The organism is Komagataeibacter melomenusus, from assembly GCF_013155395.1.
GTDB classification, from domain to species: Bacteria; Pseudomonadota; Alphaproteobacteria; order Acetobacterales; family Acetobacteraceae; genus Komagataeibacter; species Komagataeibacter melomenusus.
The window spans coordinates 1-113,035 of the sequence record NZ_JABJWC010000001.1 but is presented as its reverse complement, the minus strand read 5'-3'; the positions used below and the strand labels follow the sequence as shown (position 1 = coordinate 113,035).

Here is a 113,035-nt window from a genome sequence, read left to right as displayed (position 1 = left end):
AGCGCCTCATAGACCGAGGCATCGCCATGCGGGTGGTATTTACCGATCACGTCACCCACCACGCGGGCGCATTTCTTGAAGCCCGCCGTGGGGTCAAGCTTGAGCTGCTGCATGGCGTAGATCATGCGCCGGTGCACGGGCTTCAGCCCGTCGCGCACATCGGGCAGCGAGCGCGACATGATGGTCGACATGGCATAGGCCAGGTAGCGCTGGCTCAGCGCATCGGCCAGCTTGGTATCTTCAATATGGCCGACTGTTGGGTCCACAGGCATGCAATCTTCCTCCCGCAGGTGAACAGATAGCGAAACTTTACGGTTTGTCCAATGGTGTATCAGCCCGGCGGGGCGGGCGGGGTCTCTGCCGGGGGTGCTAAGGGTGCAATACCGGCTGCGCGCGCGATCAGGTCTTGCAGCCTGAATCGGGCCTCGGGCACCGGGCGGTGGCGCTGGCCAAACGCATCGCGTTGCAGGAAATGCCCGGTCAGGCGCAGGCCGTCATACCAGTCCTGCGGGGTGCCGATTTCACCCGGGTGCTGCACGAAGCGGGGCAGCGGCAGCAGGCGGTGGCGCCATTCCCCTGCCCGGTCGTCCGATACCGCGCGCCCCGTGCGCGGCGAGACCCAGCGCAGGTCATCATCCGGGCCACCAAGGGCGCAGTGGCCCAGATCGAGGCCGAAGCCCAGATCGGAGAGCAGCATCAGTTCCCAGCGCACGATTTCAGGCATGGCCTCGGCCACGGCCCAGTGCGGGTCGAGGCTGATGCGCGCCAGCAGGCTGGCCAGCCCCTGAAAGATGGCGGGATGCGGCTCGCGCTCGGGCAGGCAGCCATCGGCCAGCGCGCATAGCGACGCCAGCATGGCCAGCGGCAGCGGGTCATCAAGAATGCGCGCGGCGGATGCATGCACCACCTCGGCCGAGATATTGCCCAGCTGCTCGGACAGCCGCGCCACCCAGCGCGCGCGCACCAGGTTGCCGGTCTGCCAGACCGCGCACCCCCGGCTTGACGAGCCGCCACGGGCAAGGCCGTGATAAAGGCCGTGCTCGCCGGTCAGCACATGCACGATGGCGCTGCCCTCGCCATAGGGTGCGGCAGAAAGCACAAGGGCGGGTGCCTCCCATTCCATCAGGAAGCCCCCGCCCTTGCCAAAAGAAAACCGGAAACCGGCAACGTGATCAGTTGCCGGCAGCCTTCGCCACTTCAGCGGCAAAGTCGTTTTCTTCCTTCTCGATGCCTTCGCCCAGATGGAAGCGCTCGAAGCCCTTCAGCTTGGCGCCTGCCTTCTCAACGATCTTGCGCACGCGGCTTTCGCCATCATGCACCCAGATCTGCTCAAGCAGCACGACTTCCTCATAGAACTTGCGGATACGGCCATCGACCATCTTCTCGATGATGGCATCGGGCTTGCCCGAAGCCTTGGCCTGCTCCACCAGCACCGCGCGCTCGCGCTCGAGCGCCTGCGGGTCAACGCTGTCAACATCGAGTGCTGCCGGACGGGTGGCGGCGACATGCATGCCGATGCGACGGCCCAGGTCTTCCAGCGCCTCGCTTGCGCTCGGGGCTTCGACAGCGGCCAGGACGCCAATCTTGCCCAGGCCGGGGCTGACCGCGCCATGCACGTAGGTGGCGACCACGCCCGAGGGCACGCTCAGCACGCGTGCGCGGCGGATGGACATGTTCTCGCCAATGGTGGCGATCAGGTGCGTCAGTTCATCGGCCACGGTGCGGCCGCTTTTCAGCACGGCGCCCTTGAGCTTTTCCAGATCGTCGCCCACGGTGAGTGCGGCATGCGCCACTTCGGACACGAAGTTCTGGAAATGCTCGTTGCGGGCAACGAAGTCGGTCTCGGCGTTGATCTCGACCATGGCGGCCTTCAGATCGGTCTGCGCCACGCCCACCAGACCCTCAGCCGTTACACGGCCGGACTTCTTGGCGGCGGCGGAGAGACCCTTCTTGCGCAGCCAGTCGATCGCGCCCTCGATGTCGCCTTCGGCTTCGTTGAGGGCCTTCTTGCAGTCCATCATGCCCGCGCCGGTCTTCTCGCGAAGTTCCTTGACGAGCGCTGCGGTAATTTGCGCCATTATGCTGATACTCCATCACGACAGGCGCACGCCCCGCAAGCGGGCGGGGCGTGTCCTTGCTGTGTCAGTTGCGCCAGCGGGGCCAGGCCACGCCGGCGCCCGTTTTCATTCCGCGCTTGCGGCGGCTTCCGTCACGGCCGTTTCCACGGCGGGGTCGACCGGCAGTTCCTCGGAGGCACCGAAGTCCTCGCCAGACGCGCCCAGCTCGGCGGAGATGCCATCGAGCACGGCGGAGGAAACCAGTTCGCAATACAGCGCGATGGCGCGGATGGCGTCGTCATTGCCCGGGATCGGGAAGGTCACGCCACGCGGGTCGGAATTGCTGTCCAGCACGGCTACAACCGGGATACCCAGCTTGTTGGCTTCCTCAACCGCCAGCTTTTCCTTGTTCGTGTCGATCACGAACAGGATGTCGGGCAGGCCGCCCATTTCCTTGATGCCGCCGAGCGAACGCTCAAGCTTCTCGCGGTCGCGGGTGATGTCCAGGACTTCCTTCTTGGTCAGGCCCTGGGTGCCGTTTTCCAGCATCTCGTCAATACCGCGCAGGCGCTTGATCGAACCGGTGATGGTCTTCCAGTTCGTCAGCATGCCGCCGAGCCAGCGGTGGTTGACGTAATACTGGCCGCAACGCTTGGCGGCTTCGGCCACCTGGTCGGCAGCAGCGCGCTTGGTGCCCACGAACAGCACGCGACCGCCACCGGCCACGGTGTCACGGATCGCCTTGAGTGCACGGTCCAGCATGGGAACGGTCTGCTGCAGGTCGATGATGTGGACCTGGTTGCGCACACCGAACAGGAACGGCGCCATGCGCGGGTTCCAGCGGCGGGTGTGGTGACCGAAGTGCACGCCGGCTTCGAGCAGCTGGCGCATGGTGAATTCAGGCATCGCCATGTCGGCTAGATCCTTATGTCTGGTTTATCCTCCGTGAAGCACGCCCTGTATTGCAAGGACACCAGAGGTCTCGGCTTCACGTGCGAATTGGCCCCAACGTGGGACCGTGGCGGGATATGGCCGTTTTGGGCGCATATTGCAAGACCCAACCGGCGGCAAATGCATCGTGATGCAACTTTGGGGTCACAGGCCGGTTGGCCGGTGCTAGGGATGACTGTCACCCAAGGGTGCCGGATGCACCTGCACTGCAACTGCATGAAGGACTGAACTGCAATGGCGATTACGAAATTTGCGACCGCTCACTGGTCGGGCGGCCTGAAGGACGGCAAGGGCGAAATCTCGACCCAGAGCGGCGTGCTCAGGAACCAGCCCTACGGCTTCAACACCCGCTTTGAGGACAAGCCCGGCACCAACCCCGAGGAACTGCTGGGTGCGGCCCATGCCGCCTGCTTTGCCATGGCGCTGTCGGGCATTCTGGGCGGCGCGGGGCTTACGGCCAAGTCGCTCGATGCAAAATCCGAGATCGTGCTCGACAAGCAGGGCGAAGGCTTTGCCATCACCCATGCCAAGCTGACGCTGGAAGCCGAGATTCCGGGCGCGACCGAAGCCCAGTTCAGGGAACTGGCCGAAAAAGCCAAGGCGGGCTGCCCCGTCTCCAAGCTGTTCAACGCGACCATTACGCTGGATGCGAAGCTGAAAGGCTGAACAGCCTGTGGTGGGGAGCCTAGCTTCCCACCTGCCCCCGGTGGCGCAGCAGGTGATCGGCCAGCACGCAGGCCATCATCGCCTCGCCCACCGGCACGGCACGGATGCCAACGCAGGGGTCATGCCGCCCCTTGGTCATCACATCCACATTCTCCCCTTCCCGCGTGACGGAAGGCACGGGTGTCAGGATCGAACTCGTGGGCTTGACCGCGAACCGCGCCACCAGCGGCTGCCCGGTTGAAATACCGCCCAGCACGCCGCCTGCATGGTTGGAGGCAAAGCGGAGCTGGCCATCTTCCATGCGCATGGGGTCGGCATTTTCCTCGCCCGTCAGACTGGCCGCGGCAAAGCCCTCGCCAATTTCCACGCCCTTGACGGCATTGATGCTCATGAGCGCCATGGCAAGGTCCGAATCAAGCTTGCCATAGATCGGCGCGCCAAGGCCCGCGGGCACGCCCTCGGCCATCACCTCGACCACGGCACCGATGGATGAGCCCTTCTTGCGGATATCGGCCAGATATTCTTCCCACACCGGCAGCGCCTGCGCATCGGGGCAGAAGAGCGGGTTGGTATCCACCAGATCCCACTCCAGCCGCGCACGGTTGATGGCATGCGGGCCGACCTGCACCATGGCGCCGCGAATGCGCACGCCTGCGCCGAGCACCTTGCGCGCCACGGCACCAGCGGCGACCCGCATGGCCGTCTCGCGCGCCGAGGAACGGCCGCCACCCCGGTAGTCGCGAATGCCGTATTTGGTATCATACGCCACATCCGCATGGCCGGGGCGGTAGCGGGTGGCGATATCGCCATAATCACGCGAGCGCTGGTCGGTATTGCGGATCAGCAGCGAGATGGGGGTGCCGGTTGTCTGCCCCTCGAACACGCCGGACAGGATCTCGACCTGATCGGCCTCCTGGCGCTGGGTGGTGAATTTTGACTGCCCCGGCCTGCGACGGTCCAGCCAGGGCTGGATATCGCCTGCATCCAGCGGGATGCGCGGCGGGCAGCCATCAATCACGCAGCCAATGGCGGGGCCATGGCTTTCCCCCCAGGTGGTGACGCGAAACATGTGGCCGAAGGTGTTGTACGACATGAGGGCAGACTTCCCGCGATCAGTTGCCCGCGACCGTAATGTCCGGTGCGGTGGGGTTCTTCATGCCGACGATGTGGTAGCCGGAATCAACGTGATGGATCTCGCCCGTCACACCACCCGACAGGTCGGAGAGCATGTACAGCCCTGCCCCGCCCACTTCCTCAAGCGACACGTTGCGCTCGAGCGGGGAGTTGTACTGGTTCCACTTCAGGATGTAGCGGAAATCGCCAATGCCATTGGCGGCCAGCGTCATGACCGGGCCTGCCGAGATGCCGTTGACGCGGATGCCATCGCCACCCAGGTCAACCGCCATGTAGCGCACCGAGGCCTCGAGTGCCGCCTTGGCTACGCCCATCACGTTGTAATGCGGCATCACGCGCTCGGCGCCCAGGTAGGTGAGCGTGAGCAGCGAGCCGTTCGGGTTCATGATGGCCGCCGCCCTGCGGGCAACGGCGGTAAAGGAGTAGCACGAGATGTCCATCGCCTTGAGGAAGGCATCACGCGGGGTATCGACATAGCGCCCGCGCAGGAACTGCTTGTCCGCCCAGCCAATGGCGTGAACGAGGAAGTCGATCTTGCCCCATGCCTTCTCGATGGCGGCAAAGGTTGCGTCCATCGCCGCGTCATCGGTCACGTCGCATGGCAGCACCAGCGTCGAGCCCACGGTCTCGGCCAACGGGCGCACGCGCTTGCCCAGCGCCTCCCCCTGATAGGTAAAGGCCAGTTCGCCCCCCTGCTCGGCCACGGCGCGCGCGATGCCCCAGGCAATGGAGCGGTCATTCGCAACACCCATGACAAGGCCCCGCTTGCCTTGCATCAATGAACCCTTGATGGCGATTTTGGGTGCGCCGTCTGACATGCTGCTATCCTTAAACTGGTAAATGACGGATGAAATTTTCGGCCTCGTGGTTGCACAAGCTGCCGTTTCGGACAAGATGCCGCGTGCCGTAATTGTAGCTAATATTTGTCACACGGTAACTTACCTTATGTTTCCATATGTTTCGCATCCTGTCTCCCGGCCGGGCGGCAGGCGCGAAACGCCCCGCGGAACCTGGAGCCCATGACCTCTCCCCTGATCGACCTTGCCGCCGACCCGTTCGACCTGTTCACGGCCTGGATGGCGGATGCCAAAGCCCATGAACCCAACGACCCCAACGCCATGGCCCTGGCCACCGCCACTGCCGGGGGGCTGCCCTCGGTGCGCATGATCCTGCTCAAGGGCGCGGACCGGCGGGGATTCGTGTTCTATACCAACCTCAACAGCCGCAAGGCTGCCGAACTCAAGGCGAACCCGCACGCTGCCCTGCTGTTTCACTGGAAGAGCATCCGCCGCCAGATCCGCATCGAGGGGCCGGTCGAACCTGTTACGCCGGCCGAGGCCGATGCCTATTTCGCCAGCCGCAGCAGGATTTCGCGTCTTGGCGCCATTGCCTCGAACCAGTCGCATCCGCTCAAGGATCGCGCCGTGTTTGAAAAGGCGGTGGCAGAGCTTGAGGCCCGCTACCCCGACCCCGATGCCGTCATTCCCCGCCCCGCCAACTGGAGCGGCTTCCGCCTCGTGCCCCGGCACTTCGAATTCTGGCAGGACCGCCCCTACCGCCTGCATGACCGCGCGGTGTGGGACCGCACGCCGGACGGCTGGCAGGCCGAACGTCTTTATCCCTGAGGGCAGAACTTAACGCCGCCTGATCCGTTTCACCCGACAAGGGGTGCCTGCGCCCGTTGCGCGTGCTGGCACCCATGAACGGATCAGGAGGCCCATCATATGTGTGTGCGCAGGATATTGCTGCCGCTTGGTGGCGCAAGCCACGCGCAGAGTGCGCTGCATGTAGGGGGTGCGATCGCGCGCATGTTCGATGCGCACCTTGCCGTGCTGCATGTCGGCACCGACATGCAGGAAGTCGGCCCGCTGGTGGGCGAAGGCATGTCCGGCGTGATGGTGCAGGACATGATTTCCACCGCGCTGAAGGAAAGTGCGGAACGCCTGCATGAAGTGCGTGGCCTGTTCGATGCCTTTACGCGGCGTGAGAACATTCCCGTCGTGGCGGTTGATTCCCCCCTTTCGCCGGGCAACATGCATGCGCTCTCGGCCAGTTTCATCGCCCATAGCGGGCATACGCGCAGCGTGGTGTCGTTTCAGGCGCGGCTGTCCGATATCGTGGTGCTGCGCCAGCCCAACCCGGAAGGCGATGTGTCCTCATCCGAAACGCTGCACGCCATCCTGTTTGAAAGCGGGCGCGGGGTCATTATTGCCCCGCCCGTAGCGCCGCCCACCATAGGCAAGCGCATCTGCATCGGCTGGAATGGCACATCGGAGGCGGCATCGGCCATCCATCACGCCCTGCCCCTGCTGCGCCGGGCGGAGGCGGTGTGCATCCTCTACAGCCCCGCCTACCAGCGGCCCGGGCCGGAGGCGCGGCATGTGCGCTCTTTCCTCTCGCTGCACGGCATCGAGGCCAATATTCACGAATTCGGGAGTGATACACGCCCCGTGGGCGAGGAAATGCTGGCCGCAGCCCATGATTTCAATGCCGACATGCTGGTGATGGGCGCCTATTCCCACTCCCGCCTGCGGCAGATGATCCTGGGTGGCGTGACGCGCCATATGCTGGAAAACAGCGATATCGTGGTGCTCATGAGCCGTTAGCCCCGCTGCGGCCCGCCCCGGCACGGTCATGCCGGGGGGACATATATGAAATACGCATCAGAAGATGTATAAATCATGCCTTTCCCTTGATTTTACACTCCGCCGAGAGTAGGTGTGGCGTGAAAAGAACGCCATGACCTAGTGTAAATCGGGTGCGGGGAAGATTATGCGTATCGATGCGGACATTGTGGCTGAACTGAAGCAGGCGGGTGAAAACGCATCCGACGTGCTTCGCGTGGCCCTGACGCGGCTACGCGGCCGGATCGCGCTGGTGTCGTCCTTCGGGGCGGAATCCGCTGTCATGCTGGCCCTTGCGGCGGAAATCGATCCTGCGGTTCCGGTCCTGTTCCTCGAGACGGGGCAGCACTTCCCCGAGACACTGGCCTACCGCGCGGAACTCGCCCGCGTTCTGGGCCTGCGCGATGTGCGTGACCTGCACCCCAACCCCACGCAGCTTGAAAAGCGCGACCCCACGGCGGAACTCTGGGCCTTTGACCCCGATGCCTGCTGCGCCCTGCGCAAGGTCGAGCCGCTGGATGAAGCCATGATCCCGTTCGATGCGTGGATTACGGGGCGCAAGCGCACGCAGGCGGCCACCCGTCAGGGCCTGCCCGTGGTTGAGGATGCGCCAGGTGGCAAGATCAAGCTCAACCCCCTCATTGCCTGGACCCCGCGCGAACTCGATGCGGAGATGACACGGCGCAACCTGCCGCGCCATCCACTTACGCTGCGTGGCTACCCGTCCATCGGGTGCGCGCCCTGCACGCGCCCCGTAACCGAGGGGGCCGACCCGCGTGAGGGCCGCTGGGCTGGAAAAGCCAAGACTGAATGCGGCATACACATGCGCAAGCCGGCCGGTCAGGGCGCATGATTCCTTTTTCCGCATCCCCCGTGCCGGGGGTGCCGGTTTCTCCCGTTTTCTTTCCTGTTACGGAAGGTCTGTAATTCCATGGACGATCTCGACCAACTCGAGGCCCAGAGCATCTTCATTCTGCGTGAAGCCTATCGCAAGCTGAAGCCGCTGGCGATGCTGTGGTCGCTGGGCAAGGACTCGAACGTCATGCTCTGGCTGGCGCGCAAGGCCTTCCTCGGGCGCGTGCCGTTCCCGGTCATGCATGTCGATACCGGCAAGAAATTCCCGGAAATGTACAAGTTCCGCGATGAATACACCAAGAAGTGGAACCTTGAGCTGCTGCTGGGCGACTGCCCGCCGGTTGAGGAAATCGACCCCACCCTGCCGCCTGCCGCCCGTTCTGCCGCGCGCAAGACCGCGGGCCTTGCCGCGATGATCGACAAATACAAGCTGGCAGGCGTGATTGCGGGCATCCGGCGTGATGAACAGGCCACCCGCGCCAAGGAGCGCGTGTTCAGCCCGCGCGGTTCGGGCCATAAATGGGATGTGCGCAACCAGCCCCCCGAATTCTGGGACCAGTACGCCACCCCGCACGAGGCGGGCGTGCATGTGCGCGTTCACCCCCTGCTGTCATGGCGCGAGATCGATATCTGGCGCTATATCGAGCGCGAGGGCATTCCGCTGGTGGACCTGTATTTCTCGAAAGAGGGCAAGCGCTACCGCTCGCTGGGCGATCAGGACATTACCAGCCCGATCGAGAGCACTGCCTCGACCGTGGCCGAAGTGATTGCCGAGCTTGAAACCTCGCGCACATCCGAGCGCGCGGGCCGCGCCATGGACCATGAATCCGAGGATGCCTTCGAGCGCCTGCGCGTGGCCGGCTACCTCTGAGCGGACAGGACGGAGTTACAGACAATGAATACAATCCCGACCCCTGCCCCGCAGGATGCCGCCACCCCCATCGTGATCGTGGGCCATGTCGATCATGGCAAGTCCACGCTGATCGGCCGCCTGCTGTATGATACCGACAGCCTGCCCGAAGGGCGCGTGGCGCAGATCATCGAGTCCAGCAAGAAGCGCGGGCTGACGGTTGAATGGAGCTTCCTGCTCGACAGCCTGCAGATCGAGCGCGACCAGGGCGTGACCGTTGATTCCACGCGCATCCCCTTCAAGCTGGGCAACCGCCAGTTCGTGATCGTGGATGCGCCGGGCCACCGCCAGTTCCTGCGCAACATGATCACGGGTGCCGCTGATGCCGAAGCCGCCGTGCTGGTGGTTGACGCCAATGAGGGCGCACAGGAGCAGACCCGCCGCCACGCCATGCTGCTGCGCCTGATCGGCATCCGGCATGTGATCGTGTTCATGAACAAGGTCGATATCTTCAACTACGACCAGAAGAAGATCGAGGCCGCCGAGCGCGACATCACCAAGCTGCTGCACCAGCTTGAAATCGAGCCGACCGTGTTCGTGCCCGCATCCGCGCGCGAGGGTGACAACATGGCCTCGCGCTCGGACAAGATGCCATGGTACAAGGGCCCGACCCTGACCGAGGCGCTGGCCGCCGTCCCGGCCCCGTCATCACGGGCCGACCTGCCGCTGCGCCTGCCGGTGCAGGATGTCTACCGCTTTGACACCAAGCGCATCGTGGTGGGCCGCATCGAGCGCGGGCGCATCCGCGTGGGTGATGAGGTGGTGATTGGCGTGCATGGCGCGAAAGCCCGCATCGCCACCATCGAAAGCTGGCACACCGCCCCGCAGGTTGCCGCCGTTGCCGGCCAGTCCGTGGCCGTGACGCTTGAGCCGGACGTGATCCCCGACCGGGGCGACTTCCTGTTCCCTGCCGACCACGCGCCGCTGCGGGCTGCGCGCATCCGCACCCGCCTGTTCTGGCTGCGCCAGGAGCCGCTGCGCGTGGGCGAGAGCTTCAAGCTGCGCCTCGCCACGGCCGAGCACCAGGTCACGGTTGCCGCCATTGACTCGGTCGTGCGGCTCGAAGACCTGACCGAACACCCCGCCGAGGAAGTGCCCCCCGAGGGCTTTGCCGAGATTACGCTGGCCGTGTCGGAAACCATGCTGTTCGACCCGTTCGTGTCCGGCACGGCGGACGGCCGTGGCGTGCTGGTGGACCGCAACCAGCAGATCGTGGGCGGCGCGCCGCTGATCGGGGTGGCCGAGAGCGTTGCAGGCCGCAACGCCATCCACCCCACCGGCAGCGCCGTCTCGCTGTGGGACCGCGCGCAGGCCAAGGGGCATCGTGGTGGCGTGTTCTGGATGACCGGCCTGCCGGGTGCGGGCAAGAGCACGCTGGCGCGTGAGGCGGAGAGCCGCCTGTTTGCCCGTGGCATCGACGTGTCGGTGCTCGATGGCGATACGCTGCGCGCTGGCCTGTGCGCCGACCTTGGCTTCTCGGAAGCCGACCGGCGCGAGAATGTGCGCCGTGCCGCAGCCGTCGCGCGCATTCTGGCCGAGAGCGGGCAGGTCGTGATCGTGGCGCTGATCTCGCCCACCGTGGCGGACCGCGAACTGGCGCGCCAGATCGTGGGTGAGGGTTTCCATGAAATCTTCATCGACACGCCGCAGGCCACCTGCGAGCAGCGCGACCCCAAGGGGCTGTATGCCGCCGCCCGCGCGGGCAAGATCGCAGGCTTTACCGGCGTGGATGCGCCTTACGAAGCCCCGCTGAAGCCCGACCTGCGGGTCGGAACGACGGATGCATCGCGGGATGAGACGGCCGCCCGCCTGGCGACCTACATCACGGATGCCATCCGTCTGGATGCGGCGGCACAGCGTCAGACATCCTGAATGTGGTAACCGGCATGCCCTGTTGCAGGCATGCCGGTATTGCAGTACCGGATTGGAAAAATGGGTGCGCGGGCCTTGATCGCGCACCCATTTACAGCAGTTAAGGTTGCCTGAAAAGGATCGGTTCAGAAGTGGATGTCAGGAACAACCGCCGGGACATGACCGGCGCCAGCGTCATTACCGCCAACCGGCTGCTTGATGGCCGCATTGTGTGGCTCGCGCCGCAGGGCTGGTCGGAGGCGATCGGCCAGGCCCGCGTGTTTGACAATGCAGCGGTGGAAGACGCCATAAAGCAGGCCAGGGCAGCAGATGCGAACACCGTGGTGGGCATCTATGGCGTGCAGCTTGACCCTGGCGCCACGCAGATCACCCCCCTGACCGTGCGCGAGCGCATCCGTGCGTTCGGGCCGAGTGTGCACCCTGATTTCGCCCCCGTGGAGACGCCCCATGTCCACTGATACCGCACCCCTGCCGGTTGGCCGCTACGCCTATGACGAGGTGGACCGCACCTTCCTGTCGCAGCGCGTGGCCCAGTTCCGCGAGCAGGTGGGCCGCCGCGTGGCGGGCGACCTGACCGAGGACGAATTCAAGCCCCTGCGCCTGATGAACGGCCTGTACCTGCAACTGCATGCCTACATGCTGCGCGTGGCCGTGCCCTATGGCATGATGGGGTCGGACCAGATGCGCGAACTCGCGCATATCGCCCGCACCTATGACCGTGATTACGGTCACTTCACCACGCGCCAGAACATCCAGTTCAACTGGATACGGCTGGAAGATACGCCCGATATCCTTGAGCGGCTGGCGGGCGTGAACATGCATGCCATCCAGACCAGCGGCAACTGCATCCGCAACGTGACGTGTGACGAGTTTGCCGGTGCCGCCGCTGATGAACTGCTCGATCCGCGCATCCACGCCGAGATCTTGCGCCAGTGGTCCACGCTGCACCCGGAATTTTCGTTCCTGCCGCGCAAGTTCAAGATCGCCATCAGCGGCAGCCCGCATGATCGCGTGGCCGCCCGTTTCCATGACATCGGCCTCGTCGCCCATCCCGGCCCGGACGGGCGGGCAGTGTTCGACGTGTTCGTGGGCGGCGGGCTTGGCCGCACGCCCATCATTGGCGTGCACCTGCGGGACAACCTGCCCGAGGAAGACCTGCTGGCCTACCTTGAGGCCGTGGTGCGCGTGTACAACGCCTATGGGCGGCGCGACAACATGTACAAGGCGCGCATCAAGATCCTCGTGCAGGCGCTGGGTGTGGAGCAGTTCCGCGAGAAGGTCGATGCCGAATTCGCCCAGATGAACCGCGCGGACTACCGGCTTGACCCCGCGATTGTGGAGGGCATCCGCGCCCGCTTCGGCATTCCTGATCTTGATGCGCCAGCTGACGCGGCGCAGACGCTTGAGGCCGATCGCAGGGCCGATGCCCGTCTTGACCGCTGGGTGCGCACCAACACCCATGCCCACCGGCATGAAGGCTTCATCAGCGCGGTGGTGTCCATCAAGCCCGATGGTGGCATTCCCGGTGATGTCACGGCCGACCAGATGGACCTGATCGCGGCGCTGGCCGATGATTTTTCGTTTGGCGAGATCCGTGTCACCCACATGCAGAACGTGGTGCTTGGCCATGTGCGCAAGGACCGGCTGCGCGACCTGTGGCTCAGGCTTGATGGCGCCGGGCTGGGCACGCCCAATATCGGGCTGGTGGGTGATATCATCGCCTGCCCCGGCCTGGATTACTGCGCGCTGGCCAATGCGCGCTCCATTCCCATTGCCCAGAAGTTGAGCGCACGCTTCGCCAACCCTGAATTGCAGGAAAACATTGGCACCCTGCGCATCAACATCTCGGGCTGCATCAATGCCTGCGGGCACCACCATGCGGGCCATATCGGCATTCTGGGCGTGGACAAGCGCGGCGAGGAGTTCTTCCAGCTCACCCTTGGCGGCTCGGCGGAAAATGACGTGGCCATTGGCCAGATCATCGGCCCGGCCCTGCCGGAGGACGAGACGGTCGATGCCATCGCCCGGCTGATCGACACCTATCTGGTGCTTCGCAATGAAGGCGAGGCGTTTATCGATACCTATCGGCGCCTTGGTGCCGCAAGCTTCAAGGATGCCGTCTATGCCCCTGCTTGAAAATGGTCATGTGACCGAAGACCGCTGGGTGCAGGCCACCGCAGGCGAGGCCCTGCCCGCTGGCGCCGTGATCGTGCCGCTTGACCGGCTGGAGGAAGGGCTGGCCCGCCCGAAGGATGCGCCGCTCGGCGTTGCCATCGGGCCGGATGTGGATGTGGCCGTGCTGCGCGCTGCCCTGCCGCGGCTGGCGCTGGTTGCGGTAACCTTCCCCACCTTCCGTGATGGGCGGGCGTTTACGCAGGCCCGCGCCCTGCGCGAGCATCTGTCCTTTACCGGCGAGATCCGCGCCACCGGCACGCCGCTGCCCGATCAGTACGAGTTCCTGCTGCGCTGTGGCGTGACGACCGTGCAGACCGACCGGGCGGAAGACGTGGCGGTGTGGCAGCAGGCACATGAGATCATTTCCATCGCCTACCAGCCTTCCGTGCTGCATGAGCGCGCGCAGGGGCTGGGGCTGCGCCGTTTTCTGGGCAAATAAGAGACTGTTTGAAAACAAGTCGTTGATAAACAAGAAAAGCTTTTGGGTATCGCCTTTTTAAAAAAGGCGACGTCTTTCGAAGCTTTTTGAAAAAAGCTTCACCAAAAACTTTCATCATTCCAGCTTTAAGCAGTTCGCCCGGCAGCGTTGATTAATGCAGGGCGGCCGTGCCGGAAAAATCAGGCGCGCGAAGCCCCGAGGCTTCCAGTTGCGCCGTGATCGCGGTCTTCAGCCGCTCTAGTCCGGCAGCACTCGTGCCTTCTGCCCGGGCGACAAGAACCGCCTGCGTGTTGGAGGCGCGGAGCAGCCACCAGCCATCCGGCGTGGTTACGCGTACGCCATCAATGGTGGAGACACATGCCCCGCTGCGTTCGAGCCGGGCAGCCACTTCGGCAATAACCGCGAATTTACGCGTATCGGGGCAGGCAAAACGCAGTTCCGGCGTGGAGACAGCCGCAGGCAGGCTCAGCCGCACATCCGAGAGCGGACCCTTAAGGTGCGAGACTATGGCCAGCAGGCGGAGTGCTGCGTACAGCCCGTCATCAAATCCGTACCAGTGATCGGCAAAAAAGAAATGCCCTGACATTTCGCCTGCCAGCGGTGCGCCGGTCTCGGCCATTTTCATCTTGATGGGAGAATGGCCGCTTTTCCACATCAGCGGCGTGCCGCCCGCGCGGTCAATCTCTTCAAACAGGGTCTGGCTGGCCTTGACGTCGGCAATGACCGTGGCACCCGCATGGTCGCGCAGGATGTCACGCGCCAGAATGACCAGAAGCTGGTCAGCCCACAGCACGGTGCCGGTATTGTCCACCACGCCAAGGCGGTCGGCATCGCCATCGAACGCCAGACCCAGATCGGCCCCCTCTTCCCGCACTGCGGCAATGAGTTGCCCGAGGTTGGCCAGGACGGTCGGGTCAGGGTGATGGGCAGGGAAAGTGCCGTCAATTTCAGCATTGAGCAGGCGGTGCCGCCCCGGCAGCCTTTTGACCAGCAGCGAGAGGATTTCACCCGCAGCGCCATTGCCGCTGTCCCATACCACATCAAGGGGGCGATCCGTGCCGTTCCAGTCACGCAGCAGGCGGTCCACATAGGCGGGGATCACGTTTACATCGCGCATGGTGCCGGATGTCTCGGCCACGACATCGCCGCTTGCCGCCAGCCGCCCGAGTTCGCGGATCTGCTCGCCAAAAAACGGCCTGTGGCCAAGAACCATCTTGAAGCCGTTATGGTCGGGCGGGTTATGGCTGCCCGTTACCATGATCGCGCCGTCAGCCCCCAGCGTGGTCGCGGCAAAATAAAGCATCGGCGTAGGGCCACGCCCGATGCGCAGCACGGTCATGCCGGACGCCATGGCCCCTGCCCCGAGCGCGTGCTCAAGGGCGGGGGATGACAGGCGTCCGTCATAACCGATCGTGACGGTCGAGCCGCCAGCCCGTGCCACCATGGAGCCGAAGGTGCGGCCGATGGCATAGGCGTCGTCCTGCGTCAGGCTTTCGCCCACAATCCCGCGGATGTCGTATTCCCGCAGGCTTGTGGGGTCAAAGCGGTGCCTGAAGCTCATTTATACTTTTTGAGGAATTCCCGCACGTCGCCCGCCAGGTCCTCGCGTGCGAGGGCGAAGGCGATCTGTGCCTCAAGGAAGCCCGGCTTGCTGCCGCAGTCGAAGCGCTTGCCTTCGTAGCGGTAACCGTGGAACGGCACGTGGCCAATGGTCTTGGCCATGGCATCGGTCAGCTGCACTTCGCCGCCAGCACCCTTTTCGAGCTTGGCGAGGTGCTTGAGCACGTCCGCCGTCAGCACGTAACGGCCAATGACCGACAGGGTCGAGGGCGCATCCTTGGGGTCGGGCTTTTCAACCAGGCCCTTGACTTCAACCGTCTTGCCGTCATCCGCGCCGACGTCGAGAATGCCGTAGCTGCCGGTCTGCTCGCGCGGCACTTCGGTCACGGCCAGCACGTTGCCGCCGGTCTTGTTGTAGACTTCAACCAGCTGGCCGATGCAGGACTTCTCGCTCTGCACCACGTCATCGGGCAGCAGGATGGCGAAGGGGTCGTTGCCAATGAACTCACGCGCACACCAGATGGCATGGCCAAGGCCGAGCGGCTCCTGCTGGCGCACGGACAGCATGGAGCCCGGGGTCACGCGGGTGGCTTCGAGTGCCTTCAGCGCGGAGGTCTTCTTGCGGGCCTTCAGCGTGTCTTCAAGTTCATAGGAAATGTCGAAATAGTCGATCAGGGAATCCTTGCCCCGGCTGGACACGAGGCAGAATTCCTCGATCCCGGCTTCACGCGCTTCGTCGATGGCGTACTGGATCAGCGGGCGATCGACAACGGTGAGCATCTCCTTGGGCACGCACTTGGTTGCGGGCAGGAAACGGGTGCCAAGGCCGGCAACCGGCAATACGGCTTTTTTAAGGGGCTTGATCACTAATATTTACCTCAAGATGCATGACAGGAACAGACAATCCCGGCTGACCGCCCATACTTTGATAATGATGACAGGGATCAGGGTGTTGCCAGATGAACCAGGATATAGCGTGCCTCATCAGGACCAAACATGATTTAAATCACTATTGCCACGCCTCATTGCAAATGACGGCGCAATCGACATCATTTGTAACGTACGGGCCTACCTGAACTGCTGTTCTGCGGGGAACATGACCTTGCTGTAGAGTGAGGCATTCAATGAGGAATAATTGTGACTTTTTTATGACATGAACCCGAACGCCCTTCCCGCTGGAAGGTTGCGGGCGGGGGCAATTAAAATCCGGTCTGAATGCCGCGCATGCGGAAATACACCTGCCCCGCCTGGGGTGATGTGTTTCATGTCGCATCAGTTTTCAGGAAAAATAAGTGGTGCGGCCAAGAAGACTCGAACTTCCACGGGGTTGCCCCCACAAGCACCTCAAGCTTGCGCGTCTACCATTCCGCCATGGCCGCAACGTGACAACGAGCATCGAGTGAGCGATACCGTCATGACGATGAATGGGCGTATAGCTGATGAAAGACGAACGGGCAATGACCGAAAACGAATTTTTATGGGATAAAGCACCCCGACAGGTGCCCTACCCTGACGCACTGGCGCAAATGGAGGCCCAGGCCCGCGGAATTCGGGCGGGTAGTGCCCCCGAGCGGGTGTGGCTGCTCGAGCATCCCCCCACCTATACCGCCGGAACATCGGCAAAGGATTCGGACCTGTTCAACCCGCGCGGCTACCCCACCTACCCTGCGGGGCGTGGCGGGCAGTGGACCTATCATGGCCCGGGCCAGCGCGTGGCCTATGCCATGCTCGACCTGACCCGCCCGCGCGCCATGGTGCCCCCGCGCGACCTGCGGGCCTATGTCCATGCGCTGGAGGAATGGATCATCCGCACCCTCGCCCGCTTCGGGGTGACGGGCGAGCGGCGGGCGGAGCGTATTGGCGTGTGGGTGGTCGACCCCGTCACGGGGCGGGAGGAAAAGATCGCGGCGATTGGCGTGCGGGTCTCGCGCTGGGTGAGCTGGCACGGAATCGCGATCAATGTTGACCCCGAGCTGAGCGATTTTGGGGGAATCGTGCCCTGCGGCATCAGCGAATACGGCGTGACCAGCCTGGCGAAGCTGGGCAAACGGGTGCGCATGGCGGACGTGGATGCCGCGCTGGCCGAGACATGGGCACCCTGTCTCGGCCCGATTCGCGGCGCGCGGGGGTAAGGCCGCGCGCCGCCGTGCGGTCAGTTGCTGGCGCTGAGGGTAAACATTGCGTCAGGCCAGGGCTGGCCGCTGACCGTCGTATCGGTCAGGTCGAGGCGGATGTGCTGGCGCTCCACATCCGTCATTTCAATGACCAGCAGCGACAGCTTCCCCCCGATATCCGCGAATCCGAGGGTCAGGATGCCCTGCGATTCGCTGTCACGCCGCCCCAGCGAGACCTGCAGGCTGTTCGGCCCGTGCTGCACCGCTGTCACGGTAATCTGGCCGGACAGGTGCACGGGCTGGTCGAGCAGCAGGCCGAGCGGCTGGCGGCCAAGCGACATGCGGGTGACCGATTCGCGCCGGTGATCGACAAACAGCAGGTGCCCGTTCGCGGCCACCAGCTTCATTGAGCCCGGCGTTGCGTAGTCCAGCCGCAGGCGGCCGGGGTCGTAATGCATCACCCCCTGCCCCTTGCCGCCATCGGGCCATGTCTGCACGAAATTGGCCTGCAACCCCTGTGAGGTGTTGAGATAGGTCTCGACACGGGCAATGTCTTCGGCCTGGTTGGGCGCGGTGGTGGCAGGCGTGCCCGCGCACGCGGCGAGCAGCGTGAGCAGCCCCCCCATCATCAGCCGCCGCGTGGCGAAGGGAAAGGCGGGTTTCATGCCGTGGCCATCCGGGCGTGCTCGGCGGGCGTGCGCAGTACAAGCGAGAGCGCATGCATGCCGCCTGCGAATTCACCCGCCAGCAGGTCATGCACCAGGCGCGAGCGCTGCACGCGGCCCACGCCCTCGAAGGCGGGGCTGACGATCAGCACGTTATAGTGACTTTCGCCTGCCTGCACGCCGTTGTCGCGCACATGCACGTGGTGGGCGTGGCGGGCGCTGTCATCGTGGATGGTGATTTCCACCGGGGCGAGATGTTCGCGTATGATGCGGTCGATCCGTCCGGCCCGGCCGGTTGCGTGCTGTTCCATTGGCGGCTCCATGATAGCGGGATCATTCATTGCACAGCTTCGCTCTTGCACGAAGCATGGACAGGCGCACATAACGGGAATGATGAAGAGAAGGAACACCCGGCACCGCGCCTTTGACCCCGATCCCGATGCGCCGGACCGCTGCTGCGACATGCATGGCTGCGACCAGCCCGCAGGCTACCGGGCCCCGCGCTCGCGTGATGCGCTGAACAAGTATTTCTGGTTCTGCCTTGAACATGTGCGTGAATACAATTCACGGTGGGACTATTATCGCGGCATGTCACCCGGCCAGATCGAGGCGCATATCCGCGCCGATGCCTCATGGGACCGCCCTTCATGGAAGCTCGGCCAGGGCAGCGCTGCCCGCGCCTTCAGCGAAGATGACGTGATCGACCCGCTCGACCTGCTCAGGGGGGCCGCCAAGGCGCGCGCGCGCAGCCGCACCCGCCGCCAGCACGATGAAGACCGCCGGGCCGATGCGCCCCCCGCCCTGCGCTACCCGCTTGGCGTGCTCGACCTGGGCTGGCCCGTGTCGATGGAGGAACTCAAGACCCGCTACAAGCTGCTCGCCCGCCAGCATCACCCCGATGCGAATGGCGGCGACCGCAAGGCCGAAGAGCGCTTCAAGGGCATCAACATCGCCTATACTACGGTGCGCGCCCATCTGGTGGCCACCAGCGCGCGCGAGGACGTGGCCCGGCGCGCCTGAAACGGGCCGCGCCATCATATGGCCGACCTGTTACAGATATGTTTATACTCCAGGCCTGATATGCCGCCCTGCGCTGTCATGGTGGGCCCTAACAGACGAAGTGACGGACGAGATAAAGCCGATGAACGAACCAGCAGACCTGACAACTGCCGCCGTGGATGCCAACGGCACGCCACTCCCCGCCATTTCGGCCGTCAATGCGCCAGACCTGCAGGTTTCGGCGCGCGATGTGTTCGGCATCGACAGCGACATGAAGGTGCCCGCCTTCTCGGTGCGCACGGATCATGTGCCTGATATCGACCCGTCGTACAAATTCGACCACGACACCACGCTGGCCATCCTGGCGGGGTTTGCCTTCAACCGCCGCGTCATGGTGCAGGGCTATCATGGCACCGGCAAGTCATCGCATATCGAGCAGGTTGCCGCCCGCCTCAACTGGCCGAGCGTGCGCATCAACCTCGACAGCCACATCTCGCGCATCGACCTGATTGGCAAGGACGCGATCGTGCTCAAGGATGGCCAGCAGATCACCGAATTCCGCGAGGGCCTGCTGCCATGGGGCCTGCAGCACCCCTGTGCGCTGGTCTTTGATGAATATGATGCTGGCCGTCCCGACGTGATGTTCGTGATCCAGCGCGTGCTGGAGGTGGAAGGCCACCTGACGCTGCTTGACCAGAACCGCGTGATCCGCCCGCACCCCTTCTTCCGCCTGTTCGCCACGGCCAACACGGTGGGGCTGGGTGACACGACGGGCCTGTACCATGGCACGCAGCAGATCAACCAGGGCCAGATGGACCGCTGGAACATCGTGACCACGCTCAACTACCTGCCCCACGCGCAGGAGACCGCCATCGTGCTGGCCAAGATGGGCATCGACCCCCAAAAGGACGAAGCCGGTCGCAAGCGGGTGGAAAGCATGGTGGCGCTGGCCGACCTCACGCGCTCGGGCTTCATCGCGGGTGACATTTCCACCGTCATGTCGCCGCGCACGGTCATCAGCTGGGCAGAGAACTTCCGTATTTTCAATGATCTTGCCTTTGCCTTCCGCGTTACCTTCCTCAACAAGTGCGATGAGGCGGAGCGCCCCACGGTGGCGGAGTACTACCAGCGCTGCTTCAACGCCAGTCCGCTGGCGCCACGGGGCTGATGACAGGGCAGGCACGCATGCGCGAGAACCGGAAAAAGACCCCCGCCCCCCAGGCCGAGGACGAAGCCCGCACCGCCGAGCGCTTCAAGCGCGCCACGGTGGGCGCCGTGCGGGCCGTGGGCGGGCAGGCCCAGACCGAGGTCTCGTTCCTTAATGGCCCCGTGCCGTCCGGTGTGTCGGTTACCGGCACGCATGTGCGCCTGCCCCACCCCTCGCGCCGCATGACCGAGGCGGAAATGACCCGCATGCGTGGTGCCGCCGATGCCGCCGCCCTGCGCCTGCGCCACCACAACGCCACCCTGCATGAAAGTGCCAGCCCCCCCGCGGGCGAAGCGCGTGAAGTGTATGACATGCTCGAGCAGGCCCGGGTGGAAAGCCTTGGCGCACGGCACATGGCCGGTGTGGCCGCCAATCTTGATGCCCGCCTGGCGCAGGAATGTGCCGATATGGGCCTTGACCGCCTGACCAGCCACACCAAGCTGCCCACCCCCTTTGCGCTGGGGTTGCTGGCGCGTGAGCGCATGTCGGGCCATCCGGTGCCGCAATCCATGCGTGAACTCATGGCGCGCTGGGCCGATGACCTGCCGCCCGCGGCCCGTCGCGCCCTTGACGAGATGGCGGCGCGACAGGACAGCCAGCAGGAATTTGCCCAGGCCGCGCGCAGGCTGCTCATGGCGTGTGATCTGCTCGAGCAGGAAACCACGCCCGAGGAAGAGGCGGATGACGGCACGAACGATGCCGAGGCCGCCAGCAGCGACGATGAGGAACCCGCTGACGACACCACCCCCGACGCCCAGGAGGACGGCCCGGAGGAGGATGACAACAACCAGCCCATGCAGATGTCGCAGGGGACTGGCGCCAGCGATGACGAACCTGATGATGGCGAACAGGGTGGCTCGGCCAGCGGGTCGGAAGAGGCCGGTGGCCCGGCCGAGGGGGAAGCGGAGGAGGCCGAACCGCAGCGCGGCTACCATGCCTTCACCACCGTTTTTGATGAGGAAATTGCTGCCGAGGACCTGTGCGACGCGGAAGAACTGTTCCGCCTGCGCCAGACGCTCGACCAGCAGCTTATCAGCATGCAGGGCGTGGTTTCCAAACTGGCCAACCGCCTGCAGCGCAAGCTCATGGCGCAGCAGACCCGCGCGTGGGAGTTCGACCTTGAGGAAGGCATGCTCGATGCCGGGCGGCTGTCGCGCATCGTGGTCAACCCCATGCTCTCGCTGTCCTACAAGCGCGAGCGTGATACGGATTTCCGCGATACGGTGGTCACGCTGCTCATCGACAATTCGGGCTCCATGCGCGGCCGCCCCATCTCGGTGGCGGCCATGTGCGGCGATATCCTGGCCCGCACGCTCGAGCGCTGCGCGGTGAAGGTGGAAGTGCTCGGCTTCACTACCCGGGCGTGGAAAGGCGGTCGCAGCCGCGAGACATGGGTGCAGGCGGGCAAGCCTGAAAACCCGGGGCGGCTGAACGACCTGCGCCACATCATCTACAAGGCGGCCGACATGCCGTGGCGGCGCGCGCGGCGCAACCTTGGCCTGATGCTGCGCGAGGGGCTGCTCAAGGAAAACATTGATGGCGAGGCCCTGCTCTGGGCCCAGCGCCGCCTTGCCGCCCGGCCGGAAGGCAGGCGCATCCTGATGGTGATTTCCGATGGCGCGCCGGTGGATGACAGCACGCTGTCGGCCAATCCCGGCTCCTACCTCGAGAACCACCTGCGCGAGGTGATCGCCCATATCGAGACGCGGACCACGACCGAACTGCTGGCCATCGGCATCGGCCATGACGTGACGCGCTATTACCGTCGCGCCGTGACCATTACCGACCCCGAGGAACTTGGCGGCACGATGATGAAGAATCTGTCCGAACTGTTTGGCGAGGAATCAGCGCGGGGCGCGCGGCGCAGCCGCTGAAGGCTTCCCGCTTCCCTGCCCCGCGCCCTGTCATTGGTGCGGGGCTTTTTTTAGGGGCTGTGTGAAAAGTCAGCCCGGAAAACATCCAGAAATCATAAGGATGTTTTTGGTGAAGCTTTTTTCAAAAAGCGTCGAAGAACGCCGCCTTTTTGAAAAAAGGCGGCACCCAAAAACTTTTATCATTTCTTATCAATGGGTTGTTTTTAAACGGTGTTTTAGGCTGCGACCAGTCTGCGGTCGGCAAGTTCGAGCAGGGCGTCGAGCATGCGGTCGACATCCGCATTGGTGGTGCGGTGGTTGACGATGGCCGCCCGCACCGCCTTGTGGCCGTTGATGATGGTGGTCGAGGGGGCGGCGATCCCGCTTTCATGCAGGTCTTTCACCACCTCGCCATTGAAGTGGTCCAGGTCCTCCACGGGGGCGATGATGCGGAAGCACACGATATTCAGCGTCACGGGGGCCAGCAGTTCCAGCCGGGGATTGGCCTCCACGCGGGCGGCAAGGTGGCGGGCGATGGCGCAGCAATTGGCAATCATGTCGCCCATGCCATCGGCGCCATAGGTACCCAGCGTCATCCACACTTTCAGCGCCCTGAACCCGCGTGACAGGTCGGGGCCGAGGTCGCAGTACCACGGGCCATTGGTGGCAAGGCCCCGGTCCTCGCGCGCAAGATAGGCGCGGGACTGGGCAAAGGCATCAACCTGGGCTCCGGGGCGGCGGACGAGGATGCAGCCCGCATCGTACTGGACCTGCGCCCATTTATGGAAATCAAACGCCACGCTATCGGCCCGTTCCAGGCCGCGCAACTGCGGCCGCAGCGTGTCAGACAGCATGGCCAGCGCGCCGAATGCGCCATCGACATGGAACCAGATGTTCTCGCGCGCGGCGATGTCGGCCAGGGTGTTCAGGTCATCGATCGCGCCGGTATCGACCGTACCAGCCGTGCCGATCACCATAAAAGGCTCAAGCCCGGCGGCCCGGTCGCGCGCGATGGCCTGCTCGAGTGCGGGCAGGACCATGCGGTTATGTTCATCAACCGGGATCACGCGCAGGCTGTCCGTGCCCAGCCCGGTCAGGTCGAATGCACGTGAAATGCAGCCATGCGCGGTGGCGGCGGCGTAGCCCACCAGCTTGCGGCTGCGCACGCCCTCGGTGCGCATCTTCAGCCCGTCGGGCACGGCGCGGCTGGCGGTGATGACGGCAATCATGTTGGCCATGGAGGAACCGGTGACCAGCAGCCCCGTTGTTTCAGCCGGGAAGCCGCACATCTCGGCAGCCCAGCGGATCACCTCGCGCTCGACCTCGATGGGCGCATGGTCGCGGCCGCCGCAATTGGCGTTCAGCCCGCCCACCAGCAGTTCCGACAGCATGCCAACAGCCGTGCCGCCGCCATGCACCCAGCCCATGAAGCCGGGATGCACGTTGCCGGTGGAATAGGGTTCAACCAGTTCGCGAAAGCGGGCGTACAGTTCTTCCGGCGGGGTGGGCGCATGCGGCAGGCCGGTGTGCAGCCGTTCGCGCAGCGCTGCGGGCATGGGCTGCCACACCGGGCGCTCGCGCAGGGTGGACAGGCGGTTCATCATGTCATCGACCATCTGGTGGCCCAAGGCCCGCAGCGCATCCCAGTTATCCGGGTCCAGTCCTGTCATTTCTCTCCACCATTTCGTGCGGTTGTCATGCCCGGCGGGCATTGTCGGCCTGCCTACATACCGGCCCGGGCCGCCATGCGCGAGGGGGAAGATGGGGTCAATCCACCTTCCCGGCGCCAAAACGCCGCGCCAGCGTGGCGCAGGCAAAAAGCTGGATCTGGTGGTAGATCATGAGCGGCAGCACGATCAGCCCCACTTCGGTGGGGGCAAACAGCACGCTGGCAATCGGCACGCCCGAGGCCAGGGACTTCTTGGAGCCGCAGAACAGTATGGCGATCCGGTCAGCCCGGGCAAAGCCGCCTATGCGCCCCACCAGCATTGTCAGCCCCAGCACCAGGGCCAGCAGCCCCGCATCGGCCAGCGCCACGCGGCCAAGCTGGCTGGCAGGCAGGCGGTGCCACAGCCCCTGCGTCACCGCCTCGCTGAAGGCGGTATAGACGACAACCAGAATCGACCCCCGATCGGAAAAGGAAAGCAGCTTCTTGTGGCGGTGCGCCCAGCCCCCGATCCATGGCTGAAGCACCTGCCCTGCAATGAAGGGCACGAGCAGTTGCCCCACGATGGGCATGATCCCGCCCCCGCCGCCGCTGGCATGGCGGCTGAACACGATGCCCACCAGCACGGGTGTTATGAAAATGCCCAGTATGTTGGACAGCGTTGCCGAACAGATGGCCGCCGCCACGTTGCCGCGCGCAATCGAGGTGAACGCGATGGAGGACTGCACGGTGGAAGGCAGGCAGCACAGGAACAGCACGCCGGTCCACATCGGGGCATCAAGCAGGCGTGGAAAGACCGCATGCAGCCCCACGCCCAGCAGCGGGAACATGACGAACGTGCAGAGCAGGATGGCAAGATGGATGCGCCACCCGGTCAGCCCCTCCATTACCGCCCGGCGCGAAAGGCGTGCCCCCTGGAGGAAAAACATGTTCGCAATCATGATGATGGCGAGGATATTGAACACGCTCACCCCTATCCCCCGGCAGGGAAGCACGCTGGCTATGCCAACGGTGGCCAGCAGGCATACCAGAAAGGAATCAAGTCTGCGGAGCATGGTGAAGCAGGGCACCTGATGCTATGGGGAAAGGAAGCGGAGACTATACCGGATTGCATCCGCTGCCTATTCACGCCAGTTTGTACTGCAAATGAAAAACATATTCATCACAACGGTCCTCGCCGCCCTGGCGTGCGCGGGTCCGGCGCAGGCGACTGCCCTGCCCGATACCTGCGCCAGCGCCCGGCTGGCCAGTACCCAGCCGCATGGCGACAACGCGCTGGCAGGCCATAACTATGACCTGGCCCTGGCGGGGAACGTGCACCAGACCTTTCACGCAGGCGATATTGCCGCCAGCGGCACGGGGCTGGGGCCGCAGGCCCTGCGTGATATGGAGGATGTGGCCTCGCTCGTGCTGCTGGCCACCCTTACCGGCCATCATTCGCAGGGCTGCGCGCAGGATTATTTCGTGTCCGCCGCCACCCCCATCATGGACGGGCTGCGCGCGGGCCGCAGCTATGACCTGATCTGGCAGGACGGGCTGCTGAGCAGCGGGGAGACGAAGCTCTCCTTCCACCGTGCGCACCTGCACCTGGCCGGCGCCAGGGGCGATACCGCCCCCGCCACCCTTACGCTTGATACGCAGGGCCTTGGCATAACCGGCTCGCACAACACGCTTTTAGTCAATGCCCTGCCCCAGCAGGCCACGGCCAATGCCTCGGTGCCCGGCGCGTCGCTCGTGCCGCTTGCCACAGCCATTACCGGCCACCCGACCGAGGCTGTGATGGTGCCGCTGCATGTCTCATCGCTTACTGCCCAGCGCGGCACCATGCAGATTACCGGCAATGGCGATGCCAGCCTGACCGGCAATACCGATGCCTCATCCGCCAATGGCCATATTCAGGTACAGAACCTTGATGCCGTGATCGAGACCCTGCGCAATGCGGGCCAGACCCGTGCCAGCGCCGCCCTGATCCTGGCCAAGCTGTTTGGCCACAAATCGGCCTCGGGCGGAACGGGGTGGGATGTCAGCTGGGAGGGCGGCGTCATGACCGTCAATCACATCCCGCTGCCCATTCGCTGAAGGGCAGCAGCCCCACTCCGGACGGATCAGGAACCTGGCAGGCAGTATCGGCCTGTCAGGTTTTTTTGCGAGTGCGCGCCACGAATGGTGAAGCTTTTTTCAAGAAGCTTCAGGCCGAGACGCCTGCCTCCTCATGCACCATCCGCACCAGTGCGCCAAGCACCTTGCGCGCCTGTGTGATGCGCTGGGCGTTGGTCATCTCGCGTATGATCGCAAGCTTGTGGTCGGGCCGCAGGCGCACATTGGCGTCCTTCTGCCTGCCGATCCATGCCACCAGCCCCGCCGGGTTGGCGAAGGTGTTGCCCCGGAACTGAATGACCATGCCCTTGGGGCCTGCTTCGAGCCGTTCCACCCCGGCCTCGCGGCACAGGCGCTTGAGCGTTACCACATCAAGCAGGTTGCGCACCTCATCGGGCAGCGTGCCGAAGCGGTCGACCAGTTCGGCCTCCATGGCTTCGACCTCGGTATCATTGGCCAGGGCCGCGATGCGGCGGTACAGGCCAAGGCGCACCGGCAGGTCGGTCACGTAGCTGTCGGGTATGAGCACCGGCAGGCCAAGGATGATGTTGGGTGTCCAGTCGCGGTCCTGCAGCTTGCGCCGCCCCTTTTCGGTGCGCAGGTCGGCCACGGCATCCTCGAGCATCTGCTGGTACAGCTCGATGCCCACTTCACGGATATGGCCCGACTGTTCATCACCAAGCAGGTTGCCTGCCCCGCGCAGGTCAAGGTCGTGCGAGGCGAGTGTGAAGCCTGCGCCCAGCGTGTCGAGTGTCTGCATCACTTCCAGCCGCTTCTGGGCTGCGGCCGAGAGCACATGTGTCTGCGGCCAGGTCAGGTAGGCATAGCCGCGCTGCTTGCCGCGCCCCACGCGCCCGCGCAACTGGTAGAGCTGGCCCAGGCCAAACATGTCGGCGCGGTGGATGATGAGCGTATTGACCGCAGGCATGTCCAGCCCGCTTTCCACGATGTTGGTGGAGAGCAGGATGTCATATTTGCCATCACTGAATTCGGTCATCACCCGTTCCAGTTCGGTGGGGCTGAGGCGACCATGGGCCTGCACCAGCCTGGCATCGGGCACGATCTCGTGCAGGCGCGCGGCCATGCGGTCGAGATCCTCGATGCGCGGCACCACGCAGAACACCTGCCCGCCGCGGAAGCGCTCGCGCTGGATCGCCTCGCGGATCACCACGCTGTCGAACGGCATGATGAAGGTACGCACCGCCAGCCGGTCGGTGGGCGGGGTTGCGATCAGGCTCATCTCGCGCACGCCGGTCAGGGCGAGTTGCAGCGTGCGGGGCAGCGGCGTGGCGGAAAGGGTGAGCACATGCACGTCCTCGCGCAGGGCCTTGAGCTTTTCCTTGTGGGCTACGCCAAAATGCTGCTCTTCATCGACGATCAGCAGGCCGAGGTCAGCGAATTTGACCGTCTTGGCCAGCAGGGCATGGGTGCCGATCACGATATTGACCGTGCCATCGGCCAGGCCCTTGCGCACGGCAGTCGCCTCCTTGCCCGTAACCATGCGCGAAAGCTGCGCCACATTGACCGGCAGCCCGGCAAAGCGGGCCGAGAACGTGCGGTAATGCTGGCGGGCCAGCAGCGTGGTCGGTACCACCACCGCCACCTGCGCGCCCGACATGGCGGCAACAAAGGCGGCACGCAGCGCCACTTCGGTCTTGCCAAAGCCTACATCGCCACACACCAGCCGGTCCATCGGCTTGCCAGATGCCATGTCGTCCAGCACATCGGCGATGGCGCGGGACTGGTCCTCGGTCTCGATGAAGGGGAAGCGGGCGCAGAATTCATCCCACAGCCCCTCTTCGGGCGTCAGTGCCGGGGCTTCACGCAAGGCGCGGGCGGCTGCGGTGCGGATGAGTTCGCCCGCCATGTCGCGGATGCGCTGCTTCATCTTCGCCTTGCGCGACTGCCACGACACGCCGCCAAGCTTGTCGAGTGCCACATGCGCCTGGTCGGAGCCGAAGCGACTGAGCAGTTCGATGTTCTCGACCGGCAGGAACAGCTTCTCGTTGCCATCATAGATCAGGCGCAGGCAGTCATGCGGCGCGGTGCCGACCCCGATGGTCTCCAGCCCGTCATAACGGCCAATGCCGTAATCCTGATGGACGATCAGGTCGCCTTCGGCGATCTCGGAGGCTTCGGAGATGAACTGGTCCGCCTTCTTGCGCCGCCGGGGCGGCCGCGAGATGCGCTCTCCCAGCAGGTCCTGCTCGGAGATGAAGGCGAAATTGTCGGCAACGAAGCCGCGCTCCAGCCCCAGCGTGAGCAGCCCCACCGTGCCGGGCCTGAGCTTCTGCGCTTCTTTCCATGTGGCAAAGGTCTGCACCGGCAGGCGGTATTCGCGCAGCAGCACGCCAATGCGCTCGCATGAACCACGCGTCCAGGCCGTGACATAGGCGCGCCTGCCGGTCTGCGCCCATTCCTCAACGCGTGTATGCAGCATGGGGAAGACGTTCTCGCGCCCCTCAGTCACGGTCTTGGCGAATATCTGGCCCGGCCTGCCGCCCGCATCCATGCCCGGCGCGCCATCGGGCTGGGCGAAGGGCATGAACACCACGGCCTTCTTGCCCGCAATCATTGCATCCCAGCCCTTGCGGTCGAGATACATCAGGTGCGGCGGCAGCGGACGGTAGGGCACTTCCCCTTCCCGCGTTGGCTGCTTGCGGGCGTCGTAGTGGTCGGCAATCATTTCCAGCCGGGTGGCCAGCACCTCCCCGGCCTGGTTGGCGAGCGAGATGGTCACGCCGGGCAGGTAGTCCACCAGTGTTTCCATGTGTTCATGGAACAGGGGCAGCCAGTGCTCCATGCCCGCGTGCCGCCTGCCATCGGAGATGTGCTGGTACAGCGGGTCATTGGCGGCAGCCGGACCGAACAGGTCGCGCCAACCGGTGCGAAAACGCGATATGCTGGCCGGGTCGAGGCTGAAATCGGCCACCGGGCGCATGGTCAGGCTGTCGATCTTCGCCGTCGAGCGCTGGGTGCCGGGGTCGAAGCGGCGGATGTTCTCCACCTCGTCGCCAAACAGGTCGAGGCGCACGGGCTCGGCCTCGCCTGCGGGAAAAATATCGAAAATGCCGCCACGGGTGGCGAACTCGCCCTGCTCCATCACCGTGTCGGTGCGGTTGTAGCCATGGGCGATGAGCAGCTCCATCAGGAAAGGCGCGTCAAGGCTTTCGCCGGTCTTTATGGTGATCGACTGCCCGGCAAAGGCCGCGCGCGGGGCCACGCGCTGGATGGCGCCCATTACCGTGGTCAGCACGATGCGCGGCGCGGCGGCCTTTTCCAGCAGGCGGGTCAGGGTGGCCACCCGCTCCGCGATGATGGCGGGGTTGGGGGAGACACGGTCATACGGCAGGCAGTCCCAGCCCGGAAAGCGCAGGATTTCCGCTCTGGGTGCGACAAAGGCCAGTTGGTCGGCAATGCGCGCCATGGAGGCATCATCACGGCACACATGCAGCACGGGGCCTTCGTTCTCGCCCAGGCGGCGGGCGAGCAGGAAGGCGTCATACCCATCCGGCACGCCCCATACGGGAACGGGGGCGCCGGGTGCGAGCGAGAAACCTGCCGTATCGGTCATTTTCCGCCCCGGATCGCGGCAAGGCGGGCGGGATCGGTGGCATCGGCCATGATCTGCCGCATCATGGGCGTGTTGAGTTCGGGCGGCACCGGGCGGCGGCCGCTCAGCCAGTCGGCCAGGTCGGCATCGGGCAGGTCCATTACCGCCTCGAGCGCGTCAAGCTCGGCTTCGGTCATGCCCTCGAGCCGGGGGGCGACGAACCCGCCGATCAGCACGTCGGTTTCATGCGTGCCGCGATGTGTGGCACGGTAATAGATCTTGCGCCGCCGCGTATCGAGGCGGGAGAGATCAGGCGTTCTGGCTTCCATTGCGTTCCACCCCTGTATGGTTGTGTTTTGTTCCGTAACGCAGGTGTCCTATAGCCCTCATGCGGGCAGATGTCAGCCCGCATGACAAGCATGCCACCCCGCAGGATGAACCGCCGCGTGTCCGATACCCCACCCCCGCCCGCCAATTCCGTTCTTGCCCCGCTGCTTGCGGGGATTGAAAGCCTGCAGGGCGTGAAACCGGCCACCGCGAAGCTTCTGGCGCGGGTGGCCGGGGGCGGGCGGGTGATCGACCTGCTGTTCCACCTGCCGGAATCGGTGGTGGACCGGCGCTACCGCCCTGCCCTGCGCGCGGTGGAAACCGGGCGGGTGTGCACGCTGCTGGTCACGATTATGCGCGTGGTGCCGCCCGCGCCGGGCGGCGGGCGCGGCAGGCGGCCGTGGCGCGTGGTGGTGAGTGACGGCACGGCGGAGGCGGAACTGGTGTTCTTCTCCCCCCATCAGGTGCGCAGGCTTGAGGCCGGGCAGGATATTGCCGTGTCAGGCACGCTGGAGCGCTTTGGGGAGCGGCTGAGCATGGCGCACCCCGATTATCTGGTGCTGCAGGCGCGACTGGCCGAAATTCCGCTGCTCGACCCGGTCTGGCCGCTTACGGCGGGGCTGTTTCCCAGCCAGGTGCGCAGCGCCATCCGGGCGGCGTTCGCGGTCTTTCCCGCCCTGCCGGAATGGCAGGATGCCAGCGTGCTGGCGCAGCGCAAATGGCCCGGCTTCGAGCAGGCGCTGCGCACGCTGCACCGCCCGTGCGACTTTCCAGAACTGATGGAGGGCGAGGCCCTGGTCGGCGCGTCCGAGCGGGCGCGGGCGCGGCTTGCCTGTGATGACCTGCTGGCCCAGCAGGTTTCCATGGCGCAGGCGCGCAGGCTCAACCGCCTGCGGCCGGGGCGCAGCATCGTGAGCGATGGCAGCCTGCGCGCGGTGGCGCTGTCGCGCTTCGGCCACGAGCCGACCACGGCCCAGACCCGCACGCTGGCCGAAATCGATGCCGACCTTGCCGCCCCCCGCCAGATGACGCGCCTGTTGCAAGGTGACGTAGGCGCGGGCAAGACACTGGTGGCGCTTCTGGCCATGCTGGGCGCGGTGGAGGCAGGCCACCAGGCCGCCCTGATGGCACCGACCGAAATCCTCGCCCGCCAGCATCTGGCCACGTTTGAAAAACTCTCCCCCGTGCCGGTGGCGTTCCTCAGCGGCAGCGTGAAGGGCAAGGCCCGGCGCGCGGCACTGGCCAGTATTGCCGATGGCACGGCCCGGATGGTGATCGGAACCCACGCCCTGTTTCAGGAAAGCGTGGTGTTTGAGGATCTTGCCCTGGCCGTGATTGACGAGCAGCATCGTTTTGGCGTGGAGCAGCGCGCCATGCTGGGCGAGAAAGGCCACCAGACCGATGTGCTGGTCATGACCGCCACCCCCATTCCCCGCTCGCTGCTGCTGACCCAGTGGGGGGACATGCTGGTCAGCCGGCTCGATGTGAAGCCTGCTGGCCGCAAGCCGGTGCGCACCTCGCTGCATGCGCTCTCGGCCATGGACGACCTGCTGGCGGGCCTTGAGCGGGCGCTGGCGCGCGGCGCGCGGATCTTCTGGGTCTGCCCGCTGGTGAGCGAGAGCGAAACCGTTGACATTGCCGCAGCCGAGGCCCGGCACCATGCCCTTGCCGCCCATTTTGGCCCGGATGCCGTGGGGCTGGCGCACGGCCAGCAGGATATTGCGCTGCGCGAGCAGGCCATTGCCGATTTTGCCGCCGGGCGCACGCGCATCCTGGTCGCCACCACCGTGATCGAGGTGGGGGTGGATATTCCCGATGCCACGGTGATGGTGATCGAACACGCCGAGCGCTTTGGCTTGGCGCAACTGCACCAGCTACGCGGGCGCGTGGGGCGTGGGCAGGCGGAATCCTACTGCCTTCTGCTCCATGACAGTGCGCTTGGCCAGACCGCGCGGCGCAGGCTGGCGCTATTGCGCGAGACGGAAGATGGATTCCTGATTGCCGATGAGGATTTTCGCCTGCGTGGCGGTGGCGACCTGACCGGCAGGCGCCAGTCCGGCCTGCCTGATTTGCGGCTGGCCAGCCCGCTGCATGTTGACATGCTGCTCCGCCTTGCAGCGCAGGATGCCCGCAGGCTGGTCGATACCCCGCCCGAAAAGACTCCCCCCGCGCTGCGCGCGCGCAGGCAGGCGGTCAGTTTGCTGCTTGAGCTGTTTGCGCGGGCGCAGGCTGTGCGGGCGATACGCGCGGGGTAGCAGGGGGCTGGCACGCGGGCGGCCTGATCCCCAGGGATGTTGCCGCCTGCGCCATGTAGAAGGTCGTGAACAGGTCCAGCGGTTCGGGCGCATGCTCCATGCGCGCCCGCAGCACCGCGCCTTCCCACCCGATCCAGAAATAGCGGGCGAGTTGCATGCTGGTGCGCTTCTGCGCAGCGGTGGCCCGGGTGCCAAAGCCTGCGAGCAGGCAGGCATTCACGCGCTTTTCCCACCCGTTCATGATCGTGAGCAGGAGTCCATGAAACGAATCGGGCAGCATGTCGATTTCCTGCCCGAGGTTGCCGATCAGGCAGCCCCGGCGGAAACCATGATGCTGCATGTTGGCGCGTGCATCATGCACGAAGTTGAGCAGGCGCTGCAGCGGGGGCGTATCTGGCTCGTGCAGCCACAGCTCCAGCCGGGCGTTGAAGGATCTGGCGTAGTCCTCGATCAGGACCTGCCCGAAATCCTCCTTGCTGCTGAAGCAGTAATAAAATGATCCCTTCGAGATGCCCGTAGCGTGCAGCACATCATCCACGCAGGTGGCGGAAAAGCCTTTTTCTGTCAGTAAATCAACGCCTGCACGGACCAGCATGGCGCGTGTGCCCTCTGGCGCGCGGGCGGTCTTGGGCGGTCGGCCCCGACCGCGCCGGGGGGGAGATGTATCGGGCATGGCGTTTTTTCTTATCTCGGCAAGGGGCAGATGAATCAGGTACTGGCCTCGATAATGTGCGACTGCGTCTAGAAATCAAGGACAATCGTGCATTTAATTTATATCTTTGCGTTCCCCCCTTTTTGCATTCCTGCCCCTCACAAACAGGTCAGGATGAAAATTCGTGTGGCAACCAAAGGCGGGAATATGCTTTGGTGTTGTTGATGCCGATGCGATTTATGCTAGGGTCACCGTAGGATGGAAAAAGTTTTCCTGAGCCGCCCGCCGCCTGAACACCGGCCCAGGGTCAGACAGGCCAGCCTCCATCCTGCAAACGTGCTTTCATTCGGTGGTGTTCCACAACGGAACATCCGCCACCTAGACCTCGGGATTACGACCGTTGAGAAGTAACAGGACCGACCGCAGCTCCCGCTCCCCGCGCCGCGGCGGGTTTGACGATGATTTCATGTCGTCGCCTTCATTTGGTGATCGCGGCGCCCCGCCGCCGCGCCGCTCCTTTGGTGGTGGAGGTGGTGGTCCCCAGATCGTCGCATCCGGGCCGGAAATCAGCGCCACTGTAAAGTGGTTCAATAGCGAAAAGGGCTTCGGCTTCGTTGAGCTGTCCGATGGGTCGGGTGACGTGTTCCTGCACGCCAATGCCCTGAACCCCACCGGGCATGCCACGGTTTCGCCGGGCACCACGCTGGTTGTGCAGATCGGCCAGGGCCCCAAGGGCCGGCAGGTCGCCAGCGTCCTTTCCGTTGATGAGAGCACGGCACAGCCCGAGCGCCCCCGTGGCGGTGGCTTTGGCGCGGCTCCGGGCGCACGCGCCGGTTTCTCGCGCTCCGGCCGCCCCGCCCCTGACCTGTCGCACGCGCAGGACATGCGCGGCACGGTCAAGTGGTACAACGCGACCAAGGGCTTCGGCTTCATCACGCCCGAGAATGGCGGCAAGGACATCTTTGTCCACGCTTCCGCCCTTGAGCGTTCGGGCCTGTCCGGCCTGACGGAAGGCCAGACGGCAAACGTGCAGGTTGTTGAAGGCCAGAAAGGCCCCGAGGCAGCCGCCCTGTCGGTCGACTGAAGACTTTCCCCTGCCCCACGCCAGCTTCTGGCTGGCGTGGTTGGGGGAATGGATAAAAAACAGGGCCATCCCGCACGGGTTGGCCCTGTTTTTTGTTGGGTATCATGCCAGGTATGTTCAGCCAGTAGTGGCGAATAGAGCCTGCCTTGCCCGCTACCCTGCGTGGCGTATCAAAAGTTTCTGGATGCTGCGGTTTTAACAGGACAGCATTCTTTGAAGTTTTTTGAAAAAAGCTTCACCAAAAACGTCTGATTTTCTATCAATCCGCTGTTTAGTCTTCACGGCCCTTGTTGCGCAGCAGGCGGGCCTTGTCGCGCGCCCAGTCACGCTCGGCTATGGCGTGGCGCTTGTCTTCCTTCTTGCGGCCCTGCCCCACGCCCAGCGTCAGCTTGGCAAGGCCACGGCTGTTGAAGTGAATGTCCAGCGGCACCAGGGTCACGCCGTTACGCGCGGTCTCGCCCAGCAGCTTGTCCACCTGTTTCTTGTGCAAAAGCAGCTTGCGCGGCGCGCGTGGCTCGAAGCGTGACAGCACGCCGCCCTGATATTCGGGGATGTAGCTGTTGATCAGCCACAATTCCCCGTTGCGTTCACCGGCATAGGCCTCGTTGATGGTGGCCCGCCCCATGCGCAGGCTTTTGACCTCGGGCCCCTTGAGCACCAGCCCCGCTTCCACCGTTTCAAGGATGGAGTAGTTGAAGCGGCCCTTGCGGTTCTGGGCTGCGATCCCGGTCGAGATCATGCCGCTGCCCTTGTTCTTGCTGGCCATGATTCAGTCCAGTAGCCCGACGGCATCGAGCGCTGCCTTTACCTTGGCCCGGCTGGCATCGGCCAGGGGGGCCAGGGGCAGGCGGCAGGTCTCGCCCATCAGCCCCAATACGCTTGCGGCGAACTTGACCGGCACGGGATTGCTTTCACAGAACAGGGAATCATGCAGCGGCAGCAGCCGGTCCTGCAGTTCCATGGCGTCCATCACGTTGCCATCATTCCAGCTCTGCTGCACCTGCGCGCACAAAGCCGGGGCGACATTGGCGGTAACGCTGATGCAGCCATCGCCACCAGCGGCGAGGAACGCGACCGCAGTGCCATCCTCGCCCGAGATCTGGTTGAACGGCTTCTTCACCGCGCGGCGCACGAGCAGCGGGCGCAGCAGGTCGCCCGTCGAATCCTTGACCCCGATGATGTTGGGGTGGAGCGCCAGGCGCGCCATGGTCTCGACCGAGATGTCGATGACCGAGCGGCCCGGAATGTTGTACAGGATGACGGGAATGCTGATGGCATCGGCCACGGCCATGAAGTGGCGGTACACCCCTTCCTGCGTGGGCTTGTTGTAATAGGGCGTGACCACCAGCACGGCTGAGGCCCCGGCCTTTTGCGCCTGCTGGGCCATGCCCACGGCCTCGGCCGTGCTGTTCGAGCCGGCTCCGGCAATGACCGGCACGCGCCCGGCTGCGGATTTTATGGTGAATTCAACGACTTTGGCATGCTCATCATGCGTCAGTGTCGGGCTTTCGCCCGTGGTGCCGACGGGTATCAGTGCGGATGTGCCCTGCTGGATCTGCCAGTCGATGAAGCGGCCCATGGAAGGCAGGTCAAGTGACCCATCCGTATTCATGGGGGTAATAAGGGCGGTCATGGAACCCTTGAACATGGTTGTTTCCACCTGGATCCTGTGTCTTGGCTATGCGTGCGCCGGTTGTCCGGCACCATCGTTTTCATGTGCCCTGCCGTGTCCCGGCGCGGGCAGGCAGGGTATCATACAGGCAATGCGGGCCGGGGGGCAAAACATGGCCGCCCTGCCCTGCCCTGTCCTTCACGCCCCCTGCCGGAAGGGGGATGCGGGATAGACGCCCAGGATTTCCTGGCGTTCCGAAAAGAATGAAAGCTCGCGCAGCGCCTCGGCCAGCGGGGGCGCCTGCGGGTGACCTTCCACATCCATCAGGAACTGCGTGGCCGAGAACGAGCCTTCCAGCATGTAGCTTTCCAGCCGGGTCAGGTTCACGCCCGTCGTGGCCAGCCCGCCCAGCGCCTTGTACAGCGCGCCGGGCTGGTTGCTGACCCTGAACAGCAGCGTGGTCATGAAACCGGGCCCCGGTGGCGGCAGGGTGTCGGGCCTGCGCGATGCGATGTAGAAGCGCGTGGTGTTGTGGGCGGCGTCCTCCACGTTGCGGCGCAGGATTTCAAGCCCGTTGAGTTCGGCCGCCAGTTCGGATGCCACGGCCACGTCTTCCTTGCGGCCCCAGTCGCGCACCATCTCGGCAGCGCCTGCGGTATCGAACTCCACAACCGGCTCCAGCCCCAGTTCGCTCACCACGCCGCGCACCTGCGCCATGGCGACCGGGTGGGTGTGCAGCCGCTTCGCATCGCTCAGCTTCGTGCCGGGAATGCCCAGCAGGCAATGCTCCACGCGCTGGAAATGCTCGCCCACGATGAACAGCCCCGCCTGTGGCAGCAGGGCGTGGATGTCAGGCACGCGGCCCGCAAGGCTGTTTTCGCACGCCAGCATGGCCAGTTCGGCCTGCCCGTCATGCACGGCGGCGATGGTCTGGGCAAAGGTCTGGCATGGCAGCGTGGTCCAGCCGGGCCGGGCGGTGCGGCAGGCCAGGTCGGAATAGGCGCCCGGCCGGCCCTGGAAGGCGATGATGCGTGCGCCACTCATGCCACGGCTCCGAGCATCTGGCGCGCGCGCTCAAGATCGGCGGGGGTGTCAACGCCGAACGGCGCCGTGGGGATGCGGGTGCAGCCAATGGTCATGCCCGCCTCGAGTGCCCGGAGCTGTTCAAGTTTTTCGCGCTGTTCCAGCCCGCTTTCGGGCAGGCTGACAAAACGGGCCAGTGCCGCGCGGCGATAGGCGTACAGCCCCACATGGTGCCACAGCGGCCCCTCCCCCCACGGTATGGGCATGCGGGAAAAATACAGCGCGCGCGCCACGGCATCCGGCGCCTCGCTGCCAAAGGCGCAGGCTACCTTCACCACCGAGGCCGCTTTCGCCTCCGCTTCATCACGCACGGGTGCGACAAGGGTTGCGATATCCACCGCGCCATCAGCCAGCGGGCGCAGCACGGCGCGCAGGCTCTCGGGGTCAATGCCCGGCAGGTCGCCCTGCAGGTTGATGATGGTGTCATGCCTGCCCGTGGGGTCAAGCGCGCCGAGTGCGTGCCAGATGCGGTCCGAGCCGGAGGGCAGGTCCGGGTCGGTCAGGATGGCGGTGCCGCCCGCGTGGACCACCACATCAACAATGGCGCGGTCGGCGGTGGCAACGGCAACCGGGCCGATGCAGGCAGCCTGCGCGCGCTTGAGCACATGCACGATCATGGGGCGGCCCGCGATATCGGCAAGCGGTTTGCCCGGCAGACGGGTCGAGGCCATCCGGGCCGGAATCAGGACAATAGGGTTCATGGGGTCTGGGTCTGGGCCATCCGTAATCTGTCGCGGCGGCACGGGCCGCACGCCGCCCGTGCATGCTTCACACAGGGCGCGCGGCAGTCTAGGTAAGGAGCGGTTTACATGCAACCGTGGGAAGGACGCCCGACTTCATGGACAGTACACGCCTTAACCAGATCGGGGTTGCCTGCCTCATTGCCGTGGGGGTGCTTGGCGCAAGCTGGGGCATTGCCCGCACGGCCGTGCCCGAGCCCCTGCCCGCGAAGGCTGGCGTGGCCATACCGCGCCCGGCCGCCCCGGCGCCGGGCAATTCCATTGATGATCTGGTCGCCAGGGCCAGCGTTGAAAAGGGCCATGCCCTGGCCGACAGGCAGTGCGCCATGTGCCACAGCATGGCGCCCAATGGCCCCTCCATCATCGGGCCGGGCCTGTTTGGCGTGTTTGGCACGCATGTGGGCGATATTCCGGGCTATGACTTCTCGGATGCGCTCAAGGCGCACAAGGACGAGACCTGGACCAACGCCACCCTTTCCGCCTGGCTCAAGGGGCCTGCCGACTATGCATCGGGCACCAAGATGTCCTTCCCCGGCATCGCCTCGGAAACCGACCGCGCGGACGTGATCGCCTATCTGCGCTCGCTCAGGCCGGAGGCGCCCTGATGGCCGCCCTGCCCGCCGGTTTCGCGCGTGATGCGGTGCTCGAGGCCGCCCTTGCCGCCGCCGATGTGGCCCGCAGCGTGGTGCTGCCCTTCTTCCGCCGTGGGGTCCTGGCGGATGACAAGGCCGATGCCAGCCCCGTCACCATTGCCGACCGCACGGCGGAGCGCGCGATTCGGGCGGTCCTGTCCGAGCGCCTGCCCGGTTTTGGCATCATGGGCGAGGAATTCGGCCTTGAAGGGGGCGAGAGCCCGTATCGCTGGGTCATCGACCCGATTGATGGCACCCGCGCCTTCCTGACCGGCCGGCCCACCTTCGGCACACTCATCGCGCTGCTGCACAATGAGGTGCCGCTGCTCGGCATCATTGACCAGCCGGTCACGGGCGAGCGCTGGGTTGGTCTGCGGGGCGAGGCGACGCGCTTTCTCTCCACCCTGCCCGGCACGCCGCGCACGCGGGCCTGCGCTGACGTGGGGCGGGCCGAACTCTCCTGCACGGCGCCTGAAATCCTTGATGCGCCGCACCGCCCCGGTTTTGACGCGCTGGCGCAGGCAGCCCGGCGCACAAGCTGGGGGGGCGACTGCTACGCCTATGGCCTGCTCGCACTGGGACAGATCGACATCATTGCCGAATGCACCATGAAGATATGGGACTGGGCCGCCCTCGTGCCGGTGGTGGAAGGTGCTGGCGGCTCTATGACCGACTGGGCAGGCCGGCCCCTGCGCGCCGATGGCGATGGCACGGTGCTTGCGCTGGGTGATGCTGGCCTCCTGCCGCGTGCAAGCAGCCTGCTCGTGCCGGATGCCCGCGCGGGCTGAGGGCACGAATTCATCTTTCCCCCTAGCGATGGCGCGGCCAATCGGATAGGGACGACCTACCTTCTTGACCGTATCAGAGCGGGAGCACGCGACATGACCAGCCCATCCACCGGCCACCTTTCCCTTCCCAAGGACAAGATCCGCATCCTGCTGCTTGAGGGCATCCATGACAGTGCCGTCAACCTGCTGAAGGAAAACGGATACGAGAACGTCACCCGCCTCAAGACCGCGCTGGAAGGCGAAGCCCTGCAGAAGGCGCTGGAAGGCGTGCATATCGTGGGCATCCGCTCGCGCACGCAGCTCACGCGCGAGGTGATCGAGAAGGCCGACCGCCTGATCGCCATCGGCTGCTTCTGCATCGGCACCAACCAGGTCGATCTCGACGCTGCGCGTGAGGCCGGTATTCCCGTCTTCAACGCACCCTACAGCAACACCCGCTCGGTGGCCGAACTGGTCATGGGCGAGATCGTGATGCTGATGCGCCGCATCTTCCCCAAGTCGGAGGAATGCAATGCGGGCATCTGGAAAAAATCCGCCACCAATAGCTGGGAAGTGCGTGGCAAGACGCTGGGCATCGTGGGCTATGGCTCGATTGGCTCGCAGCTTTCCGTGCTGGCCGAAGCCTTTGGCATGCGCGTGTTCTATTATGATGTGATCGACAAGCTGGTGCACGGCAACGCAACACCGGTCGATACGCTCGAGACCCTGCTGGCCCAGAGCGACGTGGTCAGCCTGCATGTGCCCCAGACCCCCGAGACCGCGGGCATGATTGGCGAGGCGCAGATCCGCGCGATGAAGAAGGGCTCCTTCCTCATCAACAACGCGCGCGGCAATGTGGTCGACCTTGATGCGCTGGCCGCCGCCCTCAAGGATGGCCACCTGCTCGGTGCGGCGATCGACGTGTTCCCCAAGGAACCCAAGCAGGCGGGCGAGCCGCTCGAAACCCCGCTGCGCGGGCTGGATAACGTGATCCTGACCCCGCATATCGGTGGCTCGACAGCGGAAGCGCAGGAGCGCATCGGCGTGGAAGTGGCGCGCAAGCTGGTGGAATACTCCGATATCGGCTCCACGCTGGGTGCGGTGAACTTCCCTACCGTGCAACTGCCCGAAAACCCGCACGGCACGCGCTTCATGCATGTGCACCGCAACGTGCCGGGCATCATGCTGCAGATCAACGAGATCTTCTCCAGGGAATCCTGCAACGTGACCGCGCAGTACCTGCAGACGGCGGGTGAACTGGGCTACGTGGTGGTCGAGGCCGATACCGGCCGCGATGTGGAAAAGGACAACCGCATCCTTGACCGCCTGCGTGAACTCAAGGGCACGCTGCGCGCGCGCCTGCTGTACAAGCAGCAGTAACCGGGCGTTTGAACACACCGCATCCAGGGTCTTGAAAACAGCCTGATGATTGCACGACAAAGGGAGCGCGCCAGTTGGCCTGCTCCCTTTTTTTATATGATTGGGGGGGAAAGCCGGACGATGCGGCACCGGGTTTCCTCATCAAGGGCGTGGACGCCACTCTTCTACGGACCTCCGGCGGCCTGTATCGGTCTGGAGCGGGGCAGGCCATGCGCCGCGCAGCAGGCCAGAACCGGCACGGCCCCGACAGGCACGCGCGGGTCGATCTTCAGCCCGGTGCCCTGCATGGGCTGCCTGCCATGGTAGACCTCATAGGTGGAGGGAACATGGATATTCATCCCGCTTCGTGCTAACGCTAGAAGCAGGCGTGCCGCCATATTGCGTGGTGCGTTGGGAACTGGCGTGCAGTCCTTGCATGCCGGGTGGCTTTGTATTTGTCAGGGTTTGCTACAGTGCACGGTTATGTGGACCCTCAGGGGGTAACCTGTGATCTGGGGTGATTTCCAAGCGGTAATCCAGCTCTCGGCTGGACTGAACGTGGCCATTCTCAGCTTTGTCGATATCAGCCTGCCTGCCATAAAGGAACGCAGGCGGGTCTTTGCCAAGGCCCGGCAGGAACTTGAACTGCACCGTAGCGGCACCGACCACCAGCATCCCGATGATGCCGACGAGTATGCCGCTGCCGTGCAGGAAATGGACCGCAAGCTGTTCATGTTATGGCAGGAATCCTCCACCTTCATCCGTGAGGAGGAATCCCTCATCCGCTCCACCGGCGTGCTCGGCGTGTTTGGCGCCGTGCTGAGCCTTGGCCTGCTGTGGTATTCGGCGGTGCATTATAGCGGGGTGATCTCGCTCATGGGGCGGGTGCTGATCATCCTGTCTTTCTGTTCGCTGCTTGGCGCGTTCCTGATCAATTTCATGACCGCGTCGCAGGCGGGCGTGTTTACCAAGAAATGCAATTCCATCCGCGAGGAAATGCACAAGCGCCTGTAAGGCCACGATGGCGCCCTGGAATTATTGGAATTAAAAGAAGTTTTTGGTGAAGCTTTCTTCAAAAAGCTTCAAGGAACGCCGCTTTTTTAAAAAAAGGCGGCATCCAGAAACTTTTTATTGTGTTCGGCCCATATTTATTTTCAAAACCGGCGCGACCGGGCGGGGCTTTTCCTACCCTTTTTGCACCACTTGCTTCATGCGCCACGCGATGCGGGTGCCATGAAGCACGAATACCGCCACCAGCCCCATGCCAATGCCGTACCACAGGCCCTGCACGCCCATGCCGCGGTCAAAGGCTAGGACGATGCCAGCGGGAAAGCCAATCCCCCAGTAGCCGATAACCGCCAGCACCATGGGGATGGTGGTATCGCCCTGCCCGCGCAGGATGCCTGTGGCGATGGCCTGCAGGGCATCAGGCACCTGAAAGATTGCGCCCGCCATCAGCAGGGCGAGTGCGAGATGCACCGCCTGCGCGTTTTCCGGCAGGGCCGCATCAAGATAGAAGCCGATGATGGTCTGCCGCCCTGCGGCCAGAACGAGCGTGGCCAGGCAGGCCACCCCCATGCCCAGCGCCATGCCCGCACCGGCGGCGCGGCGGACCATGGCCGGGTCGTTGCGTCCCGTCCAGTAGGCCACCCGTATGTTGCTTGCCTGCGCCATGGCCAGGTACAGCACGAAGCACTGCATGCCGATGCCCAGCATGATCTGGAATGCCGCAAGCCCCGCATTGCCCAGCCTGGCGGCCTCGAGGCTGTTGGCCTGGAACAGTGTCACCTCCGCCATCGCGGCGGCCAGCATGGGCAGGCCGGTGCGCAGCAGGGCGGCGGTATGCTTCCAGTCATGCGCGCGCGGGCGCAGGGCGGTGCGCAGCTCGGGCCTGCGCGCCATGAACGCCAGCAGGATGAGGGGCATGCACCACAGGGTGATGACCGTCGCCACCGCCGACCCGTGCAGCCCCAGCGCGGGCAGGCCGAACCAGCCGTGGATGAGCGTTGCATTCAGCACCCCGTTCACCACCGTAACACACGGCATGACCCGCATGAGAATGCCCTGTGCCCCCATGACCGGCAGCGCCGTGGTCAGCACGCCCTGGCCCAGCAACGCAGGCGGCACCGCCCACATCAGGATATGCACGAACGCGGTTACCGGCGCGCGGATGGCCTCGGGCTCGTGCAGCCATGCCAGGAGCCGGTCGATGTGGTACAGGCAGAACAGTTCCGGCCCGCACAGCATGATGGCGACCACGAGCATGGAGGTGATTGTGGTGCCGAGGCTTGCATGGTCCTGCCGCCCGCGCGCCTGCGAGAGCAGGATGCCGCCTGCCTCGATCATGGCGGCAAGGATGGCGTTGAGCGTGAAGAACGTGCCCGTGGCCAGCCCGCCAATGGCAAGGGCCGCCGCCCCCAGGCTGCCGAGCAGGACGTCATCGGTCAGCCCCATCAGCATCTGGGCGAACTGTGACAGGCCCATCGGTCCGGCAATGGCAAGGATGGAACGGAATTCCGCCCCGAAGGATGTGGTTGGACGCGTCATGAACCCCCTGCTTCACCCATGCCCCGCCGGGCCATGGTCATGTGCGGCACGCGGTATGGTGCTCGGGGGTGGGGTTTTATACGACCCGATGGCGCACGGCCAGCAGCCATGCCGCGCAAACGCCTGTCATGATGTATTTTTCATGTGGCGGCCCGGTCCGGCCCAACAGTAAAGGATGAGGCATGACGTGCCATGATCGCCCGCCTCCACCCCCGCCCCGGGCATGGCCCGTGGTGCCGCTGGGCGCCCTGGTGGAATGCCTTGATGCGGCCCGCGTGCCCCTTAACCGCGCGCAGCGGGCGCAGCGTCCGGGGCCTGTGCCCTATCATGGGGCCAGTGGCGTGACCGGGCATGTCGATCAGGCACTGTTTGATGGCGCGCTCGTGCTGCTGGGGGAAGACGGCGCGCCGTTTTCTGATCCATCGCGTGATGTCGCGTTCTTTCATGAAGGGCCGCTATGGGCGGGCAACCACGTGCATGTGCTGCGCCCGCGCGCGGGCGTGGATGGCCGCTTCGTGGCGCATGCCCTCAATACCCTGTCCTACGGTCCGTATGTGGAGGGGGCGACCCGCACCAAGCTCACGCGCGCGCGCATGAACAGCCTGCCGGTTCCCTGTCCTTCCCTTGCCTGCCAGCGCCTTGTGGCCGACCGGCTCGAGGGCCGCCTGCAACGCATTGACGGGCAGTTGCGCGTGCTGGACAGGCTTGACGCGCTGGGTCCGGAGCAGGTCCGGGCCATCATCACGCAGGCCATCGGGGCGGCAGGCGGCACGCGGCGGTTGCTGGGGCATGTGTTTGACATTACCGGCGGGGGCACACCCGCCACGACCCACGCCGCCTACTGGGGCGATGACGTGGCGTGGATAACCCCTGCTGACCTGCCATCCGGGCCGCCTGCGGTGGTGGCGCGCGGGCTGCGCGGCCTCTCGGCGGCGGGGCTGGCGGCGTGCCGGGCCACGCTGGTGCCTGCGGGCGCGCTGGTGGTATCAACCCGCGCCCCTGTGGGCCGGGTGGGGCTGGGATGCGGCCCGCTTGCCGTCAGCCAGGGGTGCAAGGCGCTGGTGCCGCGCGGGCGTGGGGTGGACCTGCGCTACGCGGCGCTGGCGTTATGGGCGGCAGGGCCGGAACTGCGCCGCCGCGCGGGGGGCAGCGTGTTCCCCGAGGTGGATACCCTCACCCTGGCCTCGCTGGAACTGACCTTTCCGGCGCTGGCAGGCCAGCGCCAGGTGGCGCAGGCGGCGTGGGCACGACTGGAGCATGTTGCGGCACAGGCTGGAGAACGGGCCCGACTGCGTGGCCTGTTGCATGAATACCGCATTGCCGTGCGGCGATCTGCGATGGGCGCGTGATGGGCAGGCGGCGCATTCCTGGCGGCGCGTTGCGGCCCGCCCGTATCAGGCAGGGCGTGCGGGCGGGGCCAGGGCGCTGATGGTTTCCACGATGTCATTGAAGGCCACGGGCCGGTAATCCCACACATCCACCCCCACATCACATGACAGGCTGGTGGGCGTGAGCCTGTCATGCACATGCCCATAAAAATGCAGGCTGTCGTGCCAGAAGCCATTCCATTCCGCGATGGGATAATGAAACAGCACCACCCTGCGGCCATCAAGCCTGAGTTCGGCATAGGCCTGCGAGGACACCCACCCCTGCCAGTTCCGCACGGCTTCACTGTCATGGTTGCCCCAGATCAGGTGCTTTCGGCCATTCAGCCGCGGCAGGATCGCCTCTGCCCGCTGTGTGCCGTGGGCCACGTCGCCCAGGTGCCACACGTCATCATCGGGGCCGACGGTGGCGTTCCAGTTGCTGACCAGTACCGCATCCATTTCGGCTGCCGTTTCAAAGGGTCGTTTCGTGTAGCGGATGATGTTGGCATGGCCGAAATGGGTGTCGGCGGTAAAAAAGGTCCTGGGAGAGCGGGGCATGTCGTGTCCGGGTCGGAAAAGGGCTACCAATGGACCAGCTTGTGCCTGCATGGGCAAGATGGGTGGTGTTTTTTATAAGCCGGGCCTCTACCCTGTGCTGACATGACCACGGGGCACGCGCCACCTGCCACAATGGGCGGCCTGTGCGTTATTGCGTTATGGTGCAGCCTTTGATGAACCCCAGCAGGATAGAACACGCCCTATGGAAGAAAACCGGAGCCGGACCCAGTATATCGGTACCTTCATGTTCGTCTGCGCGGTCCTGCTGTTTTCCGCATGGATCGAACAGTCATTCCTGTTTGCCTTCGTGTGGGGTGGTATCCTCACCATCACCACCTTCCCGCTCTATACGCGGCTGGTGGGGCGCGGCATGGGGCGTGGGGTGGCCGCAGGGCTGATCGCGGCGGGTATCTTCGCGCTGCTGGCCGTGCCCATGATTGCCATGGCCGTGCGGGCGGGGCTGGAAATTCCCTCGCTCATGGCATGGGGGCGGACCGCGCTGCATGATGGCATTCCCGTCTCGCCGCAGGTCGATGACATTCCGCGTGTTGGCCCCAGGCTGGCCGGGCTGTGGCGGCGCTACCTGTCCGACCCCGATGAACTGCGGCACTGGACCGGCGTGGTGTCGCGCATGGTGGCCACCGGCGACGGGCGCGAACTGCCGCACCGCCTGATGGAAATGACCGAAACCTTCGTCATCGCCACGCTGTCGGTCTATTTCTATCTCCATGCCTCGCAAACGCTCATTGCCGATATCCGCGCGGTCGGGCAGCATTTTCTGGGTGCGCGCGCGCGGGACGTGATCCGCAACACCGTGGGCGCCGTGCGCGGCACGGTGGCGGGGTTGGTGCTGGTGGGGCTGGGCCAGGGCGTGCTGGTGGGCATTGGCTACTTCATTGCGGGCACCCCCCACCCCGCCCTGCTCACACTGGTGACGGCGGTGGTCAGTGTCATCCCCTTCTGCGGGCCGATCCTGCTATGCGTGACCACGCTCATGACCTTTGCGGCCAATGGCGTGATGCAGGCGGTGATCGTGGGGGGGATCGGCACCATCGCCTATGGCGCGGGCGATCACTTCGTGCGGCCCAAGCTGATCAGCGGCAGCACCAGCATTCCCTTCCTTGCGGTGCTGACGGCCATTCTGGGTGGCCTGCATGTGTTTGGCCTGCTCGGGCTGTTCATCGGGCCTGCGGTCATTGCGGTTGCCCTGTCGCTATGGCGCACGGCGGCGGCGGAAGAACGCGCCCGTTAACCGGCCATGACCGCGCCCCTGCTGTCAGCAACTGCCATATGGCGCATTGCAGGCCAGTTGCGCCGCGTGCTGCCGCCGGTTGAATACGGGCCCGCGATACTGGCCTTTACCATGCTGCGGCGGCTCGAGCAGGCACGGCCGCCCGCCAAGGGGGGGCTTGCGGCCATCGCCTGCGCGGCCGACCCGCTCAGGGTAATGGCGCGGCAGCTTGAGCGCCTGCCCGCCGCCATGCGCGCCATCATGGCGCAGCTTGAGGTGGACGGGCTTGCGCGCAGGCTGGCGGCAGTTGGCATGCTGGGGCCGCTGGCCGCGCATTTCGCAGCCCTTGACCTCTCTCCTGCCCTGTACGGCAGCGAAGCCATGGCGCAACTGTTCGAGGAACTGGTCAGCCATTTCACCACCACGCAGGGCACCGGCACGCATTACACGCCGCCGGAGGTGGCTGACCTGATGGTCGATCTCGTCTGCGCTGCGGATGCGCCGGGCACCCGCCTTGCGCTTTACGACCCCGCCGCCGGAACCGGCGCCCTGCTTGCCCGGGCGGCTGACCGGCTGCGCGCGCGCGGGGTTATGGCGGATCTGTACGGGCAGGAACTCAACGCGCAGTCCTGTGCCCTGGCGCGTGCCGACCTGCTGCTGCGCGGGCTCAGGCCCCGGCAGGTGGTGCAGGGCGATACGCTGCTGGCCGATGGCCATGCCCGCCAGCGTTTTGGCCGCATGCTGGCCAACCCCCCCTTCGGGCTGGACTGGCGGTCCATCCGCGCCGCCGTACAGGCGGAACACGCGCAGGGCGCGCAGGGGCGCTTCGCGCCGGGGCTGCCGCGCGTGTCTGATGGATCGATGCTGTTCGTGCTGCACCTGCTGGCCAAGATGCGCGCCCCCCGCCACGGCGGCAGCCGGATTGGCGTGGTGACGCATGGCGCCGCCCTGAACGGTGGCGGTGTGGAGAGCGGGGAATCCGCCATTCGCCGCTATCTTGTCGAGCATGACCTGATCGATACGGTCATAGCCCTGCCGCAGGACATGTTCATCAATACCGGCATCGGCACCTATGTGTGGGTGCTGGATAACAGCAAGCCCGCTGCCCGCCGTGGTCTGGTCAGCCTGGTCAATGCGGCAGCGCTGTGGCGGCGGTGCGGCCGCAGCCAGGGCGAGAAACGGCGCGAGATGACGCAGGCCCACGTGACCGCCGTGGTGCAGGCGGCGCTTGAAGGCGCGGAATGCGATCTTGATGTGCGCGATGGTCCGGATGGCGCACCGGCTTCATGGCGCCTCGTACCGCCTGAAGGGGGCGTGCCGCTGGGGCGGCGCACCGGTTTTGCACGCCAGGTGCCAGCGCGGGGGTTTTTATATCGTAGCCTGAGCGTGACCTGTATGGATCACGCAGGCGCCCCCACCCGCATGGTGTTCACCACCGGCATGGAAACCGATCCGCAGGCGTGGTTTGACCACCTGGTCGCCCCCCATGACCCCACTGCCCGGCTGGACCATGCGCGGGCGGGCATTGGGTGTGCCATTTCATTTGCCCGGTATTTCGATACCCCCGAACCCAGTCGCCCCCTGCCAGAAATCGAGGCCGACCTGCGCGCCTCCATGGCCCGGCTGGCAGCCCTCATGCCCGGCGGCATGGACTGAAAGGTTCTACAGCCCCTTCCCCTCATTCTCGCCCAGGCAGGACAGGAAATCCGAGATCGTGCGCATGTCAGCCAGATGGTCGAGCACGTAATAGGCGAAGGCCAGCGCGCCCGCGCGGCATGTGGCGCGCAGGCGGGGATCAATGATGGTATCGAAATCCGCCGTATGGGCGTAGCCGATGATGCGGCGGATGATCTCGATGGCGGCAAAGCCGATGGTATCGCCCATCATCTCATCCATGAAGGCCTGCTGCGCCACATGGGCCGCCGGGCCATAGGCCAGCGGGCGCAGGGTGCCCGGTGGCGGGGCGTCACTGGCGTTCCATAGCGCCATGAACTGCTCATGAAAGCTGCGCCAGAAGCTGGCGATGTCGCGCAGCGCCGCCCGCCGGGCCGCAAGGTCGGGTGTTGCGAAGAAATGCAGCACGAGGTTGCCCACGAACATGCCGCAGTCAAACCCGATCGGCCCGTAAAGCGCGAACTCGCCATCGATCACGCGCGTATCATCCGCCGTGCTCATGATCGAGCCGGTATGCAGGTCGCCATGCAGCAGCGCCTGGGGCTGCGACAGGAAGCGCCGCCGCAGGTTTTCCACCGCCAGAAGGGCTGCCGCACTGGTGCGGATGTCCTGCACGATGGGGCTCAGGGCGGTATCATGCCAGTGGTTGCGCGGGTGGTCGCGGTACGGGTCGTCAAACACCAGGTCGAGAGTGATGCGGGTCAGGGCCTGGTTGGCGGCAAAGAGGCGGCGGGCGTCAAACACATCCTCGAACGGGCGGGCGAGCAGTGAGGTGCCAAAACAGGCCCGGGCCACGAAGGCGCCAATGCGGGGCGCGACCTCCGGCCAGTCCGCCCCTTCCATCAGCGCCGTGCGCAGCACGGTGTGGCCGGACAGGCTCTCGACCACCAGAACATAGAGTTCGGGGTCGAAATGCAGGTATTCGGTGGTCAGTCCCCCCACCAGCGGGCCGATGGCGGCAAGCCATGCGGCCTCGAAATATGTGCGGTCGAGCGGCATCTTCCAGCTCGGGTCCACGCGCACATGCGGCAGCGACTGCTTGAGGCATACCTCCCCCGCAGGCCCGGTGATGAGGAATACGTTGTTGAGGTTGCCATCACTGACCTCACGCACCTGCCACTGTTCGGGCAGGCCGCCAAGGCGGGTGGCAATGGCGGGCAGACCGGCAAGGAATGCGCGGATGCCGCCTGCATCAAGCGTGCGGTAGCTGGTCTGGTCCATGTGGCGTATCCCTGCCCTGCGTGGTGGCCGTGCCCTGGCGTGCGGCGCGGGCGCAGGGTCGCGCGCAGGGCATGGTTATGCAACGCTTTTTTATAATTGCGTTGCCGCCTGCCACGCAGTAACCCGTGAGGGGTATAATAATTTGCAGAACAGGAAGACGGACATGCCCATCAAGGACCCCAAGGTCATTGAGCACCTGAACACCCAGCTGACCAACGAGCTGACGGCGATCAACCAGTATTACCTGCACGCCCGCACGCTGCGCCACTGGGGCGTGACCCTGCTGGGCAAGAAGGAATACGAGGAATCCATCGAGGAGATGAAGCACGCCGACTGGCTGATCGAGCGTATCCTCTACCTCGGTGGCCTGCCCAACGTGCAGCGCTACAACACGATCCTTGTGGGCCAGGACGTTGAGGAAATCCTCAAATGCGACCTGAAGCTGGAAGAAAAGGCGATTGGCGACCTGCGCGAGGGCATCGCCTATTGCGAGAGCGTGCGCGACTACGTCTCGCGTGACCTGCTGCTGCGCATCCTTGTGAACGAGGAAGAGCACGAGGACTTCCTCGACCGCCAGTTCGACCTCATCAAGCAGTTGGGCCTGCCGCAATACATCAAGCTCAACTCCGCCCCTGCCCCCGATCAGGAGTAACCCCGCCCGGCTGCGGGGTTGCCGGCCGGTCATGGCCGGTGGCCGGTGGCGCGCCTTCCTGCCAGGCCAGGATGTCGAGCAGGTCGAGGAAAGCATTTTCCATGAACCGGCGCGCCTGCCGGATTGATACGATGGGTGGCATTCCTGTCATCCGCCCTGCTGGGGGCCGCGCGAAAGTGCGGCCCTCTGGTGTTTTTACAGGCTGCCTGTCTGCACGCCCGCAGCGGGAGCGGGCCACATGACCTGCGCGTGGCCCATGTCGCCGTTGTGCCAGCGCATGGCCGCAAGGCAGCCTGCGCCCACGGGCTGGGCCTGTGGCGCATGGGGCGCAGGGTGCGCCATGGCAGGCCCCACCTGTCGTGCGACGGGTACTCGGCTGGATGCTGCCAGCATGGTGCCCCGCCGCGGCAGCCAGTACCCCGCCCCTGCAAGGCATGCGCCGAGTTGCGTAATGGCGGCGGCAAAGGGCGAGAGCACATGATGGTGAACGAAGACGGGCCGCAGCATGCGGCGCACCTCGCCCTCGCGCCCTTCCTGTGCGGCGGTGGCGGCGAGCAGGAAGCGGTTTTCCGTGCCGGTCAGGTGCGTGGCCGAGCAGATCGCCACGTCCACCGGCGTGCGCTGGTAGGCGCGCAGCCGGTTCATGGCCATGCGGAACGCCTCGATGACAGCAGCAAAATCAGCCCGGAAGCACGGCAGCGCCAGCCCCGGCGTGCCGCGCGCGCCGTCACCCTGCCCGCTCAGGCGGCGCACGCACCAGACCAGCAGGCGTTCGCTGGATGAAAGATCATTCATGAAAACTGTGGTGTCGGTCATCATCCGCTCGGGCCGTGGCTGAGCCCGCTCCCTGAATGTGTTGATGAGACCCTATTAATGAGAAAGATTATCATTTGCAATTAAAATCGACAACCCGCACCGCTTATCCCTACTGGACCGGGGCGGTCTGTATGCATTATGCTATGAGGCGATGAAAGAGCCGACTTTTCCCGATTCTCCCCTGGCCGACCTGTGCCGTGAACGCGGCCTGAAGCTGACGGGCCAGCGCAGGACGATTGCCTTTGTCCTGTCGGATAGTGACGACCACCCGGATGTGGAGGAACTGTACCGCCGCGCGGTGGAGGTCGATCCACGCATTTCCATTGCCACGGTGTACCGGACCGTGCGCCTGTTCGAGGAAAACGGCATTCTCCAGCGCCGTGATTTTGGTGGCGGTCGGGCACGTTACGAAGTGGCCGATGGCGATCATGGCGATCATTACCACCTGATCGACGCCGATAGCGGCAAGGTGATCGAGTTCGAAAATCCCGAACTCGATGCCCTGCTGGACAATATCGTGCGCGAGATGGGGTACGACCTCGTCACCACCCGCCTGTCCGTTGTGGGCCGCAGGAAGGCGAAGCCGCGCTGAAAGCGGCATTTCGCCTGCCTGCCGCCGTCTCCGCTGCCTTCAGGGCCTGACGCGCGTGCCTGATACCCCGGATAACGCCAGCGAACCACGATCCGCCACCACGCCGCTTACGCTGGGTGTGGGGCTGGGCCTGCCTTATGTGTTGGTTATTGGCGGCTTTGTGCTGTTTGAGCGGGTTGATGGCATGGTCATGGGCTTTCCCCCGGCGGTGGCGTGGCTGTTTGCCTGCATGGTGCTGGTGCCGGGCTGCATGGCGGTGGCGTGGTGGCTGGGCCGGGCGCGGGCGGACTGAATGGAATTCCTCAGCTTCGGGCTGGTCATTGCGGCCTCCATTGCCCTGGCGGTCTATGCGCGGGTGCGGCGCGGCAGTGGCAATGCGCGTGATTTCTTTGTTGCGTCCGGGCAGCTAGGGGGCCTGCTGGTCTTTTTCCTGACCATTGGCGAGACCTACAGCATTGGCAGCGTGCTGGGCTTTTCCACCGGGGTCTACCTGCATGGCGCGGCGTTTGCCGGGTGGTTCATGGGGTATATCCTGCTGTCCTACCCCGTCGGGTTCGTGCTGGCGCCGCTGTTATGGCAGTTGGGGCGCAGGACGGGCAGCATGACGCTGGCCGATATCTTTCGTGCCCATTTTGGCAGCAGATTGCTCGAAGTCGTGGTGGCGGCCAATGCCGTGGCCTTTCTGCTGCCATTGGGGCAGATGCAGTTTACCGGCCTGATATCGGTCATGCGCAGCCTGCACTGGCATGTCACCCCCGCCGTGCTGGCAGGCGCTGGCGCGGGCATGACCTTTGGCTGGGTGGCGCTGGCGGGCGTGCGCGCACCGGCCTATGTATCGGTGCTGAAGGATGTGCTGCTGGTGCTGGCCATCGTGGCCGGAGGGAGTGCTGCCCTGCTGGCCTCGGGCCTGCCTGCGGCCTATGTGGCAACCCCTGCTGCCGCCGTGCCGGCGCGGCAGGACATGTTCGTGGTCTCCACCATCGTGCTCCAGTCGCTGGGGCTGTGCATCACGCCGCAGGCGGTGGCCTTCGTGTTTACCGCGCGTTCGGCGCGGATGGTGCGGCGCAACCAGATCCTCATGCCGCTTTACATGCTCATGTTCCCCTTTTTGTACATGATCGCGGAATATGTGCGCAGGCGCGGCCTGGCTGTGCCATCGGCCAATGACGTGTTCATGCTGGGCATCACCACTACCCTGCCACCGTGGATGCAGGGCATTGTCGCGGGCGGGTGCGCGGTCTCGGCGCTGGTCATCCTGGCAGGCGTGTGCCTTGCCATCGGGCCGCTGGTCTCGCGCAACATGCTCCATGGCCTGTCGGACCGGGGGCAGCGCGTGGGCGCGCAGGTCGTGATCGGGGTCTATCTGCTGCTCTCGGCTGCCGGGGCGGCGGGGCTGGGCAGCATCATGGTCACGCTCAACAACCTGTATTACCTGGGCATGATCCAGATCGCACCGGGGCTATTGGTGGCGCTGTGCAGATGGCGCGTTCCACCCCTGGCGATTGCGGCAGGGCTTGTGGCGGGGGACGGGCTGGCGGTGGGGCTGTACTGGGCGGGCCTCATGCCCCAAGGGGTCAATCCCGGCCTGATCGGGCTTGCGGCCAATGCCCTGATCGTGGCGGCGGCAGGCCTGCGCCGACCGGCCTGCGCGGGTTAGACCAGGCTTTTTTTCTCCGCCTCCTGCGGTGTGGCAGGCGCCAGCCAGTTCGGGTGGCGGCGCTCGATCCACGCCAGCATGCGCGCGCTCAGCCTGCGCAGGAAAGGCACGTCCTCGGCCAGCAGGATAATGCCCAGCGGCAGCATCCATACCCCCAGCACCGGCAGGAAGCTGAACACGCCCCCCACGATCAGCAGCCCGCCCATAATGCCGCGCAGGATGACCCGGCCGGGTTGCAGCAGCCAGCGCATGGCCTGTTCGCCCCGCGCGGGCAGGCGCCTGAGCAGGCGCTCAAGCCGGTTGCGGCGCAGGTGTTCGGCATGATCGGGGGCGGTGGGGGTGTTCATGCCTTCTAGAATGGGCACGCCCCCTGCCCCGCGCAACAGGCCCACGCGGGAACGTGATGCACGGGCAAGGAAACGAAAAAGGTCCGGATTTTGATATAGTTCAATGTCATTCCCCCAAAGCGCGCGCCAGTGTCGTGGCATGATGCATTTCCTTACCGCCCCCGGTTCATTTTCCCGCCTTGCGTGGCTGGACGCCCGCCGGGGCGGGCTATAAGGGAATTTGTTGGAATATGCGCTTTTTCATAATGTATTTCGGGAGCAGTCAATGCCCAGCGTAAGCCCTTTTGCCGGCAAGCCGGTCGATCCGGACCGTCTTGTCAATATCGATGCCCTGCTTGATGCCTATTATACCCGCAAGCCTGATCCCGCCATTGCAACGCAGCGGGTGGCGTTTGGCACCTCGGGGCACCGGGGCTCATCGCTGCATACCAGCTTCAATGAAAACCATATCCTCTCGATCAGCCAGGCCATTGCCGACTATCGCAAGGGCGCAGGCATTACCGGGCCGCTGTTCATCGGCATCGACACGCATGCGCTCTCGCGCCCGGCGCTGAAGTCAGCCCTTGAAGTCTTTGCCGCCAATGGCATTGAAGTGCGCATTGATGACAAGGACGGCTACACCCCCACTCCCGTCATCTCGCATGCCATCCTGACGTGCAACCGTGGCCGCAGCAGCGACCTTGCCGATGGCGTGGTGATCACGCCATCGCACAACCCGCCCGAGGATGGCGGCTTCAAATACAACCCGCCCCATGGCGGCCCGGCGGATACCGACATCACCAAGGTGATCGAGAACGCGGCCAACGACTACATGGCCAAGGGCATGCAGGGTGTGGCCCGCGTATCGTTCGAGCAGGCACTCAAGGCTCCCACCACGAAGCGGCATGACTACATCAACCCGTATGTGGATGACCTCGCCGCCGTGGTGGACATGGACATCATCCGTGAATCCGGCATCTCGATCGGCATCGACCCGCTGGGCGGGGCGGCGGTGGATTACTGGCAGCCGATCATTGATAAATACGGCATCAACGCCACCATCGTGAGCAAGGAAGTCGACCCCACCTTTCGCTTCATGACCGCCGACTGGGATGGCCAGATCCGCATGGACTGCTCATCGCCCTACGCCATGGCGCGCCTGGTGCAGATGAAGGATCGTTTTGACATAGCCTTCGCCAACGATACCGATGCCGACCGCCATGGCATCGTGTCGGGCAAGTACGGGCTGATGAACCCCAACCACTACCTTGCCACCGCCATCGAGTTCCTGTTCAACAACCGCGCCAACTGGAGCCCCGCAGCCGGTGTGGGCAAGACGGTGGTCAGCAGCAGCATGATCGACCGCGTGGCCAAGGAAATCGGCCGCAAGCTGGTGGAAGTGCCGGTTGGCTTCAAGTGGTTTGTCGATGGCCTGTATAACGGCACGCTCGGCTTTGGTGGCGAGGAAAGTGCGGGTGCTTCCTTCCTGCGCCGCGATGGCACGGTGTGGAGCACGGATAAGGACGGCATCATCCTCGGCCTGCTCGCCGCCGAGATCACGGCCCGCACCAGGCAGACCCCCGGCGCCGCATACGAGGCCATGACCAAGCGCCTTGGCACGCCGTACTACGCCCGCATCGATGCGCCTGCTGATCCGGCGCAGAAGGCGATCCTGAAAAACCTCTCGCCCGAGCAGATCGGCATGAGCGAGCTTGCGGGCGAGCCGATTGTCAGCACGCTGACCAACGCGCCGGGCAATGGCGCGGCCATTGGTGGCCTTAAGGTCTCGGCCAAGGATGGCTGGTTTGCAGCCCGCCCCTCCGGCACGGAAAATGTCTATAAAATCTATGCCGAGAGCTTCAAGAGCGCGGCCCACCTGAAGGCCATCCAGACCGAGGCGCAGGATGCGATCTCCGCCCTGTTTGCCAAGGCTGTGCAGAAGTAAGGCGGAAAATTAAAGAGTAAACGTTTTTGGGCGCCGCCTGCTTTTTCATAAAGGCGGCGTTCACGACCTTCGTGCCGTCCGTTCCCCGTGGAGCGGGCGGCTTTTTTTACGCGCCAGCCACACTCATGCCGTAGGCGGCACGATGGGCAGCGGCCGCCCATGCCCTGCCGCGCGCTTGCGGGCCTTGACTACGGCGGTATCAAGGGCTGAGAGAAACGTGGAGCGGTCCGCGCGGGTAAAGCCGCGATTGCTCTGGGTCACGACGCCAGTGTCACGCAGGTCGGTCATGAGGTTGCGTACGGCCAGCGCCATGCCGATGGCGTTATCATCAAGAATGCGCCCCTTGGGGTCGAGCACGCAGGCCCCGCGCGCGACACAGCGCGCGGCAAGCGGAATATCGGCTGATATGACAATGTCATGCGCGGCTGCATGCGCGGCAATCCAGTCATCCGCCACGTCCATGCCCTGCGTTACCACCACGCGTTCGATCAGGGGCGAGGCTGGCACGGCCAGCAGGCTGTTGGAGACGACAAAGGTATGCAGCCCGTAGCGCAGTGCGACGCGATAGGTCTCGTCGCGCACCGGGCAGGCATCGGCATCAATGAAAATGCGGGTCATGGCCTTTTTCCTATGCCGGAGTGCCCGACGCTGGCAAGGCAGGCCCCTGGCGCCTGCCTGAATTCTCCAAGGAATTTATTTTGGGCAAGGCACGAAACGACAGCCCCGCCCGTGCGATCAGTTCCATATCGTGAAGAGCCGTATGTGCGTTTTTACTTCCGCTGGCGTGGATGATCCGTCAGTATGAAGCTGACAAGCCAAATGGAGGAGGCCGTTATGCGTTACCTCATCGACCATACACGCGAAGGCTTTGGCGTCGCGCTGTTGCTTGGCATGCTGGCTGTCGAGCGTTTTTTCCGCAAGCAGGCTGTCCGCTAGGGCGGCCCCGAACAGACGGACAGGCACCGGATGGAACACCCTTCCTTCCAGCACCGTCATCGCTGCTGCATGCGCATGCGCGAGATGTGTGCCGCAGCCCTGCTGGCGCGGCGCACCCCCATTTTTATACGCAACCGTGGCGCGGTCCGGCGCTTTACCCCTCTTGAGAGCCAGAATAGCTGGAGGGGAGAAAACCAGTGCGAAACCTTGCGCGGATGATGATGGCGGCTGCCGTTCTGACCTGCCTTGCCGGATGCGACAAACCCAAGCCCGCCGGTGGCGGCTCGGATGGCGGTGGTGGCCCCGGTGTCAGCACCCATGGCGGCACGGCGCCCCAGCAATAGGGAGCATGCGGCCAGAAAATCGCCTCCGCATGATCCATATCCTTTCTGTCAGGGCCCGGGTGCTTTATGGGCATAGGCCCAGACAGTAAGGATACTTATGGAACACGACCTCAAATGCCCCGAATGCGGGTGCGAACATGTCTATCCCGACGGCAGCCTGTGGACCTGCCCTGAATGCGGGTGTGAATGGAACCCCAAGGACAATACAGCAGGTGCTGCGGATGGCCCCGGCGAGATCCGCGATGCCAACGGCAACGTGCTTGCCGATGGCGACAGTGTGACGGTGATCAAGGACCTCAAGATCAAGGGGGCGTCCTCCGTGATCAAGGGCGGCATCAAGGTCAAGGGCATCCGTCTGGTCGATGGCACGGACGGGCACAATATTGCCTGCAAGATCGCGGGTATCGGCGCCATCAACCTGAAATCCGAATTCGTTCGCAAGGCCTGATTTTCTGGCCGGGGTAGCCATCTGTTATCATGCGCTACCCCTTGGGGCGATGAGATTTTGCCCCGCGCGGAACAACCACCAGCCGGTCATTGTTCCGCATGGTGTTTCAGCCAGCGGCCAGCCCTTCAAGCAGGCGGGCCACGGCCTCGGCACCGGGGTCGGGCACGTTGCGCACATGCTCGCTGGGCACATAGGCGGCGCGGCCTGCGCGGGCGCTGTCCATGGTGGTGGTGGCATCCGCACCCTTGCGCGCGGCTTTGGCAGCCTGTTGCAGCGTGCCGCCTGCGGCCAGCACTTCAAGGGCGGGGTGCAGCGCGTCGATCATGGTGCGGTCGCCCGGCTTGGCGCCGCCGCATTCCATCATATGGGCCAGCCCTTCACGCAGGGCCTGCTGCCAGGGCTGTTTGCTGTGGCCTGCCGCCGAGAACATGATGGCGAACAGCACCCCGCTCGAGCCACCGGCATGCTGGGTCAGGATATTGCCGATGGTGGCCATGAGCTGGTGCGGGTCGTTCATGGGCAGGCGGTCGCGCACGGCGGTGATGTCACGCGCAGCACTGGCAAAGGTGGAGCCTGCATCGCCATCGCCGATCTTGCCATCGAGTTCGTTCAGCGCCGCTTCGTTCGCCACCAGTATTTCAGCCCCCCGCGCCAGCAGGCTGGCAACAGCCGCATTATGGCTGGGCGTGAAGGGAAAGGCATCGGGCATGGCGGGCATGGGGGCCACGCTGGGGCTGCCGAATGGGGTGATGCCGGGCCATGCGCGTGGCTGGGCGGGAGCCTGCAGGGCGGTGGTGATGGCCTCGTCAAGTTCGATCAGGGTGAGCGAGAAGCCGTTCATGTCCAGCGCCGTCATGAGCGGTGCCGGGCCGATCACGTGCGAGATGCGGCGGGCAAGTGGCGTGTGGCTGAAGGCCTCGAGCAGCAGCGCCATTTCCACCTCCGGCACGGTGCCAAGGTTGTTGAGCACGAGGGCGAAGCGGGTATTGCGCACGGTGGTGGGCAGGCTGGCTTCCAGCGTGCTGGCGGCCAGCGCCATCAGGTCATTCGCACCGGCAACGGCAATGCGCTGCGCGCCCGGCTCGCCATGAATGCCCAGGCCAAGCTCCGCCTGGTCGGAGGTCAGGCGGCTGGCGCGGGCGGGCTCATAGGGGTTGCAGTCTTCCAGTGCCAGGCCAATGGTGCGCATGCGTCGCGTGCCATCGCGCACGAATTCGGTCACATGCTCGAACGACCAGCCCTGTGCCGCGCCATAGCCCGCCAGCTTGTGCGCCAGTACCGTGCCCGCAACACCACGCGGGGTTGTTGAACCCGGCAGGGCGATGTCATCGCCCACGGTCACCATTTCCACCTTCTTGCCCAGCGCGCGGGCGCGCTCGGCGGCGAGGCCGAAGTTCAGCCGGTCGCCGGTATAGTTCTTGACCACCAGCAGGCAGCCTGCCTCCCCCGTCGTGGCCAGGATCGCGGCCAGGATCGCATCGACGCAGGGAGAGGCGAACAGTGCGCCACACACCGCGGCCGTCAGCATGCCATGGCCGACAAAACCCGCATGCGCAGGCTCATGCCCCGACCCGCCCCCTGAAATGACCGAAACCTCGCGCCGGTCGATCTCGCGGCGCATGATGACGCAGGTATCAGGGTAGCCATCCAGGCGGCACAGGTGATGGCCAGCACTTGAACGCAGGAACCCGTCCAGCGCTTCGGTGACAACGGTTTCGCGCGTGTTGAAAAAACGCTTCATTCTTATGCACTCTCCCTCGGCAGCCCATGGCAGGCATGGCGGCGCGGCACTATGGCCGCTAATTCCCCCGTAGCAAAATAACGGAATATGTCACGTGTGGGTTGCGCCTTGCGCGGGCCTGCCAGCTCAGCCCGGCCCCGACGTGCCGCTGGCGGCGGGGGGCACATGGTCGGGGTCATCGGGGTGGTTGAGCTTGCGGTGCGGGTCATCAAGCCCCGGCACGCGGCCATGATGGCCAAAATTGACCAGACGCGCCTCAAGCAGGTGCAACTTGCCCAGAAGGTTCATGCGGATGGCCATGACCGCAAGCGACGCCCCGGCAAAAGGCCCCACCACGTATATCCATAGCCCCGACCACTGCCCGGCAAACAGTGCCGGGGCCAGCGTGCGGGCAAAATTGACGCTATTGCCCGAAAGCCATGCCGTAATGGGGTTGAGCACGAGAAAGAACAACCCGCCCGACCAGGGCGTGATGAACTTCCACCGCGGGTGGGCGGCCAGCCAGTACAGCATGGCGATCAGCGCCGCGGTCACGAACATTTCCGACCACATGGCCCACCAGACCGAGATCTGGCCATACGGCACGGTGGCGCCATAATGCACCGCCACGGCCATGTTGCCCCACCAGGCGATCAGCCTGCCCGCTTCATACACCACCGCCGTGCCGATAAAGGCGCCGATGACCTGCGCGATCATGTAATTGAGCGCATCCACCCCGCCGATGCGCTTGGCCAGGGAGAACGCCAGTGTGACGGAAGGGTTGATATGCGCCCCGCTGACTTTGCCGAACGGCGTCATGGCCGCTGCCGTGCCTGACAGGCCAAAGCACAGCCCGCACAGCGCGGTCTGGATATAGGGATGGTGCATGAGCACCGCACCCAGCGGGCTGGCAGGCGCGCTGAGCAGGATGACAGCACTCAGGCCAAGGATCATGAGGATGGCGGTGGCGATCGCCTCGCAGAAATACAGCTTCCAGTGAAACAGGTTGTGCGGGTGCGGGTCGCCTGCCAGCGGGCGGTCATGCACATGGATATGAAGGTACGGCAGGTGTGGCAGGCGCATGGCCGGGCATCCTTGTTTATGCAACATGGGTCCGGCGAGAGAAGCGTTTGGGAGGGGTCACGTCCCGGTGCGCGCCGGTGGTGGGGGCAGCATAGCAGCCCCCGCACCGCCGGGGTCCGGTTTTGGCACAATCCAGTCATGCCATCACGAATTCGAAAGTGTCCCTACCCTTGCCCTTGCGGGATCGATGCATCGAGGGCGGCCTGAAGGATATAGGCCGCCGCCATCTGGTCCACCACCTCGCCCCGGCGCTGGCGCGTCATGTCGGCCTCGGCAATGAGGAAGCGGTTGACGGCGGAGGAAGACAGCCGTTCATCCCACATGGCCGCAGGCAGGCCGGTCATGTCGGACAGGTTCAGCGTCCAGTCGCGCGCGGCCTGGGCTGCGGGGCCGAAGCTGCCATCAAGCGACAGCGGCAGGCCCACCACCAGGCCGCCCACATCCTGCGCGCGGGCAATCCTGCCGATTTCCGCCGCATTGACCGACAGTTTTGCGCGCTTGAGCCCCATATGCGGGGAGGCCAGCATCAGGCCCACATCAGACAGGGCGATGCCGATTGTCTTTTTGCCGGGGTCAAGGCCAAGCAGGCGCTGGTCGCGGCGCAGGCCTGCGCGGAGATCGGATATGTTGAACAGGGGCATGGTCGGGGGTATGTTCCTCAGCGGTCCTGCGTTGCAGGATATTCTGCCCCTGTTCTGATGGAAAGTTATTGCTTCATGTCGCTTGATCCCGCGACCGTCCGCCGCATTGCCAGACTGGCACGGATTGGTATTGACGAGTCTGATGTTCCCGCCCTGCAAGGGGAGCTTAACGGGATCCTCGGCTGGGTCGAGCAGTTGAATGAGGTCGATGTCGAGGGGGTGACCCCCATGGTCGGCACGGGCCATGCCGCCCTGCGCACGCGCCCGGACGTGGTGACCGATGGCAACTGCCGCGATGCCGTACTGTCCAACGCGCCTGACGCCGTTGGCCCCTTCTATACCGTGCCCAAGGTTGTTGAATAAGATGAGCCTGACCGAACTGACAATTGCCGATGCCGCAAGCGGCCTGCGTGCGCGCCAATTCAGCGCCGTGGAACTGGTGCGCGCGCATGTCGATGCCATCGACGCGCTCAACCCGCGCCTGAACGCCTACATCACCCCCACCCGTGAGGCAGCGCTCAAGGCCGCGCAGCAGGCGGATGAGGTGCTGGCCAGGGGCGAGGCCCGCAGCCTGACCGGCATCCCGCTCGGCATCAAGGACCTGTTCTGTACCAATGGCGTGCGGACCACGGCGGCAAGCAACATCCTCAGGAACTTCGTGCCCCCCTATGAAAGCACGGTCACGGCCAACCTGCTGCGCGATGGCGCGGTGTTCGTGGGCAAGACCAACCTTGATGAATTCGCCATGGGGTCGGCCAACATCACCTCCGCCTTTGGCCCAGTTGAAAACCCGTGGAAGCGCAATGGCGATGACGCGGCGCTGGTGCCTGGTGGCTCGTCGGGTGGGTCGGCCGCCGCCGTGGCCGCCGGGCTGGCCATGGGGGCAACCGGCACCGATACCGGCGGGTCCATCCGCCAGCCTGCCGCCTATTGCGGCATTGTCGGGCTCAAGCCCACCTATGGCAGGTGCAGCCGGTTTGGCACCATTGCCTATGCCTCCTCGCTTGACCAGGCAGGCCCCATGGCGCGCAGCGTGCGCGACTGCGCCATCATGCTCCAGTCCATGGCCGGATTTGACGAGCGCGACAGCACCAGCGTCAACTGCGACGTGCCGGATTATTCCGCAGCCATAGGCCGGAGCCTCAAGGGGCTGAAGGTGGGCATTCCCGCCGAATACCGCGCCGAGGGCCTCTCCGCCGAAATCGGGGCGGCCTGGCAGCAGGGCATCGCATGGCTCAAGGCGGCAGGCTGCGAGATCGTGGATGTGTCCCTGCCCCACACCAAATACGGCCTTGCCACCTATTACATCGTGGCTCCTGCCGAGTGCTCGTCCAACCTCGCCCGCTATGACGGGTTGCGTTTTGGCGAGCGCGTGCCGGGTGATACGCTCGATGCCATGTATGAAGCCACCCGCCGCGCAGGCTTCGGCCCCGAGGTGCGCCGCCGCATCATGATGGGCACCTACGTGCTCTCGGCTGGCTATTATGATGCCTATTACCTGAAGGCCCAGAAGGTGCGTACGCTCATCCGCCGCGACTTTACCGAGGCTTTCCAGAAGGTGGATGTGCTGCTCACCCCCACGGCACCCACCCCTGCCTTCGTGCAGGGTGAACAGAGTGATGATCCGGTCCAGATGTACCTGAACGATATTTTCACCGTGCCGGCCTCCATGGCTGGCATGCCCGCCATGTCCGTGCCCGTGGGACTGGGGGCGACCGGCCTGCCGCTGGGCCTGCAGCTCATCGGTCGCCCGTTTGACGAGGAAACCCTGCTGGCCACCGGCAGCGCGCTGGAACAGGCCGCAGGCTTCACCCACCGTCCTGCCATCCGTGCGGAGGCCGCGAAATGACCTATACGATCGAAGGCAGGACCGGCGCTTGGGAAATCGTGGTGGGCCTTGAGGTCCATGCGCAGGTCATCAGCCATTCCAAGCTGTTCTCCGGGGCATCGGCGTCCTATGGCGGCGAGCCGAACACGCATGTGAGCCTGGTCGATGCGGGCTTTCCGGGCATGCTGCCGGTGCTGAACCAGGAATGCGTGGCCCAGGCCATCCGCACCGGGCTCGGCCTGCGCGCGCGCATCAACCTGGAAAGCCGGTTCGACCGCAAGAACTACTTCTATGCCGATCTGCCCACGGGCTACCAGATCAGCCAGTTCACCCACCCGATCGTGGGCGAAGGCACGGTCGAGATCGAACTGGCCGATGGCACCGTGCGCCATATCGGCATCACGCGCCTGCACATGGAGCAGGATGCGGGCAAGTCCATGCATGACCAGGACCCTGCCCGCTCCTTCATCGACCTCAACCGCGCTGGCGTGGCGCTGATGGAGATCGTGAGCGAGCCCGACATCCGCTGCCCGGAGGAAGCTGGCGCCTATCTGCGCAAGCTGCGCCAGATCCTGCGCTATCTGGGCACATGCGATGGCAACATGGAGGAAGGCTCCATGCGTGCCGATGTGAACGTGTCGGTGCGCAAGGCGGGCGAACCGTTCCGCACGCGCTGCGAGATCAAGAACGTCAACTCGATCCGTTATGTCATGCACGCCATCGAGGTCGAGGCCACGCGCCAAATCGAGGTGTGGGAGGATGGCGGCGAAGTGGATCAGGAAACGCGCCTGTTCGACCCCTCGCGTAACGAGACCCGCTCGCTGCGCAGCAAGGAAGATGCGCACGATTACCGCTACTTCCCCGACCCCGACCTGCTGCCGCTGGTTGTAGAACAGGCCTGGGTGGACGAACTGGAGCGTGCCCTGCCCGAACTGCCGGATGACAAGCGCGACCGCTTCATCAAGCAGTATGGCATCCCCCGCTACGATGCCAGCGTGCTGGTGGCTGAGCAGGCCATTGCCGATTATTACGAGGAAGTGGCCAAGGGCCGCGATGCCCGCCTTGCCGCCAACTGGGTAACGGGCGACCTGTTCGGTGCGCTCAACCGCACTGGCCGCACCATTACCGACAGCCCGATCTCGGCTGCGGCCCTTGGCGGCATGCTGGATCTGGTGTCCGACAAGACCATCAATGGCAAGATTGCCAAGGAAGTGTTCGAGGACATGCTCGAGACTGGCGACAGCGCCGCCGCCATTGTGGAGCGTAAGGGCCTCAAGCAGGTGACCGACACCGGCGCGATCGATGCTGCTGTAGCCGACGTGATGGCCCGTAATGCCGACAAGGTGGAAGAATACCGTGGCGGCAAGGACCGGCTGTTCGGCTTTTTTGTGGGCCAGGTGATGAAAGCCATGGCGGGCAAGGCCAATCCGGCCATGGTGAACGAAGCCCTGAAAAAAGTTTTGTAAAAACCGGCTTTAACGCATTTTAGGGCTATGCAGGGTTGCTGCAACACGATAGAAGCAGCCCTGCAAACGCCGTGTTACTTATAATACGCGCTCTTCGGCGGAGGGGTGGCCGAGTGGCTGAAGGCGGCGGTTTGCTAAACCGTTATACGATGTCAAGTCGTATCGAGGGTTCGAATCCCTTCCCCTCCGCCAATTCTCCTTCTCAGACAATGTGAAATAGCGTCAAAAAGCTTGGTTTTCAGCCAGTTTTGGCGCATTCTTCATCTCGAAAGTTCCTGTTTTGTCTCATCCTATCTCGTCAGAAAGCGGGTATGGAGCGGGTATGAAGAACAGGCATAGCGGGTATGGAGATTGCGATGCTGACCGACGCTAAAATCCGCTCGGCCAAGCCGGCAGACAGGGCCTGGCGACTGGCAGACACGGGCGGACTGTTCGTGCATATCACCCCGGCGGGAAAGAAGATCTGGCGGTACCGCTACAAATTCGAAAAGCGGGAGAAACTGCTGACGCTCGGGCATTATCCTGGTGTCTCGCTGGCCGAAGCGCGGGCCGAGCGGGAAGAAGCCCGGCGTATTCTTCGCGAAGGTCGTGATCCTTCGATGGAGGCAAAGATCGTGCGCCTTGCCGCGCGTGTGAATACGGCAACGACCTTTGAAGCTGTCGCGCGCGAATGGTATGAACAGCGCAAGGTTCTGTGGGCCACGCGCCATGCATTTGATGTGATCCGCAGTCTGGAACGGGATATTTTTCCCAAACTCGGTCATGTTCCGATCAATGGGATTACCCCTCCCGTCGTCCTTGCAGTGCTGAGGCAGATCGAGGATCGTGGGGCAATCGAGACGGCCCACCGCATCCGTCAGCGCATGAGCGATGTGTTTGTGCATGCCATCGCATCTGGTTGTGGTTCCTCCGATCCTGCTGCGGTTGTAGCGCCTGCCCTTCGTCCCGTCATACGAGGTCGGCAGCCCGCCATTACGGATCTGGAAGGCTTACGCAGCCTCGTCCACAGGACAGAAGCCGAAGAGGCTCATCCCGTGACCCTTCTGGCCTTGCGGCTGCTCTATCTCACGGCTGTCAGGCCAGGCGAATTACGGTTCGCACAATGGGCTGACTTTGAGGGTCTCGATGGACCAAAGCCCCTGTGGAATATTCCGGCGGAACGGATGAAAATGAAGCGCGACCATCTGGTGCCGCTTTCCCGGCAGGCCGTTGCGACCCTTGAGGCGCTCCGGCCATTCAGCGGGCGATGGCCGCATCTGTTTCCCAATACGCGTCGCCCCAGACAGGTCATGAGTGAAAATGCACTGGGTTATCTGCTTAACCGTGCGGGTTTCCATCACTGCCATGTACCGCATGGCTTCCGGGCATCGTTTTCCACCATCATGAACGAGCGTTTCAGAAGTGACCGGCAGGTGATCGATGTGATGCTGGCCCATTCGCTCAAGGATAAAGTGGAAGGCGCGTACAATCGGGCGATCTATCTGGAGCGGCGGCGTGAACTGGCGCAGGTCTGGGCTGACCTGGTCAGCGAAGGCCAGGTCAGCCTCGGGGAACTGATTGCGACAAAACGCCGGTCAGGTGCCTGATGTTCCAGCGGTGTTGATCCAGTCCTCGATAATGCCGGAATGCCAGCGAATTGTGCCGCTGGACAGTTTGCGTGGTCTGGGGAACGTCCCTTTACTGATATGCCGGTAAATGGTTGCCCGGCTCAGTCCGGTTCTTTCAGTAACCTCCCGTAGACGTAGAAGTCTGTTGTCGGGTCTGTATTCCGTTGCGTCCATGTTCAGATCCTCCATGTCTTGTCTGTTGGGATCAATCTGTTTCGTGTTCCTGATGTCTGCAGGACTTCCCGGTATGAATGGCGATGCCATGCTGCTTCCGGGGCATACCGGAGTGTTCCCGACTGCCTGTGAAGCAGTTACGGAACGGAACTGATTAAGACGGCACGAAGCTACGCGGCCGCAACCGATCTGGCCGGTGATAGGGGAACCGGATAGAAAGACTTGCAGGCGGCAGCCTGCTTGGACTGCAGGATCTCCATGGGAATCCTGTCCGGTTTCGGTCTGAAAAACGGTCGTGCCGGATGTCCTGCCCCGAGTTTTCGGGTTGCAGGCCGATTGCCTGACTGATGAGGCAGAAGTCGGATATCGCACATCGGCTTTAACGGATCAGACAGGGGCCTGGCTGATCCAGGCATTCGGATCGTCATGACGGTGAACTCCATGACGGGCGTAGGCGAGCCTCTCTCCCCTCTTCTCATCCCGTCACGAACTCCCGCGCAGCCCTCTGACTCTATGTCGCGACTGTACTGTATATGCGACATGAGAACTGATCATTTCCATTCAGAATGGATATAAGACATGGATCAGTTCACGGACCGATGCGGATGCCGGATACTTCTACCGTATCGGGAACCTGCTGGACCGCAGGCTGGGTTGGCGGGGTGGTCGTCTGGTGGGCGGAACTTTGTGCGCGCATGGGGAAATCAGGCGGCATGCAGTCTTTTGGCAGGCTGTTCCTGGCGGTCTGTTCTTCCGTGAAGGGACTGCTCTGCTCCATGCCGGGCCCCATACCCGTCGGCATCGGGCCGGGCATACCGCCTGCGCCTGTCATGCCGCCCATGGGAAAACCACCCATCATGCCGCGCCCGCTGCCGACGCCAAAGCCCGTGGTTATGCTGCCATGCACGCTACTATTGTGCGACGATGGCGCGCGCCAGCATTTATCGGTATGGTCGGGCAGTTGGTGACAGCCTGATATAGCCATCACGAGGACAGGTACGAAGAACGTGAAGACACGTCCTGTATTATGGTTGGACATGGAGAGTAGCGGCATCTCACCTGTTGGAACCCCAACCTTAATCCGCTAACCGGCTGTGTTCCCGTCACGAAATGTAAACCCGCAGCTTACCAGTCTTCGACGCTTCCCCTGTCTTTCTCATTGGGTGCAAACGGATCAAGCGGGTCATCCGTGGGCGGATCAAGCGGTTCGTCATCACTGCCCCAGTCCGGTATATCCGGTCGGGGATCATCCAGCGGACCGTCATCCGGGTCAGGCCCGGGATCCGGAATGGGTGTGGGTGGTGGCACCGTGGTCGGCGGTTCAGACGGCACGGGAATATCCGGATTATTTCTGACCTGCATCCTGAACATGACGTTCCTCCTCTGACAGGTCCACGTGCAACGGAAAGGGCCGGTGACAGGTTGCATGCGCGTTCCTGCCTGTCAGCGTGCTTTTCTGCCGGGTGTGTTCACAATGACCGGGCAGCATGGCGCGTCTCCGGTGTTTTCAACAAAAAAGGCCCGGCAATACGCCGGGCCTTCCGCTTGAGGGACGGGATCAGTTGGAATTGCTGCTGTTCTGGTTCCAGCCACCATTGCGGTCGCCACCACGATCACCGTCGTGCTCACTCCGGTTGCCATTCTGGCTGTCGCTGCCACGGTTGCCACGCTCGCCGGGGCCATGGTTCTGGTCGCCGCGGTTGTCACCACCGCGATCACCCCGTTCGTCACCGGGACCGCCGTTTTGGTCACCTCCATTCTGGTGACCGCCGCCCTGGCCCCCATGGTTGCCGTGGCCACCATGCCTGCCACCGTGATGGCCATGACCGCCATGGCCACGATGTTCGCCCTGCCCGCTGCCCTGGTTCTGGTCAGGTGACTGGGCCTGGGCTGCCAGCGGAAGGGAGATGCCAAGGGCAAGAGCAAACAGAATTGAACGCTTCATGATATATCCTTTGATTCGGCCTCTGATCCATCGTCCCGCATCAGCGGACATGTGAGGTCGAACGATGTGAAAAATAGTATCGAGAATATCTGGTCCAGAGTTTATACTTCTTCATGGACCGGTAATATTCCGGTTAATGTTCCAGATAGCCGATCGCGTATTCTGGAACGTGAGGAACCTTTATCCGGTCACTCACAAACCACGCCATGACAGTCCGTAAACAACAGCTCCTCCATACATGGCGGGATTATGGGGTCTTTCCTGCCCGGACGACCCGTTGGCCAACCGGATGTGGAAATTGCGCTTTCAGACCTGCCCGATCGCCCGGGCGGCATCGTCCAGCAGGGCTGCGATCTTTTCCTCGGCTTCCGTATCAAGGCCGCCATTGCGCAGCCTCAGGCGAAGTGCCGTGCGCAGGTTTTCCATGCCGCGCATGACCGGCATCGGGACATCCTTGCGACCTCCCCTGCCCTCTGCCGCACCTGTTGCTGCACGGGACAGGATTTCATCGAGGGCCGCACGGCTGGCGGCCAGGAACGCCTCGCCTTCCGGCGTGATGTGGTAGTTCTTGCGGCCGTCGGCTTCGACAATCCGGGCATAACCGGCCTCATCCAGCCAGGTCAGCGTGGGGTAGATCACGCCGGGGCTGGGCGCGTAGCTGCCACCGAATTTTTCTTCGATCATGCGGATCAGTTCGTAGCCGTAGGTCGGTTTTTGAGCGATCAGCGAGAGGACCAGAAGCCGCATCTCACCATAATCGAACAGCCGGTGACGCCCGCCCCGGCGGCCACCGCCGTGGTGTCCACCGCGACCGTGATGGCGGCGGGGTTCCCCGGAACCTGCCATGCCTTCGGGGGAGAAAGTCTGGCGGTTACGACCGCCTGCGTGTCTGTTTCTGTGTTTCATGCTTACCGATATAAGTTCCGATATATCTTACGTCAAGATATATCGGAATATATTTTTATCATTTCCGATAAACCCGTCCTTTCAGCCTCCGCAGGCAGTCTACCCGTCAGTCCCCTGCCCTGATTACATGACCGGAGAATCTCATGGTGCTTCCGCTTTCCTGGATAAAGAGGCGCATCGCGCAACCAGCAGATAGAGCGCGGGCGTGGTGAACATGGTCTGGGCCTGACTGACGAGCAGGCCGCCGATCAGCGCGATGCCGAGCGGCTGGCGCAGTTCCATCCCGTAGCCCCCCATCAGCACCAACGGCAGCGCCCCCAAGGCTGCGGCAAAGGTGGTCATGACGATGGGCCGCAGGCGCAGCAGACAGGCCTCGCGGATGGAATCCCGTGACGTCAGGCCGCGTTCGCGTTCGGCATGGATGGCGAAATCCACCAGCAGGATCGCGTTCTTGAGCGAGATGCCAGTCAGCAGCAGCATGGCGATGACCGCCATGCCCGAGAACGGCAGGCCGAACAGGTCCAGCGCCATGACAGCCCCGATCCCGGCCGAGGGAATGGTGGAAAGGATCGTCAGCGGATGCCACACGCTTTCATACAGCATGCCCAGCGTGATCCAGACGGCCAAAATGGCCGCGATGATCAGGATCTCGCTGTCATGCGTGCTTTTGCCAACGTCCCCCTCATCGCTCTGCAACTCGCCGGTGATGGTCTCCGGCAGATGCAGGCTGCGCCATTCCTGATCGATGATTGCCTGCGCTTGTGACAGGCTGACACCCGGCGCCAGTTCCAGCGCCAGAGAGGCGGAACTGGCATAGCCGATATGGGTCACGGCCACCGGATCAAGACTGGGGGTGATCCGGGCCACGACCGAGAGCGGCACCAGCGTTTCCGCTCCGGTCGCCACGGCCGATCCGGTCGACGCATTCGCCCCGCCCGCCAGTGAATTGGCGATCTGGTTTCGAAACGCCGTCGCACCGGTCGAGGCTGTGGTACTGGCTGTAGCCGACGTGACCACCCGGATGGTGTTGGACGCCGAACTGCCGGACGCTGACCCACCCGAGGGACTGATCCAGAACTGTTTCAGGATCTCCGGATCCCGCTGGAAGCGGTTTTCCACGGTCAGCACCACATTATATTGTCCGTGTGTGGTGTAGACGACCGAGGCGGTGGTCTGGCCCAGCGCGTCGGACAGGGTGTTGCCGATGACCTGTGGCGTGACCCCCACACGGGCGGCGGTATCACGGTCGATGGCCAGCGTGATGCCCTGTCCCGGTGGATCGACGTCCGGGTCCACATCCGTGAATTCCGGATGACGCCGCAGGGCTTTCGCCAGTTTCCGCGTGGCTGGCCCCAGAAGCCGGTCATCCTCGCTGCGCAGGATGTAGCTCACCTCGCTGCTGTTCGATCCGACCCGCATCATGATGTTGCCCGGCGCCTGGGCATGGTATTCGGCATGGATATCCTTACCCATCCTGCCGATCACGCGGGTCGCGACTTCCGCCCCTGAAGCCCGCCCGGTGGACAGGTCGCGCAGCGTGGCGAACACCATGCCATGGCTGGAACCCTCGCCCGTATCCAGATAGGCGATGACGTGCGTGACCGCCGGATCCTCCAGCAGCACCCTGCTGAACCGTTCCAGTCGCGCCCTGGTCTGCGCCAGCGAACTGCCGCTGCCCCGCGATCCGCCCGAGACGATGCCGATATCCTGACGTGGAAACACGACCCTGGGCATGCGGGTGAACAGAAAGACGCCTACCAGAAGGGTCAGTGGCAGCAGCAAGGCCGTCTTGCCGGGATGGGTCAGGCAGATTTCCAGAATACGGCGATACAGACTGCCACTGTGTTTTTCATGATCCAGAAAATCTGCGACATCCACTTCTGGATGCACGGCGGTTCTGTTGTCGGCAAAGCGCATGCACAGAGCAGTAAGACACGGCGTCACCACGCAGGACAGGATCAGCGACACCGTGACGGCAATGCCGACGGTGCCCGCGAACTCCCGGAACAGCCGTCCCGTCAAACCCGAGGCCAGCCCGATCGGCAGGAAGACCGCCAGCACGGAGACAGTGATGGAGAGCAGCGTAAAAGCCACCTCGCTGGCCCCGGCAATAGCCGCCTCATCAATGGGCAGACTACGCTCGCGCATGCGGATGATGTTCTCGATCACCACGATGGCGTCATCCACCACCAGGCCCGTGACCACCGTCAGCGCCATGAGCGAGAGATTGTCCAGCCCGAACCCCGCCAGATGCATCGGCCCGAGGCTGGCGATCAGGCAGCACGGCACGATGATCGCGGCAGCCACGGATGCTGTCCACGAGCGCAGGAACACCCACACAACGGCCAGCGCCAGAACACAGGAGGCTAGCAGCGTCACCAGTGTATGATGCAGCGAGGAACGGATCACGGCCGAACCATCCCGCGCCACCGCAATATCCGCCCCCGGCGGCATGAGCGTGCGCAGTTGTGGCAGGCGGGCCGTCACGGCATCGACAATGCCCACCAGATTGGCCCCCGGCTGGGCGCGCACCATCAGCGTCAGCGCAGGTTTCCCATCAAAGAACGCGGCGGCATTCACCTCCTGCATGCTGTCAGTGACGGTCGCGACATCGCGCAGCCGGATGGGGCGTCCGTTCTTGTAGGCGATCACCAGATCCCGATAGGCATCGGCATGTTCAGCCTGATCGTTGACGGCAAGCTGGTAGCGCCGGTCGCCCATGTCGATCACCCCTTTAGGGGTATGCGCATTGGCCGAGGCCAGGGCGGCGCGCAGGTCTTCAAAACCGATCCCGTATTTGAAGAACAGCAGCGGGTTCATCTCCACCCGCACGGCAGGGGCAGAACTCCCCATAAGGGTGACATCCCCCACACCCTGCACCTGAAGCAGCATGGGCCGCAGCGTCGTGTTCACCAGATCATACAGCTTCGCCATGGACTGCATGCCCGGCGTCACGGCCAGGATCAGAACCGGCGTCGCATTGGGGTTGGCCCGGTGATATTGCGGGTCCGATCCCGGCGTGGTCGGCAGGTCGCGCCGGGCTGCCCGGATGGCTGCTTCCACGTCACGGGCCGCGCCATTGAGATCGCGCCCCAGTTCAAAGCCCAGCGAGATGGAGGTCTGCCCCCGTGTGGAGGAAGACATCATCTGTGCAACGCCCGCGATATTGCCCAGATGCCGTTCCAAGGGGGCTGCCACCGTGCGGGCAATGATTTCGGGCGAGCCACCGGCATTCGACGCCGAGACCGAGATCACCGGCAGGTCGACATCGGGCAGGTCTGAGACCGGCAGGAGGGGCAGCGCCATCAGGCCCGACAGCACGGCGGAGAGCAGCAGCAGGAGTGTCGCCACCGGGCGACGGACGAACCAGGCGATGAATTTCAAGGAAGATGTCCCGTCCCTGCGGGAGGGCTCTGTCTATAAAGACGATCGGCCGCTGCATTTTTTCAGCGGCTGGATGAAAAAAATGCTTCAGCGCTTAGCGGATGTCCGCATCACCGGTGGCCGGTACCGGCGTCACGGTAATGGCGGCGGCCTGCACGGCCAGCCCGTGTTCAGCCGCTGCCCGGCGCAGCAGGGCCGCCACTTCCGGCATCCGGCACGGAATCTTCCGTCCCGTTCCCGCCTCGACAAAGGTGACGGCCAGCCTGCCTTTGCGTTCGGGCGCGATGCTGTAATGCCACAGCCGATCGGGCGAGACGTCGCGACGCAGGATGTCGCGCGCGACCAGCAGGTTCAGGTTGCGCTGGATCGAGCCCTGGCTGGGCGGATGGCCGTCAGTCATGGTGCGCAGGGTCTTCCAGATCTCGATGGCCGTGGCCCCCGCACCGGCTTCAAGGATGCCATGCAGCAGCACCCGGCGCAGGTCGGTCATCTTCACGCCTGCCTCCCGGCAGCGGTCCTCAAGCTTGCGCACTGCATTGCGACTGGCGCCCATGCCGGGACGGATCTGGCTCAGGGCGGGCGGAGAACGGCGATGTTCGGAAAAGGCGAGCATGGGAATGATCCTGTCACGATCAGAATAAGGGAATGGCCAGAAACCTCAGTTCCTGTCCGGGTGGATGTAGAATTCGACGGGTACGGTCAGGGTGATCGGATCCCCTGCGACACTGTCCGGCGGAATGGGCAGAGGCTGGGCGCGTTTGGGCAGCGCTATGGCTTCCTGATCCAGCAGCGCATGGCCGGAACTGCTGGCGAGTGTGACCGAGAGCACATGACCCTTGCGGTCCATGGAGAACGTCACGGTCGGCACGCCTTCCTGATGGTCGGCCATGGCGTCGGACGGGTAGCGCTTGAACTTTTCAAGCTGCGCCAGCAATGCGCCCTGCCAGGTCACCGGGTCATGCGACGCATGGGCCGATGACGAACCGGGTGCGGGGGCGGCCTGTGTGGGCGCAGGTGGCGCTTCCGAGGACGGTGGTGCGGTTGTCGCTTCGGCCGGTGGCGTCCTGTCCGGGATCGGCTTTTTGAGCATTGGCACCGGCTTGCTCTTTTTGACGATCTTGCGCGGCTTCTCGGGCTTGGGCACCGGGACTGGTGGATTGGGCGCAGGTGATGGGGGCGCTGTGATCTTCGGCGGCTCGACTGGCGCCGGATCGGGGATGGACTGGGTCTGTTTCGGTCCGATGGGCGCATCCGTCGGTGGCGTCGGTGTCGAGACAGGTTCCGGGGCCATGTCGATGGCAATGGCCGCAGGCGGGGGTTCGGGCACGGCCATCACGGGCGGCGGCAGACGCATGATCCACCAGACCGCCCCGCCATTGACCGCGAGCACGGCGAGGAAGGACAGGCCCCAGCGGAGCGCATCGTGACGTCGGGCCAGACGGGCCTGCCCCCTCTGCCAGTCGGCAAAGGACGGTGGCACGGAAATATCCGCCCCCTGCGCCATATCCGTCGAACTGGTCACGGCGTGCCTCCCGCAACGGGAGCCGTGGCAGAAGCTCTACCCGAGGTTGTGGAACCGGTCGGCACCGTTGTCGTGCCGGCTTCGCTACCTTCCTCCTGCCCCTGCAGGTTGACCAGTGCGACCTTGAGGTAGCCGGCAGATCGCAACTTATCCATCACGCCCATCAGCGTGCCGTAATCGACCGTCCTGTCGGCGCGTAGGAAGATCCGTTCGTCCCTGTTGCCCTTGGTGGCCCCCTCCAGCGCGCCCGCCAGACCGTCCATGGTGATGTCATCTTCTCCCAATGCCAGGCCATGGTCGGCCTTGACGGTCAGGAACACCGGGTCATCGGGGCGCGGCGTCGGCTTCTCGGTCGAGGATGGCAGGTCCACCGGCACGTTCACCGTGGTCAGTGGTGCTGTGACCATGAAGATCACCAGCAGAACCAGCATCACGTCGATGAACGGGGTGACATTGATCTCGCTGGCCTCGTGCGGGCTTTCATCGGTATGGCGCATGCGGATCATGACGGCTCACTCCCCGGCCGCCGTGCGGACATCCCGCGCCTGCGGACCAAGGCGCACGATATTGCCCTGCGCCATGAGCATCTGCGTGCGGCCCAGATCGCGCGACACCAGGCGCATCACCAGCGCTGTGAGGTCGGCAACCTGTGCGCGGCACGACGCCGTCTGGCGGGCGAGATGGTTGTAGATCACCACCGCCGGGATCGCGGCCACCAGACCGAGCGCGGTGGCCAGCAGCGCCTCGGCAATGCCGGGAGCCACGACCGCAAGGCTGGTCGCCTTGCTGGCGGCAATGCCGGTGAACGAAGTCATGATCCCCCAGACCGTGCCGAACAGACCAATGAAGGGCGACGTCGCGCCGATGGTGGCCAGCACGCCGGTGCCGCGCAGCAGGCGACGACCCTCGGCCGCTTCCAGCCGTTCGAGATGCAGGACGATGCGTTCCTTCAGCCCCTCGCTGTCATCCGGGATGTCGGCAGAGCGTTTGCGCTCGGTCTCGGCGGCCATGACCAGCGTGTGGGCGATGGAAGAATTGCCCCGTGTCCATTCCTCGCCGAGGTCCAGCGTGTTGGCCTCTTCCAGCGCTTTCTCGGCCTTCTGGAGTTTAAGGCGCACGCGCAGCAGTTCGACCGACTTGGCGATGAAGATGGTCCAGGTCAGCAGCGAAGCTGCGGCCAGCAGGATCATGACGCAGCGGACGACGGGACCGGCGTTGAGGAACATGTCCCACGGGGCGAACGAGATCGGGGTCATGACTGACCTCCTTTGACAGACGGTGTGCGGCACCATGCCCGGATCAGGCAGGCAACCGTCACGATGAGAGGAATGGACAGGGCAGCCCAGGACAGGGCCAGCCAGATGCCGTGCTGGCCCAGCAGGGCGGACAGCAGGCCGAAGATGGTGAGTAGCCCCAATGCGATCGGCCATGGCCAGACGGCAACGGACGGGCGCGGGGTCACATCAGGCGAGGACGGCACGGGCATGTTGGGCGAAACGGCGTTCATCGCACGCCCTCCACAGGGGTATGCGCGAAACCCGCAGGCGCAGTGCCGTCGGCGTCATCCAGTTCGTAACCCAGCGCACGCAGACGAACATCGGTGGCGATCCTGCGCTTGCCAGCCCATAGCACCAGGCCGCTGACCAGCACGCCGATCACCACCACGTCCAGCAGCGCCCACAGGATTTTCAGGGGCATGCCGCCATAATCGCCGAAATGCAGCGGGCGGGATATTTCCAGAAAGCGCAGATACCACGGCATGGGATACGCCCCGGTCAATTCACCCGTGCGGGCATCGACCAGCACCGGGGTAAACAGACGTGCCCGCAGTGGCGTCGCCCCCCGGGTCCACAGCACGTAATGCACCGGGCTGCCGAAGGTGGCGCCGGGGAAGGACAGGCCGGTCACCTCATTGCCAGGTGCCGCTTTTGCCGCCGTATCGAACGCGGCCTGCACCGAGGACAGATGGTCCTGCGACGGCACTGGCAGACTGGCGTAGGGGCGCAAAATCTGCCGCACATCGGTCACACGCCATAGACCGAACAGCGGGGTCTGGAGTTCGTTGACCAGTCCGGTAAAACCTACGACGGTTGCCCAGACCAGCGTGGTCTCACCCAGCAGGTTGTGCAGGTCCAGCCATGTCAGGCGCGAGGCCCGATCCGTTCGGATTGAGCCGAACGGCAGCCGCTTCATGAACCGGCCATACAGCACCGTGCCTGACACCAGCGATACGACGAACACCGCCCCCATCGCCCCCATGAACAGCGCACCGGGAAGGCCCGCGAACAGGTTCATGTGCAGGCGCGTGCAGGTGCCAAGGATAATGCCGGTCCAGGTGCGCGGCTCTTTCGGGGCATCGGCGGGGCGGGACTGCTTCAGTACCTTTGCCGTACGGGCGTCGAATTTGATCCAGTGACCGGAATGGCGGTCGGGATGGTTCTCGTCGTCCTTCAGCGCCTGCCAGCTTGGCGCCATGGAGACCAGCACCGCCGGTTCATCGTCATCCGGATTGACACTGGTGATGATCTGCCCCGGATAGAGCGCCCTTGCCTTCTGCACGATTACGTCGAGACTGGCATTCGGTATATCCGCAGGCAAACTTTCGTAAGGCGGGTCGTCATCACCAACGAAAGTATCGAATATCTGCTCGGAAAACAGCATAGGCAATCCGGTTACGCATACGATCAGAAGGAAGACGGTGCAGACAAGGCTGGTCCACTTATGAACGCTGAACCACCGACGAAGGGCGCGGCGTGTCATGGGAACCATCATTTTAATAATGATTGTGAGAATGAGTTGCAAATAAAATCTGCACCGGTTCCAGCCTGTTCCATTGCGTCGTGCCTCTGACTATCCCGAAAAAAATCAGCAGGCGTCCGGCCCTGTCGTCCTGTCAGCAGACCGGCCGGAATGTCGCCTTTCTTATAAAGACGAGCCAGTGGCGGATTTTTTCATAAGAAACCCGGTTTTTATATTGCCGGCGGGACCAAGGTGCCTTTTTCCGATGGATGGCGTCCCTGTGCCCGCGTGGCATGCCTCTCCTGCCCCGTTCCGGTCGGGTGGCTGTCGTTTATGATGCGCCCTTCATCCAGATGGATGATATGGTCAGCTGTCGCGAAATAGTGGTCATCATGCGAGATGACGATCAGGGTTCGCCCTGCCGCTTTCAGTTCAGGCAGGATTTCAGTGTAGAAAACACGGCGGAAAACCGGGTCCTGATCGGCTGCCCACTCGTCCAGCATCAGGACTGGCCGGTGTTCGGCCAGCGCCTGCACCAGCGCCAGACGCCTGCATTGCCCGGTGGAAAGGTCGGTGGTGCTGAAACGGCCCTGCTCCAGCCTGACCTTGTGGGCAAGGCCCAGCCGTTCCACCCAGTATGCCGCAAGGGCCAGGGTCCGTTCATCGGGGTGCGGCAGGTTCTCAAACAGGAAATAATCCGTAAAAACCGTTGCAAAAAGCTGGCGGTATGCGGCGACGTTTTCCGCCATGACCGGAACTCCGTCACACAGCATGCTGCCCGTTGTGGGCGCATACAGGCCGAGCAGCAGCTTGACCAGCGTGGTCTTGCCCGCGCCATTGCCCCCCGTGATGAACATGACCTCGCCATGGCGGATGGTCAGGTCCACCGGCCCCAGTATGAAGCCGGGAGCAGCCATGCCATCCGGGTGGTAGCTCACGCCATGGAGGGTAATGGCATGGTGGAAGGTGACCGCATCTTCCGCGCGCAAGTCAGGCAGTCTGCCATCGGGCAGGTTGGCGGTCAGTTCGGCAATGCGTTGCAGGGCGATTTCGGTCTCGGTCATGGCGGGCAGCGCCTGCAGCACCCGTTCCAGTGGTCCGCGCGCATAGAGCAGCACCAGCACCGCGCCAGTGGCGGCAGGGGTGGACAGTCCCGTAAGAAAACGTGTGCCCAGCAGCAGGGCCACGGTCAGGAAGAAGAGTGCTTCATGAACGGAATCAAATAACCAGAACCGCCGCATGGCTGTGGTTTTCAGCGTCGCGATACGCGATGCGGCCCCACCAAGCAGGGTATGATGCACATGGTCGCGCCGCATGTGGTTGAGCTGCAGTTCCCGTGCCCCTTCGGTAATGGTGCGGTACTGGTTTTGCAGCCTGTCTTCCATGCTGCGGATTTCACGGTAATCAGACCGCCATCGGCGCCGCCGCCAGACCGTCAGCGCCACGCCGCAGGCAAAGGACACGATCACGATCAGGCAGGCCGGTGGCGACAGGACGGCCAGATAGATCACGCAGGCCAGCACCACAGCCAGGGAGACGACATAGCCCGAGAAATTGAAGGTAAACGCGCTGACGGTACTGATATCGCCATTCAGGATGGCCAGCATCCGGTGCGGTTTATGCCGCTCCAGCGTGGCCAGCGGGGTGGCCAGCACGCGGGCGGCGACCTCATGGCGCAGACGGGTGATGATCTTCTGGCCGGCTGCGCTATTGCCGATCCCGGCAAGGGCTGATCCCGCAATGGACAGCACGCACAGCCCCGCAAGGTTCAGCGCCAGGGCTGCATTCAGCCTGTCAGGCGCATGCAGGGCATCATTGATGCCTGACAGCAGCCACGCGCTTGCAAGCCCGCCTGCCGTGCCGACAAGCGTCGCCCCCAGTGTTACAGGCCATAACGGACGTTGCAGACGCCACAGGGCACGCAGGACGCCGGTATATGAAGACTGCATGCGGTTCATGACGGGCACCTCCTGCAGGAAATGACGACGGGATGAACCGTTTTTTCAGTCTGTTCTTACCAGCTATAGCTCAGGTTGCCGTAAACGCGCCGACCCTGCCCGATATAGCACGAGTATGTGCCGCCACATGAGGTGATGTAATATTTGTTGGTCAGGTTGGAGACGGAAAGCTGCCCCCGCAAACCCTTCAGGATGGGTGTGGCCTGCCCGAAATCGTAATGCGCGCCGATATCGAACAGGGTGTACGCGGGAACCTTGAAGCTGTTCACGTCATCGGAATAGGTAAAGCCGTTATAGCGCACGCCGCCATTGATGCCAAAGCCCTTGAGGTAACGCGTGGGCAGCGTGTAATCCAGAAAGGCGGAGGCCATGTTGCGGGGAATTCCCTCGCCTATGTATTTGCCTTTTTCCGATATCGTGCCGCCCGTGGTGCCGTTGGCATATTCCTGCACGTCGCTGAGGTTTGTGCTCAGATAGGTCGCGGCATCGTAAGTATAGGAGGCCATGAAGCGCAGGTCGCGGGTAAAGTTGGCGTTGGCCGAAAGTTCGAATCCCTGTGAGCGCACACGTCCCGCGTCAGCCGAAAAATTCGGGTGGTCGGGGTCGGTAATCAGGTAATGATCCTCCTCGATCCGGAAAGCGGCGGCCTGCAGAAAGATTTTCTGGTCAGGTGACTGATATTTCAGCCCCGCTTCAAGCTGCTTGCCGGTCAGCGGCGGGAACAGGTTACCCTGCCAGTTGCGCGAACTCTGCGGCACGAAGGATGTGGAATAGCTGAAATACGGCGCCAGACCGAATTTGAACTGATAGACCAGTCCCGCGCGCCATGTGAAGGCCGCCTGCGGCCGTGGCAGGGCACTGGTGCGGGTATAGGTGTAGGTATGGGTGGCATTCTCGTTGCTCGTCTGCGCGGTATAGCCATGATAGTTCACCCAGTCCTGCCTGCCGCCAAGGATAACGGACAGCCCCTTATATTTAAGCTGGTCCTGAAAATAGATGCCTTCCTGGAAATAGTTCTGGTGGCTCTGATATCCGCTGACCAGGCATTTGGAGGAATGGATGTCCATGCAGGGCACGTAATTGCTCTGCGGATTATAGACATTGACCAGCGTATACCCATCAAGACCAGGATAGCCGTTATTGCCCGGCGTATCATCGCTGAGCGAACTGTCCCTGCTGTCATACTGCCGAAAGTCCGTTCCAACGACCCATGTATTCCGTACCGGGCCAATCGGCAGCTTGCCCCCCACGCGCGTATCCAGTCCGATGGTGGTGCTGGGCCAGTTGGTCTCGACCGGCCCACGGGAGTACAGCTGGTCTGTCACCATACCTTCGCCGCGCATGAGCGTCTTGTTACGAAACTTCGAGCTTTCAAAACGCATGGTCTGGCTGAAATCGATCCAGCGGTTGAAAGTATGCTTGAACTGGTATTCAAACATGGCATCCGTCTGGCCTGACTCGTTCCAGTTCCTGTCACCCAGAAAACGGCTGCGGGGGATACGGCCATAACCGTTGGTATCAAGCAGCACGCTGGGCGGAAGCTGCGTCATGTTGATGCCATCGCCGGGTGTGTACATATAGCTGCCCAGAAGGGTCAGTGATGTTTTGTGATCTATATCCCATGTAATGGAGGGCAGGACCCCCACGCGATGATAGTCGATATAGTTGGTCTGCGTGCCCTGTGTGACACCGATCCCGGCAATGCGGTAGCGCACGTTCCCTGATTTCGTGACCCTGTCACTGACATCGAACGTGGCCTCGTACCGCCCCCAGTTGCCAAAGCCAAGGGTGACATTGCGCAGCGGCGTGTCGGTCGGCTTTTTCAGGGACATGCCGATCAGGCCGCCCGGCGTGGTCTGGCCATACAACACCGAGGCCGGGCCGTTCATGACCTCGATACGCTCAAGGAACGCGGTCTCCCCCGCGCTGTTGGAATATGACCGGATGCCATCGACAAACTGCGCGGTGGCAAAGCCGCGCTGCACGATACTGCCATTATTGTATCCACTGCCCACGCCATTGGCGAAGCCGCCCAGCCCTTCCACATGCACGCCGGGAGTGTAGCGCAGCGCCTCCATCACGTTCTGGGGCTGCTGGTCGATCATCTGCTGTTTGGTGATGACGTGGATCGAGTTCGGTATCTCGATAATGGGCGTGTCGGTCTTTGACCCGGTCAGGGTATTGATGGCCACGTAGCCTACGCCGGGTCCGGTGGCACTTTCATGCGCCACCGTGCCGCCCACCCGCACGGGGCCCAGCGTGATGCTGGCGGTCGCGGCTTTCTGGATGTAGAATGCGCCGTCCCGGCTGGAAAATGTCAGTCCTGTCCCACCCAGCAGTCGCCCGATTGCGTCCGGCACCGAAAACGTGCCGTTCAGGGGGGCGACCGTGATATTCGGTATGCTGTCGGCAGCAAAGATCAGGCGTACGCGGGCCTGTGTGCCCAGATCCACCAGCGCATCACGCAGGGGTTTCTGCGCAATATGGAAGGACAGGACCGCGCCAGTGTTGACCCCGGCGGATGGTGCGGCCAGCGCACCCGCGCATGTCAGGCTCCCGTATGTGGAAAGGGCCACTGCTGTCAGCAGGATGTGACGGAACCGGTTGCCTGTGGCGGTGGGGGTATCAACGCTTGCTGCCATGGAAATGTTGCCTGCCGTATTGCAAATGCGAATTAAGATCAATTCGTCTCACAAAACATGACGGGCTACGCCAGCGGAACTTAATAGCGGTTGCCCGTTCAGGGACTTTTTTTTGCAGGTCAGAACTGCCCTGCCCGCTGTCGGCGCCGGATCAGCCGGGAAAGCTGATAACCAGAATACGCCCTGCCACTTCGCGCATGGCCCCGCCAGAGGACGTAACCAGCATGCGCAGGCTGTCGGCCGGGTGCTGCAGGTCATATACGCCGCCCACCAGCCTGCTGGCGGGTATGCTTCCGCGCATGATGACATAGCCGGGATAATGGCGGCGCAATATACCCAGCATATCCGCAACACTGACCGCACTGGCACCAAACAGGCCTGTATTCCATGACCCGACACTGTCAGGTGAAATGCTGGAGCGGCGCACGGCCCCGGTCTTTTCCGTAATATCGATCTGTTCGCCAGCATTGACGGTCTGCTCGGCTGCTATTCCCGCCTGTGGTGCGCGCAGCCCGACCGTGCCCTCACCAACCCCCAGCACGACGTGTCCGGCTCCGCTGCGTACGTCAAATACCGTGCCAATATCGCGCGACACCACGCCATCGGCCTCCACCACGAAGGTCCGCCGGGGATCATGCTTTACCTGGAACAGTGCCTCCCCTTTCAGCAGCACGACCCGGCGTGTATCGCCTTGCATATGCACGGCAATGGCGGATGCGCTGCCCAGGGTCAGGTGACTGCCATCATCCAGGGCAATCTGGCGCGTCTGGCCTGTTGTCGTGGTGTAATCCGCCTGAAACCACAGGCGCAGCGAAGGCGCGCAGGCAAGGACAATGGCCGCTGCCGCCGCAGTTGCCAGCGCCCCCGCCCGCCATCTGCGGACCGGGAAGCGATGCAGGTTGTCGGGCGTGGGCTTTGACGGGGATTGTGCCTGTGTCGCGCCCTGCAGGGCCATCTGGGCAAGCAGGCGGACCCGCAATGCCTGCTGCCATGCCCGTTCATGCGCAGGATCAGCCTGCCGCCATTGCTGGAGTTCAGCCTTCAGACAGTCATTTCCGGGATCATCCTGCACACGGAGAAGGAACGAAAGGGCCGTATCGGCAGCGTCAGGCGGGGGAATGTCGGTCATGGGCCCATGATGCTTTGCAGGCAGGACATGCGCTTTCACATCTCCCTTTCTGTCTGACGATTGAACGGCATGGAAATTAACACCGGCAGGTGGGGCTTCATTCTTCACCAAGCTGCTCGGTAATCCGCTGGAAGGCCTGCCGGAGCATGGCATGCACGCGCGGGGAACTGACACCGAGGATCTCGGCCACTTCACGCTGTTTATGGCCATAGAGCTGGCTCAGTTCAAACGCGCGGCGGGTGCGCGGGGGCAGGCCGTCAAGGCAGGCCAGCACGCGACGGAGTTCATCCTGGCTGGCCAGTTGGCGTTCGGGCGTCAGGATTTCGATGGCATCGGGGCGCGGGATATCCCCGTCCCCTGCCCCGTCAGTGCATGTGGTCCGCCTGTCGGGAGAACTGATGGCATGCGCATAGGCACGTTCAACGGCTTTTGCCCGGCGTGCATCAATGGCGAGGCGGAAAATCACCCGTTTCAGGTAACCCAGCGGGTACTGGATGTCCTGTGGCGCGGCCCCGGCGCGGATGATGCGGATATAGGCGTCCTGCACGATTTCCTCGCCCCGCCATGCGCAGCCCACGACCCGCGCCGCCAGCGCGACAAGATGGCGTCTGTTGCTTTCAAGGACTTCCAGAAAAATCTTGTCCGCGTAGGACACGGGCACCGCCTCCAAGGAGATCGACGCACGGGGCTTTGCCTTGTCGCGCGTCGTCTCTCCCGCTGTTTTCATGTCCTGTAATAATAATCATTCGCATGTTCAAGTTGCGTATGATGTGGCCGATATTTCGTATGTCACCGTCGGGACGCATGCCACATGCTTTCTGATTTCTTGTAAAAATATAGGTAAATCAGCATGTTGCATGAAACCGTCCAAAAATATCGGACGGCGGCTGCCGCGCGCTGTTATTTCCTTCCGGGATGGATCGTCTGTATGGGATACGTTTGCTGAATCATGCGATAATCGCATAACTGACAATCAATATTTGCAGTCATTACCAGCTATACGTCACCTTGCCGATCACATTGCGGTTCGCGCCGATATAGCAGCCGGTATCGGCCCCCGCGCAGCCGGGATAGTACCGCTGGTTGAGCAGGTTCTGCGCCGTGACCTGAAACAGCATGCCCTTCATCCGTGGGGCTACGGCATCGAGTGAATACTGTGCCTGCGCATCCACCAGAACATAGCTGGGTGTGACATATTCCAGCGTGTTGTCCACCAGCGTATTGCCGTTGTAGCGCACGCCCGCGCCAAACCCCAAGCCGCGCAGCGGGCCATTGCGCAGGTCATAATGCCCCCAGACCGAGAATGTCTGCTTGGGCACCGCAATCGGGCGCTCGCCCGTCAGGTCGCCACTGCCGCGCGTATAGGCCACGTCCTGATAGGTATAGGCCGCGATGATGTTCAGGTTGCGGGTCAGGTCCACATGGGCTTCCAGTTCGATCCCGCGCGAGCGGATGCCGCCGGTCTGGGTATAGAAATCGATATGGACCGGATCGGTGACCAGCACGTTGCTCTGCTTGAGGTCATACAGCGCGGCCGTAAAAAACCCGTTGAAGCCATGCGGCTGGTATTTCAGCCCCACTTCAAACTGCCGTCCCCGCGTGGGCTTGAACGGCGTGCCGTTGAAGGACAGGTTGTTGGCGGGCTGGAAGGATTCCGCATAATGGAAATAGGGTGAAAGCCCGATGGGGAACGCATACAGGATGCCGCCGCGCCACGTCGTGGCCTGATCGGACTGGTTGAAGCTGCCGCCGCTATCCGTCTGGTCGCGGGTGTCGATGGTGGACCAGTCATGGCGTACGCCACCCTGCACATGCAGGTGACCCCATGTCATCTGGTCCTCGCCATAGATGCCTTCCTGGTTGGTGGTGATGCTCTGGGCTTCATACAGGTCCAGCTTGCCGATGCTCTGCCCGTATGTGGGGGAAAAGACATCCAGCGACGGCGCATCGCCGTAATACAAATTGGCGGAATCACGGATATTCTGCCAGTTGCCGCCAATGATCACGTTGTGCCTGACCGGACCGGTGCGGAAATGACCAAGGATCTGTTCTTCCACCGTGATCGTGTCGAAATGTTCCTCCGACCCGTATGCCGCGCGCTCCAGCGTGCGGTTGTCATCATCGAGCATCCCGCCAGAGGACACCTGCTGGAAAAACGCCCCCACATTCGCGTAGCGGGCAAACGACTTGAAGGTCCAGTTGGGCGCAATCTGGTAGCTCAGGCGGTAGTTCACCGCCGTCTGGGTGCGCTTGTAGGTCTCGAAATTCGGGTCGCCGGGGTAGAAATGGTCCGAAATCTTGCCATTCGGGTTGGGCAGGATGGTGCCCTGCAGGGGGGCTGTATCAAAATTGCCGCCACGCGGGTCACGCTGCCAGAAGGCGGACAGCGTCATGGTCAGGCGGTCATTGGGGGTCCATGTCAGCGATGGCAGGACGCCGAAGCGTTCGTTGCGGGTATGCTCGTCCTGCGTGCCGGATGTGGTGGCAGTCGCGGCGATGCGGTACAGCCATTTGCCATCACGGTCGATCCGCCCGCCAAAATCGGCGGTGCCGCGCACGTAGCCGTATGTGCCGCCCTCGACCGAGATGGAGTGGACGGGTACCGCCGTCGGCTGCTTTGTGGTCAGCACGATGGCGCCCCCGGGATTGGACTGCCCGTACAGGACCGATGGCGGCCCCTTGAGGATGTCGATCCGGTCAAGCAGGTAGGGGTCGATCTGCTGGGTGGCGTAGTACGCACCGTTGAACAGGCGCAGATTGTCAACAAACTCATCCGCGCCCGCGGCCCCCTGAAAGCCGCGGATTTCAACCATGTCGAAGCGCGTGGTGTAGCCTGATGCCACATCGCCCGACACACCCGCATTATATCGTAGGGCCTCGGCTATGGTGCGGGCGTTCTGCTGGTCCAGCTGCGCGCGGGTCACGACGGATATGGATTCCGGGGTTTCGATCAGGGGGGTGTCGGTTTTGGTGGCGGCACTGGAATTCCTGGGCACAAGCCCTGCCCGCCCTGATGTGGCGTAAACGGCGATCTGCTCTTCTTTCCAGCCTTTTCTGCCGCCGCCATTCCTCTGCCCTTCCACCCGCACCGGATCAAGGGTGATGGCGGACGGCGCGCGGATGAGCGAGACGGAATGCGCCCCGGTTTTGCTGTAACTGATGCCCGTGCCCGCCAGAAGGGCGGAAAGCGCCTGTTCCGCTGTCATCTGCCCGTTCACCGCCCCTGAGCGTGCGCCCGCTATCGTGGCGCTGTCGAACGCGATCTGCAGGCCGGTCTGCGCGCCAAGGGCGGCAAGGGCGCGGCCCAGTGGCTGGGCGGGAATGCTGAAGGGCTGTGCCGGTGATGGCGCGCTGGCCACGCCGCCCTCAACCGGTGCGGCCGCGGCATGATGGCCCGCAGCAGCCCACATGACGAACAGGAGGGCGGACGTGCCCGTAAGCAGGCTGGATCGGGAAAGCCGGATGCGATTGCGGCGGCACGGCAGAAGAACACACGGCATGGTCGGGTCTCACGGGCGGACGGTTGGCGTTAAATGCAAACGAATTGCATTCGCGTATATCCATGTCCGTTGAGACGATTTATTTTTAACGTGTGGGTGAAACTTTTTTTAGCAGTCCGCTGAAAAAAAAGCGCTGCGGTGGCGGTTGTGCGTGGTCTGATTGCCCGTGTGGGCACCTCAGGGAGCTTTATGGTCCGCCAGCACCAGGGTGAAGCCCGCCGGGAGTGTGACAAGCCTGCCCCCATGCAGCGCGCACAGGGCCTCAAGCGCCTCCCTGGGGTGATGCAGGTCATACACGCCCCCTACCGGGATGGTGTCGTGCTCAAGACCACGGGTTACGATGGTGCCCGGATAGTAGCGGCCCAGTACCGCGACCGCGTCAGAAAACCGTACGTCGTTCAGCACCATCTGCCCTGACCGCCATGAACCGACATCCTCCGGGTCGATCGTGCCGCGATGGGCCTGCCCCGTGTGCTGGTCGACCGCCCATGTCTGGCCAGCGGTCAGGCGCAGGGCGGGGTCGGACTGGCGGGATACGCTCACGATCCCCTCGCGCACGGCAACAGTGACATGAGGCCCGGCCATCTGCACATCAAAGGCGGTGCCGATATCGCGCGTCGTCACGTTCCCTGCCCTGACGACAAAGCCACGTTTTCCGTCATGCACGACACTGAAAAACGCCTCCCCGGCCAGCAGCGTAACCCCCCGTTCCCCACCCGAATAATGCACGGCGATGGCGGAATGGCCGCCCAGGGTCACCGCCGTCCCATCCGACAGGCCGACCGTGCGGGTTTCGCCGGTTTTCGTGTAATAATCAGCCTGCAGGCGGAACATGATGTCTGGCGTGGCAAAGGCCAGCAGGCTCGCCGCCACCGGCAGCATGCAGGCCGCCGCAATCCGCAACGGGCGTGCCCAAGCCGTTCTGCCAGTCGCAGGCCGCCGGGGTGTTGCAGGCCGGTCATGCGGGAGCGTTACGGGAACCATCTGGCCCGCATGGGCCCAGGCGCGTTCCACCCGGCGCCATGCCCGCTCATTGTCGGGGTCCTGCGCGCGCCATGCGACCCATTCCGCCCGTACCGTTTCATCATCCGGTGCCTCATTGAGGCGTATTTTCCAGGTGGCGGCTTCCAGCATGGCACGTTTGGCGCCCGGTGTTGGCTGTGTGTTCATCCGTGCCCATCCCCATTCGTTCCATGCCCGTGGCGTTGAACGTATTTCCAGGAACAGGGACGGCGCAGGTGCCTGTTTTTTAACGCCAGGGGGAAAATTTTATGGCTCCATGTCTGGCAGGGCCGCGGCACAGGCCACCAGTGCGATCTGGATCATCCTGTGCACGCGCGTGGTGGAAACACCCAGAACGGTTGCGATTTCCTGCAATGTATAGCCACCGATGCGATACATCTCGAACGCGCGGCGGGTGCGTGGCGGCAGGCTGGCCAGGGCATTTGCCACGGTATGCAGTTCCTGCCGGTGCCCGCAATGGGCTTCGGGCGATATGGACCCCGCACCCGTATCAGCCAGCAGGGTATGATCGATCTCGGTCGGGATCTGCCTGCGTGCGGCACGGAGATGATCCAGCGCCAGATTGCGTATGATCGCGGTCAGATACGCAACAGGGTTGAACACGATCCCCTGCCGCCTGACGGATGCGACCTGAACAAATGCATCCTGAACAATATCTTCCGCCTGCGCCGTGCAACCGACCATGGATACGGCGAAGGACACGAAACGCGACCGGTTTGCCAGATAGGTTTCCAGAAGGTGATCGGTCGAGGCCACGGCCTGAAGGTTCCTTGACAGCGTGCGTCAGCACCCGGACGGGGCACGCGCCTTCCTTATATGAATATAATAATCATTATCAATATAAGAATAGCACTGTGATGTTTCGATACAATCCGGGACTTTCACGCATGTCGTGTCCCAGCGAGGCGTTTGGGAAACCGGACGGCCAAATATGCGAACGCGTCTTATTTTCTTTTGTTGCCCTGCCCTCACGGGCGTGCCAAGGCATGCATGATGGCTGTCCTGACCCTGAAAACCGTTCGTCCGGCCCTTGTGCGCCTGCACCGATATACGGGGCTGCTGCTGTCGGGCGTGCTGTTCATTGCGGGCCTGACGGGTAGTATCAGCGTGTTCCGCACGGAAATTGACGCGGTCCTCAATCCTGACCTGTTCCATGCCCCTGCCCCGGCACATCCCCTGCCGGTTTCAGCATTACTGGCGCGGCTGAAGCTGCAGCGCCCTGAAACGCAGGTGACCGCCCTGCTCTACCGCCCCCCTGCGGGGCGTGCGATCGTGGTTTATTCGTCCGAAACGGTCGCGGGCAGGACAGATCCGGTTGAAAATGAAATCTTTCTCGATCCCGGCACGGGGCGCATTCAGGGCATGCGCCCGGCCGAAGGTTGCTGTTTCAACCGTCGCGTGCTGATGTCTTTTATATACCGTGTTCATTATTCCCTTGATCTGGGCCAGGCGGGCATGTGGGTCATGGGGATCTCGGCCATGCTGTGGTCGATTGACTGTGTGGTCGGCCTTATCCTGACCTTTCCGTTGCACCAGCCTGCATGGCGGCAGGCATTCTGGCGGCAATGGCGCAAGACATGGGCGATTGGCCTGCGACGTTCTTCCATACGGATCACGTTTGACCTGCATCGGGCCGTCTCGCTCTGGCTATGGGTTGTCCTGCTGGGCATTGCCATAAGCGGGGTGGCGCTGGCGCTTGAGGATGAGGTCTTCAATCCCGTCATCCGGACCATCCTGCCCACCGCGTCGCCCATGACGGACACACGGCTCCCGGCCCATCCGGTTACGATTGATCAGGCGGAAGGCCTCGCCGCAGGCTTCGTGCAGGCCCATGGCAGCGGCGAGAGACCCGCCGCAGTGCTGCTGGACCCGGATGGTGGAACCGCCATGTTCTATCTTTTCAGCAATCAGGGAACAGAGCCCTCCGGGTTGGGCAGTCCCATGGTTACCGTGGATCTGAAAACCGGTCAGATCACGGCAGGTGACATGCCCGGCCAAGGGGCTGCGGGCAATCTGGTCATGCAGATGCAGTTGCCGTGGCATAGCGGCAGGATAGCCGGGCCTGGCGGCCGTATTCTCATATGCCTGTCGGGTCTGGCCGTGTGCATGCTGGTGGTAACGGGTATCATGATCTGGCAACGAAAGCGGCAGACCCGTCAGGCCAGATAGCCCGACAGGCTGCTACAGGAAGCTGAAAAGCCAGAATGGTGGTATTCGGGTGCCAGTGTCATCTCAGCACGGTCACGTCTGCCGCATCATGCGGCAGGGTCATGCCGTAGGCTTCGCTGTAGCGCGAGGCAAATGCTTCCCGCTCCAGCCGCTCGCAATAATCAAGATACCGGATCAACGCCTGCTCGGCGCGCATCGTGCGCCCATAGAGCCGTTTGTAATGCTGCCATAGCATCATGACATTGACCGACCAGGCATCATAGGCATGTGTTGCAACCCGGTTGCGGATCGCTGGGGGAAGAGCATCGAAGGCTGCCCAGTCATCACCCGCATAGCGCCGCCACATCTCGTGCCGCAGGGTCCGCTCGTTATCTGCCATCGCCTTTGCGGCCCTCACGATTATTGAGCACATGGTTGAGGAGCGACGTCTTTCCTGCTCCCAGAAAGCCGGAAAGAACCGTTACCGGAAGCCTTTCGTGCATGACGGACACCCTTCATTCGGTTATGATCCGCCAAACTTATATGAAATGTTATAATATAACAATCCCTGAGGGATTTCGACGGGAAAAGATAGCTTGCAGGATACGGCGTTATGGAATGCCTGTGGTCGGAACGTGTTTCCTGGTTAAAACTGTATCAAAGTTCGAGAATACGGGTTGTGGATCTCATATAGGCACGCACATTGAAGATTGTTGAAAGTATGAAAACAATGTTCAGCCTTGATCAAGGCGGATACTCATTTTTCAAGATGGAAGATAAATGCAGTACACTCTGGGTTGGCAGAAAATAGGATGCAGTCTGTCTTTCTGACAGTAAAGACATGTCAGTCATCAATCCATCTTTATTGGAATATAAATAAATATATAATAAAAATTATATTTAATATATTAACAATTTACACTTACGTCCAGTCTTCAGACCGTAGCCCATCGACTTTGGTGAATTCACGAAGATTGCCGGTTATCACAACAAGCCCCCTGCTACGCGCGTGTCCGGCAATCATCAGATCGTATGAGCCGATCACGCATCCCCTACGCTCCAGATCAGCTCTGATTTCTGCCGAGTGCGCTGCAGCCTCGTCATCAAACGGCAGAACGGAAAGACGCGCGACGAAGTGCTCTATCTCCCGACGCACCTGTGAAGGATCCTGCGACTTCTCGGCACCATACAGAAGTTCGTACAGTACGACGTCGGATATACAGAGAGCTTCTGCGTTATCATTGAACTTCTGTCGCAGACCTTCTGGACGATCACGTATTACGCGGATGCAGAAATTTGTATCCAGAAGACGACCATAACGCATTGCGATGCCGGTCCGTAAGTTTTCCGTTGGCAAGATCAGAGCATGTCCATTGAGGAGCTACAAGTAATATATATAGGAAATAATGTATTACTTCCAAGATGATAAATGCGGTTTGATGAATTCCTGGCAAAAGCGCCCGAATTCCATAACATTGGGATGACCTGCATATTCGGTCTCTTTCGCCTTCAGGAGGCTTTCCGGAATCACAAGCCTGACGCCGATAGATGCCATGTCCTCGATTGCATTGCCTGCGATGTTTTCGTCGACGGTCGTCAGAAACAGGGGGCGTCCTCCCATTTCGCGCTCCACCTGCTTCCAGCGTTCCCTCAATGTCGTTTTGGCGCTCAGGATCAGACCGGTTCTGGAATCTGCACGCCCGCTATCCACGAAAGCCAGGCTGGGGAGGATGAAATCCGGCCTCTTTTTTGATTCAAGGATGACCTGCTTCTCAAAGGGAATGCCACCGTCACGCAGCATGGCTTCAATATGATGCTCATAAGAGTAGCCTGCCCGGGATTTCCGTTGCTGCCCAGCCGACAGCATGAGTGCGTCGATCTCGGGACGCTTATCGATCAGGCGGCGGATGACCTCTGCCGGAGACGGCTTGTATGGCGTCTCGCCCATTACGAGGCGGACGAGATCCACGGCATATTTCCGATGCTGATGTTTGCGGAAAAGATCCCATTCGATAGTCCGGCTTAGTGTTCTCAGATCATCTCCGGGTTTTTCAAGGGAAAAGGGATCAATCTTCGTCAGGCCACGCTGCCGCATGAAGATGGCCTGGGCTTCGCGTGCGAGGTCAACGGTCGCCGGTATGACAGCACGACTGGCAGAAAATGTCCCGATTTCGCCACGTAACCACGCATCAATAACCTCCCCCGCAAAATCGAGGATCTTTCCCTGTTCTTCCGAGCGAATACTCTCGGGTTCAAACACGTCAGATACAAAATCAGCCTTGAGACCGAACAGGTCACGTAGCAGTTCAAAATCATCGCTGCCAGAATCAATGGTCAGGCATTCATAGAAGCGGTGCCCGTGTTTTTCCTGTCGTCCCATGACCAGAAAAGAGGCTGGCAGAAGATCTGCAAAAGCGGCTTTTGGCAGAACCGTCAGATGGGTCTCATTGCCTTTGCTGGTATAGTGCACCAGATGGCTCGTACGTTCCTCACCGATCTGTGGCCAGACGGTCGAGAAAAAAGCCTCACGGATTTCAGCGGCCCCGGGTTTTTTACGTTCCTTGACCATCAGTTGCGGAAAGAAACCGCTATCCCGGGATTCTACGGGAATAAAGACCCCGGCCTGATGTTTACTGCGCTTGCGGGCCCAGTCCCTATCATTGTTCCGCAGCTTTTTTACCATGATTTGATCAGAGGCCGCAAAAAGCTGTGACAGAAGGCTGGCGTCCGGAGCGGCCTGTTCAAGGGCCAGTTGAGTCTGCGATGACATTGGCATCCCTGATCTTATGAATACATGTAGCGCCAGAAAATAGATTTCTCAGTTCTGTAATAATGTATGCCAGACTTTAACATAGCGTCTTCCTGCTTCATGCTGCTGGTCTATGTCAGGATGGGACTGGTTCCGCGACAGTTCGTTCGCTACTACCCCTTATTTCCAGTTCGGTTACGTCCGATCTCAGCCATGACGCACAGGTTTCGAGGATTTTCTCCAGCGGGATACGCCCCCTCCCCCGTATTGCACATTCCCACACGGTTCCGACGCGCCAGCCGGAGTTGCGTAATGCGGGGGCGGTCCGGGCATCAACAGCCCGATTACGCGCGATCTTGCTGCGCCAGAATTCGGTGCGGGTACCCGGGAGACGGAAAAGATGGCAGTCATGGCCATGCCAGAAGCAGCCATGGATGAAAATTACGGCCCTGTATTTTGGAAATACCAGATCCGGCGTACCCGGCAGCTTTCTGTCATGCAGTCTGAAGCGGAAACCAAGGGCATGCAGGCCTTTTCGCAGGACCATTTCCGGCTTCGTATCTTTCCCGCGGATACCAGCCATCATCCGGCTCCGCTGTTCGGGTGAGACGATATCAGGCAACAGCGGCCTGCCGACGCGCCTGAGGCAGCCCCGGGATATCAGGCTGGGACCATACCGGCACGGCAGACTGCCGCGCGAGGGCTGAGCGGATATAGGGTTTCATCGCGTTGGCCAGAAACTCGATTACCGGCACTACCACCGCATTTCCGAACTGGCGATAGGCCTGCGTGTCCGAAACGCCGATTCGGAAACGACGTGCTCCCCGGTCAAACCCCATCAGACGTGCACATTCCAGCGGGGTCAGGCGACGTGGACGTTTGCCTTCCTGTCTGATCAGGATCTCGGAGCCATCCTTGTGGTACCGGGCTGACAGCGTCCTGGCGACATCGTCCGGTCCGAACAGCCCGAAACCGAAGCCGTTACCGGCTGCAGCATGTTTGGCCTTGTAATTCTGGAGATAGGTCCAGAGATGTTCCGTGAGGGTGTATTTCGGGTCCACCTCATCATGTGGCAAAAGGATTGAACCGAGCCGGGGGCCCTGCTCCGCAGGCGGGATCGCCAAGGACGCCAGATCAAACTCCGTTTTTTCACGAAAACCTACGATAAAAATACGTTCCCGCTTCTGGGGAACCCAGGACGCCGCGCTGATCACCCGCGTCTGGACATGATAGCCCAGTTCTTCCTGAAGAACGTGCATGATGGTGGCGAAGGTACGCCCCCTGTCATGCCGTTCCAGATTTTTCACGTTTTCCAGCAGAAAGGCTGCTGGTCGGTGATGGGCAATGATCCGGGCCGTATCGAAAAACAGGGTTCCCTGTGTGTCGCACAGGAAGCCATGGGGCCTGCCCAGAGAATTTTTCTTGGAAACGCCGGCGATCGAAAAAGGCTGGCAGGGAAAGCCGGCAAGAAGGACATCGTGCTCGGGGATCAGCGACGGATCATCGGCAAACGGCCGGATATCCCCGCTGATTTCGTGATTGTCCGGATAATTGAGCGCATAGGTCTGTCGGGAGAACCGGTCCCACTCCGAGGTGAAGACGCATCGACCGCCAATCCCTTCAAAGCCGATCCTGAGACCACCAATACCGGCAAACAGGTCAATGAAGCGGAAGTTGACCCTTTCCTTTTCGAACGCACGGAGCCGTTCATTGGCGATATGGCGTAGCAGTTTGAGTGCCGTGCGGCTCGCCGCACCGGGCATATTTTCGTAACGATATACCGTCCGCTCTCCCAGTCCCAGTTCTTCTGCCGCCTGATGGAGCGTAAGGCCTGCCCGGTCACGCAGGAGACTGAATTCTGTTCGCGTGGGCATGAAGGTGTTTCCGATATCGGTAGACTAGGACTGTATCTGCCCTAATGGCAGAATCCTTCCCGGAGAGCAAGCGATTGTTCTTCTCATGTTCTTCTAAAACCTTCGATATGGCTTTTTTCCAACATCGATTTGCTAAGCTTTTCTGAGACCAGATGTAACAGGATCGGGCTTCTACCATTTATGCGACTGTCGCGATGAATGGCTTTTCCTATGCGCGGGATGACGATTTTTCTCTGAGAAAGGAGTGTCAATTTCTCCGTTGGCAATGGGACTTAAAAAACATCATGTATGATAATATCAATGAGTATGTTTCTTTTGAACCAGCATGGGAGAAAAGCGCCTTTCCAAAGCGTGGGACGCGCATGTGGTGTGATAGCGGTGTCGGTTTATATAGAGGCGCTGCTTATGGACAGGTCGGCATGCGTCGCGGTTGGCGTGGCATCATGAAAATATTTTATGGGTATAATGCCGGGTATGGCGATAAATCTGGAATGTTGAAATCTATGTATTTCAGCATATTATAACAGATAAATGATGCCCTTCCCCTCCGCCAGAACTTCTTGTAAATAAACAAGAAATTGCCAAGCGCCCTACGGGGCGCTTTGGTCGTTTCTGGACGGTTTTTCAGGCCGGTGTGGGGGATTTTGTGGGGACCCCTTCAAAAATCTGCTCCGCCTGGAACTGGACCCGTTCCTGTTCTTCCACGGTTAGGAAGCCCAGATAGTTCTGCTCGGTCACCTGCACCGAACTGCCCTGGATTTACCGGAGACCCGGTCATCGGGACAGGGGCGTGCCGTATCCGGACGGGTCGTGATGACCTTCCTGCCCCGGATCCCCCCCCCTTCAGACCCATTTGCCGCATCAGGCGCTCAAAGTGCAGCGCACGACCTGCCGCCCTTCACGCTGCAGGCTGTCGTCCGAACAGCCAGGCTTGCCACCAATCTCGCGACAGGCTGCCTATAGGCTCGGATAATCCCGATCGATGCTCGTCCAGAAGGCGCACGGCACGCTCACGGAACTCAGGCGAATAACGCGATGTCTTCTTCCCTGCCATAAGGCTGATCCTCCGAGAGTTTTACTCTCCGGTAAATTCGGGGCAGTTCAGGGCGCTGGATTCAGGATTCCAGGGTAATGGCGTCAGCTGTCGTGACGCGTCCGAGCATCGGGAAAATGCAGTCACAGGCAAAGCGTTGCATCTCTTCGGAGAAGGTGGCGGTCAGGTCCGTGGCGATCACCACGTTATAGCCGTGCTCATATGCGGTGCGGGCAGTGGACTCGACGCCCATATTCGTTGCGATGCCGCCCAGCACGACCGTGGTGATTCCCCGGCGCCTGAGTTGCAGGTCGAGATCGGTTCCGTAGAAGGCGCCCCATTGTCGTTTTGTGACGCACAGGTCCGATGGCTTGGCCAGTCCGTCGACAAGGTCGGTCCAGTCCGGGGCAAATCCGCTCGGCGGCGGCGTGAAGGGACGATCGACTTCGGTATGCACGGCATCGGCGAAATCGGGGGCGAAGGCGACATTGACGAGGATGACGGGCGCGCGTGCTGCGCGAAAACGGGCGGCAAGCTGTCTCGAGCGTTCGACGACCGCCTCCCCTGTGAAGGGGGCGAGCGGGCGGCCGACAATGCCTTTCTGAAGATCGATCAGGATCAGGGCGGTGTGGGGGGCTGAAAGAGAGATCATGACGGTTCTTGCCTGCGGGTTCTGGAACTGTTGTCCGGGTGGAGCGGAACTGATAAAATTGAGGATACACTCAAGCAGGAGTATTATTTGAGCATGAACTCAAATACGTCAAGTGAGAAACGGGGCACACTCCAGCCGCGTCGCGCGTCCGGGCGGCAGCGGGTGGCGGAACTGCTGGCCGCTGCCTCCGATCTCATGGCGGAGCGCGGTTATGAGGCCACCACCATGGCCGAGATCGCCGCGCGGGCGGGAGCAAAGATCGGCTCGCTTTACCGGTTCTTTCCCAACAAGGAGGCCATTGCGGAGACGCTGCTACAGCAGCACATCATGGCCCTGCATGATGAATATGAAATGCTGGCGCAGCGCGCGGCGGATCTTTCGCCGGAAGAGCTGGCCGATGTCCTGATTGACCTGATGGCGACCCTTTACCCGTGCATGAAATCACTCCCCGCGCTAATGGAGGCCCGCACCGACAGGACGGCAATCCGTGACCGGTCACGCGGGCAGGCCCTGGCGGGGATTGCGGCGGCCCTGCGCATCTGCGCGCCCGGGCTGGAAGAACAGGTGGCCGGGGATATCGCGGCGGTTGTTCTGAACAACATGAAGGTCATGCTGGGCATGACCCTGAAGGATGCCCCCACCACGCCCGGTGCGCCTGACGAATTGCGGCGGATGAACCGGCTCTATCTGTCATCGCGGCTTGCGCCCTGTCGGGCGACAAAGGCGGTCCGGGGTTCCGGGGAGAACTGTTGATTTTCTGGGTAGTTATCGAACGCTCCGGGCCGGGGAACACCAGCCATAGGATATTGGAATTTTTCATATCAGGATAAAATTCCCCCTATCCCGCACGCAGGCTGAAACGGGTGATCTCCGATGGCCTGCCCAGCCGGAGCGCAAAGCCCGGCCACAGCCCGGTGCCATTGCTGACGTAAAGCGTCATGCCCCCCACATCATAGCGCCCGGAAACAAACCCGTTATTGCCGCGCGCGACGAGACGGTCGAGGCCAACAATCATCCCGCCATGTGTATGCCCCGACAGTTGCAGGGCAACACCGCGTGCGGCCGCTTCACGCGCGTCCCCGGGCTGGTGATCGAGCAGCACGACCGGGGCACCGGCAGGAATGCCTGCAAGGGCCGCAGCCAGATCGGGGCCAGCCTGCCCATGTCCGGGCGCCGACCGGTCGGTAACGCCTGCAATGACCAGTCTGGCCCCTGCCCTTGTGATGACTGCATGGCGGTTCAGCAGCATGTGGAAGCCCAGTTCCGACAGGTGCTGCATCCACTCGCCATAATCGAAGAAATATTCATGGTTTCCCGGGATCGCCAGAACGCCGTCCGGCGCATGTAGCCCCGCAAGCGCTGCCACGTCGGCACGGCGCATGGCCACCGAGCCGTCAATGAAATCGCCCGTTACGACAATCATGTCGGCCCCGGCCGCGTTGGTGCGCTCGACAACCGCCCTTGCCCATCTGGCGGGAAACAGCCGGCTGATATGCATGTCGGTCAACTGGACCAGCCGATACCCATCAAACGCTGGCGACAGGCCGGGAACGCTGACGCTCACATCCCTGACCGGCGGCACCCGCAGCGCATTGGCAACGCCGATGGCGGAAAGCATCCCGGCAAGACCACCCACGCCCGCCCGTGCTGCCACCGGGATACGCACCGGCTGCCACGTTACCAGCGCAACCAGCAGCGCACCGAGATCAAGCGCGATCTGGAGCAGCATGAGAAACGCGATTGCCCCGAACGCCCAGTTAAACAGGATAATGACAGGCCGGGGAAATTCGGGCGCAAAGACCGAACCCGAGGACAGCCGGGACCAGTAGTGGTACAGTGCGGCTACGACCACCAGTGCCGCAGCAATCCCCTTCAGCCCCAGCGGAAGCGGCAACGGCCAGAGCCAGTTCAGGATCACGACAAGAAGGGGCAGGCCAAAAACAACAAGGCGCATTCAATATCCTCGCACGAAAGCGCAGGGAGACATTTTCCATCCCCCTGCGTGTCCGCGCCATCCATATCGGTAAAATGTCTGTCGGGGTGTCAGTTCGGCCCGTTATGCCACAAGCAGGGCTACGGGTGACTCAGGAGAATTTTTCCCCGACCATTGCCTCGCTTTTGGCCCATAGGGCCTCGGCATGTGCGGGATCGACCGCGTAGGCCCGCACGCCTGCACTGACCAGACTGATCGGCTGGTCATCGGGCACGACCGGGCTTACGTGGCAGTCTTCGCAGTAATGGCCGCCGATCGCATCAGCTTCCGCCTCCGCGCCTGCCCAGACGGATGTGGCCGCGCCCTGGGGAATGGTCTTGAACCGGAATGGCGGTTTGCCTTCCGCCGCAGCCTGTTCATTGATCCGCGCCACCATTGCCTCGATGCCGCCTGCCGGCATGTAACGTGTCAGTTCGGTCAGGATTCCACCCGGATGCACTGCCGCAGCACGCACGCCGCGTGCACGGTGCCGCGCGTCAAAGGCTATGGCAAACAGGATGTTGGCTGTCTTGGAGCGGCCGTAGGCGATGAACGGATCGTACGGCGTATGCTCGAAATTCGGATCGTTCAGGTCAACATCCGCAAAGCGATGTCCGGCCGAGGAGACATTGACCAGCCGCGCACCGGCGCGCATCAGCCCCGCAATCCGGTTGACAAGGACGAAGTGCCCCAGATGATTGGTGCCGAACTGCGTCTCGAACCCGTCCTTGGTATGGCCAAATGGCGTTGCCATCACGCCCGCATTGGCGATGACCAGATCGAAGGGCAGACCGGTTGCGTTCAGTTTATCGGCGCAGGCGCGCACGCTGCCCAGGTCCGCCAGGTCCAGGGCGACCAGTTCAAAGCGCCCGCCCCCCTGCTCCGCATCCGCACGCACCTGCGCGGTGGCATGCTCGGCTTTTTCCAGATTGCGCGCGGCACCCACCACATGGGCACCATGGGCGGCAAGGGCGCGCGCGGTTTCAACGCCCAGACCGGCAGAAACGCCGGTTACAAGCACGCGTTTGCCCTTCAGCGATACGCCGGAGAGGACATCGTCCGTTGTCGAGCTTGCGCCAAAAGTCTGTGTCATGGGGGAAACTCCCTGAAAGGATGCATCCGTTTTTTGCCGAAATGGCCTGCAGGATGTTATATGGAGTGTAGCTCCGTTTGATATATGCGGAGGATTGCTCCGTTTAACAAGAGGGAAACCGGTGACCGACGAAAAAAAGCCGCGCCGCCGACCGCGCAGCGATGGACAGCGCAACAGGACAAACCTGCTGACCGTGGCCAAGGCCGCGTTTACGGCAGGGGAAGTCGATATCCCGCTGGATGAGGTCGCCCGGCGTGCAGGTGTAGGGATCGGCACGCTATACCGCCACTTTCCCAATCGCGACGCGCTGATCGAGGCGGTCTATCGCGCTGAACTCGACCGCCTTGCCGATGCCGCACCAGTTCTTGCCGCGCAGCATCCGCCAGTGGAGGCGCTGCGGGCGTGGATGCGGCTGTTTGTTGACTATATCGCCGCCAAGCTGGTGATCGCCCCTGCCCTCAACGGGCTGGCAGGCGGCACGGGCACGCTCTACGCCCAGTCCGGCACGGTTTTGCAGGGTGCGATCGAGGGGCTTGTAGCGGCCGCCGTTGCCAGTGGCGAGATCAACGCGGATATCGAGCCGGTTGACCTGCTGCGTGCCCTGGCGGGGGTCTCGAACTACGCCGCGGGTCCCGGCTGGGAGACCAGTGCGAAGCGCCTTGTCGATATTCTCATCGCCGGATCGCGGGTATCGGCATCGTAACTGGACGGGCGCGTTCTGGCCGCCATTCCTTGCTGGAAGCGTCCGTCTGCCGTAACGGTCAGGCCCCGCGAAAAACGCGGCTGTCCGCGCTGTTTAACCAGTTCACGCGAGGAATACGTTCATCCAATACTTCCGAAGACACCACAGGTGACACCCGTCAGGCATCATTGCGTGCGACCCAGACGTTACCATCCTTGACGTATTTACGCTTTACCGCTGCCCACGCGACGCGATTGGCCGCTTCCTCGGGGTCTTCGCCTTTTGCACCATATTCGGTCCAGGCATTGTTGAATGCGGCCCGGAAAATTTCCTGGGCATGGGTGGGCAGGTGCAGACGGACCCGGTCCGGCAGATCCTCGATTGATGAATAGGGCATCACGGCACTCCATTGGTCAGGATTGCATCTTTCACGTGGAGACATCTACGTAAACCATCAGGCCACATACCACGGCCGGTCGGCTGCCGTGCCCGTGCTGGATCAGGTCAATCCGGACCGTTTTGCGGATCACAGGCAGTCATGCCGAAAATGGCCCAGCGGAACGCGACGCCCTGCCGACACGCCATGAGCGCAACCCATGCCAATATTATCCCATAAGCCAGGTCTTGCGACAGTTATCGATAATTTTGTTGAACAATGTGATCTGCATGCCCATTCGGCGCGGCTTTTCGGCTGGATCATCGAAGGCAGGCTGGCGGTCCACATCGGCGGCACCTATCCGCTAGCCAATACCGCCTGCGCCCATGCCAGCATAAAAAAGCCGCAAGACGATCGGCAAACTCCTGCTGCTTCCCTGAACATACCGGAAATTCGCGATTGTCCGGGGCAGGCAGCCATGCACCCCTAACCAAAATTTGCGGTTTTATGCATTATATTGCGTTTTTATGCGGTATTGATTAGAGACCGCACATGAGCAGACTTTCACGGCAACAGCGCCTGCTGGCCATGCTGACCGATACGGGCGAACTGCTCGTGTCAGAAGCGGCCGCCGTTCTGGGCGTGTCGGATGACACCATCCGGCGCGACCTGTGCGCGTTGCAAAAGCAGGGCTGCCTTCGCAAGACACATGGTGGTGCCGTGTCGATTGATCTTGGCGGCATGCCGCGTACGACACGCTCCAGCCTGCTGCCCGTGCAGAAAAAACGGATTGGTGAAGCGGCGGCCGCAGCCGTTCCGGCCGGGGCCACGCTGTTCCTTGATGCGGGCAGCACAACCCTTGCAATGGCCGAAGCACTGGCAGTACCGGCAACGGTCATCACCAATTCGCTCGACATTGCCAGCCGGATAGAGGGACGGCCAGCACTCCGGTTGATCCTGGCGGGTGGGGAATGGGATTCCCGGCAACGGCTGTTCTCCGGTGCAGCGGCCCGGTCCGTACTGGGCCAGTATCGCGCCGATATTGCCATCCTTGGAGCCTGCGCGGTCAGCACCCACGGAGCGGTGACAGCAGGCGAAGAACGTGATGCCGACATGAAGCGGAGCATGATCAATGCTGCCAGTGAAGCCTGGCTGCTCACCGATCATCTCAAATTTGGCCATGTCGAACCGCACCACGTCGCAGACCTCGCGCAATTCTGCCGTGTCTATTCGGACCGCTCCCGGCCTGGCCCCGCCATGGAGCAGGCGCGGCCGGAATTCATCGTGACATCCTGAAGGGGGCATCGGATCATGAGCCAGTTTCCTCCCGTCATCCGTGTCGGCCTGATTGGCTACGGATTTGCGGGCAAGACATTCCACAAGCCCCTGCTGATGGCGGAGCCGCGCATGCGGATCACTCGTGTCGCATCCAGCAACAGCGGGAAGGTGCATGCCGACCTGCCAGACGTGGCGGTGGACGCTGATCCTGCAACCCTCATTGCAAGTGAGGATGTCGATCTTGTCGTCATCGCAACGCCGAACGAATACCATGCCCCGCTGGCACGACAGGCGCTGCTTGCTGGCAGGCACGTCGTCGTGGACAAGCCCTTCACGCTAACCCTGGCGCAGGCGCGCGAACTGGTGGCGCTGGCGGCCTGGCAGGACAGGTTGCTGTCCGTGTTCCATAACCGGCGCTGGGATAGTGATTTCCTGAGCGTGAAGAATGCGATCGCAGGCGGACTGATCGGCCGGGTGACGCATTTTGAATCCCATTTCGACCGCTTCCGGCCCGTCATCCGCCAACGCTGGCGCGAAGGCCGCGCGCCTGGGGCCGGCCTGTGGTTTGATCTTGGCCCGCATCTGGTCGATCAGGCGCTGTGCCTGTTTGGCCTGCCCGGCGCCGTGCATGGCGACCTGATGATGCAACGCGAAGGTGCCCTGTCGGATGACTGGGCGCATGTCGTGCTGGAATATGACCGGCATCGCGTGATTTTGCACGGCAGCATGCTGGTTGCAGGCGGGGTGCCGCGTTTCGTCGTACACGGCGAGAAAGGCAGCATCCTCAAACGCAGGCCGGACAGGCAGGAAGCCCAGCTTCTTGCGGGCATGCTACCCGGCGATGCTGGCTGGGGGCATGATCCCGACCCGCTTCTTGCCTATGGTGGAAATGGATCGGAACAGGAGATTCCGGCACTCATGGGCGATCAGCGATGCTATTACGCCGGCATCGCGGATGCATTGACAGGGAGTGGCCCGAACCCTGTGCCGCCGATCCAGGCCCTGGCCGTGATGGCCGTTATCGAAGCCGCAAACCGATCTGCCCGCGAGAAAGCATCCGTAGGGCTGGATCTTACCAATGGGGAAATCGCCGCATGGCCATAGCAGATGACCTGCGCATGATCGCGCAGCAGGAGCGTGAACTCGCCTTTGCGACATTTGATGAGGCCGATGCATGGCAACTGGGCCAGTTCCTGCGGGAATGGGGACAGGCGAACCGGGCCCCGATCGCCATAGATGTCCGGACCTTCAACCGCCCCCTGTTCTTTGCCGCCCTGCCCGGATCGACGCCGGATAATACCGACTGGATCCGGCGCAAATGCAACATGGTTGATCACTATCGGCGAAGCAGTTACGCCATCGGGCTTGAACTGAAAGCAAAGGGCGTGACGCTGGAGGAACGCTATGGTTTATCACTCCGGGATTACGCCCCCTATGGCGGCGCCTTCCCGATCGTGCTGGACAAAACCGGCGTGGTTGGCGCCGTGACCGTCTCGGGGCTGGATCAGCGTGAGGACCATATGCTGGTTGTCACGGCGATCTGCACGGCTCTCGGGCTGGACGCAAAGAAATATGCCCTCCAGGCAGTCACGACCTGAGTCCTGATCACGCCAATGACGGGCATCCATGATGCCGGTTCCACTTTTTCAGTTAACCGCTCTCCTGATGGCATCAGTCCGTCAGGAGCGCGGCATATGTCATCCCTCAACGGACCCAAAAGAAATAAGCCGGGTGCGGCCGGTCTGCACCCCATTCATTCGGCGGCATTACGGGAAACACGCCATACGACGCCGCCCACATCGTCGGCGACCAGCAATGCGCCCGCATTATCAATCGCAAGGCCCACGGGCCGACCATGCACGTGCGCTTCGTCGGCCGTCAGAAAGCCTGTAAGTGCATCAACCGGCGGCCCGGCGGGCTTCCCATCGGCGAATGGCACATAGATGACCTTGTAGCCGCTTTTGGGGCGGCGGTTCCACGATCCATGCTGTGCCACGAACATCCCGTGGCGCCAGGCATCCGGAAGCCGGGTGGCATCGCGGGAGAAGATCATGCCGAGGGAGGCCGTATGCGGGCCGAGCGCGTAATCCGGCGCGATTGCCTGTGCAACGAGGTCGGGTCGCTGCGGCGAGACCCGTGTATCAACATGCTGGCCGTAATAGCTGTAAGGCCAGCCATAGAATGCGCCTTCCTTGACCGATGTGATGTAGTCGGGGACGAGGTCGCTACCGATTTCGTCACGCTCGTTGACCGCCACCCACAGGGCACCACTTTCCGGCTCAAAGGCCAGGCCGTTCGGATTACGCAGCCCCGTCGCATAGGGCGTCAGCTTTCCCGTGCCCAGGTCGAGCCGGTCGATCCGCGCCCGTCCCTCTTCGGCTTCCATCCCGTTATCGGCTACATTGCTGTTGGACCCGACGGTTACATACAGGAAACGCCCATCCGGGCTGGCGAGCAGGTTTTTGGTCCAGTGATGGTTGTAGCCCGCTGGCAGATCCACAACCTTGGTGCCCGGCGCATCAATCCGCGTGTCACCGTCATGATAGGGAAAGCGGAGAATGGCATTGGCGTTGGCGACATACAGGTCATTGCCCACCAGCGCCATGCCGAAGGGCGAATAGAGATGGTCAAGAAACACCGTGCGGGTATCCGCTGCCCCATCGCCCCTGGTGTCGCGCAGCAGGATGATCCGGTTCGGGCTGGCCGCTCCCGCGCCCACCTTACCCATCACGAACCCCGCGATGCGGTTTTTAAGTGTCTGGACATCCGTTTTGGGCGAGTTGCTCTCGGCTACCAGAATATCGCCATTGGGCAACCGATAAAGCCATCGGGGATGGTCGAGTCCCTTCGCATAGGGCGTAACCGCCAGCCCCTGAGCGGGTGCGGGCGTCTGCCCCTCTGCCCAGCCCATGGGCGTCGCGACATTGACGGTCGGAAACAGGGTATGGTCGGGCTGCGGCAGATCAGGGTGCGGGCCTGTTCCTGCGGCTACGGGAAGGGATGCAGTTTCCGGACGCAGGATGAGTTCCCATGTCGCGGCACCGAGCACTGCCAGTCCGATCACTCCGGCACTGCTCCAACGTATCCATGTCTTCATGCTATTCTCTCGGTTCCCTGTTACCCGGAAAAAAAACTCTGTGATCCGTGCCATGATTGAGCGCGGCCCCTGGCAGGACAAAGCCAAGAATTCCTGCAAGATGGGCACGGTAGCGCGCGACGGTCCACCCAACGACCGGTTCCTTCATAACGTTTGGCGCAAGATACGTTGCACGCGGCGCCATGCCCGGAAACTGGCTGGCCTTGTGGAAGGGAAAATAGGTCGCATCAGTCCCCTTCCCTTCAAAGAACCGGGCCGGATCGACAAAGGCGTGTCCACGGCGCACCCATCCACCAGCCCGGCATCTGAGAGATGACCAGATCGGCCCACAGGATATTCTCGATTTCGGCCTGAATAGCGCAGCCCATGCCACTTCAGGAGAGATTGCGGGTGTCGTGCTGGCTAAATCGGTGTCCGTTACGGGCAGCAGCGGGGAAACCGTTTTTAGCGCCCATCCGGAGAAGATGCAGGCTCCCGTTCTCGTTGTTGCCAATATGGATTATTCGATTGCGAGGAAAGTTAAAGCCACTGCCTCTTTGGTTTGTGCAAACATTCGCGGTCAATCTCAATCAGCAGCTTTGTTCCGCTGGACAGAATGGGCATGCCGGTCGCCCCACGTCTTGAGTGCCTGAATGACCGGCTTCAGGGTCTTGCCCAGATCGGTCAGGGCGTATTCTACATGCGGCGGCACCTCGGGGAAGACGGTGCGTGATACCAGCCCGTCGGCCTCGAGTTCGCGCAACTGGTTGGTCAGCATCCGCTGCGTGACGTTGGGCAGGCGGCGGCGCAGTTCGCCAAACCGCAGCACCCCGTCCTCGAACAGATGATACAGGATCAGCGCCTTCCACTTGCCCCCAAACAGTTCGAGCGTGGCTTCCACCGTGCAGCCGGGGCTACAGGCCAGCGTGGTGTGACGGATGCGGGGCATGGTATCATTCCTGACACTAGAAGGTGTTATGCACCTTGGGCGAGCATAGCTGCATTTCCAAGCATGAAGCACGCGAACGCGATGACATGGAGACTTGCGAGGGTTTAGGCATAACGCTCGTAATCCTTGACGAGCCTGCGGCAGCGTGCTGCCCATGCGAAAGATCGTTCAACGACTCATCGGCGCGTCAGCAGGACAAAGCCGCGCTTGGCCTCGGGCAACCTGACAACTTCAAGGGTAATCCCCAGGGCCCGTGCTGCCCCGACAGGTTTCTCGCCGGTATACCCCTGATCGACATAGGCCAGTTCAACGCTCTCGTCTGTCGCGTCCTGAATGGCGGCAGCAAGACGTCCCGCCTTGGCGCGATCATCCCGGCTGGCTGGTGTGACATGCAGGGCCAGCAGGTGGCCCAGCGTGTCCACGGCCATATGCAGCTTTGATCCCCTTTTGCGCTTGGCCCCATCATATCCGGCGCGGGAACCGCTTTCCGGCGTCGAACGTAATGTCCGGCTGTCGAGAATGGTGGCCGTTGGCTCCGCCCTGCGGCCAGAAGCGATACGCAGCACGGCACGCAGATCAGATACCAACGCGTCAAAACAGCCTGCCTCAATCCAGCGACGGGATCGCTGGTAGACCGCCGACCACGGTGGAAGGTCATTCGGCATGGCGCGCCAGGCAATTCCGTAACGGATCACGTAACGCAATCCATTGAACAGTTCGCGCAATGCGTGATGTCGTTGTTCCGCATCCTCGCGCATCAGGACCAGATACGAGACAACCAGAGACCATTCTTCGTCTGATACATCAGAGGGATACGGTTTGCGGGCAGGCGTCATCCCTCATTACTGCACCAATCAGGCACGAAAGTACATAACGCCCTCTAGGCGTAAGTAGCCTGTGTGCTTGCTACGCGCTAAGCGAAGCTGCCACTTTTGCCTCTTCTCGGACATCGCGGGCAAGATGTTCGCTTCCGGAAACCCGACATGACCGAGGGGGAATGCGAACATTGGTCTCAGCCAATCCCGGCGCGGTTCATCACACGGACTACCATCCACCCTAATCGCAAACGCCGAAGGTGGCCGGTACCCCAAGCCTTGAGCAGGTTGAGGGCTTCGGCTCCCCTCACCTCGCCAACCGGAATGCGATCGGGGCGCAGGCGTAGCGACGACCGGACCAGATCGGACAGCGTGACAACGCCGCCCTTGATCCGCAGCGCGACAAGTTTGGGAGCCGCGCGTTGCAGTTCACGGGTGTCCTCGATCAGCACAACTACGGTCACCACTGGTGGCGATCTCCGCCAGCAGGGCGTTCACCAGGGTTGTCTTGCCCGTCGAGGTGCCCCCGACGACAAGGATGTTCCGGCGCTGGCGGACAGCCTCACTCAGGATATCAGCCTGCGTGTCGGTCATGATTGCGGACGCGACATAGTGAGCCAGTGAAAACACCGCTACGGCGGGACGCCGGATCGCAAAGCAGGGTGCTACGACCACCGGTGGCAGCAGCCCGTCGAACCGCTCCCCTGTTCCCGATAGTTCGGCGGAAACGCGGGGGCAGGCAGGATGGACTTCTGCCCCGACATGATGGGCAACCAGGCGCATGATGCGTTCAGCATCGGCCGCATTGATCCGGGTGCCCGTATCCTCCATGCCGCCTGCCAGACGGTCGATCCAGAGCCGTCCGTCAGGGTTGAGCATGACCTCGGCGATGGCGGGATCGTCGAGATGACAGGCAATTGCGGCCCCCAGTGCGTTACGCAGCATGCGCGCTCCACGGGCAGCCGCTTCGGAACGAAGAGAAATGACGGACATGGAAGACCCCGGCGGCAGGCCTCGCAAGCGAGGCGGTGACGTAACGGGGTCAATTAGAGAAAGACACGGCCACGCAAACGTAACACGTCAGTTGCGCGATAGGGCTGCCGGATAGAGAAACTTGCGTCAGGACCAGCGACGCCCGCGATAATAGACAGTCCCACCGGACATGAATTAGTCCGTCTTATCGGTTAAATTTATGCCCAGCGGATCGTTCATTCCTACGACGCCATCACCGGTCTGAAGCGGCAGGGCCGCATACTTTCCAGTTCCCGTCGCCACCATGCCGCGAGCACCGGAGAAATACGGATCAATGTCGCGCAACTACGCTGGTCGTGTTGGCAACAACGGGCGTGCCCGCAGCCGGTGTTACGGCGGGCGGGGCAAGCGGTGCGCTGGCGGGCACGACCGTGACAGGCGGGGCCGCGTTGATACCGGTTGCACCGCCAACAGAAGAAGCTGCGGCATCATTCAGTTGGACGATATCATCGGGCTTGGCAAACAGGAAACGGGCATCCGGCTCCAGACCCAGCGAGCGGCCGCGCGTGCCATCGCCCTGCTCGGTTTCAAAACCGGTCAGATGACCTTTGGCCACACGCCTGAAGACACCGCTCATGCTCTGAGCCACAAACTGTGACCGTGTTCCCTGCACGCCCGATGCGATAGCGGTGGCGATCAGTCCACCGATCCCGTGCATGCTGGGATTTGCCTGCACCGCGTTGATCTGGATGGAGCCGAGAATCACGTTATTGCGTGTTATGACCGCTTCGACCTGGGTTGCGGGGGATTTGTTCCAGATCTGGTAGCCAACGGCGTCGCCCTTCTGCACGCGCGTAACACAGCCTGTCAGTACATAAGCATCCGGCACGGGGGTCAGGCTGACCGAAGGGAACACGCCATGTTTGCTGTTGATCTTCTCATACAGGGCCTTGGGTAGATGGTCTGCCACTTCCTGCGCGCGGGGATTACCGGCCTCGGCGGTAAATGCACCGATCTGCAGTGGGGCCTCACCCGGTTTGAAATCGGATGAGAATTCATAAACCCACGAAGGTTCGGGGTATGCCTTGATGTCCTGCTTTTTGGGAATGGTAAGTGCCGGCTTTTCTTTGGCCGCCATGACCGCGAAATCATGATACGTCGCAGCCGACAGCGTGCCGCCAGGTTCAATTGCGAAGGGGACCGGACGCTGTGGATTACTACAGGCCGCAAGAACACAGAACGGCATGATGGGCAAGACGATTTTTATCAGTTTCATAAATGTATGACTTCCGCAACAGGTTACAAAATGTTGCTAAGACATAGTAATAAAAATTGCCACATTTTTTCCATATTCTGGACCAGAAAAATCGATTTCCATTCTATTTTAAATAGCACCTATTCTGTACACTTATCTGAACAACAGTTTTCTAAAAATTTTTAATCCATCATTTCTTATCTAACGCGATGAAACATTCCTGTAAAAATGAATTTATTACTTATATATCTCTATAAAAACAACGAGACTGCTGATTATTTTGCGCCATATGGCTTATTTGTTGAGTTTCAGAGCGAACCGATCAGGGTGAGGTAGAAATTTTCATCGAGATTTGGCCCATGCCTCCACATTCCCCGGCAACATCTGCTGAGCACTACAGTTGCATTTTATAATGTGAGTGAGCACGGATAGCGCTGGCCTGATGTGTTCGTCGAAAGACAGACCATCTGAGAATGTGGGCGACGGATAACCTGCGTTGTGAGAGTTTTACGACGAGGCGCCTGATTTCCTGAATGGACCAGCGGACAAGGACTGTCGTGTCCTGTGCGGTGTTTTTTCGGTTTCAGTGAGTTTGCCTGGTAACGGACACTGGCCATGACGGCATAGGCCAGCATGACCAGGGAGACATGCCTATGCCATCCATGCCAGGAGCGGGTTTCGTTATGATCGAGACCGAATTCGTTTTTTGCAGTCTCGAACCCTTCTTCAATTCTCCAGCGCGTCCCTTCGACGTTTACCAGTTCCTGCGTGGTTGTCCCTTTCGGGCACCAGGTCGTAAAACAGGCAAGGTCCCCGTCAGCGATGTTCCGGCGGATCAACAGGCCACGTGTCCATGATCCGAACCAGTGATTGCCCATGACCTCAAGGACATATCCAATTCCTGCCCGGCGAAGCGTGCGTTCCACGTCGCCCACGCCATAAACGCTGCTTGCTGCAACCCAACGGAAAGGCACACCAGCATCCAGACACCGCTCGATCATCTTCGATGCCAGTGCCGGTCCGGCGGAACCCGTATACTGCCGCCCCATACCACAGGAGGCCTGGCCTTTCTTCAGAAAACCGGTCTCGTCAATGACCAGTACGCCCTCTTCAGTGCCCAGATGCCCGATCACATGGTCCCTGACGACATCACGAAGGACATCGGCATCCCATTGCCCGCGACCCAGAAGCGCCTGTTGCCGCCACGGACCAGGATCTCCTGCTGCTTATGCACGCATCCATCCTGTCTTGCGCGGTTCGTTACCAATCAGGACATCAAGGAAGGCGCACGCAGAAGCCGCAACACGCTTCTGCGTAAACAATGGTACAATCCGCTCCTTTGCAGCCCGGAGCCCAAACGCCCACAGTTCCAGCGTCTCTTCAACTGACGCCCCGCCATTCATGAAATCCTGAATCATGGTGATCCATAGAGTCAGAACTCACCATAAAATGCAACTGTAGTGTGAGGGCTTGATGAGTAATCGAAATACGAACTCGCGTAATCCGCCGCTAGTCGTGCGCAATCAGTTGCGGATCGAACGTTCCCGCGCGATCGCGTAGGATGTCCAGCCGCACCCGACCGGCATCCGTCAGCACGGTTTTTTGCCCGTCGCCATTACCACAGTTTGGGCGGCTGACCATAGCCTCGCCATCCAGATGGTAGTCCAGTTCGGCGTTGTGCAACCGCTCCGTCAGGACCTTCTTCATATCGCCCAGAAGAACGGCCACGTCCGAGATCGTGCGGACCACGCGACCAGCCAGAACCTGCTCCAGAACATCGTCAGGAATCACGGGCTTCTTGCGTCGAGACATGATGCTTCACCTTCCTCAGCATCGCACCAAACACACGAAATTCAGGATAAGTCCGGTATATAAGATACGCCGACAATGAAAACTTCATGCGTTGCAGGAAATATTGCAACCGATAATTCGAAATCTGTATATTCTGAGCATGTCAACAGAATATGCATGTTCTTTTTACGCTGCGTAATCCAGTTTCCTGGCGGGCTGCAAAGTCCTCCAGTTTTCGTCAGAGGTGGTATGATCTCGTTGCCATCTTCCGCGAGCGACGGGCTGTTCGCATGAACGGCGACAACCAAGCCAACAATATGTTGCAGTCTTGTCGCCAAGGTTCCCGGCCCCCGATGTTCTGCCTTTCTGATATTACAGCATGTTTCGAGGACGTGTTAACAGAATGGCATACAGGGTTGCTTATGATGATATTGCCATCGCTCATGTGGCCAGCCGCAAGTTCGACGCCGCGTTGGATCAGGCAGCCGTAGCGTGGGGAACAACCGTATCCTACTCATCCTTTTGTGCAACCTCAGCAGGTAAGACGCGTCGAATCATCCGGATCTGGGGGGCGGGCTGATTGACTACAGGTTTCAGTGGCGAGAGCAACGCTACGGTCTTTGGGTCTACGCTGAAATGGGGGAAAAGTTCACGTAAAATGGTTACGACGACCATGCGCATCTGCTTGTCAGCCCACTGGCCCGGTTGCCGTTCTCCCAACGAGAATAGGATTCCGGGGTCATCGTCAAGATTTCAGCCATCTTACCTGACCCCAGATTCAACATATCACGCATGAAACGGACTTCCTGCTGCAGCAGGCCTGTCGGGATCAAGACGCGCGCCATTGCCACCGCAGCAACAAGCCCTTCCATGTCGGGCACGGAAACCCCGATCACTTCCCCGGTGGTTTCGTCAATTTCTTCTTCTGCGGTGTCAATCAGCGTCACCGCATAAGGCAGCCCCAGGCCGTCTTTCTCACACGAGGGCAGTGTTCTGAACATAATTTCTTTCTTTCAGCGGAGCGCCATAACCGTGATGATACGAATGATACAGACCTCATCTTTCAGAGTAGCAACCACGCCTATCCGGCGACCGTCATTGTCGGCCCCAACCACGCTCTAGGTTTCATCACCGTCCAGTGGTGCTTCGATTTGATCGATGTTGCCACGACGGAGCACGCGCTCCGCGATCAGCTTAGAGATATGGCGTTCCCGTGAACGTTCTGTCGCATGGTGTGTCCATACGATCCTTGCTCCCTGCGTGATAGCGTTCTGCAATCTACGACGTTCTGCATCGTGCGGCACCGTTATCAAGTTCTCGTCGTGGAAATGGGTATTTATTGACGTAGTGTCAAATTCCCTTTCCAACCTCGCAGATTGGGAGGGGAATCGTCGTGTGGGAACGTGGGGAGATTTAGGCCTGTCCGACGTCTGATAACGGCGTCTGCCGTGCTGTTTGAAGGCCGAGTTGGATCAAGCGGCGGGCCGCTTCCGGCCGTGTGGGTAAATCAGACTGCCTGCGACGCCACTCGTCGATCATCTCCAACACAGACCGTTCCATGCGAACATTTACGGCCTCGCTATCGACGCGTGGACGCCTTTTTTTGGTTTCATGGCGCTATTTATTGGCATGGTCATTTTGTAGCGTTACAAGATACACGAGGCAAGCGGATTGCACCCGCAAGCCTCCCTAGCAGCCGGTCGAGTTGGGGTACCTTGTGCAAGGGTAAGGTTGTAAGATGGTGTGATGAGCAGCTTCATCCCGTTGACCGGTCTCAGCCGTATCTTCTGCCGCCTGATCTGAAGCCGTGGCTTCCAACTGGATGATATGGTGCATTTTGTTGTGGCTGCCCTTGAGCGGGCGACATATTGCGACATCGGCATACGCTTCGTGGCAGCGAACCTGCATCCGGATCGCGACACGATTGCCGTTTTCCCGCGGACGAACCGGGTGGCCATTGAAACCGCATTTGCATAAGTGCTGCTTCTGGTGCGCGAGACCGGACTGTTACGCCTGGGCGTGGTATCGATCGACGGCACGAAAATCGATGCCGATGCCTCCAAATACCGTTCGGTGCGCTACGACCGGATCGAGGCCCTGCCAGAAGAACTTGCCCGACGGGAAACGATGAAAGCGAAGCTGAACGAAGCCTGCGCCCGGCTGGAAGCAGATGCCAGGGAGCAGGTTGAAACGGCACGTCCGGCCTACAAGAAGAAAGCCGCTTATGATGCGAAAACAGGGCGTCGTGGCCGGGCGGGCGCCGAAACCGCCTGATGAGGAACCGCCACCCGACCGGCAGATCAGTCTGACTGATCCAGACAGCCGCCTCATGCGGCGCTCGGACGCCCATGAATTCCGGCAGGCTTACAATGCCCAGGCCGTGGTCTGCGCCGAAGGCAGCCAGCTGATCGTGACAACCGGCGTTGTCGCCACGTCAGCGAACGCGCCATCCTTTGCCGACACGGTGCTGTCGATGGAAGACACAATCGGTCTTCCGAAAACGGTGCTCGCCGATACCGGGTACGCCAACGGGCAAGCGGTCCAAAAACTGCGGGAAAAGGGCATTGATCCGCTGGTCGCCATTGGACGGCCCGGTGCCCGCAGGCCTTACAACTTCCGGCCCCGGCCCGCAGAAAAGGAGCCACGTCGGATAACTGAGCCCTAGCGGCCTACCATGAAGGACAGGCTGGACATCACAGAAGCCAGAGCTCTTTACAGACTACGCAAACAGACCGTGGATCCGGTTTTTGGAAATATCAAAAGTATCATGGGCTTCCTAAGATTCAGCCTGCGTGGCCTTGCAAAAGTCACGACTGAATGGACCCTCGTTGCACTCGCATATAACTGCAAAAAAATGACACGGCTTCAGGCAGAATGCCGGGTTAACCTCGACCTTATGACCCTCAAAATGGCCAACCCGACAGGCTGCCAAAGGATTTTATGTACCTTCAGGCAAGACAGAACCGATAATACGGAGGATTATTTATCACTGCCTTTTTTCATGGCGGGCATCAGCTTGCGTGGCTCGCGATACCATATTTCCAGATCGGTGGCCGACATCGGTTTCGCAAACAGGTATCCTTGGAGCACATCGCAATGAAGGCTTTCCAGCAGGTCGTACTGTGCCTCCGTTTCCACCCCTTCAGTCACGACGGTCATGCCCAGTCGATTGCCGATACCGATCACCGCAGTCGTGACAGCCTGCGCATTCGGATCGGTTTCAAGGTTCATGATGAAGCTACGGTCAATCTTGATTTCCGTCAGCGGCAGACGTGTCAGCCGTGACAGGCTGGAGAAACCGGTCCCGAAATCATCCATGGACAGCCCCACGCCCAGCTTGCGAATGGCGGAGAGGACGTTCATCGTCTCGTCACTCTCATCCATCATGACGCTTTCGGTGATCTCGACCGTCAGCCGCTCGGGCGCAAGTCCGTATTTGCGCAGCAGATCCGCAATCATCGGCACCAGGCTGCGATTATGGAAATGACCGGCAGACAGGTTGACCGACACAACCGGAATATGCACCCCATCGCGCTCCCACTGGGTGATCTGACGGCAGGCTTCCTCCAGCGACCACCTTCCGATCGCCTCGATCTGTCCCGTCTCCTCCGCCACGGCAATGAAGCGGGAGGGAAAGATATTCCCAAGCGTAGGATGGTTCCAGCGCGATAGAGCTTCAACGCCATAGATCTCTCCCGTCCGGGCTTCGATCTGCGGCTGGTAGTGCAGATTGAGCAGTCCTTTGGCCAGGGCATCCCGCAATGCGCTGCCCAGTACCAGCCGGTCCTGTGCTTCCTTGGTGTCGACCGTGCTGACCAGGCGGTAGCTACCGCGTGCTTCCTTCTTGGCCTGCCGCATGGCCACTTCCGCATGGCTGATCAGGGATTCTCCATCCGGACCATTTTCTGGGAAGGTGGCGATGCCAGTACTGAAGGATGCGGAGAGATGATTGCCCGCGACCTCAAGGGGACGCTGCATGGCTTCCGTTGTCGCTTTTATGAAATTGACCGCAGTTTCAGCTGTCGCGTTGGGGATAACGATAACGAAATCGTCACCACCAGATCGGCTCAGGATATAGTTGCTGCGGCAGAGTGTCTTCAGGCGTTCGGCAATGGCCTTGAGGAACGTATCACCCTGGATGTGACCCAGTGCGTCATTGATGTCCCGAAATCGATCCAGATCCAGAAGCAGCACGGCGAAGCGGTTATCGCCCGGCTGGCTGATCATGGTCTTGAGGACCTTGTGAAGCGATGAACGATTGAGGAAGCCTGTCAGCGGATCGTAATTGGCCAGTTGCGAAATATGCTGCCTGGCTTCGTACTGCTCGATCACAACCCCGCAGAATGGAACGGCACCGGATACGATTTTTTTTGGCCAGTCCGCCACCTTGTGCTGGTTGCGTGAATAGAGCGCAAGAATACCCGATATCTTGCCGTTGGGTGCCTTGATGGCCGAAGCCCAGCAGTCATGAAGACCCAGTGAGATTCCGACCGAGCGGTAACTTTCCCACACGATGGAACTGGCTTCGTCCAGATCATTTGCCAGCGCTGCAATGTCAGCGTCGGTCAGGGTCATTCCTTCCAGTGCCGCGACAAATCGGCGTGGCATACCGGCGCCTGAAAGAACCTGAAGGTGATGCTCTGGCGTGAGCAGCATCAGCACAGCGACTGAATTGGGGACAAACTCTTCTACACCCTGGCAGACTAGGGCCTGTTAGGGCTTGATCCAGTCTGCTGCGGCAGCGATGTGGATGACCGCGAGGAACGACGTTGCTGTTTTTTCATATCTGGTTGCGACAGCGCGCCACTCCTTGAGGCGAGCCCAGAGGTTC

General features: G+C 62.4%; 107 protein-coding genes, 2 tRNA genes and 7 pseudogenes (1 of these 116 cut by a window edge). 45 read left to right on the top strand and 71 right to left on the bottom strand.

Translation table 11 applies throughout. The annotated features are described in order from the left end of the window. From parC to rpsB, 4 genes are all read right to left on the bottom strand, one after another. Positions 1-272, bottom strand: partial view of a DNA topoisomerase IV subunit A gene (parC, locus tag HNW77_RS00570; RefSeq protein WP_172154385.1) — the 5' portion only. Its footprint begins 1,945 nt before the window's first position; 272 of the gene's 2,217 nt are visible here — the first part of the coding sequence; the start codon lies at positions 270-272; the stop codon falls past the left edge of the window. Between the two features lie 59 nt (positions 273-331). Continuing rightward, the gene (gene recO, locus HNW77_RS00565) at positions 332-1,123 is read right to left on the bottom strand and encodes a DNA repair protein RecO (protein WP_172154383.1); all 792 of its coding nucleotides are present in this window, start codon (positions 1,121-1,123) and stop codon (positions 332-334) included. A 49-nt stretch (positions 1,124-1,172) separates the two neighbouring features. Next, positions 1,173-2,078, bottom strand: coding sequence for a translation elongation factor Ts (gene tsf / locus HNW77_RS00560; RefSeq protein WP_172154381.1), 906 nt, complete (start codon positions 2,076-2,078; stop codon positions 1,173-1,175). Between the two features lie 105 nt (positions 2,079-2,183). After that, positions 2,184-2,969, bottom strand: a complete 786-nt coding sequence (gene rpsB, locus HNW77_RS00555) for a 30S ribosomal protein S2 (protein WP_172154379.1) — start codon at positions 2,967-2,969, stop codon at positions 2,184-2,186. Positions 2,970-3,242: 273 nt separating this feature from the next. Between rpsB and HNW77_RS00550 the strand changes: the two genes are divergently transcribed. Continuing rightward, positions 3,243-3,674 (top strand): OsmC family protein, encoded by a 432-nt coding sequence (locus tag HNW77_RS00550; RefSeq protein ID WP_172154377.1) that lies wholly within the window; start codon positions 3,243-3,245, stop codon positions 3,672-3,674. Between the two features lie 19 nt (positions 3,675-3,693). On the opposite strand, the gene aroC is transcribed toward HNW77_RS00550, so the two are convergent. Then, on the bottom strand, positions 3,694-4,767 hold the full coding sequence (gene aroC, locus HNW77_RS00545) for a chorismate synthase (RefSeq protein WP_172154375.1): 1,074 nt from the start codon (positions 4,765-4,767) through the stop codon (positions 3,694-3,696). Positions 4,768-4,786: 19 nt separating this feature from the next. Continuing rightward, the gene (gene fabI, locus HNW77_RS00540; RefSeq protein ID WP_172154373.1) at positions 4,787-5,626 is read right to left on the bottom strand and encodes an enoyl-ACP reductase FabI; all 840 of its coding nucleotides are present in this window, start codon (positions 5,624-5,626) and stop codon (positions 4,787-4,789) included. A gap of 201 nt (positions 5,627-5,827) precedes the next feature. On the opposite strand from fabI, the gene pdxH reads away from it, so the two are divergent. The 8 genes from pdxH (at position 5,828) to HNW77_RS00500 (ending at position 13,683) form a co-directional block, all read left to right on the top strand. Next, positions 5,828-6,433, top strand: coding sequence for a pyridoxamine 5'-phosphate oxidase (gene pdxH / locus HNW77_RS00535; protein ID WP_172154371.1), 606 nt, complete (start codon positions 5,828-5,830; stop codon positions 6,431-6,433). Between the two features lie 99 nt (positions 6,434-6,532). Then, positions 6,533-7,414, top strand: coding sequence for a universal stress protein (locus tag HNW77_RS00530; protein WP_172154369.1), 882 nt, complete (start codon positions 6,533-6,535; stop codon positions 7,412-7,414). Between the two features lie 166 nt (positions 7,415-7,580). Continuing rightward, positions 7,581-8,285, top strand: coding sequence for a phosphoadenylyl-sulfate reductase (locus HNW77_RS00525; protein ID WP_172154367.1), 705 nt, complete (start codon positions 7,581-7,583; stop codon positions 8,283-8,285). Positions 8,286-8,363: 78 nt separating this feature from the next. Then, positions 8,364-9,158, top strand: a complete 795-nt coding sequence (gene cysD, locus HNW77_RS00520) for a sulfate adenylyltransferase subunit CysD (RefSeq protein ID WP_172154365.1) — start codon at positions 8,364-8,366, stop codon at positions 9,156-9,158. A gap of 24 nt (positions 9,159-9,182) precedes the next feature. Next, positions 9,183-11,069: an adenylyl-sulfate kinase gene (gene cysC / locus HNW77_RS00515; protein ID WP_172154363.1), complete on the top strand. Its 1,887-nt coding sequence runs from the start codon at positions 9,183-9,185 to the stop codon at positions 11,067-11,069. A gap of 131 nt (positions 11,070-11,200) precedes the next feature. Beyond that, positions 11,201-11,527, top strand: a complete 327-nt coding sequence (locus HNW77_RS00510; protein WP_172154361.1) for a DUF2849 domain-containing protein — start codon at positions 11,201-11,203, stop codon at positions 11,525-11,527. Beyond that, entirely contained in the window at positions 11,517-13,205 is a 1,689-nt protein-coding gene (locus HNW77_RS00505) for a nitrite/sulfite reductase (RefSeq protein ID WP_172154359.1), read from the top strand. The genes HNW77_RS00510 and HNW77_RS00505 overlap by 11 nt, the downstream gene beginning before the upstream one ends. Further along, positions 13,192-13,683, top strand: a complete 492-nt coding sequence (locus HNW77_RS00500) for a DUF934 domain-containing protein (RefSeq protein WP_172154357.1) — start codon at positions 13,192-13,194, stop codon at positions 13,681-13,683. Before HNW77_RS00505 ends, HNW77_RS00500 begins: the two co-directional genes overlap by 14 nt. 151 nt (positions 13,684-13,834) lie before the next feature. Here the strand turns inward: HNW77_RS00500 and pgmG are convergent, their stop codons facing one another. The 3 genes from pgmG to HNW77_RS00485 form a co-directional block, all read right to left on the bottom strand. Next, positions 13,835-15,244, bottom strand: a complete 1,410-nt coding sequence (pgmG, locus tag HNW77_RS00495; RefSeq protein WP_172154355.1) for a phosphoglucomutase/phosphomannomutase PgmG — start codon at positions 15,242-15,244, stop codon at positions 13,835-13,837. Next, positions 15,241-16,110 (bottom strand): UTP--glucose-1-phosphate uridylyltransferase GalU, encoded by an 870-nt coding sequence (gene galU, locus HNW77_RS00490; RefSeq protein WP_061271764.1) that lies wholly within the window; start codon positions 16,108-16,110, stop codon positions 15,241-15,243. Before galU ends, pgmG begins: the two co-directional genes overlap by 4 nt. Before the next feature lie 426 nt (positions 16,111-16,536). Beyond that, positions 16,537-16,622, bottom strand: a tRNA-Leu gene (locus HNW77_RS00485). A gap of 60 nt (positions 16,623-16,682) precedes the next feature. Between HNW77_RS00485 and lipB the strand changes: the two genes are divergently transcribed. Continuing rightward, positions 16,683-17,375 carry a lipoyl(octanoyl) transferase LipB gene (gene lipB / locus HNW77_RS00480; protein ID WP_172154353.1) on the top strand — a complete coding sequence of 231 codons (693 nt, stop codon included), beginning with the start codon at positions 16,683-16,685 and terminating at the stop codon, positions 17,373-17,375. Positions 17,376-17,395: 20 nt separating this feature from the next. Here the strand turns inward: lipB and HNW77_RS00475 are convergent, their stop codons facing one another. Both HNW77_RS00475 and HNW77_RS00470 read right to left on the bottom strand, forming a co-directional pair. After that, complete coding sequence (locus HNW77_RS00475; protein ID WP_172154351.1) at positions 17,396-18,022, bottom strand: LolA family protein; 627 nt, start codon at positions 18,020-18,022, stop codon at positions 17,396-17,398. Next, complete coding sequence (locus HNW77_RS00470; RefSeq protein WP_172154515.1) at positions 18,019-18,333, bottom strand: BolA family protein; 315 nt, start codon at positions 18,331-18,333, stop codon at positions 18,019-18,021. Before HNW77_RS00470 ends, HNW77_RS00475 begins: the two co-directional genes overlap by 4 nt. Positions 18,334-18,412: 79 nt before the next feature. Here HNW77_RS00470 and HNW77_RS00465 point away from each other — a divergent pair, with 79 nt between their 5' ends. From HNW77_RS00465 to cobT, 3 genes are all read left to right on the top strand, one after another. Next, positions 18,413-19,042, top strand: coding sequence for a J domain-containing protein (locus HNW77_RS00465; RefSeq protein WP_172154349.1), 630 nt, complete (start codon positions 18,413-18,415; stop codon positions 19,040-19,042). Between the two features lie 121 nt (positions 19,043-19,163). Continuing rightward, positions 19,164-20,189, top strand: a complete 1,026-nt coding sequence (cobS, locus tag HNW77_RS00460; RefSeq protein WP_172154347.1) for a cobaltochelatase subunit CobS — start codon at positions 19,164-19,166, stop codon at positions 20,187-20,189. Between the two features lie 17 nt (positions 20,190-20,206). Continuing rightward, positions 20,207-22,102 (top strand): cobaltochelatase subunit CobT, encoded by a 1,896-nt coding sequence (gene cobT / locus HNW77_RS00455; RefSeq protein ID WP_172154514.1) that lies wholly within the window; start codon positions 20,207-20,209, stop codon positions 22,100-22,102. A 215-nt stretch (positions 22,103-22,317) separates the two neighbouring features. Here the strand turns inward: cobT and HNW77_RS00450 are convergent, their stop codons facing one another. Beyond that, a complete protein-coding gene (locus HNW77_RS00450) occupies positions 22,318-23,751 on the bottom strand; it encodes a pyridoxal phosphate-dependent decarboxylase family protein (protein WP_172154345.1) in 1,434 nt (477 codons plus the stop codon). 97 nt (positions 23,752-23,848) lie between these two features. Beyond that, on the bottom strand, positions 23,849-24,802 hold the full coding sequence (locus HNW77_RS00445; protein WP_172154343.1) for a bile acid:sodium symporter family protein: 954 nt from the start codon (positions 24,800-24,802) through the stop codon (positions 23,849-23,851). A 91-nt stretch (positions 24,803-24,893) separates the two neighbouring features. Here HNW77_RS00445 and HNW77_RS00440 point away from each other — a divergent pair, with 91 nt between their 5' ends. Then, positions 24,894-25,826, top strand: a complete 933-nt coding sequence (locus tag HNW77_RS00440; protein ID WP_172154341.1) for a hypothetical protein — start codon at positions 24,894-24,896, stop codon at positions 25,824-25,826. 109 nt (positions 25,827-25,935) lie between these two features. On the opposite strand, the gene mfd is transcribed toward HNW77_RS00440, so the two are convergent. After that, complete coding sequence (gene mfd, locus HNW77_RS00435) at positions 25,936-29,418, bottom strand: transcription-repair coupling factor (protein ID WP_172154339.1); 3,483 nt, start codon at positions 29,416-29,418, stop codon at positions 25,936-25,938. Next, positions 29,415-29,726 (bottom strand): succinate dehydrogenase assembly factor 2, encoded by a 312-nt coding sequence (locus HNW77_RS00430; protein ID WP_172154337.1) that lies wholly within the window; start codon positions 29,724-29,726, stop codon positions 29,415-29,417. The genes mfd and HNW77_RS00430 overlap by 4 nt, the downstream gene beginning before the upstream one ends. A 105-nt stretch (positions 29,727-29,831) precedes the next feature. Between HNW77_RS00430 and recG the strand changes: the two genes are divergently transcribed. Further along, a complete protein-coding gene (gene recG / locus HNW77_RS00425; protein WP_172154512.1) occupies positions 29,832-31,979 on the top strand; it encodes an ATP-dependent DNA helicase RecG in 2,148 nt (715 codons plus the stop codon). Here recG and acuR read toward each other — a convergent pair. Beyond that, entirely contained in the window at positions 31,918-32,652 is a 735-nt protein-coding gene (gene acuR / locus HNW77_RS00420; RefSeq protein WP_241694198.1) for an acrylate utilization transcriptional regulator AcuR, read from the bottom strand. The genes recG and acuR overlap by 62 nt on opposite strands. A gap of 379 nt (positions 32,653-33,031) precedes the next feature. Here acuR and HNW77_RS17940 point away from each other — a divergent pair, with 379 nt between their 5' ends. Then, positions 33,032-33,715, top strand: a complete 684-nt coding sequence (locus tag HNW77_RS17940; protein ID WP_172154335.1) for a cold-shock protein — start codon at positions 33,032-33,034, stop codon at positions 33,713-33,715. 271 nt (positions 33,716-33,986) lie between these two features. Here the strand turns inward: HNW77_RS17940 and smpB are convergent, their stop codons facing one another. The 4 genes from smpB to HNW77_RS00395 all read right to left on the bottom strand — a co-directional run bounded on the left by smpB (position 33,987) and on the right by HNW77_RS00395 (position 37,111). Continuing rightward, positions 33,987-34,481 carry an SsrA-binding protein SmpB gene (gene smpB / locus HNW77_RS00410; RefSeq protein WP_172154333.1) on the bottom strand — a complete coding sequence of 165 codons (495 nt, stop codon included), beginning with the start codon at positions 34,479-34,481 and terminating at the stop codon, positions 33,987-33,989. 3 nt (positions 34,482-34,484) lie between these two features. Next, complete coding sequence (gene dapA / locus HNW77_RS00405) at positions 34,485-35,363, bottom strand: 4-hydroxy-tetrahydrodipicolinate synthase (RefSeq protein WP_187353119.1); 879 nt, start codon at positions 35,361-35,363, stop codon at positions 34,485-34,487. A 162-nt stretch (positions 35,364-35,525) separates the two neighbouring features. Beyond that, a complete protein-coding gene (locus HNW77_RS00400) occupies positions 35,526-36,371 on the bottom strand; it encodes a prephenate dehydratase (RefSeq protein ID WP_172154321.1) in 846 nt (281 codons plus the stop codon). Continuing rightward, complete coding sequence (locus HNW77_RS00395) at positions 36,368-37,111, bottom strand: 3-deoxy-manno-octulosonate cytidylyltransferase (RefSeq protein ID WP_172154319.1); 744 nt, start codon at positions 37,109-37,111, stop codon at positions 36,368-36,370. The genes HNW77_RS00400 and HNW77_RS00395 overlap by 4 nt, the downstream gene beginning before the upstream one ends. A 137-nt stretch (positions 37,112-37,248) precedes the next feature. Here HNW77_RS00395 and HNW77_RS00390 point away from each other — a divergent pair, with 137 nt between their 5' ends. The 3 genes from HNW77_RS00390 (at position 37,249) to serA (ending at position 39,929) form a co-directional block, all read left to right on the top strand. Beyond that, positions 37,249-37,755 (top strand): c-type cytochrome, encoded by a 507-nt coding sequence (locus HNW77_RS00390; RefSeq protein WP_172154317.1) that lies wholly within the window; start codon positions 37,249-37,251, stop codon positions 37,753-37,755. Next, complete coding sequence (locus HNW77_RS00385) at positions 37,755-38,570, top strand: inositol monophosphatase family protein (protein ID WP_172154315.1); 816 nt, start codon at positions 37,755-37,757, stop codon at positions 38,568-38,570. The genes HNW77_RS00390 and HNW77_RS00385 overlap by 1 nt, the downstream gene beginning before the upstream one ends. Before the next feature lie 93 nt (positions 38,571-38,663). Further along, a complete protein-coding gene (serA, locus tag HNW77_RS00380; RefSeq protein ID WP_172154313.1) occupies positions 38,664-39,929 on the top strand; it encodes a phosphoglycerate dehydrogenase in 1,266 nt (421 codons plus the stop codon). A gap of 164 nt (positions 39,930-40,093) precedes the next feature. Here the strand turns inward: serA and HNW77_RS00375 are convergent, their stop codons facing one another. After that, positions 40,094-40,267, bottom strand: coding sequence for a hypothetical protein (locus HNW77_RS00375; RefSeq protein WP_172154202.1), 174 nt, complete (start codon positions 40,265-40,267; stop codon positions 40,094-40,096). A gap of 148 nt (positions 40,268-40,415) precedes the next feature. On the opposite strand from HNW77_RS00375, the gene HNW77_RS00370 reads away from it, so the two are divergent. Next, the gene (locus HNW77_RS00370) at positions 40,416-40,922 is read left to right on the top strand and encodes a hypothetical protein (RefSeq protein ID WP_172154311.1); all 507 of its coding nucleotides are present in this window, start codon (positions 40,416-40,418) and stop codon (positions 40,920-40,922) included. 171 nt (positions 40,923-41,093) lie between these two features. On the opposite strand, the gene HNW77_RS00365 is transcribed toward HNW77_RS00370, so the two are convergent. Continuing rightward, positions 41,094-42,455, bottom strand: coding sequence for an MATE family efflux transporter (locus HNW77_RS00365; protein WP_172154309.1), 1,362 nt, complete (start codon positions 42,453-42,455; stop codon positions 41,094-41,096). Between the two features lie 182 nt (positions 42,456-42,637). Here HNW77_RS00365 and HNW77_RS00360 point away from each other — a divergent pair, with 182 nt between their 5' ends. Continuing rightward, positions 42,638-43,804 (top strand): restriction endonuclease subunit S, encoded by a 1,167-nt coding sequence (locus HNW77_RS00360; protein WP_172154307.1) that lies wholly within the window; start codon positions 42,638-42,640, stop codon positions 43,802-43,804. A gap of 45 nt (positions 43,805-43,849) precedes the next feature. Here the strand turns inward: HNW77_RS00360 and HNW77_RS00355 are convergent, their stop codons facing one another. Next, on the bottom strand, positions 43,850-44,380 hold the full coding sequence (locus tag HNW77_RS00355) for a metallophosphoesterase (protein ID WP_172154305.1): 531 nt from the start codon (positions 44,378-44,380) through the stop codon (positions 43,850-43,852). 202 nt (positions 44,381-44,582) lie between these two features. Here HNW77_RS00355 and HNW77_RS00350 point away from each other — a divergent pair, with 202 nt between their 5' ends. Then, positions 44,583-45,632 carry an AI-2E family transporter gene (locus HNW77_RS00350; RefSeq protein WP_172154303.1) on the top strand — a complete coding sequence of 350 codons (1,050 nt, stop codon included), beginning with the start codon at positions 44,583-44,585 and terminating at the stop codon, positions 45,630-45,632. Between the two features lie 6 nt (positions 45,633-45,638). Next, on the top strand, positions 45,639-47,267 hold the full coding sequence (locus tag HNW77_RS00345) for an HsdM family class I SAM-dependent methyltransferase (protein ID WP_172154301.1): 1,629 nt from the start codon (positions 45,639-45,641) through the stop codon (positions 47,265-47,267). Between the two features lie 6 nt (positions 47,268-47,273). Here HNW77_RS00345 and mtnK read toward each other — a convergent pair whose 3' ends face one another. Next, positions 47,274-48,506, bottom strand: coding sequence for an S-methyl-5-thioribose kinase (mtnK, locus tag HNW77_RS00340; protein ID WP_172154299.1), 1,233 nt, complete (start codon positions 48,504-48,506; stop codon positions 47,274-47,276). Positions 48,507-48,669: 163 nt separating this feature from the next. Between mtnK and bfr the strand changes: the two genes are divergently transcribed. Continuing rightward, positions 48,670-49,158: a bacterioferritin gene (gene bfr / locus HNW77_RS00335; protein WP_078523985.1), complete on the top strand. Its 489-nt coding sequence runs from the start codon at positions 48,670-48,672 to the stop codon at positions 49,156-49,158. On the opposite strand, the gene HNW77_RS17935 is transcribed toward bfr, so the two are convergent. Beyond that, positions 49,127-49,261 (bottom strand): hypothetical protein, encoded by a 135-nt coding sequence (locus HNW77_RS17935; RefSeq protein ID WP_275942122.1) that lies wholly within the window; start codon positions 49,259-49,261, stop codon positions 49,127-49,129. The two genes, bfr and HNW77_RS17935, sit on opposite strands and share 32 nt — an antisense overlap. A 92-nt stretch (positions 49,262-49,353) precedes the next feature. Then, entirely contained in the window at positions 49,354-49,977 is a 624-nt protein-coding gene (locus tag HNW77_RS00330) for a hypothetical protein (RefSeq protein ID WP_172154297.1), read from the bottom strand. 148 nt (positions 49,978-50,125) lie between these two features. Between HNW77_RS00330 and HNW77_RS00325 the strand changes: the two genes are divergently transcribed. Genes HNW77_RS00325 through HNW77_RS00315 form a run of 3 tightly spaced genes read left to right on the top strand, consistent with a single transcriptional unit; the run spans position 50,126 to position 52,223 of the window. Beyond that, positions 50,126-50,566 carry a Fur family transcriptional regulator gene (locus HNW77_RS00325; protein ID WP_172154295.1) on the top strand — a complete coding sequence of 147 codons (441 nt, stop codon included), beginning with the start codon at positions 50,126-50,128 and terminating at the stop codon, positions 50,564-50,566. A 55-nt stretch (positions 50,567-50,621) separates the two neighbouring features. After that, positions 50,622-50,858: a hypothetical protein gene (locus HNW77_RS00320; protein WP_172154293.1), complete on the top strand. Its 237-nt coding sequence runs from the start codon at positions 50,622-50,624 to the stop codon at positions 50,856-50,858. Further along, positions 50,859-52,223 (top strand): sodium:solute symporter family protein, encoded by a 1,365-nt coding sequence (locus tag HNW77_RS00315; protein ID WP_172154291.1) that lies wholly within the window; start codon positions 50,859-50,861, stop codon positions 52,221-52,223. It abuts the gene before it with no gap. Here HNW77_RS00315 and HNW77_RS00310 read toward each other — a convergent pair. After that, the gene (locus HNW77_RS00310; RefSeq protein ID WP_172154289.1) at positions 52,220-52,570 is read right to left on the bottom strand and encodes a hypothetical protein; all 351 of its coding nucleotides are present in this window, start codon (positions 52,568-52,570) and stop codon (positions 52,220-52,222) included. The genes HNW77_RS00315 and HNW77_RS00310 overlap by 4 nt on opposite strands. 265 nt (positions 52,571-52,835) lie before the next feature. Between HNW77_RS00310 and pgm the strand changes: the two genes are divergently transcribed. Then, positions 52,836-54,494 carry a phosphoglucomutase (alpha-D-glucose-1,6-bisphosphate-dependent) gene (gene pgm, locus HNW77_RS00305; protein ID WP_172154287.1) on the top strand — a complete coding sequence of 553 codons (1,659 nt, stop codon included), beginning with the start codon at positions 52,836-52,838 and terminating at the stop codon, positions 54,492-54,494. A 123-nt stretch (positions 54,495-54,617) separates the two neighbouring features. Here the strand turns inward: pgm and HNW77_RS00300 are convergent, their stop codons facing one another. Next, the gene (locus HNW77_RS00300; protein WP_172154285.1) at positions 54,618-55,112 is read right to left on the bottom strand and encodes a YaiI/YqxD family protein; all 495 of its coding nucleotides are present in this window, start codon (positions 55,110-55,112) and stop codon (positions 54,618-54,620) included. 515 nt (positions 55,113-55,627) lie between these two features. Between HNW77_RS00300 and HNW77_RS00295 the strand changes: the two genes are divergently transcribed. After that, the gene (locus HNW77_RS00295; RefSeq protein ID WP_167370158.1) at positions 55,628-55,774 is read left to right on the top strand and encodes a hypothetical protein; all 147 of its coding nucleotides are present in this window, start codon (positions 55,628-55,630) and stop codon (positions 55,772-55,774) included. A 97-nt stretch (positions 55,775-55,871) separates the two neighbouring features. Further along, positions 55,872-56,222, top strand: coding sequence for a zinc ribbon domain-containing protein YjdM (locus HNW77_RS00290; RefSeq protein ID WP_172154283.1), 351 nt, complete (start codon positions 55,872-55,874; stop codon positions 56,220-56,222). A gap of 106 nt (positions 56,223-56,328) precedes the next feature. On the opposite strand, the gene HNW77_RS00285 is transcribed toward HNW77_RS00290, so the two are convergent. From HNW77_RS00285 to ruvX, 3 genes are all read right to left on the bottom strand, one after another. Next, the gene (locus HNW77_RS00285; protein WP_172154281.1) at positions 56,329-57,963 is read right to left on the bottom strand and encodes a dihydroxyacetone kinase subunit DhaK; all 1,635 of its coding nucleotides are present in this window, start codon (positions 57,961-57,963) and stop codon (positions 56,329-56,331) included. Between the two features lie 126 nt (positions 57,964-58,089). Further along, complete coding sequence (locus HNW77_RS00280; RefSeq protein WP_172154279.1) at positions 58,090-59,025, bottom strand: MIP/aquaporin family protein; 936 nt, start codon at positions 59,023-59,025, stop codon at positions 58,090-58,092. 164 nt (positions 59,026-59,189) lie between these two features. Beyond that, positions 59,190-59,666, bottom strand: coding sequence for a Holliday junction resolvase RuvX (ruvX, locus tag HNW77_RS00275; protein WP_172154277.1), 477 nt, complete (start codon positions 59,664-59,666; stop codon positions 59,190-59,192). 75 nt (positions 59,667-59,741) lie between these two features. On the opposite strand from ruvX, the gene gatC reads away from it, so the two are divergent. The 5 genes from gatC (at position 59,742) to HNW77_RS00250 (ending at position 64,546) form a co-directional block, all read left to right on the top strand. Further along, positions 59,742-60,029 carry an Asp-tRNA(Asn)/Glu-tRNA(Gln) amidotransferase subunit GatC gene (gene gatC / locus HNW77_RS00270; RefSeq protein WP_172154275.1) on the top strand — a complete coding sequence of 96 codons (288 nt, stop codon included), beginning with the start codon at positions 59,742-59,744 and terminating at the stop codon, positions 60,027-60,029. A gap of 1 nt (position 60,030) precedes the next feature. Further along, the gene (gene gatA / locus HNW77_RS00265; RefSeq protein ID WP_172154273.1) at positions 60,031-61,515 is read left to right on the top strand and encodes an Asp-tRNA(Asn)/Glu-tRNA(Gln) amidotransferase subunit GatA; all 1,485 of its coding nucleotides are present in this window, start codon (positions 60,031-60,033) and stop codon (positions 61,513-61,515) included. After that, positions 61,512-62,960: an Asp-tRNA(Asn)/Glu-tRNA(Gln) amidotransferase subunit GatB gene (gene gatB / locus HNW77_RS00260; protein ID WP_172154271.1), complete on the top strand. Its 1,449-nt coding sequence runs from the start codon at positions 61,512-61,514 to the stop codon at positions 62,958-62,960. Before gatA ends, gatB begins: the two co-directional genes overlap by 4 nt. A 99-nt stretch (positions 62,961-63,059) precedes the next feature. Beyond that, positions 63,060-63,152, top strand: a tRNA-Ser gene (locus tag HNW77_RS00255). A 164-nt stretch (positions 63,153-63,316) separates the two neighbouring features. Further along, entirely contained in the window at positions 63,317-64,546 is a 1,230-nt protein-coding gene (locus HNW77_RS00250) for a tyrosine-type recombinase/integrase (RefSeq protein WP_116703423.1), read from the top strand. On the opposite strand, the gene HNW77_RS00245 is transcribed toward HNW77_RS00250, so the two are convergent. The 19 genes from HNW77_RS00245 to HNW77_RS00155 all read right to left on the bottom strand — a co-directional run bounded on the left by HNW77_RS00245 (position 64,535) and on the right by HNW77_RS00155 (position 86,245). Next, positions 64,535-64,741 (bottom strand): helix-turn-helix transcriptional regulator, encoded by a 207-nt coding sequence (locus tag HNW77_RS00245; RefSeq protein ID WP_116703424.1) that lies wholly within the window; start codon positions 64,739-64,741, stop codon positions 64,535-64,537. The two genes, HNW77_RS00250 and HNW77_RS00245, sit on opposite strands and share 12 nt — an antisense overlap. Positions 64,742-65,330: 589 nt before the next feature. Then, a complete protein-coding gene (locus HNW77_RS00240) occupies positions 65,331-65,780 on the bottom strand; it encodes a hypothetical protein (RefSeq protein ID WP_241694197.1) in 450 nt (149 codons plus the stop codon). A gap of 86 nt (positions 65,781-65,866) precedes the next feature. After that, positions 65,867-66,112, bottom strand: coding sequence for a hypothetical protein (locus HNW77_RS00235; protein ID WP_172154267.1), 246 nt, complete (start codon positions 66,110-66,112; stop codon positions 65,867-65,869). A gap of 187 nt (positions 66,113-66,299) precedes the next feature. Further along, on the bottom strand, positions 66,300-66,686 hold the full coding sequence (locus HNW77_RS00230; protein WP_172154265.1) for a hypothetical protein: 387 nt from the start codon (positions 66,684-66,686) through the stop codon (positions 66,300-66,302). A 306-nt stretch (positions 66,687-66,992) separates the two neighbouring features. Beyond that, the gene (locus HNW77_RS00225; RefSeq protein WP_172154263.1) at positions 66,993-67,592 is read right to left on the bottom strand and encodes a PadR family transcriptional regulator; all 600 of its coding nucleotides are present in this window, start codon (positions 67,590-67,592) and stop codon (positions 66,993-66,995) included. 141 nt (positions 67,593-67,733) lie between these two features. Then, a complete protein-coding gene (locus HNW77_RS00220; RefSeq protein ID WP_172154261.1) occupies positions 67,734-70,976 on the bottom strand; it encodes an efflux RND transporter permease subunit in 3,243 nt (1,080 codons plus the stop codon). Between the two features lie 94 nt (positions 70,977-71,070). Next, positions 71,071-71,589 (bottom strand): Fur family transcriptional regulator, encoded by a 519-nt coding sequence (locus HNW77_RS00215; RefSeq protein WP_172154259.1) that lies wholly within the window; start codon positions 71,587-71,589, stop codon positions 71,071-71,073. Between the two features lie 45 nt (positions 71,590-71,634). Then, positions 71,635-72,480 (bottom strand): energy transducer TonB family protein, encoded by an 846-nt coding sequence (locus tag HNW77_RS00210; protein WP_187353123.1) that lies wholly within the window; start codon positions 72,478-72,480, stop codon positions 71,635-71,637. A 14-nt stretch (positions 72,481-72,494) separates the two neighbouring features. Beyond that, the gene (gene exbD / locus HNW77_RS00205; protein ID WP_172154255.1) at positions 72,495-73,004 is read right to left on the bottom strand and encodes a TonB system transport protein ExbD; all 510 of its coding nucleotides are present in this window, start codon (positions 73,002-73,004) and stop codon (positions 72,495-72,497) included. Positions 73,005-73,010: 6 nt separating this feature from the next. Then, positions 73,011-73,754 carry a tonB-system energizer ExbB gene (exbB, locus tag HNW77_RS00200; RefSeq protein WP_172154253.1) on the bottom strand — a complete coding sequence of 248 codons (744 nt, stop codon included), beginning with the start codon at positions 73,752-73,754 and terminating at the stop codon, positions 73,011-73,013. Then, positions 73,751-74,005, bottom strand: a complete 255-nt coding sequence (locus HNW77_RS00195) for a hypothetical protein (protein WP_172154251.1) — start codon at positions 74,003-74,005, stop codon at positions 73,751-73,753. Before HNW77_RS00195 ends, exbB begins: the two co-directional genes overlap by 4 nt. Next, positions 74,002-75,258 (bottom strand): PepSY-associated TM helix domain-containing protein, encoded by a 1,257-nt coding sequence (locus HNW77_RS00190; protein WP_172154249.1) that lies wholly within the window; start codon positions 75,256-75,258, stop codon positions 74,002-74,004. Before HNW77_RS00190 ends, HNW77_RS00195 begins: the two co-directional genes overlap by 4 nt. A gap of 209 nt (positions 75,259-75,467) precedes the next feature. Beyond that, positions 75,468-77,195, bottom strand: coding sequence for a cyclic peptide export ABC transporter (locus HNW77_RS00185; protein ID WP_172154246.1), 1,728 nt, complete (start codon positions 77,193-77,195; stop codon positions 75,468-75,470). A gap of 56 nt (positions 77,196-77,251) precedes the next feature. Then, positions 77,252-79,837: a TonB-dependent siderophore receptor gene (locus HNW77_RS00180; RefSeq protein WP_172154244.1), complete on the bottom strand. Its 2,586-nt coding sequence runs from the start codon at positions 79,835-79,837 to the stop codon at positions 77,252-77,254. A 151-nt stretch (positions 79,838-79,988) separates the two neighbouring features. Continuing rightward, positions 79,989-80,966, bottom strand: coding sequence for a FecR family protein (locus tag HNW77_RS00175; RefSeq protein ID WP_172154242.1), 978 nt, complete (start codon positions 80,964-80,966; stop codon positions 79,989-79,991). Between the two features lie 97 nt (positions 80,967-81,063). Continuing rightward, positions 81,064-81,693, bottom strand: coding sequence for a sigma-70 family RNA polymerase sigma factor (locus tag HNW77_RS00170; protein ID WP_172154240.1), 630 nt, complete (start codon positions 81,691-81,693; stop codon positions 81,064-81,066). 262 nt (positions 81,694-81,955) lie between these two features. Further along, entirely contained in the window at positions 81,956-84,466 is a 2,511-nt protein-coding gene (locus HNW77_RS00165; protein ID WP_172154238.1) for a TonB-dependent siderophore receptor, read from the bottom strand. 177 nt (positions 84,467-84,643) lie between these two features. After that, on the bottom strand, positions 84,644-85,636 hold the full coding sequence (locus HNW77_RS00160; protein ID WP_172154236.1) for a FecR family protein: 993 nt from the start codon (positions 85,634-85,636) through the stop codon (positions 84,644-84,646). A gap of 99 nt (positions 85,637-85,735) precedes the next feature. Further along, positions 85,736-86,245: a sigma-70 family RNA polymerase sigma factor gene (locus HNW77_RS00155; RefSeq protein ID WP_130732530.1), complete on the bottom strand. Its 510-nt coding sequence runs from the start codon at positions 86,243-86,245 to the stop codon at positions 85,736-85,738. A 234-nt stretch (positions 86,246-86,479) separates the two neighbouring features. Here HNW77_RS00155 and HNW77_RS00150 point away from each other — a divergent pair, with 234 nt between their 5' ends. Next, complete coding sequence (locus HNW77_RS00150; RefSeq protein ID WP_172154234.1) at positions 86,480-87,658, top strand: PepSY-associated TM helix domain-containing protein; 1,179 nt, start codon at positions 86,480-86,482, stop codon at positions 87,656-87,658. A gap of 58 nt (positions 87,659-87,716) precedes the next feature. On the opposite strand, the gene HNW77_RS00145 is transcribed toward HNW77_RS00150, so the two are convergent. From HNW77_RS00145 to dcm, 6 genes and pseudogenes are all read right to left on the bottom strand, one after another. Continuing rightward, a complete protein-coding gene (locus HNW77_RS00145) occupies positions 87,717-88,037 on the bottom strand; it encodes a DUF6525 family protein (protein WP_172154232.1) in 321 nt (106 codons plus the stop codon). 4 nt (positions 88,038-88,041) lie between these two features. Continuing rightward, positions 88,042-88,140, bottom strand: a pseudogene (locus HNW77_RS00140) (GTP-binding protein); the annotation flags it as partial. 419 nt (positions 88,141-88,559) lie between these two features. Then, positions 88,560-88,961 carry a type II toxin-antitoxin system tRNA(fMet)-specific endonuclease VapC gene (gene vapC / locus HNW77_RS00135; RefSeq protein WP_172154230.1) on the bottom strand — a complete coding sequence of 134 codons (402 nt, stop codon included), beginning with the start codon at positions 88,959-88,961 and terminating at the stop codon, positions 88,560-88,562. 87 nt (positions 88,962-89,048) lie between these two features. Further along, positions 89,049-90,407 (bottom strand): type II restriction endonuclease, encoded by a 1,359-nt coding sequence (locus HNW77_RS00130; protein ID WP_172154228.1) that lies wholly within the window; start codon positions 90,405-90,407, stop codon positions 89,049-89,051. A 115-nt stretch (positions 90,408-90,522) separates the two neighbouring features. Next, positions 90,523-90,969, bottom strand: coding sequence for a very short patch repair endonuclease (locus HNW77_RS00125; RefSeq protein ID WP_241694207.1), 447 nt, complete (start codon positions 90,967-90,969; stop codon positions 90,523-90,525). A 31-nt stretch (positions 90,970-91,000) separates the two neighbouring features. Continuing rightward, the gene (dcm, locus tag HNW77_RS00120; RefSeq protein WP_172154224.1) at positions 91,001-92,260 is read right to left on the bottom strand and encodes a DNA (cytosine-5-)-methyltransferase; all 1,260 of its coding nucleotides are present in this window, start codon (positions 92,258-92,260) and stop codon (positions 91,001-91,003) included. Between the two features lie 284 nt (positions 92,261-92,544). Here dcm and HNW77_RS00115 point away from each other — a divergent pair, with 284 nt between their 5' ends. Then, positions 92,545-92,784, top strand: a complete 240-nt coding sequence (locus tag HNW77_RS00115; RefSeq protein WP_172154222.1) for a hypothetical protein — start codon at positions 92,545-92,547, stop codon at positions 92,782-92,784. 591 nt (positions 92,785-93,375) lie between these two features. On the opposite strand, the gene HNW77_RS00110 is transcribed toward HNW77_RS00115, so the two are convergent. Continuing rightward, positions 93,376-93,945, bottom strand: coding sequence for a hydrolase (locus tag HNW77_RS00110; RefSeq protein WP_172154220.1), 570 nt, complete (start codon positions 93,943-93,945; stop codon positions 93,376-93,378). Positions 93,946-94,038: 93 nt separating this feature from the next. Here HNW77_RS00110 and HNW77_RS00105 point away from each other — a divergent pair, with 93 nt between their 5' ends. Next, on the top strand, positions 94,039-94,698 hold the full coding sequence (locus tag HNW77_RS00105; RefSeq protein ID WP_172154219.1) for a TetR/AcrR family transcriptional regulator: 660 nt from the start codon (positions 94,039-94,041) through the stop codon (positions 94,696-94,698). Positions 94,699-94,783: 85 nt separating this feature from the next. Here HNW77_RS00105 and HNW77_RS00100 read toward each other — a convergent pair whose 3' ends face one another. Together HNW77_RS00100 and HNW77_RS00095 are read right to left on the bottom strand one after the other, a co-directional pair. Then, positions 94,784-95,899, bottom strand: a complete 1,116-nt coding sequence (locus tag HNW77_RS00100) for a metallophosphoesterase (RefSeq protein WP_172154218.1) — start codon at positions 95,897-95,899, stop codon at positions 94,784-94,786. Between the two features lie 130 nt (positions 95,900-96,029). After that, a complete protein-coding gene (locus tag HNW77_RS00095; protein ID WP_172154217.1) occupies positions 96,030-97,010 on the bottom strand; it encodes an SDR family NAD(P)-dependent oxidoreductase in 981 nt (326 codons plus the stop codon). Between the two features lie 121 nt (positions 97,011-97,131). Here HNW77_RS00095 and HNW77_RS00090 point away from each other — a divergent pair, with 121 nt between their 5' ends. Beyond that, entirely contained in the window at positions 97,132-97,713 is a 582-nt protein-coding gene (locus HNW77_RS00090; protein WP_172154216.1) for an SbtR family transcriptional regulator, read from the top strand. 157 nt (positions 97,714-97,870) lie between these two features. On the opposite strand, the gene HNW77_RS00085 is transcribed toward HNW77_RS00090, so the two are convergent. Continuing rightward, a complete protein-coding gene (locus tag HNW77_RS00085; protein ID WP_172154510.1) occupies positions 97,871-98,089 on the bottom strand; it encodes a ChaB family protein in 219 nt (72 codons plus the stop codon). 199 nt (positions 98,090-98,288) lie between these two features. Here HNW77_RS00085 and HNW77_RS00080 point away from each other — a divergent pair, with 199 nt between their 5' ends. The 4 genes from HNW77_RS00080 to HNW77_RS00065 all read left to right on the top strand — a co-directional run bounded on the left by HNW77_RS00080 (position 98,289) and on the right by HNW77_RS00065 (position 100,944). Then, positions 98,289-98,558 (top strand): hypothetical protein, encoded by a 270-nt coding sequence (locus HNW77_RS00080; protein ID WP_172154215.1) that lies wholly within the window; start codon positions 98,289-98,291, stop codon positions 98,556-98,558. 62 nt (positions 98,559-98,620) lie between these two features. Beyond that, entirely contained in the window at positions 98,621-99,364 is a 744-nt protein-coding gene (locus HNW77_RS00075) for a DeoR/GlpR family DNA-binding transcription regulator (RefSeq protein ID WP_172154214.1), read from the top strand. Between the two features lie 15 nt (positions 99,365-99,379). Beyond that, positions 99,380-100,450 carry an oxidoreductase gene (locus HNW77_RS00070; RefSeq protein WP_172154213.1) on the top strand — a complete coding sequence of 357 codons (1,071 nt, stop codon included), beginning with the start codon at positions 99,380-99,382 and terminating at the stop codon, positions 100,448-100,450. After that, positions 100,441-100,944: a heme-degrading domain-containing protein gene (locus tag HNW77_RS00065; RefSeq protein ID WP_172154212.1), complete on the top strand. Its 504-nt coding sequence runs from the start codon at positions 100,441-100,443 to the stop codon at positions 100,942-100,944. The genes HNW77_RS00070 and HNW77_RS00065 overlap by 10 nt, the downstream gene beginning before the upstream one ends. 155 nt (positions 100,945-101,099) lie before the next feature. On the opposite strand, the gene HNW77_RS00060 is transcribed toward HNW77_RS00065, so the two are convergent. After that, entirely contained in the window at positions 101,100-102,443 is a 1,344-nt protein-coding gene (locus tag HNW77_RS00060) for a PQQ-dependent sugar dehydrogenase (RefSeq protein ID WP_172154210.1), read from the bottom strand. A gap of 242 nt (positions 102,444-102,685) precedes the next feature. Beyond that, a complete protein-coding gene (locus HNW77_RS17580) occupies positions 102,686-102,811 on the bottom strand; it encodes an NAD(P)H-dependent oxidoreductase (RefSeq protein ID WP_241694196.1) in 126 nt (41 codons plus the stop codon). Here HNW77_RS17580 and HNW77_RS17575 point away from each other — a divergent pair. Next, a pseudogene (locus HNW77_RS17575) lies at positions 102,794-102,943 on the top strand (alpha/beta hydrolase); the annotation flags it as partial. The gene HNW77_RS17580 and the pseudogene HNW77_RS17575 overlap by 18 nt on opposite strands. A 65-nt stretch (positions 102,944-103,008) precedes the next feature. On the opposite strand, the gene HNW77_RS00050 reads toward HNW77_RS17575, so the two are convergent. From HNW77_RS00050 to HNW77_RS00020, 7 genes and pseudogenes are all read right to left on the bottom strand, one after another. Continuing rightward, complete coding sequence (locus HNW77_RS00050) at positions 103,009-103,371, bottom strand: winged helix-turn-helix transcriptional regulator (RefSeq protein WP_172154208.1); 363 nt, start codon at positions 103,369-103,371, stop codon at positions 103,009-103,011. A gap of 26 nt (positions 103,372-103,397) precedes the next feature. Further along, positions 103,398-104,207, bottom strand: a pseudogene (locus HNW77_RS00045) (IS5 family transposase). 239 nt (positions 104,208-104,446) lie between these two features. After that, positions 104,447-105,179: pseudogene (gene trbB / locus HNW77_RS00040) on the bottom strand (P-type conjugative transfer ATPase TrbB); the annotation flags it as partial. Positions 105,180-105,489: 310 nt separating this feature from the next. Continuing rightward, positions 105,490-106,296: a hypothetical protein gene (locus HNW77_RS00035; protein WP_172154206.1), complete on the bottom strand. Its 807-nt coding sequence runs from the start codon at positions 106,294-106,296 to the stop codon at positions 105,490-105,492. A 689-nt stretch (positions 106,297-106,985) separates the two neighbouring features. After that, positions 106,986-107,831, bottom strand: a pseudogene (locus tag HNW77_RS00030) (transposase); the annotation flags it as partial. 100 nt (positions 107,832-107,931) lie between these two features. Continuing rightward, positions 107,932-108,225, bottom strand: a pseudogene (locus HNW77_RS00025) (transposase); the annotation flags it as partial. Between the two features lie 641 nt (positions 108,226-108,866). Beyond that, positions 108,867-109,205 (bottom strand): hypothetical protein, encoded by a 339-nt coding sequence (locus tag HNW77_RS00020; RefSeq protein WP_172154204.1) that lies wholly within the window; start codon positions 109,203-109,205, stop codon positions 108,867-108,869. A 745-nt stretch (positions 109,206-109,950) separates the two neighbouring features. On the opposite strand from HNW77_RS00020, the pseudogene HNW77_RS00015 reads away from it, so the two are divergent. Further along, positions 109,951-111,076 (top strand): annotated as a pseudogene (locus HNW77_RS00015) (transposase); the annotation flags it as partial. 107 nt (positions 111,077-111,183) lie between these two features. On the opposite strand, the gene HNW77_RS00010 reads toward HNW77_RS00015, so the two are convergent. Together HNW77_RS00010 and HNW77_RS00005 are read right to left on the bottom strand one after the other, a co-directional pair. Next, positions 111,184-112,779: a putative bifunctional diguanylate cyclase/phosphodiesterase gene (locus tag HNW77_RS00010; protein ID WP_241694194.1), complete on the bottom strand. Its 1,596-nt coding sequence runs from the start codon at positions 112,777-112,779 to the stop codon at positions 111,184-111,186. Positions 112,780-112,917: 138 nt separating this feature from the next. Further along, positions 112,918-113,035: transposase (locus tag HNW77_RS00005; RefSeq protein WP_018308590.1), on the bottom strand; the 118-nt coding region annotated here is incomplete at its 5' end.

Excerpts from the sequence above, each read along its gene's own strand:
- recO (WP_172154383.1), bottom strand. The coding sequence starts at position 1,123 with ATGGAATGGGAGGCACCCGCCCTTGTGCTTTCTGCCGCACCCTATGGC.
- tsf (WP_172154381.1), bottom strand. The coding sequence starts at position 2,078 with ATGGCGCAAATTACCGCAGCGCTCGTCAAGGAACTTCGCGAGAAGACC.
- rpsB (WP_172154379.1), bottom strand. The coding sequence starts at position 2,969 with ATGGCGATGCCTGAATTCACCATGCGCCAGCTGCTCGAAGCCGGCGTG.
- HNW77_RS00550 (WP_172154377.1), top strand. The coding sequence starts at position 3,243 with ATGGCGATTACGAAATTTGCGACCGCTCACTGGTCGGGCGGCCTGAAG.
- aroC (WP_172154375.1), bottom strand. The coding sequence starts at position 4,767 with ATGTCGTACAACACCTTCGGCCACATGTTTCGCGTCACCACCTGGGGG.
- fabI (WP_172154373.1), bottom strand. The coding sequence starts at position 5,626 with ATGTCAGACGGCGCACCCAAAATCGCCATCAAGGGTTCATTGATGCAA.
- pdxH (WP_172154371.1), top strand. The coding sequence starts at position 5,828 with ATGACCTCTCCCCTGATCGACCTTGCCGCCGACCCGTTCGACCTGTTC.
- HNW77_RS00530 (WP_172154369.1), top strand. The coding sequence starts at position 6,533 with ATGTGTGTGCGCAGGATATTGCTGCCGCTTGGTGGCGCAAGCCACGCG.
- HNW77_RS00525 (WP_172154367.1), top strand. The coding sequence starts at position 7,581 with ATGCGTATCGATGCGGACATTGTGGCTGAACTGAAGCAGGCGGGTGAA.
- cysD (WP_172154365.1), top strand. The coding sequence starts at position 8,364 with ATGGACGATCTCGACCAACTCGAGGCCCAGAGCATCTTCATTCTGCGT.
- cysC (WP_172154363.1), top strand. The coding sequence starts at position 9,183 with ATGAATACAATCCCGACCCCTGCCCCGCAGGATGCCGCCACCCCCATC.
- HNW77_RS00505 (WP_172154359.1), top strand. The coding sequence starts at position 11,517 with ATGTCCACTGATACCGCACCCCTGCCGGTTGGCCGCTACGCCTATGAC.
- HNW77_RS00500 (WP_172154357.1), top strand. The coding sequence starts at position 13,192 with ATGCCCCTGCTTGAAAATGGTCATGTGACCGAAGACCGCTGGGTGCAG.
- pgmG (WP_172154355.1), bottom strand. The coding sequence starts at position 15,244 with ATGAGCTTCAGGCACCGCTTTGACCCCACAAGCCTGCGGGAATACGAC.
- lipB (WP_172154353.1), top strand. The coding sequence starts at position 16,683 with ATGAAAGACGAACGGGCAATGACCGAAAACGAATTTTTATGGGATAAA.
- HNW77_RS00475 (WP_172154351.1), bottom strand. The coding sequence starts at position 18,022 with ATGAAACCCGCCTTTCCCTTCGCCACGCGGCGGCTGATGATGGGGGGG.
- HNW77_RS00470 (WP_172154515.1), bottom strand. The coding sequence starts at position 18,333 with ATGGAACAGCACGCAACCGGCCGGGCCGGACGGATCGACCGCATCATA.
- HNW77_RS00465 (WP_172154349.1), top strand. The coding sequence starts at position 18,413 with ATGATGAAGAGAAGGAACACCCGGCACCGCGCCTTTGACCCCGATCCC.
- cobS (WP_172154347.1), top strand. The coding sequence starts at position 19,164 with ATGAACGAACCAGCAGACCTGACAACTGCCGCCGTGGATGCCAACGGC.
- cobT (WP_172154514.1), top strand. The coding sequence starts at position 20,207 with ATGCGCGAGAACCGGAAAAAGACCCCCGCCCCCCAGGCCGAGGACGAA.
- HNW77_RS00450 (WP_172154345.1), bottom strand. The coding sequence starts at position 23,751 with ATGACAGGACTGGACCCGGATAACTGGGATGCGCTGCGGGCCTTGGGC.
- HNW77_RS00445 (WP_172154343.1), bottom strand. The coding sequence starts at position 24,802 with ATGCTCCGCAGACTTGATTCCTTTCTGGTATGCCTGCTGGCCACCGTT.
- HNW77_RS00440 (WP_172154341.1), top strand. The coding sequence starts at position 24,894 with ATGAAAAACATATTCATCACAACGGTCCTCGCCGCCCTGGCGTGCGCG.
- mfd (WP_172154339.1), bottom strand. The coding sequence starts at position 29,418 with ATGACCGATACGGCAGGTTTCTCGCTCGCACCCGGCGCCCCCGTTCCC.
- HNW77_RS00430 (WP_172154337.1), bottom strand. The coding sequence starts at position 29,726 with ATGGAAGCCAGAACGCCTGATCTCTCCCGCCTCGATACGCGGCGGCGC.
- recG (WP_172154512.1), top strand. The coding sequence starts at position 29,832 with ATGAACCGCCGCGTGTCCGATACCCCACCCCCGCCCGCCAATTCCGTT.
- acuR (WP_241694198.1), bottom strand. The coding sequence starts at position 32,652 with ATGCCCGATACATCTCCCCCCCGGCGCGGTCGGGGCCGACCGCCCAAG.
- smpB (WP_172154333.1), bottom strand. The coding sequence starts at position 34,481 with ATGGCCAGCAAGAACAAGGGCAGCGGCATGATCTCGACCGGGATCGCA.
- dapA (WP_187353119.1), bottom strand. The coding sequence starts at position 35,363 with ATGTTCAAGGGTTCCATGACCGCCCTTATTACCCCCATGAATACGGAT.
- HNW77_RS00400 (WP_172154321.1), bottom strand. The coding sequence starts at position 36,371 with ATGAGTGGCGCACGCATCATCGCCTTCCAGGGCCGGCCGGGCGCCTAT.
- HNW77_RS00395 (WP_172154319.1), bottom strand. The coding sequence starts at position 37,111 with ATGAACCCTATTGTCCTGATTCCGGCCCGGATGGCCTCGACCCGTCTG.
- HNW77_RS00390 (WP_172154317.1), top strand. The coding sequence starts at position 37,249 with ATGGACAGTACACGCCTTAACCAGATCGGGGTTGCCTGCCTCATTGCC.
- HNW77_RS00385 (WP_172154315.1), top strand. The coding sequence starts at position 37,755 with ATGGCCGCCCTGCCCGCCGGTTTCGCGCGTGATGCGGTGCTCGAGGCC.
- serA (WP_172154313.1), top strand. The coding sequence starts at position 38,664 with ATGACCAGCCCATCCACCGGCCACCTTTCCCTTCCCAAGGACAAGATC.
- HNW77_RS00375 (WP_172154202.1), bottom strand. The coding sequence starts at position 40,267 with ATGAATATCCATGTTCCCTCCACCTATGAGGTCTACCATGGCAGGCAG.
- HNW77_RS00365 (WP_172154309.1), bottom strand. The coding sequence starts at position 42,455 with ATGACGCGTCCAACCACATCCTTCGGGGCGGAATTCCGTTCCATCCTT.
- HNW77_RS00360 (WP_172154307.1), top strand. The coding sequence starts at position 42,638 with ATGACGTGCCATGATCGCCCGCCTCCACCCCCGCCCCGGGCATGGCCC.
- HNW77_RS00355 (WP_172154305.1), bottom strand. The coding sequence starts at position 44,380 with ATGCCCCGCTCTCCCAGGACCTTTTTTACCGCCGACACCCATTTCGGC.
- HNW77_RS00350 (WP_172154303.1), top strand. The coding sequence starts at position 44,583 with ATGGAAGAAAACCGGAGCCGGACCCAGTATATCGGTACCTTCATGTTC.
- HNW77_RS00345 (WP_172154301.1), top strand. The coding sequence starts at position 45,639 with ATGACCGCGCCCCTGCTGTCAGCAACTGCCATATGGCGCATTGCAGGC.
- mtnK (WP_172154299.1), bottom strand. The coding sequence starts at position 48,506 with ATGGACCAGACCAGCTACCGCACGCTTGATGCAGGCGGCATCCGCGCA.
- bfr (WP_078523985.1), top strand. The coding sequence starts at position 48,670 with ATGCCCATCAAGGACCCCAAGGTCATTGAGCACCTGAACACCCAGCTG.
- HNW77_RS17935 (WP_275942122.1), bottom strand. The coding sequence starts at position 49,261 with ATGGAAAATGCTTTCCTCGACCTGCTCGACATCCTGGCCTGGCAGGAA.
- HNW77_RS00330 (WP_172154297.1), bottom strand. The coding sequence starts at position 49,977 with ATGATGACCGACACCACAGTTTTCATGAATGATCTTTCATCCAGCGAA.
- HNW77_RS00325 (WP_172154295.1), top strand. The coding sequence starts at position 50,126 with ATGAAAGAGCCGACTTTTCCCGATTCTCCCCTGGCCGACCTGTGCCGT.
- HNW77_RS00315 (WP_172154291.1), top strand. The coding sequence starts at position 50,859 with ATGGAATTCCTCAGCTTCGGGCTGGTCATTGCGGCCTCCATTGCCCTG.
- HNW77_RS00310 (WP_172154289.1), bottom strand. The coding sequence starts at position 52,570 with ATGAACACCCCCACCGCCCCCGATCATGCCGAACACCTGCGCCGCAAC.
- pgm (WP_172154287.1), top strand. The coding sequence starts at position 52,836 with ATGCCCAGCGTAAGCCCTTTTGCCGGCAAGCCGGTCGATCCGGACCGT.
- HNW77_RS00300 (WP_172154285.1), bottom strand. The coding sequence starts at position 55,112 with ATGACCCGCATTTTCATTGATGCCGATGCCTGCCCGGTGCGCGACGAG.
- HNW77_RS00290 (WP_172154283.1), top strand. The coding sequence starts at position 55,872 with ATGGAACACGACCTCAAATGCCCCGAATGCGGGTGCGAACATGTCTAT.
- HNW77_RS00285 (WP_172154281.1), bottom strand. The coding sequence starts at position 57,963 with ATGAAGCGTTTTTTCAACACGCGCGAAACCGTTGTCACCGAAGCGCTG.
- HNW77_RS00280 (WP_172154279.1), bottom strand. The coding sequence starts at position 59,025 with ATGCGCCTGCCACACCTGCCGTACCTTCATATCCATGTGCATGACCGC.
- ruvX (WP_172154277.1), bottom strand. The coding sequence starts at position 59,666 with ATGCCCCTGTTCAACATATCCGATCTCCGCGCAGGCCTGCGCCGCGAC.
- gatC (WP_172154275.1), top strand. The coding sequence starts at position 59,742 with ATGTCGCTTGATCCCGCGACCGTCCGCCGCATTGCCAGACTGGCACGG.
- gatA (WP_172154273.1), top strand. The coding sequence starts at position 60,031 with ATGAGCCTGACCGAACTGACAATTGCCGATGCCGCAAGCGGCCTGCGT.
- gatB (WP_172154271.1), top strand. The coding sequence starts at position 61,512 with ATGACCTATACGATCGAAGGCAGGACCGGCGCTTGGGAAATCGTGGTG.
- HNW77_RS00250 (WP_116703423.1), top strand. The coding sequence starts at position 63,317 with ATGCTGACCGACGCTAAAATCCGCTCGGCCAAGCCGGCAGACAGGGCC.
- HNW77_RS00245 (WP_116703424.1), bottom strand. The coding sequence starts at position 64,741 with ATGGACGCAACGGAATACAGACCCGACAACAGACTTCTACGTCTACGG.
- HNW77_RS00240 (WP_241694197.1), bottom strand. The coding sequence starts at position 65,780 with ATGTCCAACCATAATACAGGACGTGTCTTCACGTTCTTCGTACCTGTC.
- HNW77_RS00235 (WP_172154267.1), bottom strand. The coding sequence starts at position 66,112 with ATGTTCAGGATGCAGGTCAGAAATAATCCGGATATTCCCGTGCCGTCT.
- HNW77_RS00230 (WP_172154265.1), bottom strand. The coding sequence starts at position 66,686 with ATGAAGCGTTCAATTCTGTTTGCTCTTGCCCTTGGCATCTCCCTTCCG.
- HNW77_RS00225 (WP_172154263.1), bottom strand. The coding sequence starts at position 67,592 with ATGAAACACAGAAACAGACACGCAGGCGGTCGTAACCGCCAGACTTTC.
- HNW77_RS00215 (WP_172154259.1), bottom strand. The coding sequence starts at position 71,589 with ATGCTCGCCTTTTCCGAACATCGCCGTTCTCCGCCCGCCCTGAGCCAG.
- HNW77_RS00210 (WP_187353123.1), bottom strand. The coding sequence starts at position 72,480 with ATGGCGCAGGGGGCGGATATTTCCGTGCCACCGTCCTTTGCCGACTGG.
- exbD (WP_172154255.1), bottom strand. The coding sequence starts at position 73,004 with ATGATCCGCATGCGCCATACCGATGAAAGCCCGCACGAGGCCAGCGAG.
- exbB (WP_172154253.1), bottom strand. The coding sequence starts at position 73,754 with ATGACCCCGATCTCGTTCGCCCCGTGGGACATGTTCCTCAACGCCGGT.
- HNW77_RS00195 (WP_172154251.1), bottom strand. The coding sequence starts at position 74,005 with ATGAACGCCGTTTCGCCCAACATGCCCGTGCCGTCCTCGCCTGATGTG.
- HNW77_RS00190 (WP_172154249.1), bottom strand. The coding sequence starts at position 75,258 with ATGACACGCCGCGCCCTTCGTCGGTGGTTCAGCGTTCATAAGTGGACC.
- HNW77_RS00185 (WP_172154246.1), bottom strand. The coding sequence starts at position 77,195 with ATGAACCGCATGCAGTCTTCATATACCGGCGTCCTGCGTGCCCTGTGG.
- HNW77_RS00180 (WP_172154244.1), bottom strand. The coding sequence starts at position 79,837 with ATGGCAGCAAGCGTTGATACCCCCACCGCCACAGGCAACCGGTTCCGT.
- HNW77_RS00175 (WP_172154242.1), bottom strand. The coding sequence starts at position 80,966 with ATGACCGACATTCCCCCGCCTGACGCTGCCGATACGGCCCTTTCGTTC.
- HNW77_RS00170 (WP_172154240.1), bottom strand. The coding sequence starts at position 81,693 with ATGAAAACAGCGGGAGAGACGACGCGCGACAAGGCAAAGCCCCGTGCG.
- HNW77_RS00165 (WP_172154238.1), bottom strand. The coding sequence starts at position 84,466 with ATGCCGTGTGTTCTTCTGCCGTGCCGCCGCAATCGCATCCGGCTTTCC.
- HNW77_RS00160 (WP_172154236.1), bottom strand. The coding sequence starts at position 85,636 with ATGAACACACAGCCAACACCGGGCGCCAAACGTGCCATGCTGGAAGCC.
- HNW77_RS00150 (WP_172154234.1), top strand. The coding sequence starts at position 86,480 with ATGATGGCTGTCCTGACCCTGAAAACCGTTCGTCCGGCCCTTGTGCGC.
- HNW77_RS00145 (WP_172154232.1), bottom strand. The coding sequence starts at position 88,037 with ATGGCAGATAACGAGCGGACCCTGCGGCACGAGATGTGGCGGCGCTAT.
- vapC (WP_172154230.1), bottom strand. The coding sequence starts at position 88,961 with ATGCGTTATGGTCGTCTTCTGGATACAAATTTCTGCATCCGCGTAATA.
- HNW77_RS00130 (WP_172154228.1), bottom strand. The coding sequence starts at position 90,407 with ATGTCATCGCAGACTCAACTGGCCCTTGAACAGGCCGCTCCGGACGCC.
- HNW77_RS00125 (WP_241694207.1), bottom strand. The coding sequence starts at position 90,969 with ATGGCTGGTATCCGCGGGAAAGATACGAAGCCGGAAATGGTCCTGCGA.
- dcm (WP_172154224.1), bottom strand. The coding sequence starts at position 92,260 with ATGCCCACGCGAACAGAATTCAGTCTCCTGCGTGACCGGGCAGGCCTT.
- HNW77_RS00115 (WP_172154222.1), top strand. The coding sequence starts at position 92,545 with ATGTATGATAATATCAATGAGTATGTTTCTTTTGAACCAGCATGGGAG.
- HNW77_RS00110 (WP_172154220.1), bottom strand. The coding sequence starts at position 93,945 with ATGATCTCTCTTTCAGCCCCCCACACCGCCCTGATCCTGATCGATCTT.
- HNW77_RS00105 (WP_172154219.1), top strand. The coding sequence starts at position 94,039 with ATGAACTCAAATACGTCAAGTGAGAAACGGGGCACACTCCAGCCGCGT.
- HNW77_RS00100 (WP_172154218.1), bottom strand. The coding sequence starts at position 95,899 with ATGCGCCTTGTTGTTTTTGGCCTGCCCCTTCTTGTCGTGATCCTGAAC.
- HNW77_RS00095 (WP_172154217.1), bottom strand. The coding sequence starts at position 97,010 with ATGACACAGACTTTTGGCGCAAGCTCGACAACGGACGATGTCCTCTCC.
- HNW77_RS00085 (WP_172154510.1), bottom strand. The coding sequence starts at position 98,089 with ATGCCCTATTCATCAATCGAGGATCTGCCGGACCGGGTCCGTCTGCAC.
- HNW77_RS00080 (WP_172154215.1), top strand. The coding sequence starts at position 98,289 with ATGCCAATATTATCCCATAAGCCAGGTCTTGCGACAGTTATCGATAAT.
- HNW77_RS00075 (WP_172154214.1), top strand. The coding sequence starts at position 98,621 with ATGAGCAGACTTTCACGGCAACAGCGCCTGCTGGCCATGCTGACCGAT.
- HNW77_RS00070 (WP_172154213.1), top strand. The coding sequence starts at position 99,380 with ATGAGCCAGTTTCCTCCCGTCATCCGTGTCGGCCTGATTGGCTACGGA.
- HNW77_RS00065 (WP_172154212.1), top strand. The coding sequence starts at position 100,441 with ATGGCCATAGCAGATGACCTGCGCATGATCGCGCAGCAGGAGCGTGAA.
- HNW77_RS00060 (WP_172154210.1), bottom strand. The coding sequence starts at position 102,443 with ATGAAGACATGGATACGTTGGAGCAGTGCCGGAGTGATCGGACTGGCA.
- HNW77_RS17580 (WP_241694196.1), bottom strand. The coding sequence starts at position 102,811 with ATGGGCTGCGCTATTCAGGCCGAAATCGAGAATATCCTGTGGGCCGAT.
- HNW77_RS00050 (WP_172154208.1), bottom strand. The coding sequence starts at position 103,371 with ATGCCCCGCATCCGTCACACCACGCTGGCCTGTAGCCCCGGCTGCACG.
- HNW77_RS00035 (WP_172154206.1), bottom strand. The coding sequence starts at position 106,296 with ATGGCGGCCAAAGAAAAGCCGGCACTTACCATTCCCAAAAAGCAGGAC.
- HNW77_RS00020 (WP_172154204.1), bottom strand. The coding sequence starts at position 109,205 with ATGTTCAGAACACTGCCCTCGTGTGAGAAAGACGGCCTGGGGCTGCCT.
- HNW77_RS00010 (WP_241694194.1), bottom strand. The coding sequence starts at position 112,779 with ATGACCCTGACCGACGCTGACATTGCAGCGCTGGCAAATGATCTGGAC.